General features: G+C 57.2%; 91 protein-coding genes, 4 pseudogenes and 1 riboswitch (2 of these 96 only partly in view). Of the genes and pseudogenes, 49 read left to right on the forward strand and 46 right to left on the reverse strand.

What is annotated here, in order from left to right:
* The 6 genes from HWQ14_RS12415 to HWQ14_RS12440 form a co-directional block, all read right to left on the reverse strand.
* Positions 1 to 1,412, reverse strand: the 5' portion of a protein-coding gene (locus HWQ14_RS12415; protein ID WP_176609873.1) for an extracellular solute-binding protein. It extends 394 nt beyond the left edge of the window; only the first 1,412 of its 1,806 coding nucleotides appear in the window; it begins with the start codon at positions 1,410 to 1,412; its stop codon lies off the left edge, out of view.
* A gap of 75 nt (positions 1,413 to 1,487) precedes the next feature.
* Positions 1,488 to 3,041 carry a cyclic di-GMP phosphodiesterase gene (locus HWQ14_RS12420; protein ID WP_176609874.1) on the reverse strand — a complete coding sequence of 518 codons (1,554 nt, stop codon included), beginning with the start codon at positions 3,039 to 3,041 and terminating at the stop codon, positions 1,488 to 1,490.
* Positions 3,042 to 3,168: 127 nt separating this feature from the next.
* Positions 3,169 to 3,738: a bifunctional murein DD-endopeptidase/murein LD-carboxypeptidase gene (gene mepS / locus HWQ14_RS12425; RefSeq protein ID WP_176609875.1), complete on the reverse strand. Its 570-nt coding sequence runs from the start codon at positions 3,736 to 3,738 to the stop codon at positions 3,169 to 3,171.
* Positions 3,739 to 4,154: 416 nt separating this feature from the next.
* Complete coding sequence (locus tag HWQ14_RS12430; RefSeq protein WP_176609876.1) at positions 4,155 to 4,868, reverse strand: phosphatase PAP2 family protein; 714 nt, start codon at positions 4,866 to 4,868, stop codon at positions 4,155 to 4,157.
* 32 nt (positions 4,869 to 4,900) lie between these two features.
* On the reverse strand, positions 4,901 to 5,887 hold the full coding sequence (locus HWQ14_RS12435; RefSeq protein ID WP_176609877.1) for a CobW family GTP-binding protein: 987 nt from the start codon (positions 5,885 to 5,887) through the stop codon (positions 4,901 to 4,903).
* Between the two features lie 123 nt (positions 5,888 to 6,010).
* Entirely contained in the window at positions 6,011 to 7,477 is a 1,467-nt protein-coding gene (locus HWQ14_RS12440; RefSeq protein WP_176609878.1) for a mannitol dehydrogenase family protein, read from the reverse strand.
* A 205-nt stretch (positions 7,478 to 7,682) separates the two neighbouring features.
* Here HWQ14_RS12440 and uxuA point away from each other — a divergent pair, with 205 nt between their 5' ends.
* Positions 7,683 to 8,873, forward strand: a complete 1,191-nt coding sequence (uxuA, locus tag HWQ14_RS12445) for a mannonate dehydratase (RefSeq protein WP_148419863.1) — start codon at positions 7,683 to 7,685, stop codon at positions 8,871 to 8,873.
* Between the two features lie 80 nt (positions 8,874 to 8,953).
* Here the strand turns inward: uxuA and yeiP are convergent, their stop codons facing one another.
* On the reverse strand, positions 8,954 to 9,526 hold the full coding sequence (gene yeiP / locus HWQ14_RS12450) for an elongation factor P-like protein YeiP (protein WP_008500940.1): 573 nt from the start codon (positions 9,524 to 9,526) through the stop codon (positions 8,954 to 8,956).
* 164 nt (positions 9,527 to 9,690) lie between these two features.
* On the opposite strand from yeiP, the gene HWQ14_RS12455 reads away from it, so the two are divergent.
* Positions 9,691 to 9,945, forward strand: a complete 255-nt coding sequence (locus tag HWQ14_RS12455) for a YkgJ family cysteine cluster protein (RefSeq protein ID WP_148420009.1) — start codon at positions 9,691 to 9,693, stop codon at positions 9,943 to 9,945.
* On the opposite strand, the gene setB is transcribed toward HWQ14_RS12455, so the two are convergent.
* On the reverse strand, positions 9,942 to 11,123 hold the full coding sequence (setB, locus tag HWQ14_RS12460) for a sugar efflux transporter SetB (RefSeq protein WP_148419862.1): 1,182 nt from the start codon (positions 11,121 to 11,123) through the stop codon (positions 9,942 to 9,944). The genes HWQ14_RS12455 and setB overlap by 4 nt on opposite strands.
* Positions 11,124 to 11,481: 358 nt before the next feature.
* On the opposite strand from setB, the gene fruB reads away from it, so the two are divergent.
* Genes fruB through fruA form a run of 3 tightly spaced genes read left to right on the forward strand, consistent with a single transcriptional unit; the run spans position 11,482 to position 15,252 of the window.
* Positions 11,482 to 12,612, forward strand: a complete 1,131-nt coding sequence (gene fruB, locus HWQ14_RS12465; RefSeq protein WP_176609879.1) for a fused PTS fructose transporter subunit IIA/HPr protein — start codon at positions 11,482 to 11,484, stop codon at positions 12,610 to 12,612.
* Positions 12,612 to 13,550, forward strand: a complete 939-nt coding sequence (gene fruK / locus HWQ14_RS12470; RefSeq protein ID WP_176609880.1) for a 1-phosphofructokinase — start codon at positions 12,612 to 12,614, stop codon at positions 13,548 to 13,550. The genes fruB and fruK overlap by 1 nt, the downstream gene beginning before the upstream one ends.
* Positions 13,551 to 13,566: 16 nt before the next feature.
* Positions 13,567 to 15,252, forward strand: coding sequence for a PTS fructose transporter subunit IIBC (gene fruA, locus HWQ14_RS12475; RefSeq protein WP_176609881.1), 1,686 nt, complete (start codon positions 13,567 to 13,569; stop codon positions 15,250 to 15,252).
* A gap of 48 nt (positions 15,253 to 15,300) precedes the next feature.
* Here fruA and nfo read toward each other — a convergent pair whose 3' ends face one another.
* On the reverse strand, positions 15,301 to 16,158 hold the full coding sequence (gene nfo / locus HWQ14_RS12480; RefSeq protein ID WP_148419858.1) for a deoxyribonuclease IV: 858 nt from the start codon (positions 16,156 to 16,158) through the stop codon (positions 15,301 to 15,303).
* Positions 16,159 to 16,222: 64 nt separating this feature from the next.
* On the reverse strand, positions 16,223 to 17,269 hold the full coding sequence (locus HWQ14_RS12485) for a YeiH family protein (RefSeq protein WP_148419857.1): 1,047 nt from the start codon (positions 17,267 to 17,269) through the stop codon (positions 16,223 to 16,225).
* Between the two features lie 97 nt (positions 17,270 to 17,366).
* On the opposite strand from HWQ14_RS12485, the gene yieE reads away from it, so the two are divergent.
* Entirely contained in the window at positions 17,367 to 18,233 is an 867-nt protein-coding gene (gene yieE, locus HWQ14_RS12490) for a DNA-binding transcriptional regulator YeiE (RefSeq protein ID WP_148419856.1), read from the forward strand.
* Between the two features lie 170 nt (positions 18,234 to 18,403).
* A complete protein-coding gene (locus tag HWQ14_RS12495) occupies positions 18,404 to 19,873 on the forward strand; it encodes an amino acid permease (protein WP_176609882.1) in 1,470 nt (489 codons plus the stop codon).
* A 54-nt stretch (positions 19,874 to 19,927) separates the two neighbouring features.
* Here HWQ14_RS12495 and HWQ14_RS12500 read toward each other — a convergent pair whose 3' ends face one another.
* Complete coding sequence (locus HWQ14_RS12500) at positions 19,928 to 21,913, reverse strand: ligand-gated channel protein (RefSeq protein WP_176609883.1); 1,986 nt, start codon at positions 21,911 to 21,913, stop codon at positions 19,928 to 19,930.
* Between the two features lie 265 nt (positions 21,914 to 22,178).
* Positions 22,179 to 23,006: an S-formylglutathione hydrolase gene (gene fghA, locus HWQ14_RS12505; RefSeq protein WP_176609884.1), complete on the reverse strand. Its 828-nt coding sequence runs from the start codon at positions 23,004 to 23,006 to the stop codon at positions 22,179 to 22,181.
* A gap of 137 nt (positions 23,007 to 23,143) precedes the next feature.
* On the opposite strand from fghA, the gene HWQ14_RS12510 reads away from it, so the two are divergent.
* The 7 genes from HWQ14_RS12510 (at position 23,144) to mglC (ending at position 31,337) form a co-directional block, all read left to right on the forward strand.
* Entirely contained in the window at positions 23,144 to 24,292 is a 1,149-nt protein-coding gene (locus HWQ14_RS12510; protein ID WP_176609885.1) for a YbfB/YjiJ family MFS transporter, read from the forward strand.
* Between the two features lie 102 nt (positions 24,293 to 24,394).
* Complete coding sequence (gene folE, locus HWQ14_RS12515; protein WP_148419851.1) at positions 24,395 to 25,063, forward strand: GTP cyclohydrolase I FolE; 669 nt, start codon at positions 24,395 to 24,397, stop codon at positions 25,061 to 25,063.
* Positions 25,064 to 25,081: 18 nt separating this feature from the next.
* Positions 25,082 to 26,239, forward strand: a complete 1,158-nt coding sequence (gene yeiB, locus HWQ14_RS12520; RefSeq protein WP_176609886.1) for a DUF418 domain-containing protein YeiB — start codon at positions 25,082 to 25,084, stop codon at positions 26,237 to 26,239.
* Positions 26,240 to 26,394: 155 nt separating this feature from the next.
* A complete protein-coding gene (galS, locus tag HWQ14_RS12525) occupies positions 26,395 to 27,417 on the forward strand; it encodes an HTH-type transcriptional regulator GalS (RefSeq protein ID WP_176609887.1) in 1,023 nt (340 codons plus the stop codon).
* Between the two features lie 295 nt (positions 27,418 to 27,712).
* The gene (gene mglB, locus HWQ14_RS12530) at positions 27,713 to 28,711 is read left to right on the forward strand and encodes a galactose/glucose ABC transporter substrate-binding protein MglB (RefSeq protein ID WP_176609888.1); all 999 of its coding nucleotides are present in this window, start codon (positions 27,713 to 27,715) and stop codon (positions 28,709 to 28,711) included.
* 79 nt (positions 28,712 to 28,790) lie between these two features.
* Positions 28,791 to 30,311 carry a galactose/methyl galactoside ABC transporter ATP-binding protein MglA gene (gene mglA, locus HWQ14_RS12535; protein ID WP_148419847.1) on the forward strand — a complete coding sequence of 507 codons (1,521 nt, stop codon included), beginning with the start codon at positions 28,791 to 28,793 and terminating at the stop codon, positions 30,309 to 30,311.
* 15 nt (positions 30,312 to 30,326) lie between these two features.
* Positions 30,327 to 31,337: a galactose/methyl galactoside ABC transporter permease MglC gene (gene mglC / locus HWQ14_RS12540; protein WP_176609889.1), complete on the forward strand. Its 1,011-nt coding sequence runs from the start codon at positions 30,327 to 30,329 to the stop codon at positions 31,335 to 31,337.
* Between the two features lie 36 nt (positions 31,338 to 31,373).
* On the opposite strand, the gene sanA is transcribed toward mglC, so the two are convergent.
* The 4 genes from sanA to HWQ14_RS12560 all read right to left on the reverse strand — a co-directional run bounded on the left by sanA (position 31,374) and on the right by HWQ14_RS12560 (position 34,318).
* Positions 31,374 to 32,087 carry an outer membrane permeability protein SanA gene (gene sanA, locus HWQ14_RS12545; protein WP_176609890.1) on the reverse strand — a complete coding sequence of 238 codons (714 nt, stop codon included), beginning with the start codon at positions 32,085 to 32,087 and terminating at the stop codon, positions 31,374 to 31,376.
* Between the two features lie 127 nt (positions 32,088 to 32,214).
* Complete coding sequence (gene cdd / locus HWQ14_RS12550; RefSeq protein WP_176609891.1) at positions 32,215 to 33,099, reverse strand: cytidine deaminase; 885 nt, start codon at positions 33,097 to 33,099, stop codon at positions 32,215 to 32,217.
* Between the two features lie 128 nt (positions 33,100 to 33,227).
* The gene (locus tag HWQ14_RS12555) at positions 33,228 to 33,923 is read right to left on the reverse strand and encodes a CidB/LrgB family autolysis modulator (RefSeq protein WP_176609892.1); all 696 of its coding nucleotides are present in this window, start codon (positions 33,921 to 33,923) and stop codon (positions 33,228 to 33,230) included.
* A complete protein-coding gene (locus tag HWQ14_RS12560; protein ID WP_176609893.1) occupies positions 33,920 to 34,318 on the reverse strand; it encodes a CidA/LrgA family protein in 399 nt (132 codons plus the stop codon). The genes HWQ14_RS12555 and HWQ14_RS12560 overlap by 4 nt, the downstream gene beginning before the upstream one ends.
* 168 nt (positions 34,319 to 34,486) lie before the next feature.
* Between HWQ14_RS12560 and dusC the strand changes: the two genes are divergently transcribed.
* The 3 genes from dusC to HWQ14_RS12575 all read left to right on the forward strand — a co-directional run bounded on the left by dusC (position 34,487) and on the right by HWQ14_RS12575 (position 37,989).
* Positions 34,487 to 35,422, forward strand: a complete 936-nt coding sequence (gene dusC / locus HWQ14_RS12565; RefSeq protein ID WP_148419843.1) for a tRNA dihydrouridine(16) synthase DusC — start codon at positions 34,487 to 34,489, stop codon at positions 35,420 to 35,422.
* A gap of 333 nt (positions 35,423 to 35,755) precedes the next feature.
* The gene (mdtQ, locus tag HWQ14_RS12570) at positions 35,756 to 37,174 is read left to right on the forward strand and encodes a multidrug resistance outer membrane protein MdtQ (RefSeq protein WP_176609894.1); all 1,419 of its coding nucleotides are present in this window, start codon (positions 35,756 to 35,758) and stop codon (positions 37,172 to 37,174) included.
* A 50-nt stretch (positions 37,175 to 37,224) separates the two neighbouring features.
* Positions 37,225 to 37,989 (forward strand): SDR family oxidoreductase, encoded by a 765-nt coding sequence (locus HWQ14_RS12575; protein WP_176609895.1) that lies wholly within the window; start codon positions 37,225 to 37,227, stop codon positions 37,987 to 37,989.
* Positions 37,990 to 38,045: 56 nt separating this feature from the next.
* Here the strand turns inward: HWQ14_RS12575 and HWQ14_RS12580 are convergent, their stop codons facing one another.
* Positions 38,046 to 38,618: a DedA family protein gene (locus HWQ14_RS12580; protein ID WP_176609896.1), complete on the reverse strand. Its 573-nt coding sequence runs from the start codon at positions 38,616 to 38,618 to the stop codon at positions 38,046 to 38,048.
* Positions 38,619 to 38,775: 157 nt separating this feature from the next.
* Between HWQ14_RS12580 and HWQ14_RS12585 the strand changes: the two genes are divergently transcribed.
* Positions 38,776 to 39,363, forward strand: a complete 588-nt coding sequence (locus HWQ14_RS12585) for a Yip1 family protein (protein ID WP_102750707.1) — start codon at positions 38,776 to 38,778, stop codon at positions 39,361 to 39,363.
* A 166-nt stretch (positions 39,364 to 39,529) separates the two neighbouring features.
* Positions 39,530 to 40,453 (forward strand): D-alanyl-D-alanine endopeptidase, encoded by a 924-nt coding sequence (gene pbpG / locus HWQ14_RS12590; protein ID WP_148419839.1) that lies wholly within the window; start codon positions 39,530 to 39,532, stop codon positions 40,451 to 40,453.
* 60 nt (positions 40,454 to 40,513) lie between these two features.
* Here pbpG and HWQ14_RS12595 read toward each other — a convergent pair.
* A pseudogene (locus tag HWQ14_RS12595) lies at positions 40,514 to 41,068 on the reverse strand (GNAT family N-acetyltransferase).
* 112 nt (positions 41,069 to 41,180) lie between these two features.
* Positions 41,181 to 42,929, reverse strand: a complete 1,749-nt coding sequence (gene dld, locus HWQ14_RS12600) for a D-lactate dehydrogenase (RefSeq protein WP_148422755.1) — start codon at positions 42,927 to 42,929, stop codon at positions 41,181 to 41,183.
* Between the two features lie 189 nt (positions 42,930 to 43,118).
* On the opposite strand from dld, the gene bglX reads away from it, so the two are divergent.
* The 5 genes from bglX to HWQ14_RS12625 all read left to right on the forward strand — a co-directional run bounded on the left by bglX (position 43,119) and on the right by HWQ14_RS12625 (position 49,305).
* On the forward strand, positions 43,119 to 45,416 hold the full coding sequence (bglX, locus tag HWQ14_RS12605; protein WP_176609897.1) for a beta-glucosidase BglX: 2,298 nt from the start codon (positions 43,119 to 43,121) through the stop codon (positions 45,414 to 45,416).
* A 137-nt stretch (positions 45,417 to 45,553) separates the two neighbouring features.
* Positions 45,554 to 46,471: a glycine betaine ABC transporter substrate-binding protein OsmF gene (gene osmF, locus HWQ14_RS12610; protein WP_176609898.1), complete on the forward strand. Its 918-nt coding sequence runs from the start codon at positions 45,554 to 45,556 to the stop codon at positions 46,469 to 46,471.
* A gap of 12 nt (positions 46,472 to 46,483) precedes the next feature.
* On the forward strand, positions 46,484 to 47,641 hold the full coding sequence (locus tag HWQ14_RS12615; protein ID WP_176609899.1) for an ABC transporter permease: 1,158 nt from the start codon (positions 46,484 to 46,486) through the stop codon (positions 47,639 to 47,641).
* Positions 47,634 to 48,584 carry an ABC transporter ATP-binding protein gene (locus HWQ14_RS12620; RefSeq protein ID WP_176609900.1) on the forward strand — a complete coding sequence of 317 codons (951 nt, stop codon included), beginning with the start codon at positions 47,634 to 47,636 and terminating at the stop codon, positions 48,582 to 48,584. Before HWQ14_RS12615 ends, HWQ14_RS12620 begins: the two co-directional genes overlap by 8 nt.
* Complete coding sequence (locus HWQ14_RS12625; protein ID WP_176609901.1) at positions 48,568 to 49,305, forward strand: ABC transporter permease; 738 nt, start codon at positions 48,568 to 48,570, stop codon at positions 49,303 to 49,305. Before HWQ14_RS12620 ends, HWQ14_RS12625 begins: the two co-directional genes overlap by 17 nt.
* Here the strand turns inward: HWQ14_RS12625 and HWQ14_RS12630 are convergent.
* Positions 49,280 to 49,393: a protein YohO gene (locus tag HWQ14_RS12630; protein WP_148422764.1), complete on the reverse strand. Its 114-nt coding sequence runs from the start codon at positions 49,391 to 49,393 to the stop codon at positions 49,280 to 49,282. The genes HWQ14_RS12625 and HWQ14_RS12630 overlap by 26 nt on opposite strands.
* Before the next feature lie 69 nt (positions 49,394 to 49,462).
* Positions 49,463 to 50,203: an HTH-type transcriptional regulator MlrA gene (gene mlrA / locus HWQ14_RS12635; protein WP_176611189.1), complete on the reverse strand. Its 741-nt coding sequence runs from the start codon at positions 50,201 to 50,203 to the stop codon at positions 49,463 to 49,465.
* A 217-nt stretch (positions 50,204 to 50,420) separates the two neighbouring features.
* Between mlrA and HWQ14_RS12640 the strand changes: the two genes are divergently transcribed.
* Genes HWQ14_RS12640 through HWQ14_RS12650 form a run of 3 tightly spaced genes read left to right on the forward strand, consistent with a single transcriptional unit; the run spans position 50,421 to position 53,336 of the window.
* Positions 50,421 to 52,106 (forward strand): sensor histidine kinase, encoded by a 1,686-nt coding sequence (locus HWQ14_RS12640; protein ID WP_148422761.1) that lies wholly within the window; start codon positions 50,421 to 50,423, stop codon positions 52,104 to 52,106.
* Positions 52,100 to 52,819: a two-component system response regulator BtsR gene (btsR, locus tag HWQ14_RS12645; protein WP_176609902.1), complete on the forward strand. Its 720-nt coding sequence runs from the start codon at positions 52,100 to 52,102 to the stop codon at positions 52,817 to 52,819. Before HWQ14_RS12640 ends, btsR begins: the two co-directional genes overlap by 7 nt.
* Before the next feature lie 46 nt (positions 52,820 to 52,865).
* Positions 52,866 to 53,336: a DUF1456 family protein gene (locus HWQ14_RS12650; protein ID WP_148422763.1), complete on the forward strand. Its 471-nt coding sequence runs from the start codon at positions 52,866 to 52,868 to the stop codon at positions 53,334 to 53,336.
* Positions 53,337 to 53,442: 106 nt separating this feature from the next.
* On the opposite strand, the gene metG is transcribed toward HWQ14_RS12650, so the two are convergent.
* A complete protein-coding gene (gene metG / locus HWQ14_RS12655; RefSeq protein ID WP_176609903.1) occupies positions 53,443 to 55,476 on the reverse strand; it encodes a methionine--tRNA ligase in 2,034 nt (677 codons plus the stop codon).
* A 137-nt stretch (positions 55,477 to 55,613) separates the two neighbouring features.
* Between metG and apbC the strand changes: the two genes are divergently transcribed.
* The gene (gene apbC / locus HWQ14_RS12660; RefSeq protein WP_148418279.1) at positions 55,614 to 56,723 is read left to right on the forward strand and encodes an iron-sulfur cluster carrier protein ApbC; all 1,110 of its coding nucleotides are present in this window, start codon (positions 55,614 to 55,616) and stop codon (positions 56,721 to 56,723) included.
* A 90-nt stretch (positions 56,724 to 56,813) separates the two neighbouring features.
* Here apbC and HWQ14_RS12665 read toward each other — a convergent pair whose 3' ends face one another.
* Entirely contained in the window at positions 56,814 to 57,293 is a 480-nt protein-coding gene (locus tag HWQ14_RS12665; protein ID WP_148418278.1) for a GNAT family N-acetyltransferase, read from the reverse strand.
* Positions 57,244 to 57,576, reverse strand: a complete 333-nt coding sequence (locus HWQ14_RS12670) for an RcnB family protein (protein WP_176609904.1) — start codon at positions 57,574 to 57,576, stop codon at positions 57,244 to 57,246. The genes HWQ14_RS12665 and HWQ14_RS12670 overlap by 50 nt, the downstream gene beginning before the upstream one ends.
* Positions 57,577 to 58,057: 481 nt before the next feature.
* On the opposite strand from HWQ14_RS12670, the gene HWQ14_RS12675 reads away from it, so the two are divergent.
* From HWQ14_RS12675 to etk, 3 genes are read left to right on the forward strand one after another with little or no spacing between them, the layout of a single operon-like run.
* Positions 58,058 to 59,197, forward strand: coding sequence for a polysaccharide export protein (locus HWQ14_RS12675; protein ID WP_176609905.1), 1,140 nt, complete (start codon positions 58,058 to 58,060; stop codon positions 59,195 to 59,197).
* Positions 59,197 to 59,646, forward strand: coding sequence for a protein tyrosine phosphatase (locus tag HWQ14_RS12680; protein ID WP_274857712.1), 450 nt, complete (start codon positions 59,197 to 59,199; stop codon positions 59,644 to 59,646). Before HWQ14_RS12675 ends, HWQ14_RS12680 begins: the two co-directional genes overlap by 1 nt.
* A complete protein-coding gene (gene etk / locus HWQ14_RS12685; RefSeq protein ID WP_176609907.1) occupies positions 59,646 to 61,844 on the forward strand; it encodes a tyrosine-protein kinase in 2,199 nt (732 codons plus the stop codon). The genes HWQ14_RS12680 and etk overlap by 1 nt, the downstream gene beginning before the upstream one ends.
* On the opposite strand, the gene HWQ14_RS12690 is transcribed toward etk, so the two are convergent.
* A complete protein-coding gene (locus HWQ14_RS12690) occupies positions 61,841 to 63,184 on the reverse strand; it encodes an NCS2 family permease (RefSeq protein ID WP_176609908.1) in 1,344 nt (447 codons plus the stop codon). The genes etk and HWQ14_RS12690 overlap by 4 nt on opposite strands.
* 20 nt (positions 63,185 to 63,204) lie before the next feature.
* Positions 63,205 to 64,984, reverse strand: a pseudogene (locus HWQ14_RS12695) (adenine deaminase).
* Between the two features lie 122 nt (positions 64,985 to 65,106).
* Between HWQ14_RS12695 and HWQ14_RS12700 the strand changes: the two are divergent.
* Positions 65,107 to 66,027, forward strand: a complete 921-nt coding sequence (locus tag HWQ14_RS12700) for a LysR family transcriptional regulator (RefSeq protein WP_176609909.1) — start codon at positions 65,107 to 65,109, stop codon at positions 66,025 to 66,027.
* Positions 66,028 to 66,097: 70 nt separating this feature from the next.
* A pseudogene (locus HWQ14_RS12705) lies at positions 66,098 to 66,615 on the forward strand (protein disulfide oxidoreductase).
* Positions 66,616 to 66,650: 35 nt separating this feature from the next.
* Here HWQ14_RS12705 and HWQ14_RS12710 read toward each other — a convergent pair.
* From HWQ14_RS12710 to HWQ14_RS23270, 4 genes are all read right to left on the reverse strand, one after another.
* Entirely contained in the window at positions 66,651 to 68,117 is a 1,467-nt protein-coding gene (locus tag HWQ14_RS12710) for a pyridoxal phosphate-dependent decarboxylase family protein (RefSeq protein ID WP_176609910.1), read from the reverse strand.
* A gap of 18 nt (positions 68,118 to 68,135) precedes the next feature.
* On the reverse strand, positions 68,136 to 69,512 hold the full coding sequence (locus tag HWQ14_RS12715) for a diaminobutyrate--2-oxoglutarate transaminase (RefSeq protein ID WP_032623920.1): 1,377 nt from the start codon (positions 69,510 to 69,512) through the stop codon (positions 68,136 to 68,138).
* Positions 69,513 to 69,823: 311 nt separating this feature from the next.
* Positions 69,824 to 70,261: a hypothetical protein gene (locus HWQ14_RS12720; protein ID WP_176609911.1), complete on the reverse strand. Its 438-nt coding sequence runs from the start codon at positions 70,259 to 70,261 to the stop codon at positions 69,824 to 69,826.
* Positions 70,262 to 70,546: 285 nt separating this feature from the next.
* Positions 70,547 to 71,668 carry a YadA C-terminal domain-containing protein gene (locus HWQ14_RS23270; protein WP_245166394.1) on the reverse strand — a complete coding sequence of 374 codons (1,122 nt, stop codon included), beginning with the start codon at positions 71,666 to 71,668 and terminating at the stop codon, positions 70,547 to 70,549.
* A gap of 421 nt (positions 71,669 to 72,089) precedes the next feature.
* Positions 72,090 to 72,186: riboswitch (TPP riboswitch) on the forward strand.
* Positions 72,187 to 72,221: 35 nt separating this feature from the next.
* Between HWQ14_RS23270 and thiM the strand changes: the two genes are divergently transcribed.
* From thiM to HWQ14_RS12740, 3 genes and pseudogenes are all read left to right on the forward strand, one after another.
* Positions 72,222 to 72,992 (forward strand): hydroxyethylthiazole kinase, encoded by a 771-nt coding sequence (thiM, locus tag HWQ14_RS12730; RefSeq protein ID WP_176609912.1) that lies wholly within the window; start codon positions 72,222 to 72,224, stop codon positions 72,990 to 72,992.
* The gene (thiD, locus tag HWQ14_RS12735) at positions 72,989 to 73,789 is read left to right on the forward strand and encodes a bifunctional hydroxymethylpyrimidine kinase/phosphomethylpyrimidine kinase (RefSeq protein ID WP_176609913.1); all 801 of its coding nucleotides are present in this window, start codon (positions 72,989 to 72,991) and stop codon (positions 73,787 to 73,789) included. Before thiM ends, thiD begins: the two co-directional genes overlap by 4 nt.
* Before the next feature lie 42 nt (positions 73,790 to 73,831).
* Positions 73,832 to 74,577, forward strand: a pseudogene (locus HWQ14_RS12740) (GntR family transcriptional regulator).
* On the opposite strand, the gene HWQ14_RS12745 reads toward HWQ14_RS12740, so the two are convergent.
* The 3 genes from HWQ14_RS12745 to HWQ14_RS12755 are packed head-to-tail and all read right to left on the reverse strand — an operon-like array spanning position 74,551 to position 77,779.
* Positions 74,551 to 75,504: a PfkB family carbohydrate kinase gene (locus HWQ14_RS12745; protein ID WP_176609914.1), complete on the reverse strand. Its 954-nt coding sequence runs from the start codon at positions 75,502 to 75,504 to the stop codon at positions 74,551 to 74,553. The pseudogene HWQ14_RS12740 and the gene HWQ14_RS12745 overlap by 27 nt on opposite strands.
* A complete protein-coding gene (locus tag HWQ14_RS12750; protein WP_148418265.1) occupies positions 75,501 to 76,505 on the reverse strand; it encodes an ADP-ribosylglycohydrolase family protein in 1,005 nt (334 codons plus the stop codon). The genes HWQ14_RS12745 and HWQ14_RS12750 overlap by 4 nt, the downstream gene beginning before the upstream one ends.
* Positions 76,502 to 77,779 (reverse strand): nucleoside permease, encoded by a 1,278-nt coding sequence (locus HWQ14_RS12755; protein WP_176609915.1) that lies wholly within the window; start codon positions 77,777 to 77,779, stop codon positions 76,502 to 76,504. The genes HWQ14_RS12750 and HWQ14_RS12755 overlap by 4 nt, the downstream gene beginning before the upstream one ends.
* Before the next feature lie 249 nt (positions 77,780 to 78,028).
* Here HWQ14_RS12755 and fbaB point away from each other — a divergent pair, with 249 nt between their 5' ends.
* On the forward strand, positions 78,029 to 79,081 hold the full coding sequence (gene fbaB / locus HWQ14_RS12760) for a class I fructose-bisphosphate aldolase (protein ID WP_176609916.1): 1,053 nt from the start codon (positions 78,029 to 78,031) through the stop codon (positions 79,079 to 79,081).
* A gap of 68 nt (positions 79,082 to 79,149) precedes the next feature.
* Here fbaB and yegS read toward each other — a convergent pair whose 3' ends face one another.
* From yegS to HWQ14_RS12810, 10 genes are all read right to left on the reverse strand, one after another.
* Entirely contained in the window at positions 79,150 to 80,049 is a 900-nt protein-coding gene (gene yegS / locus HWQ14_RS12765; protein WP_176609917.1) for a lipid kinase YegS, read from the reverse strand.
* Positions 80,050 to 80,219: 170 nt separating this feature from the next.
* Positions 80,220 to 80,825 (reverse strand): hypothetical protein, encoded by a 606-nt coding sequence (locus HWQ14_RS12770; protein ID WP_022651497.1) that lies wholly within the window; start codon positions 80,823 to 80,825, stop codon positions 80,220 to 80,222.
* Between the two features lie 7 nt (positions 80,826 to 80,832).
* Positions 80,833 to 81,798 (reverse strand): hypothetical protein, encoded by a 966-nt coding sequence (locus HWQ14_RS12775; protein WP_063854376.1) that lies wholly within the window; start codon positions 81,796 to 81,798, stop codon positions 80,833 to 80,835.
* A gap of 409 nt (positions 81,799 to 82,207) precedes the next feature.
* Positions 82,208 to 83,569 carry a tRNA 5-hydroxyuridine modification protein YegQ gene (gene yegQ / locus HWQ14_RS12780; protein WP_176609918.1) on the reverse strand — a complete coding sequence of 454 codons (1,362 nt, stop codon included), beginning with the start codon at positions 83,567 to 83,569 and terminating at the stop codon, positions 82,208 to 82,210.
* 196 nt (positions 83,570 to 83,765) lie between these two features.
* The gene (gene baeR, locus HWQ14_RS12785) at positions 83,766 to 84,488 is read right to left on the reverse strand and encodes a two-component system response regulator BaeR (RefSeq protein ID WP_176609919.1); all 723 of its coding nucleotides are present in this window, start codon (positions 84,486 to 84,488) and stop codon (positions 83,766 to 83,768) included.
* Complete coding sequence (baeS, locus tag HWQ14_RS12790) at positions 84,485 to 85,888, reverse strand: two-component system sensor histidine kinase BaeS (protein ID WP_176609920.1); 1,404 nt, start codon at positions 85,886 to 85,888, stop codon at positions 84,485 to 84,487. The genes baeR and baeS overlap by 4 nt, the downstream gene beginning before the upstream one ends.
* Positions 85,885 to 87,300, reverse strand: coding sequence for an MFS transporter (locus HWQ14_RS12795; RefSeq protein WP_176609921.1), 1,416 nt, complete (start codon positions 87,298 to 87,300; stop codon positions 85,885 to 85,887). Before HWQ14_RS12795 ends, baeS begins: the two co-directional genes overlap by 4 nt.
* A complete protein-coding gene (mdtC, locus tag HWQ14_RS12800) occupies positions 87,301 to 90,378 on the reverse strand; it encodes a multidrug efflux RND transporter permease subunit MdtC (protein ID WP_176609922.1) in 3,078 nt (1,025 codons plus the stop codon).
* A complete protein-coding gene (locus HWQ14_RS12805) occupies positions 90,379 to 93,501 on the reverse strand; it encodes an MdtB/MuxB family multidrug efflux RND transporter permease subunit (protein WP_148418251.1) in 3,123 nt (1,040 codons plus the stop codon).
* The gene (locus HWQ14_RS12810; protein WP_176609923.1) at positions 93,501 to 94,703 is read right to left on the reverse strand and encodes an MdtA/MuxA family multidrug efflux RND transporter periplasmic adaptor subunit; all 1,203 of its coding nucleotides are present in this window, start codon (positions 94,701 to 94,703) and stop codon (positions 93,501 to 93,503) included. Before HWQ14_RS12810 ends, HWQ14_RS12805 begins: the two co-directional genes overlap by 1 nt.
* A 262-nt stretch (positions 94,704 to 94,965) precedes the next feature.
* On the opposite strand from HWQ14_RS12810, the gene HWQ14_RS12815 reads away from it, so the two are divergent.
* Positions 94,966 to 96,108, forward strand: coding sequence for an IS481 family transposase (locus HWQ14_RS12815; protein WP_432418022.1), 1,143 nt, complete (start codon positions 94,966 to 94,968; stop codon positions 96,106 to 96,108).
* Positions 96,109 to 96,202: 94 nt separating this feature from the next.
* Here HWQ14_RS12815 and yegD read toward each other — a convergent pair whose 3' ends face one another.
* A complete protein-coding gene (gene yegD, locus HWQ14_RS12820; protein WP_176609925.1) occupies positions 96,203 to 97,555 on the reverse strand; it encodes a molecular chaperone in 1,353 nt (450 codons plus the stop codon).
* A 130-nt stretch (positions 97,556 to 97,685) separates the two neighbouring features.
* Here yegD and alkA point away from each other — a divergent pair, with 130 nt between their 5' ends.
* Positions 97,686 to 98,558 carry a DNA-3-methyladenine glycosylase 2 gene (gene alkA / locus HWQ14_RS12825; protein WP_176609926.1) on the forward strand — a complete coding sequence of 291 codons (873 nt, stop codon included), beginning with the start codon at positions 97,686 to 97,688 and terminating at the stop codon, positions 98,556 to 98,558.
* Here the strand turns inward: alkA and HWQ14_RS12830 are convergent.
* Entirely contained in the window at positions 98,523 to 101,852 is a 3,330-nt protein-coding gene (locus HWQ14_RS12830) for a diguanylate cyclase (protein WP_176609927.1), read from the reverse strand. The genes alkA and HWQ14_RS12830 overlap by 36 nt on opposite strands.
* Positions 101,853 to 102,194: 342 nt before the next feature.
* Between HWQ14_RS12830 and udk the strand changes: the two genes are divergently transcribed.
* The 3 genes from udk (at position 102,195) to asmA (ending at position 105,383) form a co-directional block, all read left to right on the forward strand.
* Positions 102,195 to 102,836 carry a uridine kinase gene (udk, locus tag HWQ14_RS12835; RefSeq protein ID WP_148418246.1) on the forward strand — a complete coding sequence of 214 codons (642 nt, stop codon included), beginning with the start codon at positions 102,195 to 102,197 and terminating at the stop codon, positions 102,834 to 102,836.
* A 91-nt stretch (positions 102,837 to 102,927) separates the two neighbouring features.
* Positions 102,928 to 103,509: a dCTP deaminase gene (dcd, locus tag HWQ14_RS12840; RefSeq protein ID WP_176609928.1), complete on the forward strand. Its 582-nt coding sequence runs from the start codon at positions 102,928 to 102,930 to the stop codon at positions 103,507 to 103,509.
* 23 nt (positions 103,510 to 103,532) lie between these two features.
* Positions 103,533 to 105,383: an outer membrane assembly protein AsmA gene (gene asmA / locus HWQ14_RS12845; protein WP_176609929.1), complete on the forward strand. Its 1,851-nt coding sequence runs from the start codon at positions 103,533 to 103,535 to the stop codon at positions 105,381 to 105,383.
* Positions 105,384 to 105,473: 90 nt separating this feature from the next.
* Here asmA and HWQ14_RS12850 read toward each other — a convergent pair whose 3' ends face one another.
* Entirely contained in the window at positions 105,474 to 107,057 is a 1,584-nt protein-coding gene (locus tag HWQ14_RS12850; RefSeq protein WP_148418294.1) for a TerC family protein, read from the reverse strand.
* Between the two features lie 693 nt (positions 107,058 to 107,750).
* Here HWQ14_RS12850 and HWQ14_RS12855 point away from each other — a divergent pair.
* The 7 genes from HWQ14_RS12855 to wcaD all read left to right on the forward strand — a co-directional run.
* On the forward strand, positions 107,751 to 108,887 hold the full coding sequence (locus tag HWQ14_RS12855) for a polysaccharide export protein (protein WP_176609930.1): 1,137 nt from the start codon (positions 107,751 to 107,753) through the stop codon (positions 108,885 to 108,887).
* Positions 108,888 to 108,893: 6 nt separating this feature from the next.
* On the forward strand, positions 108,894 to 109,337 hold the full coding sequence (wzb, locus tag HWQ14_RS12860; RefSeq protein ID WP_148418243.1) for a low molecular weight protein-tyrosine-phosphatase Wzb: 444 nt from the start codon (positions 108,894 to 108,896) through the stop codon (positions 109,335 to 109,337).
* A 2-nt stretch (positions 109,338 to 109,339) separates the two neighbouring features.
* The gene (wzc, locus tag HWQ14_RS12865) at positions 109,340 to 111,502 is read left to right on the forward strand and encodes a tyrosine-protein kinase Wzc (RefSeq protein WP_176609931.1); all 2,163 of its coding nucleotides are present in this window, start codon (positions 109,340 to 109,342) and stop codon (positions 111,500 to 111,502) included.
* Between the two features lie 122 nt (positions 111,503 to 111,624).
* Positions 111,625 to 112,467, forward strand: coding sequence for a colanic acid biosynthesis glycosyltransferase WcaA (wcaA, locus tag HWQ14_RS12870; RefSeq protein ID WP_017693085.1), 843 nt, complete (start codon positions 111,625 to 111,627; stop codon positions 112,465 to 112,467).
* Positions 112,467 to 112,958, forward strand: coding sequence for a colanic acid biosynthesis acetyltransferase WcaB (wcaB, locus tag HWQ14_RS12875; protein ID WP_148418241.1), 492 nt, complete (start codon positions 112,467 to 112,469; stop codon positions 112,956 to 112,958). Before wcaA ends, wcaB begins: the two co-directional genes overlap by 1 nt.
* Positions 112,955 to 114,172 (forward strand): colanic acid biosynthesis glycosyltransferase WcaC, encoded by a 1,218-nt coding sequence (gene wcaC, locus HWQ14_RS12880; protein ID WP_176609932.1) that lies wholly within the window; start codon positions 112,955 to 112,957, stop codon positions 114,170 to 114,172. The genes wcaB and wcaC overlap by 4 nt, the downstream gene beginning before the upstream one ends.
* On the forward strand, positions 114,147 to 115,343 hold the 5' portion of the coding sequence (wcaD, locus tag HWQ14_RS12885; RefSeq protein ID WP_148418239.1) for a colanic acid polymerase WcaD. 24 nt of this gene lie beyond the right edge of the window; only the first 1,197 of its 1,221 coding nucleotides appear in the window; the start codon lies at positions 114,147 to 114,149; its stop codon lies beyond the right edge, outside the window. Before wcaC ends, wcaD begins: the two co-directional genes overlap by 26 nt.

The following is a 115,343-nucleotide window of genomic DNA, read 5'->3' on the forward strand; positions in this document are numbered from 1 at the left end:
GTGAGCTGGGCCATATCGACCTGGCGAATATTCATCGTTACCCCAAGCCGGGCAAGGTTCTTCTTAAAGGGGAGCACCCACTGATCGTTTGCCCCGGAGGCAATCAGCAGTTCGAAGCTCAGCGGTTTACCGGTTTGGGCATTGACCCGCTTCTGATTTTTCAGCACCCAGCCCGCCTCATCCAGCAGGCTGCTGGCTTTCAGCAGGTTTTCGCGGTCAAACCCGTTGCCGTCAGAGGTAGGGGGCTCAAATACTCGGGTAAACACTTCCGGCGGCAGTTCCGCTTTTAGCGGGGCCAGCAAAACCAGCTCATCCGCGTGGGGATAATCCCGGGCGGCGTACTCGGTATTCTGGAAATAGCTGTTAGCCCGGCTGTAGGCACCGTAAAACAGCGCCTTGTTCATCCATTCAAAATCAAACGCCAGGGTAATCGCTTCGCGCACCCGACGATCGTGAAAGACCGGGCGCTGAATATTAAACGCCAGCCAGCGCGTGTCCTGCGCGGATTCGTTTTTATGTTCGTCCTTAACGATATAGCCTCTGTCGAAGTTTTTGCCGATATAGCGAGTGGCCCAGTTTTTGGCGCTGTTTTCCACGCGCAGATCAAACGCGCCTGCCTTAAACGCCTCAAAGGCCACGTTGTCGTCAAGATAGTAGTCGTAGCGGAGGGTATCGAAGTTCCAGCGGCCGCGGTTTACCGGCAGCCCGGCAGCCCAGTAGTCCTTCACGCGGGAATAGATAACATACTGGCCCATCCGCCAGTCGGTGATGCGATACGGCCCGCCGGCTAACGGCGGGGTCGAGAGAGGATCGCTCAGCTTGTGGTGCTTCCAGAATGACTCGGGCATCACGGGCAGTGAGAACAGGCTCAGCATATTCTCTTTGTTCGGTTCGCTCAGCTCGATTCGTACGGTCAGCGGAGCGATGGCCTTTACCGTGGTGCCTTTGTACACCAGACGAAACTGGGGAACGCCCTCGGTCATAAATTTATGAAAGGTGAACGCCACGTCGCGGGCGCTAACCGGGGTGCCGTCGTGAAAGCGCGCCCGCGGGTTAAGGGCGATTTCTGCCCAGCTAAAATCGTCGGCGTAACGCACGTTCTCGGCAACCAGCGGATAATAGCTGCCGGGCTCGTCGTCGGAGGTGACGAACAGCGTGTCGTAAAGCGATTCGGTTCGGGCTGCCGCCACGCCGCGCAGGGCAAAGCGGTTAAAGTTATCAAACGTGCCCGTGGCGGAAAGCGTCACGCTCCCGCCTTTGGGCGCGGCGGGATTCACGTAATCGTAGTGGGTAAAGTTAACCGCGTATTTCGGCTCGCCTATGACGGCAAAGGCCGTGCTTTCTTTGATGGTCTGCGCCTGGCCGGGCAGGCTCACCAGCGCCAACAGCATCAGTACAACGCGCATAATCATAGTGCGGCGGATCCCTTTGTTCACAGGCAGGCTCGGTTGAACAGAATAATAAGTGACTGTGCCGCGATTGTGAAATTATTCCCCGAGCGTAACGCTGGGCTGCCACGTCTTAAACTGCTCCAGCGGCATCGGGCGGCCGATCCAGTAGCCCTGGAGATAGTTCACGCCGTGCTCGCGCAGCCACGCCGCCTGCTCCGGCGTTTCGACGCCCTCTGCGACGGTTAACATATTCAGGCGTCCCGCCAGCGTCAGCACCGCATCAAGCACTGGCGAGGTCACGGTTTCCGTCCCAATGGCGTTCACGAAGCCGCGGTCAATTTTCAGGTAATCCATCGTGAAGCGTTCTAAATAGATGAGCGCGCTGTGGCCGGTGCCAAAATCGTCGATGGCGATTTCAAATCCTTCATCGTGCAGCCATTCGAACAGCTGGTTAGCCTCGCGGTGGTTGATCATGTCGCGCTCGGTTATTTCCAGCACAATCTGGAAGTGATCGGGGGGAAGGGCGGCGGCAAACGCGCGCATATCCTCTTTAAAGCTTTCCGAATGCAGATGACCGGGCGCGATGTTTATTCCAAACTTGGCGCCGGGGGGAAGCAGGGTTTGCAGAACGGGGGCATCGCGAACGATAAGGTCAAAAAGATGCAGCGTCAGCGGAACAATCAGCTTCTGCGCTTCGGCAAAATTGATAAACGCGTCCGGTGGGATTTCGCCCATCACCGGGTGCTTCCAGCGCATCAGGACTTCCAGCCCGGTCATCCTGAGCGACTGCGCATCCACGACCGGCTGATAGACAACGTAGAACTGGTCGCGCTTGATGGCCGTGAGGATCTCTTTTCCGGGATTAAGTCGAATAGTGAGAATATAGAAGTTCAGCAGACCTGCCGCGATGCCGCAGACCAGGCCGAAAAACACGGCGTAGAGCAGTTCATCGGTCGTCCACTCTTGCGCGTAGACGTTTACGGTCAGAGGAATATTTTTCAGCGTGGCGGTGCGGGCAGGGACGTCGGGCAAATCCCGCGCCTGAACCAGCATTCCGGACTGGGTGGATAACGCGGAATCGCCAATAACGATCGATATTCCGGCAAATTCATCCTGACGTGACGTATAGAGAAGGTAAGGCGTCAGGTTGATGTTCACGGAGGTAAATACGCCGCCGTCTTTCACCAGCGGATTACGATACCAGATGGCGATCGCGGGCTTATCAGGCAGCATGGGCGTGCCCGGCAGAAGCGCGATATCAACAGGTTTGCTGATATGTAGCTGAGGGATAAGCGTTTCCATCGGGGTATTCATCGGACCTGTTGCCGAGGAGCAGAAGGCCTGTTTATCCCTGACCAGCAAAAAGGCGCGCACGTTAAGGCTGAAGGCCGCGCGCGAGGTCAGCGCCGCGCTGACTTCGTCACAGCTGTTCAGCGTGAGCGGCTGGAGCGTATCAATGGAGGTTTTGAGCTCGTCGAAAAAGCTCTCCATGTAGACGCTTAAATCCGTAATGAGGGTATCGTACCTGACTTCTCGCTTGTGATAACTCCAGTAAAACTGTAACGCACCCAGAAGCAGGGCGGTAAATAACCCCGTCAGAAAACTGAGAAACAGTATCCTGCGGTTGCTGGAGAAGTAGCGGGTAAACATAGATGTCGTGATTCCTGAAATGCCGCTGAATAACTATCAGTGTAACGGGCAAAAAAAAACACTGCCGGAGCAGTGTTTTTTTTATCGTATCGCCAGCCAAGGGATAACCAACGATACGACAGCAAGATTAACTGCGGCTCAGAACGCGGCGCGCTTCGTTGTAGCGCTTCTTCCAGTAAGGCTCGTTCATGCTGGAAATCGTCACACCACTGCTGGTGGAGGCATGGACAAACTGATCGTTACCGATATAGATGCCAACGTGTCGACCGGTTGAACCCGCTTTGAACAGAACTAAATCCCCGGTGCGCAGTTTAGTGCGCGAAATGGACTTGCCCATCTCCTGCTGTTCATAAGTAGAACGCGGAAGATCTAACCCAAACTGCTCGCGGAACGTACGCTGCACGAATGCGGAACAGTCAATGCCTTTCTTGGTGCTGCCGCCCAGGCGATAGCGCACGCCCTTCCAGTCAGCATACTGGTCCATAATGCGGGACTTCACGTCCAGATTACGTACCATATTTTCAAATTCATCCTGAGAGGCTTGCAGTGAAGAGGAATCTTCCATTCCCACAACACGCGTCTCAGGATGCATATTCCTGGCGGTATTGGTTGTACTACATGCCGAAAGCAGAACCGCTACTGCAATCGCCGGGATCCCCCGCATGATATATCTCAAGATTGGTTGAGATTTGACCATTTTGTTTATTTTCCCTTGAAGTCCTTAACGAAAAAAATCGTTATAAAAATGCCAACCGTGACGAGACTAATTATCTGTTCACAATGAGACAATTCTTTATGGTGAAAACTGTGGCGCAACGCACAAAATTATTCACCACGAAAATAATTATCTCCGTGGGGCAAAACGAGTTCGAGGTTAACCGATTGCAAGGGGCATTGCGAGCAAAAAAGTCTGATTTTTTATAAGAAATTGTGATACACAACGTTACAGCGCGCAATTGCTCAAAATACCGTCGACGATGCCCGTAAACCCTGCAATTGCTTCATTTTTATCATGAACGGTATGACGGGATGATGACAGCGTGGCGCGCGTCGGAGACGAAATAAATCAGGGATCGAAAACAATCCCTGATGAATGATGTTAATTTTGGTTATTTATTTGTTTTCGGTTTGTTTAAATTTACCGGGAAGATAACGATCAAACAACCTTATTAAGCGATCGCTGAGGGGGGTCATCAGAACCCATGGTAAACCAATCAGCACCGCCGTAAGCGAACCCACCGCGATATCGGTCAGCCAGTGAGCGCCAATCATCACCCTCGGGAATGCAAATATCACCACGATCGCCAGAGCTACCGTGAAGGCTTTTTTACCGAAATAGCGCAGCATAAAGCCGGCGAAAATCAGCAGCATCATACCGTGGTCGCCCGGGAAGCTATCCTTAGAGGCGTCTTTCGTCGGAATGTGCAGCAGCTCGCTGACGCGGTTAATATTCGGGAAGGTGAGCGACGGGCTGGCGCGTTTAACCGGCATCAGGTGCTGCGCCAGCTGGTTGATGATGACCGCAGTCAGCAGCATCACCAGGCCGATAATCAGAATGCGTCGACGACCCGCGCTGTCCTCTTTTAGCCAGAAGGAGAGCATCAGGCAGCCCATTGCCAGCAGCGAACAGCCGTCAAAGGCGCGGTTGTTGGTGATCGCGACCAGCCACAGGAAGGCCTCACTCTTCGCCAGCGCCTGGTTAAAGAAGTGGAAAAGACCAGAATCCAGCGGGAACCAGAAGCCGTGATCCACCGGGATATACCAGGAGAAAAAGATCGCCAGGCCGGCAGCATTAAGCAATAAAATAGCAGGAAGTCGAGTCGTCATAGTCTTCAGCACGCAATAAACCAGGGGCAACGTTAGCCGCCCAAACTTAAACGAAGCTTCAACAGGGTGGACTGAAGAGCGTTCCAGTCGGCGTTAACCGCACTTATTAACTCTATTCGGCTGTCGGGTGGCGCAACATTCTGCGTTTCAATGAAGAAATCCTCGCCCTGACGGTTAATGCGAACCAGCCCATCCGGGGTGCGCATGATCCCCTTAACCCGTTCAACCGGGGCCAGCCTCGCCCACTCCAGTATGCCAATGGTATCGAAAACCGTGTCGGCGTCGAAGATCCACCCGCACGCCTGATGCCCCTGGCCGCTGTTCAGGTTACGACGCCAGCGCTGATGTTCTGGCAGGCTCAGCGCAGCCAGACCGTGCTTCACGCCGTGGCTATGGGAATGCGCCGCGCTGGCAGGCAGCGGCGTCTGGTTGAGGCGGGGGAGATCCAGCAGGGCGCCATCGATATTACCCTGAGTCGCCTGAACAAGCTGACGTCCGCCGCCAGCCTGCTGCCACCAGGCCTCGAACGCGGCCTGACTCTCGGCCGTCGCGCGATCGGATTTATTCGCAACGATGATATCTGCCGAGGCGAGCTGGTCGCGGAAATTGTCGTTATTAACCGCTTTTTCATCCAGCAGCTGGCGCGGATCGAGCAGGCAAAGCGTCGCGCGGAGCTCAAGCCAGGGCTCGTATACCGGCGCGGTCAGTAAATCGAGAATTTGCTTCGGATGACCCAGCCCGGTAGGCTCAATCAGCAGGCGGTCCGGTTTGCCCTGACGCAGCAGCGTATTAAGCCCGACCTGCATCGGCAGACCATTCACGCAGCACATACACCCGCCCGGGATCTCTTTTACCATCGCGCCGCTGTCGGCGAGCAGCGCGCCGTCGATGCCGACTTCGCCAAATTCGTTTACCAGCACGGCCCATTTTTCCGACGGATCTTTAATGGCCAGCAAATGCAGGATGGACGTAGTTTTACCGCTGCCGAGAAAACCGGTGATCAGGTTGGTTTTGGTCACGTGCGCTCCGATAGATAATTGTGATGTACTAACAGCTATCTATCATCCTGACGAAAAAAACGGGCAATGAGAAGAGGGAGGGCGAACGGAGCGCAATGCCGTTCGCCTTAAACGCAATAATCGCTAAATTTTTAACGTTTCGATAACGGCCTGACGCGCGCCGAGGCGGGCGATGCGCCGGTACGCCCCGGCTATCTCGTCGACAAAGACAGGATTTTGCGGCAGGTCGTCGCCAAAAATTTCTTTTAGCGTCAGCAGGGCGTTAACGCGCTCCGCGTCGCTGCTGGCTTCAGCAATCGCCCTAAACTTTTCGCTCAGCGGATCGCGCACGTCAATGGCGTTGCCCTGGTCGTCCGTCCCGCTGACGTAGCGCATCCAGCCTGCGACGCCCAGCGCCAGCAGTGGCCAGGGGGTCTGGCGCGCAAGATGCACGCGGATCCCGTCCAGCATGCGTTGCGGCAGCTTCTGGCTACCGTCCATTGCAATTTGCCAGGTGCGGTGCTGTAGCGCCGGGTTCGCAAACCGCTCGATGAGGCTGTCGGCATACGCCGTAAGATCGACGTCGGTGATGCGCAGCGTTGGCGCTTGCTCGTTCAGCATCAGCCTGCGGGCGGCCTCGCGGAAGCTGTCGTCCTGCATACATTCATTAATATGCGCATGTCCGGCAAGGTAGCCGAGATAAGCGAGGAAGGAGTGGCTGCCGTTCAGCATCCGCAGCTTCATCTGCTCCCAGGGCAGAACGTCCTGCACCATCTGCACGCCTGCGGCTTCCCACTCCGGGCGTCCGGCGACAAAGTTATCTTCCACCACCCACTGAATGAACGGCTCACAGCTGATGGCACACGGATCGTCAACGCCCAGCTCCCGGGAAATTTCCGCGAGCGAGGCGTCGGTGGCGGCGGGAACAATTCTGTCGACCATGGTGCCAGGGAAGCTAACGTGCGCCTCTATCCATCCGGCCAGCTCTGCGGACCGCTTCGCGGCCATGCCGAGTACGGCGTTTTTCACAACGTGGCCGTTGTCGGGGATATTATCGCAGGAGAGCACGGTAAACGCCGGTAGCCCCCGCTCGCGGCGGCGGTGAAGCGCTTCGACCAGGATCCCCGGCGCGGAATGCGGCTCGGAAGAGTGTTCCAGATCGTGCAGTATGCGGCCGTTTTGCATGTCCAGCTTGCCGGTTGCCGGATCGATGCAATACCCCTTTTCGGTAATGGTGAGCGAGACAATCGCCACCTGCGGTTCACAGAACTTTTCGATGATGGCTGCCAGCGAGTCGAGTTTCGCATTCAGGCATTCATTTACCGCCCCGACGATGATGGGCTGGTTGCCATCGGCGCCTTTCTCCAGCACGGTGAACAGATGATCCTGCGCCCTAAGCTGGCTCATGAGGACATCGCCGCTAAAAAGGCTTATCTCACAAATACCCCAGTCGCCTCCTCTGACGTTAAGTACCCGATTTGTTAACAGCGCCTGATGCGCCCGATGGAACGCGCCGAAGCCGAAATGGACGATGCGGGAGCGCAGTAGCGCGCGATCGTAGCGGGGCTGCTGGACGTGGGCAGGAAGCGCGGTGGAGGCAATAGTCTTCATGAAGTACACACCTGATTAACCATTAATTAACAATGCCAGTGTAAAGTTATATGACAACAAATTGAATTGGTAAGCCGTAAATATCCCCGTTATGTGAGTTTGATCAATCAATGCCGCCTGCTGTATTGACCACTGACGGTAAACATGTATGGTAGTCGTCATCGAAGATATTCATATTGGTATAACAACTTGCGAGGGTGGGGCAATGGAACAAACCTGGCGTTGGTACGGGCCGAACGATCCGGTTTCTCTTGATGATGTGCGTCAGGCTGGCGCAACGGGTGTGGTCACGGCGCTGCATCATATTCCGAACGGCCAGGTGTGGCCGGTTGAGGAAATTCAAAAGCGTCAGGCACAGCTGGCCGAGAAAGGGCTAACCTGGTCTGTTGTGGAAAGCATTCCGGTTCACGAAGATATCAAAACGCATTCCGGCGAGTGTGAAACCTGGATTGCGAACTATCAGCAAAGCATTCGTAACCTGGCGGCCTGCGGTATTGATACCGTCTGCTATAACTTTATGCCGATTCTGGACTGGACGCGTACCGATCTGGAATATGAAATGGCGGACGGTTCAAAGGCCCTGCGCTTCGATCAGATTGCCTTTGCGGCTTTTGAGCTGCACATTCTGAAGCGTCCGGGTGCGGAAGCAGATTACACCGCCGATGAGCAGCAGCAGGCGCTGGCGTGGTTCAATGCCGCCAGCGAAGCGGAGAAAGAAAAGCTGGTCCGCAACATCATCGCTGGCCTGCCGGGTGCGGAAGAGGGGTATACCCTCGACAGGTTCCGCGCGCGCCTGGCGGAATATGGCGATATCGATAAAAACCAGCTGCGCGAAAACATGGCGCACTTCCTGCGCGCTATCGTGCCGGTGGCTGAAGAGGCTGGCGTGCGGCTGGCGGTTCACCCGGACGATCCTCCGCGCCCCATCCTCGGCCTGCCGCGTATCGTGTCGACCATTGAAGACATGCAGTGGCTGAAAGAGACGGTGGATAGCATCTACAACGGCTTCACCATGTGTACGGGCTCTTACGGCGTGCGTGCGGATAACGATCTGGTGCGGATGATTGAAACCTTCGGCGATCGCATTCACTTCACGCACCTGCGTGCAACCTGCCGTGAAGAGAACCCAAAAACCTTCCACGAAGCCGCGCACCTGGGCGGTGACGTGAACATGGTTGCGGTGGTGGACGCCATTCTGACGGAAGAGGCGCGCCGGAAGAAGGCGGGGGATTTACGTCCTATCCCGTTCCGTCCGGACCACGGCCACCAGATGCTGGACGATCTGCGTAAGAAAACGAACCCAGGGTATTCGGCGATTGGCCGCCTGAAGGGCATGGCGGAAGTGCGCGGTATTGAGCTGGCGCTGAAAATGACGAAATATCCAGAGCTGCTGTAAAGCATATTGTCAGCTTTCCGACCTGCCAAAATACAAAAACCGGCCTCAGGGCCGGTTTTTCGTGAGAAACGCTGAGCGTATCAGTCAGCGCGACCCATATAGCGTTTTTCTTCGATATGGATGCGGATTTTCTCACCAGCAGACAGGTATTCTGGCACCTGTACGACCAGGCCGGTGGTCAGGGTAGCCGGCTTGTTACGCGCGCTCGCAGACGCGCCTTTGATGCCCGGTGCCGTTTCAACGATTTCCAGATCGACCGTCTGCGGCAGCTCCAGCGCCAGCAGCACGCCGTCCCAGGTCAGCACCTGCATGTCCGGCATCCCGCCCTCAGGAATGAACAGCAGCTCTTCTTCAATCTGATCTTTGGTGAAGATATACGGGGTGTAGTCTTCTTTATCCATGAACACGTATTCGTTGCCGTCGATATAGGAGAAATCAACGTAGCGACGGGTCAGGGTCACGGTATCCACGATATCGTCACCTTTGAAGCGTTCTTCCACCTTCAGGCCGGTACGGACGTCGGCGAAGCGCATTTTGTACAGCGTTGCTGCGCCACGGGCGCTCGGTGCCTGAATATCGATATCTTTCACAATCAGCAGTTTGCCGTTGTAATTCAGTACCATACCTTTCTTAATTTCGTTCGCTCTTGGCATTGCAGTAATCCTGTTTACGGGAGGTAAAAAATATCGCGCCAAATTACTCGCGCGCGGCCTTTCAGGCAAGCGGAATTCGTGGGTTTTGCTATCAATACATAAAAGGTGTTACTGTGCGCGCAATGCCCGACCGCACGGGCGTTTGCCACCAGCAGAGAGCATTTATGGATTGTCGTTCCGACTGTGGCGCGTGCTGTACCGCACCGTCCATCTCAAGCCCCATTCCAGGAATGCCGGACGGCAAGCCTGCCAATACCCGCTGCGTTCAGCTCTCTGATTCCAACCTGTGTATGATCTTTGGCTCGCCCCTGCGCCCGAAGGTGTGCTCCGGCCTACAGCCAACCGCCGAAATGTGCGGCAGTACGCGGCAGCAGGCCATCACCTATCTTCTTGAGCTGGAAGCGCTCACCGCGCCTTAAACGTCCTTAATACGCGTCAGGCAGCCTAGCGTCAGGACGCACATCACCAGCGCAATCCAGAACACCGTATGATAGTTCCAGATTTCAGCCACGATGCCCGCCAGCGAGCCTGCAATAATCCAGCCCACGCGGGTGGTATTAGTATAAAGGGTGGTGGCAGCGCCTGCCTGACCCGGCATCAGATCCTGGAAGTAGAGCATGCCGATACCGGCCAGAATGCCGATATAAATGGCGTTCAGCAGCTGTAAAGCAAGAAGCAGAGCGGGCGTATGGACCGTCAGCATGCCGACATAAAACAGCAGCCCGGCAGCGGCGGCAATGCGCATCAAAAAGCGCTTTCCGAAACGCTTCGCGTAATAGCCCGCAATCAGCATGGTGGGGATTTCAAGCCCTGCGGCGGTACCCATCATTATCCCGGCCAGCTTCTCGGGCAGATGCAGCTCATCAATAATAAACAGCGGCATATTAATGATATACAGGCTGTTCGTTCCCCACATCAGCGTACAGATAATGAATAACAGCAGCGCGTCGCGTCGGTTACGCCGCGGTGCTTCCAGCGTACCGGTCGCCACCTTTGGCTCTTTACGCATGGATGGCAGAAAGAACCAGACCATCGCGCCGCACACCACGAAGGCTACCGCCGCGCTGAGGTACATCACCGTAAAGCCAAAACCCATTGCCAGCGCGTAGGCGAGCGGGGGACCAATCACCCACGCCAGCGACACCTGAGCGCGCAGTATCGAGCTGAACATCACCGCTTCCCGCCCGGTACGGTCGGCGTGCTCGCGGGCAAGGGCGAACATCTGCGGGTTGGCGGTGGAGCCGAAGCTGCTCAGGAACACGCCCACAAACAGCAGGATGAAATAGTTACGGTTCCAGGCAAACAGCAGACAGGCAAACACCCCGAGCAGGCAGCAGAACACGATCAGGCTTTTGCGATCGCCTTTTCTGTCTGAGCGACCGGCCAGAAACTGGCTGACGAGAATGCCGATGATGGCGCTCCCGGTAAAGAAGAAGCCGACCATCGCCGGACGCGCGTGGACTTCATTGGTCAGAAACAGGCTCAGGGTAGGCGTTTGTAACGCACCGGCAATCCCGGTGAGGAAAGCGACTATCAAAAACGCCGTTGACGTCAAATCAAAGGGCTTTGGTGAGGCGGCAGCGGGGGTGTTATGCATGGTCAGTATTTGCGAGTGACAGGGAGACGCGGAGTTTACGCCGCCCGTCATTAAATAAACAGAGGGTGAGGTCAAGATTGCCACAAAAAATCAAAATGCCATTTCAGTTTATTGAGCCTGCGCTGAAGCGTGCTGAACCTGTTTGCTGAACATCAGCAAAACGTCACGGTGTGAAGAAGAAATGTGCTGCACTTCTAAATTCTGATACACGAAACGTAACTTTTCTTGCAACCTTCTGAAGAAAAGACAAGACTTCTTGAAACGTTTCAGCGCTATCTTGTTTGTCATGATGGAGCAGGTTAGCGCCTATTTTCTCAGTTAAGCTGAAACGATTCAATTTCAGCAGGAGAGGAGAACCATGTTCCAGTTATCTGTTCAGGATATCCACCCGGGCGAACAGGCCGGGAATAAAGAAGAGGCTATTCGCCTGGTCGCCGCTGCTCTCGTGCAGGCTGGCAACGTGGCTGACGGCTACGTTAACGGCATGCTGGCGCGCGAGCAGCAGACCTCCACCTTCCTCGGCAACGGCATTGCTATCCCGCACGGCACCACGGACACCCGCGACCAGGTGCTGAAAACCGGCGTACAGGTTTTCCAGTTCCCGCAGGGCGTGCTCTGGGGAGACGGTCAGGTGGCTTACGTGGCTATCGGCATCGCGGCCAGCGGTGACGAACACCTGGGCCTGCTGCGTCAGCTGACGCACGTGCTGAGCGATGACTCCGTCGCTGAACAGCTTAAATCCGCGACCACCGCTGAAGAGCTGCGCGCGCTGCTGATGGGCGAAAAGCAGAGCGAAGCGCTGAAGCTCGACAATGAAACCCTGACGCTGGACGTCGTCGCTTCCGATCTGGTCACCCTCCAGGCGCTGAATGCGGCGCGCCTGAAAGAGGCGGGCGCGGCTGATGCCGTCTTCGTCACGCGCGCCATCAACGACAGGCCGCTGAACCTGGGCCAGGGCATCTGGCTGAACGACAGTGCTGAAGGCAACCTGCGCAGCGCTATCGCCGTCAGCCGCGCTGCTGCTGCCTTTGACGCAGACGGCGAGCGTGCGGCGATGCTGGTGACCGTCGCCATGACCGACGACCAGCCGGTTGCCGTGCTGAAGCGTCTGGGTGACCTGCTGCTGAACAATAAAGCTGAAAAACTGCTGAACGCCGACGTGGCAACGGTGCTGGCGCTGTTGACCAGCGACGATGCGCTGAAGGACGACCTGCTGAGCGCAGAGTACGTGGTGCGTAACGAACACGGCCTGCATGCCCGTCCGGGAACCATGCTGGTGAATACCATTAAACAATTTGAGAGCGAGATCACCGTGACCAATCTGGATGGTTCGGGTAAGCCTGCCAACGGGCGCAGCCTGATGAAAGTCGTCGCGCTGGGCGTGAAGAAAGGACACCGCCTGCGTTTCACCGCGCAGGGAGCAGATGCTGAACAGGCGCTGAAAGCGATTGGCGATGCCATCGCGGCCGGTCTGGGGGAGGGCGCATAATGAGCAGACGTGTTGCGACCATTACGCTGAACCCGGCCTACGATCTGGTGGGCTTCTGCCCGGAAATCGAACGTGGCGAAGTTAACCTGGTGCGAACCACCGGCCTGCATGCCGCAGGGAAAGGCATTAACGTGGCGAAAGTGCTGAAAGATCTCGGCATCGACGTCACCGTTGGCGGATTCCTCGGTAAAGACAACCAGGACGGTTTTCAGCAGCTGTTCAGCGAGCTGGGCATCGCTAACCGCTTTCAGGTTGTACAGGGCCGTACCCGTATCAACGTAAAGCTGACCGAGAAAGACGGTGAAGTGACCGATCTGAACTTCTCGGGCTTTGAGGTTACCCCGTCTGACTGGGAGCGCTTCGTTGCCGATTCCCTGAGCTGGCTGGGACAGTTTGACATGGTGTGCGTCAGCGGCAGCCTTCCGTCCGGCGTCAGCCCGGAAGCCTTCACCGACTGGATGACCCGCCTGCGCAGCCAGTGCCCTTGCATTATTTTCGACAGCAGCCGCGATGCGCTGGTCGCCGGACTGAAAGCCTCTCCATGGCTGGTTAAGCCTAACCGCCGTGAGCTGGAGATCTGGGCTGGCCGTAAGCTGTCAGAATTAAAGGATGTGATTGACGCTGCCCATGCGCTGCGCGAGCAGGGTATCGCTCACGTGGTGATTTCGCTTGGCGCAGAAGGTGCCCTGTGGGTTAACGCCTCCGGGGAATGGATTGCTAAACCCCCTTCAATGGAAGTGGTCAGCACCGTGGGTGCCGGGGATTCCATGGTTGGCGGCCTGATTTATGGCCTGCTGATGCGGGAATCCAGTGAACATACCTTACGTCTTGCTACCGCCGTTGCGGCCCTGGCCGTAAGCCAGAGCAACGTCGGCATTACCGATCGTACCCAGTTAGCCGCGATGATGGCGCGCGTTGACTTAAAACCGTTTAACTAACAGCAGGAGAGGAATAATGAAAACGCTGCTGATCATTGACTCCGGTCTCGGACAGGCTCGTGCCTATATGGCGAAGACCCTGCTGGGCGCGGCGGCACAAAAAGCGCACCTGGATATCATTGATAACCCGAGTGATGCCGAAATGGCGATTGTTCTGGGCGATAAAATCCCCGCTGACAGCGCCCTGAACGGCAAAAAAGTGTGGCTGGGCGATATTAATCGCGCGGTGGCACACCCTGAACTGTTTCTGAGCGAAGCAAAAGGTCATGCCACGGTTTACAGCGCACCCGTTGAGGCGGCGCCGGTTGCGGCCACCGGGCCGAAGCGCATCGTTGCGGTAACGGCGTGCCCGACGGGCGTGGCTCATACCTTCATGGCGGCAGAGGCCATTGAAACCGAAGCGAAAAAACGCGGCTGGTGGGTGAAGGTTGAAACCCGTGGCTCCGTGGGCGCAGGTAACGCCATCACGCCGGAAGAGGTCGCTGAAGCCGATCTGGTTATCGTGGCGGCAGATATCGAAGTGGATCTGGCGAAGTTTGCCGGCAAGCCGATGTATCGCACCTCTACCGGCCTGGCGCTGAAGAAAACCGCGCAGGAGTTTGACAAGGCGCTGGCGGAAGCCAAACCGTATCAGGCAACCGGTGCGGCTAAAACCCCGACCGAAGGGAAAAAAGAGTCTGCGGGCGCGTATCGCCACCTGCTGACCGGCGTCTCCTACATGCTGCCGATGGTGGTAGCGGGCGGCCTGTGTATTGCGCTCTCCTTCGCCTTCGGTATCGAAGCGTTTAAGGAGCAGGGCACGCTGGCGGCGGCGTTAATGCAGATTGGCGGCGGCTCCGCCTTCGCGCTGATGGTGCCGGTACTGGCTGGCTTTATCGCCTTCTCTATTGCCGACCGTCCGGGCCTGACGCCGGGTCTTATCGGCGGCATGCTGGCGGTAAGCACCGGTTCAGGCTTTATTGGCGGTATTATTGCCGGTTTCCTGGCAGGCTACGTGGCGAAGCTGATTAGCTCGAAGCTGAAGCTGCCGCAGAGCATGGAAGCGCTGAAGCCGATCCTGATCATCCCGCTGATTTCCAGCCTGGTGGTGGGTCTGGCAATGATTTACCTGATCGGTAAGCCGGTCGCGGGCATTCTGGAAGGCCTGACCCACTGGCTGCAAACCATGGGGACGGCGAACGCGGTTCTGCTGGGCGCTATCCTCGGCGGTATGATGTGTACCGACATGGGTGGTCCGGTAAACAAAGCGGCATACGCGTTTGGCGTTGGCCTGCTGAGTACCCAGACCTATGCGCCGATGGCGGCGATCATGGCGGCAGGCATGGTGCCACCGCTGGCGCTCGGCCTGGCGACGATTATTGCCCGTCGTAAGTTCGATAAAGCGCAGCAGGAAGGTGGGAAAGCGGCGCTGGTGCTGGGCCTGTGCTTCATTACCGAAGGCGCAATCCCGTTTGCGGCGCGTGACCCAATGCGCGTTCTGCCCTGCTGTATCGCAGGCGGTGCGGTAACGGGCGTCATCTCTATGGCGGTGGGTGCGAAGCTGATGGCGCCGCACGGCGGTCTGTTTGTTCTGCTGATCCCAGGCGCAATCACTCCGGTGCTGGGTTACCTGCTGGCGATTGTTGTCGGTACGCTGGTGGCGGGCCTGTCTTACGCGGTGCTGAAGCGCCCGGAAGCGGAAGCGGTCGCCAAAGCGGCATAAGCGTTAACGCAATAAAAAAGCCGGGTCGCATTACGCGCCCGGCTTTTTTTATGCCGCCTGTTCAGCGGTCTGCTGCGCTTTCAGCCAGGCAATTTCTTCCGCCCAGATATCCGGGTTGATGGTTTCCAGCACCATCGGAATGCCGTCGAAGCGGGCGTCCTGCATAATAAAGCGGAACGCATCGTGGCCAATATTGCCTTCGCCCAGGCTGTGGTGGCGGTCAACGCGGCTGCCGAAAGCGCTTTTCGCATCGTTTAAGTGCATGCCGCGCAGGTAGTTAAAGCCAACAATCCGCTCGAACTCGTCGAAGGTGTTCTTCGTTGCCTCGGTCGTGCGCAGGTCATAGCCTGCCGCAAACGCGTGGCAGGTATCAATGCACACGCCCACGCGGGATTTGTCTTCCACGCCGTCGATGATCGCCGCCAGATGTTCGAACCTGAAGCCCAGGTTGCTGCCCTGACCGGCGGTGTTTTCAATCACCGCCGTCACGCCTTTAGTTTTATCCAGCGTGATGTTAATGGACTCGGCAATGCGCGCCAGGCAGGCGTCTTCATCGATCTGCATCAGATGGCTACCCGGATGGAAGTTGAGCAGCGTCAGGCCCAGCTGCTCGCAGCGCTGTACCTCATCCAGGAACGCTTCACGGGATTTTTCCAGCGCCTCAGCAACCGGGTGGCCGAGGTTAATCAGATAGCTGTCGTGCGGGAGGATCTGGCCTGGCCCATAGCGGTACTTCTCGCAGGCGGCCCTGAAGCTATCAATCACTTCAGCGGTGAGGGGAGCAGCGCGCCACTGGCGCTGATTTTTGGTGAACAGGGCGAAGGCGGTCGCCTCGATTTCGGCGGCACGAATGGCGGCATTCGCAAGGCCACCGGCAGCGCTAACGTGCGCTCCAACATATTTCATAAAAAGACTCCTGTTAACCCGAAACGCCTATGATAACGGGTTAACAGGAGAAGGACGAGATGGTTTATGCCAGCAGGCTGTGTACGGCGAGGTTAATCGCGCCGCCGCCCACAATCAGCCAGATGAAGAGCACCAGCGCCATCAGCAGCGGCTTCGCACCGGCTTTTTTCAGGGCGCTCACGTGCGTGGTTACGCCCAGCGCCGCCATCGCCATGGCCAGCAGTACCGTATCCAGCGTGACCAGCATATCCACCACCGCCTTCGGCAGCAGGTGGAAGGAGTTAAAGATGGCAACCACGATAAACAGGATCGCAAACCATGGAATGGTGATTTTACTTTTCTCGTTGCCGCCCGCCGGCGCCAGCTGTTTAACCCGCGCCGCCAGGAAAATCAGGAACGGTGCCAGCATCATTACGCGCAGCATTTTAGCGATGACCGCCGCGTTTTCCGCATCCGGACTGATGGCGTGACCTGCCGCTACCACCTGCGCCACTTCATGCATGGTTGAACCGATATAGATACCGTAGGTTTCCGGGCTGAACCAGTGCGCCACCAGCGGATACATGGCCGGATAGAGGAAGATCGCCAGCGTACCGAAGATGACCACCGTCGCGACGGCCACCGTAACTTTACTGGCCTCGGCCTTAACCACCGGCTCCGTCGCCAGCACCGCGGCCGCGCCGCAGATGCTGCTGCCAGCACCAATCAGCCAGCTGGTTTGTTTATCGAGCCCAAAGATCTTCTGGCCGATGAAGCACGCCAGTAAAAAGGTGCTCGTAAGGGTCAGGACGTCGATGGCAATCCCGCTGACGCCCACATCCGCAATCTGCGAAAAGGTGAGGCGAAAGCCGTAAAGGATGATCCCGAGACGCAATAAATGCTGTTTGGCGAAAATAACGCCCCCGTCACAGGATTTCCAGATGTGCGGATAAACGGTATTCCCGACGACCATGCCGAGCAGAATGGCCAGCGTTAAGGCGCTGAATCCTGCACCGGCCACCGCCGGAATGCTGCCGCCCCATAAGGCGACACCGGTAACCACGGCGCTGAGCGCAAGACCCGGCACGAAGTGCCACACTGTACGATGATGTTGTAAGGTGATTTCTGACATAACCTTCTCCTTTGTCTGGCTAAAGGTTACGGCGCTCTGGCTTAAAAATAAAATTGATTATATATTTATAATCAATCTTTATAAGTGGTAAGCAACTATGCACATTACATTGCGTCAGCTGGAAGTTTTTGCCGAAGTGCTGAAGAGCGGCTCGACGACCCAGGCGTCACAAATGCTGGCGCTCTCGCAGTCTGCCGTCAGCGCGGCCTTAACCGATCTTGAAGGCCAGCTAGGCGTCCAGCTGTTCGACAGGGTAGGGAAGCGGCTGGTGGTGAACGAACATGGCCGACTGCTCTACCCGCGCGCGCTGGCGTTGCTGGAGCAGGCCGTCGAAATCGAACAGCTGTTCCGCGAGGACAACGGTGCGATCCGCGTGTACGCCAGCAGCACGATCGGTAACTATATTCTGCCGGAAGTGATCGCCCGCTACCGCCGGGATTTCCCGACCCTGCCGCTGGAGATGAGCGTGGGCAACAGCCAGGATGTCATCAACGCGGTGATTGATTTCCGCGTGGATATCGGGCTTATCGAAGGGCCATGCCACAACGTCGATATCATCGCCGAACCCTGGCTGGAGGACGAGCTGGTGGTGTTTGCGTCTCCGGCCTCTTCTCTACTGCAGGGCGAGGTCACGCTGGAGCGGCTGGCGCAGGCCCAGTGGATCCTGCGAGAGCAGGGCTCCGGCACGCGTGAGATTGTCGATTATCTGCTGCTCTCGCACCTGCCTCATTTCCAGCTGGGCATGGAGCTGGGCAATTCAGAGGCGATTAAGCACGCCGTACGCCATGGTCTGGGCATTAGCTGTCTTTCCCGACGGGTGATTGCCGAGCAGCTGGAAACCGGATCGCTGGTTGAGATCCCCGTTCCGCTGCCGAAGCTGGTGCGCACGCTGTGGTGCATCCACCATCGGCAAAAGCACCTTTCCAGTTCGCTGCAGCGTTTTCTGCGCTACTGCGAGATGTGAAATCGCCCCTCACCCTGGCCCTCTCCCCAAAGGGGAGAGGGAAAAATTATGCTTTACTTATAATCCTGGCCGAGTCATGAAGCTCTCTTATAACTGAGCATTTCTGCCGGAAGGAACGCAGATCGTCTGCTACAATCGCGCCTCATTTATTGAATGGACAGCATTTTCACATGGTTTCAGAAACTAAAACCACAGAAGCGCCCGCGCTACGTCGCGCACTTAAGGCGCGTCACCTGACGATGATCGCCATTGGCGGATCTATCGGTACAGGTCTTTTCGTTGCCTCTGGCGCAACGATTTCGGCAGCAGGCCCGGGTGGGGCACTATTCTCTTATATCCTGATTGGCCTGATGGTGTACTTCCTGATGACCAGCCTGGGCGAACTGGCGGCCTATATGCCGGTATCGGGTTCGTTTTCGACCTACGGTCAGAAATACGTTGAAGAAGGCTTCGGCTTCGCGCTGGGCTGGAACTACTGGTACAACTGGGCGGTGACTATCGCCGTGGATCTTGTCGCCGCACAGCTGGTGATGACCTGGTGGTTCCCGGACACGCCGGGCTGGATCTGGAGTGCGCTGTTCCTTGCGGTGATTTTCCTGCTGAACTACATCTCCGTTCGCGGCTTTGGCGAAGCGGAATACTGGTTCTCTTTGATTAAAGTGGCAACCGTCATCATCTTTATCGTCGTCGGTGTGGCGATGATCGTTGGTATTTTCAAAGGGGCTGAACCGGCCGGGTGGAGCAACTGGAGCATAGGCGATGCGCCGTTTGCCGGAGGCTTCTCGGCGATGATTGGCGTGGCGATGATTGTCAGCTTCTCCTTCCAGGGCACCGAGCTGATTGGCATTGCGGCCGGTGAATCCGAAAACCCGGAGAAGAACATTCCTCGCGCGGTGCGTCAGGTGTTCTGGCGTATCCTGCTGTTCTACGTGTTCGCGATCCTGATTATCAGCCTGATCATTCCGTACACCGATCCTAGCCTGCTGCGTAACGACGTGAAGGACATTAGCGTCAGCCCGTTCACGCTGGTCTTCCAGCACGCGGGCCTGCTCTCTGCGGCGGCGGTAATGAACGCGGTGATCCTGACGGCGGTGCTGTCTGCGGGTAACTCCGGCATGTACGCGTCCACCCGTATGCTCTATACCCTGGCCTGCGACGGCAAAGCGCCGCGGATTTTCTCGAAACTGTCCCGCGGCGGCGTGCCGCGCAACGCGCTGTACGCGACCACGGTGATTGCCGGTCTGTGCTTCCTGACCTCCATGTTCGGCAACCAGACGGTGTACCTGTGGCTGCTCAATACCTCCGGTATGACGGGCTTCATCGCCTGGCTGGGCATTGCCATCAGCCACTATCGTTTCCGCCGCGGCTACGTCAAGCAGGGCCACGATCTGAACAACCTGCCGTACCGCTCGGGGTTCTTCCCGCTGGGGCCGATTTTTGCCTTCATTCTGTGCCTGATCATCACCCTGGGCCAGAACTACGAAGCCTTCCTTGCGGACACCATCGACTGGGGCGCCGTGACGGCCACCTATATCGGTATTCCGCTGTTCCTGATTATCTGGTTCGGCTACAAGCTGACGAAAGGAACCCGCTTCGTTCGCTACAGTGAAATGGATTTCCCGGAACGATTTAAACGCTAAACGCACTTCCTCTCTTTAAGCCCGCTCATTTGAGCGGGCTTTTTTATGGGCAGATCAGAAGCTGTAGGTCATGCCAACCGTATAGCGACGCCCGTCAAGCACGGTGTCATACGTATCGTAATCAATCTGCTTATCAAGCACGTTATACACACCGGCGGTAACAAGCAGGTTTTTGTTCGCGTTGTAGCGCAGACCGACATCAACCTGAGTGTAGGACGGCGTGCCCTGGGACATTGACGTACGGCTCAGATACTCGGACGTTTTACCGCGAAGGTTCAGACGGCTCCAGAAACCGACGTCGGGCGTCGCCTGCCAGTCCAGGGTGGTGTTGAACATGTGCTTAGGCATTTTGTTCAGCGGCTTGCCGGAGAACTGACCGCTCTTCTGCTCGGATTCGGTATAGGTATAGTTTGCGGTCCAGTTCACATCGCGCGAGATTTTCCAGCCGAACGAGGACTCCACGCCGCGCATGTTGGCTTTGTCCACGTTGACGCGGTCGCTCACGAAATCATAGCTGTGATCGCCAATCGTACAGGCGGGATCGGCGCTGCTGTTACAGCGGCGAACTTCCGTAATCTTGTCCTTGAAGTCGGTATTAAACAGCGTCACGCCGGCATTCAGGTTATCGTTGTTATCCCAGAGCAGGGCGAGCTCTTCGCTGAGGCTCTTCTCTGGTTTCAGATCCGGGTTGCCAACGATGATACCGTCAAGACGGCCGCCACCCGTTACCTGGCCCCAGCTGGCGGAAGACTGACGCAGATCCGGCGCCCGATAGCCAGCCGAAACCCCGCCTTTCAGCGTCCACTGTTCGGCCAGGTGCCATACGCCGTAACCGCGCGGCGTCCAGTTCGTCCCGTAGTTTTGGTCTTTGTCCATACGCAGGCCACCGGTCAACGTAAAGCTTTCCGTCATTGACCATTCATCTTCGGCAAACAGGGCCCAGCTCCAGCGAGTCAGTTTGTTCAGGCCGTCCGCAGCTTCCAGCTGATTGCCCTTGTCGCGCAGTTTCTCATACCGATACTGCCCGCCGAGGGTCAATGTATGATCGCCGAGGAAAATCTGGTTCTGGTTGTTGAAGGTGGTGTTATACGAGCGCATTTTGCGACCTGGGTTATTGGTCTCTTCCTGCTGGATATAGCTGGTGGTATTGAAGTCGTCGTAATACCCGCTGTGGGTTAAGGAGTAAGTTGTATGCTCATAGCGCGAGTCGCTTTTGGTATTTGGCTTACAGGTCGTTCCCCGGCAGGTTTCAGCCGCTTTCGACATCCCTGGCGTGCTGTTTCTGTCCTGAAGCTCACGAGCAAAATCAAGATCGAAATCGTTCTTCTCGTCCGGCGTGAAGTTCAGCGTAATGCCACCGTTACGCATTTTCTGCTCGTTATACCCGTTCACTATCTTATCTTCGGCGCGGCGTGACAAAAGCCCCGTCACTTTTGCGCCCAGCAGGCCGTCAATCAGAGGACCTGAAGCGTAGGCGTTGGTCTGGAAGATGTCGCCGGAATCATGGTTTTCCTGGAAGGTTGCATCGCCATGCAAAGAACCGGTCCAGGCTTTGGTGTTCGAGACTTTTTTGGTAATGACGTTGATGACACCACCCATAGCATCAGAGCCGTAAAGCGAGGACATCGGGCCGCGGATGACCTCGATGCGCTCTATGGACTCCAGTGGCGGCAGCCAGCCTTGTTCAATACCCGAGTTATCGCTGTTTGGGCGGGTGCTTCGCGTACTGACGCGTTTGCCGTTCACCAGAAACAAGGTGTACTGAGATGCCATACCGCGAATGCTGATATCACTGCTACTCCCGCCGCCAGTGACGACAACGCCCGGGACGTCTCTCAGGGCATCGGTAACATCACGGTAGGCTTTATCTTCAATCTGCTGTTTCGAAATAACAGAGATGGAGGCGGGGGCATTCTGGATCTTTTGTTCAAAACCCGTCGCGGTGACGACAACGGTGTCCTGATCGGCTGCGTGAACGAAGGGGGTAAATGTGGCAGCGCCAACGGCGACGGCCAGGAGCTTAACGCGGAGTATTGTCATTTGTACATTCCATATAAAAAGAATAAAACTCCATCGGGATAACCCTGAGAACTGTATGTTTTTGTCTTTTAAGAACTCTTTGAGATGGAGAAGAGCCTGGAATTGTACAAAAGAATGTAGAATTGTAAACACAAATGATAATTGAAATCATTTGTGTTTGATGTAAATAAAAAAAACCGGTCTGGTTTCAAGCGGATAGGATTATGTAAATGAGGGGGAGGGGATAGGCCCGGTATACAGGAGTCTACCGGGCAAAAGGCCGAACTTACCTGAACAAATGCTCCGCATGGAAGCGGAGATGGTCCTCAATAAAGGACGCCATAAAGTAATAGCTGTGGTCGTATCCCGGCTGGATGCGCAGCGTCAGCGGCCAGTCTTTCTGACGCGCCGCTTCGGCCAGCACCGCAGGCTGTAGCTGCCCGGCGAGGAACTGATCCGCATCACCCTGATCGATAAGCATCGGAATCGCGTCTTCCGTCCGGCTTGCCAGCATCAGCGCGCAGCTGTCCCATTCCTGCCATTTTTGTACATCTTCCCCCAGATAGGCCGTAAAGGCTTTTTGCCCCCACGGTACCTGCGTTGGGTTCACGATGGGCGCAAATGCCGACACGCTCGCGTACTTACCCGGATTTTTCAGCGCCATTATCAGCGCGCCGTGGCCGCCCATGGAGTGACCGCTAATCGCGCAGCGCTCGCTCACCGCGAATTCTGACTGAATCAGTGCAGGTAGTTCATCACGGACATAATCATACATGCGGTAGTGGCTCGCCCACGGCTGCTCGGTGGCGTTCAGATAGAATCCGGCGCCTTTGCCTAAATCGTACCCGGCATCGTCCGCCACATCATCCCCTCGCGGGCTGGTGTCTGGCATCACCAGCGCGATGCCCAGCTCAGCGGCAATACGCTGGGCTCCCGCTTTAGTGGTGAAGTTTTCGTCATTGCAGGTCAGGCCTGAAAGCCAGAACAGAACCGGTGGATTTTCCGTCGGTGGGAGGAAAATGCTGAACGTCATGGCGCAGTTCAGGACGGTGGAGTCGTGCCGCCAGCGCTGCTGTCGACCTTCAAAACAACGATGCTCTTCGAGCAGTTCCATGCAGGGCTCCTTATACGGAAGACTATTCATGAAACTCATAATACAGAGTTTTCATTGACCTGTGAGCAACTTTCACTTTCGCAGGACGGCGAGATGTTGCATCATGATTTTACTTTTCTTTAACATTTGGAGCGATCATGGCGCTGCGTATCGCGCTCAGCGGATTTGTGGTTCTGGTCGTGGCGATGGGGATAGGGCGCTTCGCCTTCACGCCTCAGGTGCCGCTGATGATTGCCGCCGGGCAACTCACGCTCACCAGCGCGGGGCTGGTCGCGGCGATGAACTATCTGGGCTATCTGGTAGGCGCGTGGGATGCCATGCGCGCCCATCGCTTCGTTGAAACGCGTCTCTGGCTGGGCATTGGCGGCGCGGTGGCGCTGACGCTGCTCTCCGCGGCGGCAGATAACGCCATCGTTCACGGCCTGCTGCGCTTTGTGATTGGCTGCATGAGCGGCTGGTCGATGGTGCTGATTGCCGCCTGGACCAACGAGCGGCTGGGGCAGCTGGGCAAGCCGGGGCTGAGTGCGGCCGTCTTTGCCGGTCCCGGTGCCGGTATTGCCCTGAGCGGCCTGCTGGCGGTCTATATTCAGGCGAAATCCCTGTCCGCCGGAGCGGCATGGCAAATTTACGGCGTGCTGGCGCTGGTGCTGATTGCGCTGGTGGCCCGGTATCTGCCGCGTGCGGGTCAGCTTCATCGTCCGGGTTCCGCACCTGAACCGCTGCTGCTGACCGCAGATTTAAAGCGCCTGGTCTGGAGCTACAGCCTGGCGGGGTTTGGCTATATCCTCCCGGCGACCTTCCTGTCGCAAATGGCGACCGTGCGCTTTCCCGGCAGCCTGTTTGCCCAGTTTGTCTGGCCGATTTTTGGCGCCGCCTCGGTGGTGGGAATTGCCCTCAGCATCATCCTGCGCCATACCTCGACGTCCAACCGCAGGCTGGCGATTGTCCTGTGGCTACAGGGCGTTGGCGTGCTGGCGGCATGGCTCCTGCCGGGCATTGGCGGTTTGCTGACGGGCGGGCTGCTGGTGGGCGGCGGTTTCCTCTGCGCCGTACAGCTCTCCCTTTTATACGGGCGCGAGCTGGCGCCAGACCACACGCGCTACATGGCGGGACTGCTCACCACCGGGTATGCCATCGGTCAGCTGATCGGTCCGGTCACCTCGGCCCTGTCGACCTGGCTTACCCACCGGCTGGAGCCTGCGCTTGGGCTGGCCGGTATCGCGCTCTTTGTTGCTGGCGGCCTTGTCTGGAATCGTCACGCTGAAAGGCAACAGCAATTGCAATAATTATCGTCGTGAATACTGGATTATGTGCGTCGCCTCACGCACAATGAGCGCACACTTTTGCCACAACGAGGGCAAAAGACGCCACACCTGCAGGAGAAAAGAATGCCATCACTCAGTAAAGAAGCAGCCCTTGTCCATGAAGCGCTGGTTGCGCGCGGTCTTGAAACGCCACTGCGCCCGCCCGTGCAGGAACTGGACAATGAAACCCGCAAGAGTCTGATCGCCGATCACATGACGGAGATCATGCAACTGCTGAATCTCGATCTGAGCGACGACAGCCTGATGGAGACGCCGCACCGCATTGCAAAAATGTACGTCGACGAAATTTTCTCCGGCCTGGACTACGCGAACTTCCCGAAAATTACCGTCATTGAAAACAAGATGAAGGTTGATGAGATGGTGACGGTGCGCGATATCACGCTGACCAGCACCTGTGAACATCACTTCGTGACGATCGATGGCAAAGCGACGGTGGCCTATATTCCTAAAGATACGGTGATCGGCCTGTCCAAAATCAACCGCATCGTGCAGTTCTTTGCCCAGCGTCCGCAGGTGCAGGAGCGTCTGACGCAGCAGATCCTGACCGCGCTGCAAACCCTGCTGGGTACCAACAACGTGGCGGTGTCCATCGACGCGGTACACTACTGCGTGAAGGCCCGCGGCGTACGTGATGCCACCAGCGCGACCACCACCACCTCGCTGGGCGGTCTGTTTAAGTCGAGCCAGAACACCCGCCAGGAGTTCCTGCGCGCCGTGCGTCACCACAACTAAGCAGACAGGGCAGGGACCATGGAGCGAAACGTCACGCTCGATTTTGTTCGCGGCGTCGCCATTCTCGGTATCCTGCTGCTGAATATTAACGCCTTCGGTCTGCCGAAGGCGGCGTATCTCAATCCGGCGTGGTATGGCGACATCACGCGCAGCGATGCCTGGACGTGGGCCCTCCTCGATCTCTTTGCCCAGGTTAAATTCCTTACCCTCTTTGCGCTTCTCTTTGGCGCGGGGCTTCAGCTTCTCCTCAGGCGCGGCACGCGCTGGATCCAGTCGCGCTTAACGCTGCTGGTCATCCTCGGCTTTATTCACGGACTCCTTTTCTGGGACGGCGATATTCTGCTGGCTTATGGCCTGGTGGGCCTTATTTGCTGGCGGCTGATCCGCGACGCGCCCGGCGTAAAAAGCCTGTTCAACACCGGGGTGATGCTCTACGTCATGGGGCTGGCCGTGCTGCTGCTGCTGGGCATGATTGCGGATGGTTCCACCAGCCGGTCATGGACCCCGGACGCGGCGAACCTGCAATATGAGCAGTACTGGAAGCTGAAAGGCGGCGCGGAAGCCATCGGCAACCGGGCCGATATGCTCGGCGATAACCTGCTGGCGCTGGGCGCGCAATACGGCTGGCAGCTGGCGGGAATGATGCTGATTGGCGCCTCCCTGATGCGCACCGGCTGGCTGAAAGGGGAGTTTAGCCTGCGTCACTATCGTCTCACAGGCGCGGGCCTGGTGCTGCTCGGCGTGATGATTAACCTTCCGGCGACGATCGTACAGTGGCATCTTCAGTGGGATTACCGCTGGTGCGCGTTCCTGCTCCAGGTCCCGCGAGAGCTGAGCGCACCGTTCCAGACCGTTGGCTATGCGGCGCTGATCTACGGCTTCTGGCCGCAGCTTTCTCGCCTGTGGATCGTCAGCGCGGTGGCCTGCGTTGGGCGGATGGCGTTAAGCAATTACCTTCTGCAAACCCTGATATGCACCACGCTATTCTATCGATTCGGCCTGTTTATGAAATTCGACCGCCTGACGCTGCTGGCGTTTGTTATTCCGGTCTGGATTGTTAACGTGATGTTTTCCGTCATCTGGCTGCGCTATTTCCGTCAGGGCCCGCTGGAGTGGGCGTGGCGGCAGTTAACCGCGCGTGCGTCGGGTGTATCATTACGTAATACATCCAGATAACGATCTGGATCACAATCATTAACAAAACGGATGTAAGCGTTTTCATCTGTGTGAGCTTCTTCACGTAGTCTCCTTTCTCTCGCTGCCAGAATAGCCACCTTGCTAAACACAGGGGGTGTCTGTGAGTTGCTGCAATTCCTTAAAGGGTGGTGAATATGATCACCATTCGTGACGTCGCCCGCCTGGCGGGTGTTTCTGTTGCTACCGTCTCCCGCGTGCTGAACAACAGCGCGCTGGTCAGCCCTGAAACGCGTGAAACCGTAATGAAAGCCGTGACCCAGCTGGGGTACCGGCCAAACGCCAATGCTCAGGCGCTGGCCACGCAGGTCAGCGATACCATTGGCGTGGTGGTGATGGATGTGTCGGACGCCTTCTTTGGCGCGCTGGTTAAGGCGGTGGACGTTGTCGCCCAGCAGCACCAGAAGTATGTGCTGATTGGCAACAGCTACCACGAGGCGGAAAAAGAGCGTTATGCCATTGAGGTGCTGATCCGCCAGCGCTGCAACGCCCTGATCGTACACTCAAAAGCCCTGAGCGATGAGGAGCTTGCCGGGTTTATGGAGCAGATCCCCGGCATGGTGCTCATTAACCGCATCGTGCCCGGCTATGCGCACCGCTGCGTTGGTCTGGATAACATCAGCGGCGCAATGATGGCGACGCGGATGCTCATCAGCAACGGCCATCAGCGTATTGGCTATCTGGCTTCCAGCCACGGCATTGAAGACGACATGATGCGCCGCCAGGGCTGGCAAAACGCCCTCAAAAAGCAGGGCATTGTGCCGCTGGAGAGCTGGGTAGGAACCGGTTCGCCGGATATGCAGGGCGGTGAAGCGGCAATGGTTGAGCTGCTGGGACGTAATCTTCAGCTGTCGGCAGTGTTCGCCTACAACGACAGCATGGCGGCAGGGGCGCTTACCGCGCTGAAGGACAACGGCATTGCGGTGCCGCAGCATTTATCGCTGATCGGCTTCGACGATATCCCGATTGCCCGTTACACCGATCCGCAGCTGACGACGGTGCGTTACCCCATTGCGTCGATGGCGAAACTGGCGACGGAGCTGGCGCTGCAGGGGGCGGCAGGGCTGCTGGATCCTGACGCAACGCATTGTTTTATGCCGACTTTAGTGCGGCGTCATTCGGTCGCGGTTCGGCAAACTGTGGCTCCGATCACTAACTGATAACATCAGGTGATGTAACCGTTTTCAATCTGTGAGTAAATTCACAGTATCTTAACAAGCCGCTGTCTATGATGTCAGCGTTTTAGGGGCTGAAACATAATGTAACGGTGATTATTCGCTTTTACCGTTACCACCATGCCTCAAACAACGAATAAAACGCATTTCTGGAGCGTTACCGAACACGGAAGCTGGACATTTTATAAGTGAACTTCGGCGATCAGTAACGTTTTATTAACATCTGCCCGCCGACCGTTTTTCACAAGAACTACCCTGCATAAAAAAAACCGGAGATACCATGAATAAGAAGGTGTTGACTCTGTCTGCTGTCATGGCAAGCATGCTTTTTGGCGCAGCAGCGCACGCAGCGGATACCCGTATTGGCGTAACTATCTATAAATACGACGACAACTTCATGTCTGTTGTGCGTAAAGCAATTGAAAAAAATGCTAAAGCGGCGCCAGACGTGCAGCTGCTGATGAATGACTCCCAGAACGACCAGTCCAAACAGAACGATCAGATTGACGTTCTGCTGGCAAAAGGCGTGAAGGCGCTGGCCATCAACCTGGTTGACCCGGCGGCGGCGGGCACGGTTATCGAGAAAGCGCGCGGCCAGAACGTGCCAATTGTCTTCTTCAACAAAGAACCTTCCCGTAAGGCGCTGGATAGCTACGACAAAGCGTACTACGTGGGTACTGACTCCAAAGAGTCCGGTATTATCCAGGGCGATCTGATTGCGAAACACTGGGCGGCGAACCCGAACTGGGATCTGAACAAAGATGGGCAGATTCAGTTTGTGCTGCTGAAAGGCGAGCCGGGCCACCCGGATGCTGAAGCACGTACCACTTACGTTATCAAAGAGCTGAACGACAAAGGCCTGAAAACCCAGCAGCTGGCGTTAGACACCGCAATGTGGGACACCGCTCAGGCGAAAGATAAGATGGATGCGTGGCTCTCTGGTCCGAACGCTAACAAAATTGAAGTGGTTATCGCAAACAACGATGCGATGGCAATGGGCGCAGTAGAAGCGCTGAAAGCGCACAATAAATCCGCCGTTCCCGTGTTTGGCGTAGATGCGCTGCCAGAAGCGCTGGCGCTGGTGAAATCTGGCGCCATGGCCGGTACCGTGCTGAACGATGCTAACAATCAGGCGAAAGCCACCTTCGACCTGGCGAAAAACCTCGCTGACGGTAAAGGCGCTGCTGACGGCACCAGCTGGAAAATTGAAAACAAAATCGTTCGCGTTCCTTACGTGGGCGTAGACCAGTCCAACCTGGCTGAGTTTATCGGTAAATAAGATCTTCGTTTTATCTTCACTGGGCGCAATTCGTTGCGCCCTTTTATAACGCGATATGCGAGGCCAACAAGGTATAATTATGGTCAGCACAGCTACTCAGTCGTCCGGTGAATACTTGTTGGAAATGACCGGCGTTAATAAGTCATTCCCCGGCGTTAAGGCACTCGATAATGTTAATTTAAAAGTGCGTCCTCACTCTATTCATGCGTTAATGGGTGAAAACGGTGCGGGTAAATCAACGTTATTAAAATGTCTTTTTGGGATCTATCAAAAAGATTCTGGCAGCATTCTTTTTCAGGGAAAAGAGATCGATTTCCACTCAGCGAAAGAAGCGCTGGAAAACGGCATCTCGATGGTACACCAGGAGTTAAACCTGGTTCTGCAACGTTCAGTAATGGATAACATGTGGTTGGGTCGTTATCCAACCAAAGGCGTTTTTGTCGATCAGGACAAAATGTATCGCGATACTAAAGCCATTTTTGACGAGCTGGATATTGATATCGATCCGCGCGCGCGCGTGGGGACATTATCCGTATCCCAGATGCAGATGATCGAAATTGCCAAAGCGTTCTCCTATGATGCGAAAATCGTGATCATGGATGAGCCGACATCGTCATTAACGGAAAAAGAGGTTAACCACCTTTTTACCATTATTCGCAAGCTGAAGGATCGCGGCTGCGGCATCGTCTATATCTCACATAAAATGGAAGAAATTTTCCAGCTGTGCGATGAAATCACCATCCTGCGCGACGGCCAGTGGATTGCCACGCAGCCGCTGGAAGGGCTGGATATGGACAAGATCATCGCCATGATGGTTGGCCGTTCCCTGAACCAGCGCTTCCCGGATAAAGAAAACAAGCCGGGCGAAGTGATTCTGGAGGTGCGAAACCTTACCTCGCTGCGTCAGCCGTCCATACGTGACGTCTCTTTCGACCTGCACAAAGGCGAGATCCTGGGTATCGCGGGGCTGGTGGGCGCTAAGCGTACCGATATCGTGGAAACCCTGTTCGGGATCCGTGAAAAATCCGGCGGCACCATTACGCTGCACGGCAAGAAAATCAATAACCACAACGCGAACGAAGCCATTAACCACGGTTTTGCGCTGGTGACGGAAGAACGTCGTTCAACCGGTATTTATGCCTACCTCGATATTAACTTTAACTCGTTAATTTCGAATATCCGTAACTACAAAAGCAAAATCGGTCTGCTGGATAATTCCCGCATGAAGAGTGATACCCAGTGGGTCATTGACTCCATGCGCGTGAAAACGCCGGGCCACCGTACGCAAATTGGCTCACTCTCAGGAGGGAACCAGCAGAAGGTGATTATCGGTCGCTGGTTATTAACGCAGCCTGAAATTCTGATGCTGGATGAACCCACGCGCGGTATCGACGTCGGGGCAAAGTTTGAGATTTACCAGCTGATAGCAGAGCTGGCTAAAAAAGATAAAGGGATCATTATTATCTCTTCCGAAATGCCGGAACTGTTAGGGATCACAGATCGTATTCTGGTTATGAGCAATGGTCTCGTTGCCGGTATTGTTGACACCAAAACGACAACGCAAAACGAAATTTTGCGTCTTGCGTCTTTGCACCTTTAAGATCAGGGGCTCCTCATGAGTGCGTTAAATAAAAAAAGTTTTCTCACTTATCTGAAAGAAGGCGGTATTTACGTTGTTCTTTTAGTATTGCTGGCAATTATTATTTTCCAGGACCCTACGTTCTTAAGCCTGCTGAACCTGAGTAACATTCTGACCCAGTCTTCCGTACGTATTATTATCGCGCTCGGCGTGGCGGGGCTTATCGTTACCCAGGGGACTGACCTTTCGGCAGGACGCCAGGTGGGTCTGGCGGCGGTTATTGCGGCAACCCTGCTGCAGTCGATGGAAAACGCCAACAAGGTGTTCCCGGAGATGGCAACCATGCCGATTTTTGTGGTGATCCTGATCGTCTGCGCCATCGGCGCGGTGATTGGCCTGATTAACGGCATCATCATCGCTTACCTGAACGTGACGCCATTTATCACCACGCTGGGCACGATGATCATCGTTTACGGTATCAACTCCCTGTACTACGATTTCGTCGGCGCGTCCCCCATCTCCGGCTTCGACAGCGGTTTCTCCACCTTCACGCAGGGGTTTGTGGCGCTGGGCAGCTTCCGGCTCTCCTATATCACCTTCTATGCGCTGATTGCGGTGGCGTTCGTCTGGATCCTGTGGAACAAAACCCGCTTCGGTAAAAACATCTTCGCCATCGGCGGTAACCCGGAAGCGGCGAAGGTCTCCGGCGTTAACGTGGCCCTGAACCTGCTGATGATTTATGCCCTGTCCGGCGTGTTCTACGCCTTCGGCGGGCTGCTGGAAGCGGGCCGCATCGGCTCTGCCACCAACAACCTCGGCTTTATGTACGAACTGGATGCGATTGCGGCCTGCGTGGTTGGCGGCGTCTCCTTCAGCGGCGGCGTAGGCACCGTGCTGGGCGTGGTGACCGGTGTGATCATCTTCACCGTGATTAACTACGGCCTGACCTATATCGGCGTGAACCCTTACTGGCAGTACATCATCAAGGGCGCGATTATCATCTTCGCGGTTGCGCTGGATTCACTGAAGTACGCGCGTAAGAAATAAGCCAATCGATAACCCTGAACCCGCCGCATGGCGGGTTTATTTTTTCTTCTGCATTTCCAGCAGCTGCTCCGGCGTTACCGCCGGGTAACCCTGCGCATTTTCCGGTACTTCATGCATCGCCGGGATCGGCACCAGTGGGCCTAAAAAGCGCGGCTCGCGCTTGAACAGGTACAGGTCAGCCAGGGCGCCGAAGCGGGCGCCAAACTCGCGCACGCGTACGCTCAGCATATCTTTTGGCGACGGCACGGCGTAGCACTGAGCCTGAATGCCCATGTGCAGCGCGATAAACAGCGCCCGCTCGCAGTGGAAGCGTTGGGTGATAATGATGAAGTCATTGGTGTCGAACACCTTGCGGGTGCGCACGATGGAGTCCAGCGTGCGGAACCCGGCGTAGTCGAGCACGATGTCGGCCGGGTCGACGCCTGCGGCAATCAGATCTTTGCGCATCGTCACCGGCTCGTTATAGCTTTGCAGCGCGTTATCGCCGCTCAGCAGCAGATAGTTCACCTTGCCGCTGTTATAGGCGTTGAGCGCGCCCTGAATACGGTAGCGGTAGTACTGATTAATAACGCCGGTGCGATAATACTTGGCGGTACCGAGCACCACGCCCACCTGGCGGTAGGGGAGGTCCTGAAGGTCATCGAAGATGTAGGGAGCTGTTTTCCAGCTCATCCAGCGGTCGAGGCCCAGCACGATCAACAGCAGTATGCCGACCAGGACAGACAGGCTGTAAAACACGCGCTTTAACATGCAGATGGCTCGTACCGATGATGAAATTTCCCTCAGGCTACTGTACCCGCCTGGTTAGCGCAAGAAACAGCGAATCAACTGAGGGGTTTTTCGTCAGACGGGCGGGCATTTAGGCCCGCCGACGTGATTAAGCGAGCAGGACGCGGTCGATGGTTGAACAGCCCAGCGCTTTCAGCGTGGCCGCGGTGGCGTCCCACTGGATCAGCGGTGCATCGGCTTTTTCAGCCAGAATGGCGCGCTGAATATCCGGGTAGTCGTACCCGTTCAGGCTGAGCAGGTTCAGTGCACCCTGCAGCGGGGGCAGCGTCGGGTTAAACGCGGCGTTCTCTGCATAGCTACCGGTGAAGATGCGCCCGTCGCGGCACTGAAGGGCGACGCCGCTTGGGGATTTGCTGTACGGCGTGTGGCTTTTATTGGCGGCTGCAATGGCTGCCTCGCTGAGCGCATCCCCCGTCAGCGCAAAACCGTGGTTCTGCTCGTCCATCAGCAGGGTTTTGATCTCAAGATCTTTCGGGCCAAAAGCGTCAGGCAGATAATCGCCCAGCGTATGCGGCGCGCGTCCCGGCAGGTTGATGCGCAGCTCCAGACCGCTGTTCAGCTCGTTCATAAACTGGCGGCAGTGGCCACAGGGGGTATAGTTGACGGTGATGGTGCTCAGCGCTTTTTCACCGCGCAGCCAGGCGTGGCTGATGGCGCTCTGCTCCGCGTGAACGGTTTGCTGCATGGTGGCGCCGAGAAACTCCATGTTCCCACCGAAGTACCAGGTTCCACTCACGCCGCGCGCGATTGCACCTACGTTAAAATGGGAAAGGTCAGCGCGGGCGCAGGCAGCCGCCAGCGGCAGCAGGGCGAAAGCCAGCGCGTCTTCGTCCAGCCCCGTCGCCTGCTTAAGCGTCGAGACCTGTTCTGCCGTCAGCAGGGCGGGGAAATGCGCATCCGCCAGAACCGGAGCCAGGGCTGATTGCAAATTCTCTGCAAGCTGAGAGAAAGCAGCTTGAAAACGTGGATGCATGACGTTGCCTCATCAAGGTTAATGGATCGGTAGTGTACGGAGCCGCTCGGCCTTTATATGTGATCCAAATCTCATTATGTGTGCAACTTATGAAATGAAAATGAAATTTGCGCGACGCATCGCAAATTTTAGCCCATTACCGCCAGAATAATCGGGAAGATGAACGGCGCGACCAGGGAGGTAATAATCCCGCAGATCACCAGCGCCAGCGAGCTGAACGCCCCTTCCTGGTAGTCCAGCTCCGCGCAGCGTGCGGTGCCCAGGGCGTGCGAAGCGGTGCCCATCGCCAGACCGCGCGCCGCTTTGGTACGAATTTTCATGATATTCAGCAGCGTGTGGCCAAACACCGCGCCCAGGATACCGACAAATATTACGCACACGGCGCTGATGGCCGGGATGCCGCCAATGCTGCCGCCCACTGCCATGGCAATTGGCGTGGTGACGGATTTAGGCAGGATAGAGGCGGCAATCTGCGGTGACGCGCCCATCAGCAAGGCCACTGAGGTGCCGGTGATCATCGCCACCAGGCTACCCACGAAGCAGATAGTGATAATCGACTTCCAGCGAGCGCGGATCTGATGCAGTTGCTCATATAAAGGAAACGCCAGCGCCACCACGGCAGGCTGCAATAAATCGTTGAGGATCTTGCTCCCGGCGAAGTAACGCTCGTAGGGAATGCCGGTGAGCAGCAGGAAAGGAATAATTACCACCATGGCAACCAGCAGCGGGTTAAGCAGCGGCATTTTGAAACGAACCGCAAGCTTACGCGCGGCGAAGAACACCGCCAGCGTTAACGGCAGGGACCACCAGATATTGGCCATCATTTTTTAGCTCCTTTCTGCCCGACCACGCGACGTTCACCGTGCACCAGATGCGAGCTCCAGCTCACCACCAGGAATACCACCAGCGTGCTGATGGCGCAGGAGACAACAATCGGGCCGAACTGCGCTTTAAGCACATCGTAATACTGCATTACCCCAACGCCGATAGGCACAAAGAGCAGGGCCATATAGCGAATAAGCACGAAGCATCCCGGGTTGACCCATTGCACAGGCAGGACCTGTAATGCCAGCAGCACAAACAGGATCAGCATGCCGATAATGCTGCCGGGGATGACGATGGGCAGCAGCGAGGCGATAAAAATGCCGGCGTACAGACAAGCATAAATCAGGACGAAGGCGCGAAGATATTGCCAGATAGTATTCAGTGATTTGCTCATGGTGAAAGTCCTTGCTGAGACGTATTCATCATACAATTAAACCTGAAAATGTGCCACGGATCACATCATGAATTTTGCGCATGCCAGACATTCCGCAATGGAACGCCGGGCTTTCAACATACATAGAGAGCAGCTACTATAGCGCGTCTTTTTTCACAGGTACTCAGAATGCGTGTTTTACTGGCCCCGATGGAAGGCGTGCTCGACTCGCTCGTGCGCGAGCTGCTAACCGAGGTGAACGATTACGATCTTTGCGTGACGGAGTTCTTGCGCGTGGTCGATATGCTGCTGCCAGAAAAATCATTTTATCGCCTCTGCCCTGAGCTGCACCGCCAGAGCCGTACCCCTTCCGGAACGCTGGTGCGCATCCAGCTGCTCGGCCAGTATCCCGAGTGGCTGGCGGAAAACGCCGCCCGCGCGGTGGCGCTTGGCTCTTACGGGGTTGACCTTAACTGCGGCTGTCCGTCAAAGCTGGTGAACGGCAGCGGCGGCGGGGCGACACTGCTCAAGGATCCTGAGCTGATTTATCGCGGCGCAAAGGCCATGCGTGAGGCGGTGCCGTCGCATCTGCCGGTCACGGTTAAGGTACGTCTTGGGTGGGACAGTGGCGATAAGCAATTTGAAATTGCTGACGCGGTGCAGCAGGCCGGGGCAACCGAGCTGGTGGTTCACGGACGCACCAAAGAGGACGGCTATAAAGCCGAGCGCATCAACTGGCAGGCCATAGGCGAGATCCGCAAGCGGCTTGCCATACCGGTTATCGCCAACGGTGAAATCTGGGATTACGAGAGCGCGCAGGCCTGCCTGAAGGAGACCGGCTGTGATGCGGTGATGATCGGCCGCGGCGCGCTTAACGTGCCAAACCTCAGCCGGGTGGTGAAATATAACGAGCCGCGCATGCCGTGGGCTGACGTGGTGAAGCTGTTGCAAAAATACACGCGGCTGGAGAAGCAGGGCGATACCGGGCTGTACCACGTTGCGCGCATTAAACAGTGGCTGAGCTATTTGCGTAAAGAGTACGGCGAAGCGCTGGGGTTATTTCAGGAGATCCGGACGCTGCAAACCTCGGCAGAGATTGCGCGGGTGATCCAGTCGAAGCATTAAGCAAAGCGTTACTATGCTCGCCCGGCAGGACGCCGGGCGACAGAATCAGAAAATCATCTTGAATACGCCGGTTACCACCAGCAGCCCTATCAGAAATATAATCAAAATAACCCACAATAGTATTTTCATTCGCTTCTCCTGCGTATGTCTGTCGTGAATAAGTGTAGCAGCCAATTCATAATTGGTATGAATACATGTAATTAATACATTTTTTAAGGATATAAATTTCCGAATATAAAAATGTATGACAATGTACGGATTGCCACGCGTTACTAAAAAACGCTGCGCCATCAAGCGTAAGTTGCGCCTTTATTTTTTTGAGTGCATGGCGTAATGAAACGTTTTCTTATTTTATCTCTGAGTGCTCCCCTTGTTTTAATCCTGGCCGCCTGCGCGCCGGAACATGCGACGGTGTCGCCAGTAAAGGCGCAAACGGCGGCCGCGTCGGTGAATAGCCCGCTGCGCCATGCCGACTGGCCGAAAAGCGAATGGTGGAAAGACTATAACGATCCGCAGCTCAGTTCGCTGATCGCCAAAGCGATAGCCGATGCGCCGGATATGCAAATTGCCCGGCAGCGCATCACGCTGGCGGAAGCGCAGGCGAAGGCCGCCATCGCTGCGGATGGCCCGCAGATGGATTTTTCCGCAGACGTGGAGCGGCAAAAAATGTCGGCTGAGGGGCTGATGGGGCCGTTTGCCCTGACTGACCCCGCTGCGGGAACTACCGGTCCGTGGTACACCAACGGGACCTTTGGCCTGACGGCGGGCTGGGATCTGGATTTGTGGGGCAAAAATCGCGCCCGGATTGAGGCCCGCATCGGTAAAGTGAATGCGCAAAAAGCGGAGCTGGAGCAAACCCGCCAGCTGCTCGCCGGCAGCGTCGCGCGCCTGTACTGGGCGTGGCAGACCGAGGCCGCGGTGGGGGATGTGCTCGCTCAGGTTAAACGGGAGCAGGAAAATATCATCGGTGCCGATCGTGAACTCTATCAGCACGGCATTACCTCCTCGGTGGAGGGCGTTGAAACCGACATCAATGCCGGTAAAACCGACGAGCAGCTTGCTGACGTGAAGGGTAAAATGAGGGTTATTGAAGCGCGCCTGAACGCGTTGACCAACACGCCTTCCGTTAGCCTGGCCAAACGCCCACTGCCCGCGGTAGAGGCAACGCTGCCGTCCACGCTCGGCTACGAGCTGCTGGCCCGCCGTCCGGATCTGCAGGAAGCCCACTGGTATATCGAAGCGTCCATGAGCGAAGTGGATGCAGCGAAAGCCGCGTTCTATCCCGACGTCAATATGATGGCCTTCTTACAGCAGGATGCGCTGCACCTGAGCGATCTGTTCCGCTCGTCCGCGCAGCAGATGGGCGTGACCGCCGGGCTGACGCTGCCGATCTTTGACAGCGGTCGCCTGAATGCGAACCTGGATATCGCTCAGGCGCAGAACAACCTCTCCGTGGCGAACTACAACAAGGCCGTGGTGGACGCCGTAAATCAGGTCGCCCGCACGGCCAGCGAAGTGGAAACGCTGACCGCCAAAAATCAGCACCAGCAGCAGATCGAAAAAGACGCGGCGCGAGTCGTTGCGCTGGCGCAGGCGCGCTTCAGCGCGGGGATCGTTGCCGGTGCGCGGGTGAGCGAGGCAAAAATCCCGGCGCTCAGGGAGCGTATTTCCGGCCTGATGCTGAAAGGCCAGTACGTGGATGCCACGCTCCAGCTGACCTCCGCGCTGGGTGGCGGATATCATCACGGCTAAAATCGCGCGTTATCTATACTTACCTCTTTACAGATTTTCAGGAGGTGAGTATGACGCGAGTCGCAATTGTTACCGCATCGGATTCGGGAATTGGTAAAACGACGGCCCTGATGCTGGCCGAACGCGGGTTTGATATCGGCGTAACCTGGCATTCGGATGAAAAAGGAGCGCTGGAAACCTGCCGTGAAGTTGAAGCGCGCGGGCAGCGCGCCGAGGCCATTCATCTGGACCTGAGCAACCTGCCGGAAGGCGCCATGGCCATTGAAACACTGGTTGCGCGCTTCGGACGGCTGGATGTGCTGGTTAACAATGCCGGGGCAATGAACAAATCGTCTTTTCTTGACCTGTCCTTTGACGACTGGCGGAACATATTTACCGTTGATGTTGACGGCGCGTTTCTCTGCTCGCAGATCGCCGCGCGTCAGATGGTGAAGCAGGGGGAAGGGGGGCGAATAGTGAACATCACTTCGGTGCATGAACATACGCCGCTGCCGGAAGCCAGCGCCTACACCGCCGCAAAGCATGCCCTGGGCGGGTTAACCAAGTCGATGGCGCTGGAGCTGGTGCAGCATAAGATCCTGGTGAACGCCGTCGCCCCCGGCGCGATTGCCACGCCAATGAACGACATGGACGACAGCGAAGTTAAAGAGGGATCAATGCCGTCAATCCCGCTGGCGCGCCCCGGGCACACCAAAGAAATTGCCAGCCTGGTGGCGTGGCTATGCGACAGCGACGCCAGCTACACCACCGGGCAGTCGTTTATTGTCGACGGCGGTTTTATGCTGGCGAACCCGCAGTTTAAGCCACAAGGGTAGATACCCTTCTCCCTCTCCCTGTGGGAGAGGGCCGGAGTGAGGGTAGCAGGACGCACTCACTCCTCATCCCGCCGCTTTTCGCGATGCTTAAGCCACAGCCGCACCCCAACCACCGCCACCACCACGAGGATCAACCACGCCCAGTGCTTAAGATGCCGATCGAGGTTATGCAGCCACGGCCCGATCACCTCGCCGCCCGCGTAGCCAAGCGTGGTGAAGATAAGCGCCCAGGCAATCGCCCCGATAATATTGAGCGGCAGGAAGATTTTCGGCGGTAAGCGGCTGGCGCCAATCAGTATTGGGCCAATAATGCGAAAGCCGTACATAAAGCGGGTGCCAATCACAAACAGATAGGGATGTCGCTGGATGAGGCGCTGGGCGCGGCGGATTTTCTTTTGATGCCTGGCAAAACGCTGCAGGAGCGCTGGGCCAAAGCGCAGCCCCAGAAAGTAGAGCAGCTGATCGCCAATCATTCCGCCCAGCGCCACCGCGGCGACCACCAGCGGAAACGACAGCAGTCCCTGGTGTGCGGCGACACCGCCCAGCAGCGTGATGGTTTCGCCCTCTGCCACGCTGCCGATCACCAGCGCGGCGTAGCCATATTGCTCAATGAGACCGTTGATATCCATGCTGTAAATGTCATCTCCCTTAAAATGCCTGCGTTAATCATATACCCCATCCATCAACCGCGCGGCAATCAACGGAAATTTCCCACTGTACATAAAATAATCTAAAGGCTGCATTATACTTAAGCTATCGCTGACGGGCCGACAACAAGGGGGCGTTATGAACCATGTCTGGGGACTTTTCTCCCATCCCGATCGTGAAATGCAGGTTATCCGAAACGAGAACGAAACGGTCGCGCATCACTACACCCACCACGTGCTGCTGATGGCGGCGGTGCCGGTGGTCTGCGCGTTTATTGGTACAACGCAAATCGGCTGGAACTTTGGTGATGGCACTGTGGTTAAGCTCTCCTGGTTTACCGGTTTGTATATGGCCATTCTGTTCTATGGACTGATGCTGGCCGGGGTGGCGGTGATGGGGCGGGTCATCCACTGGATGGCGCGCAACTACCCGCAGCGCCCGTCGCTGGCGCACTGTATGGTCTTCGCCGGGTACGTCGCGACTCCGCTGTTCTTAAGCGGCATTGTCGCGCTCTATCCACTGGTCTGGCTGTGCGCGCTGATCGGTACGGTTGCCCTCTTTTACACCGGTTATCTGCTGTATGTGGGGGTGCCAACCTTCCTGAATATCAATAAAGAAGAGGGCCTGAGCTTCTCCAGCTCAACGCTGGCCATCGGCGTTCTGGTCCTGGAGGCGCTTCTGGCCCTGACGGTCATTCTTTGGGGCTATGGATACCGTCTCTTTTAGCTCCGCTGCATTGCTGGCGTAAATGCCAGCAATGCAGCATCTGCTCATGATTCTCCGCTGGCGACATCGTTCGCCGCCCGCTATGATGCCGAAGCCAGCCTGTGAAGCGCGTCGACGCAGGCGGTGTACGTCATAACGTGCGTGAATCATTATCAGAAGTCTCATCATGCTGAAATTCCGAGTTTCGCTACTTAGCCTTGCGCTGCTGTTGGGTGTGTCCGCTACCGCGCCAGCCGTCGCCAAAACCCCCGCAGTCGCTACCGCTGCTGCGCAGCCACAGATTGCTTCCGGCAGCGCGATGATCGTTGACCTGAACACCAACAAGGTGATCTACGCCAGTCAGCCGGATCTGGTGCGCCCGATTGCCTCTATTACCAAAGTCATGACCGCGATGGTGGTGCTTGATGCGCGACTGCCGCTGGACGAAAGGCTGAAGGTGGATATCAGCCACACGCCGGAGATGAAAGGGATCTATTCCCGCGTTCGTCTGAACAGCGAAATCAGCCGTAAAAATATGCTGCTGCTGGCGCTGATGTCCTCTGAGAACCGCGCGGCGGCAAGCCTCGCCCATCATTATCCTGGCGGTTACGACGCGTTTATTCGCGCGATGAACGCAAAAGCCAAAGCGCTGGGAATGAAAAACACCCGTTTCGTGGAGCCAACCGGCCTGTCGATCCATAACGTCTCGACGGCGCGAGATTTAACGAAGCTGCTGATCGCCAGTAAGCAATACCCGCTGATTGGCCAGCTCAGCACCACGCGTGAAGATATGGCGACATTCTCGAACCCGGCCTACACGCTGCCGTTCCGGAACACCAACCATCTGGTTTACCGTGACAACTGGAATATTCAGCTAACCAAGACCGGCTTTACCAATGCGGCAGGGCACTGCCTGGTGATGCGCACCGTGTTCAACGGCAAGCCGGTGGCGCTGGTGGTGATGGATGCCTTCGGCAAATACACTCACTTTGCCGATGCGAGCCGCCTGCGTACCTGGATTGAAACCGGGAAAGTGCAGCCGGTGCCGGCTTCAGCGCTGGCGTATAAAAAGCAGAAAGCGCAGCAGATGGCAACGGCGCAGAACGACTGAGCAAAGCTTTCTTCCTCGCCCACAGGGAGAGGGCCGGGGTGAGGGCACGATCTGGTGCCCTTATTCCGGCAGCGTCCAGTCCCCGTCGTTGAGCGGGCGCTGCATCATTACCGTGTCCCGCCAGTCGCCTTTCTTATATCCCACGCTCCTGAGCTGGCCCACAATCTCGAAACCGTGTTTTTTATGCAGCCGTAACGACCCGGGGTTATTCTGCCCGTCACCGACGACGGCAATCATCTGCCGCCAGGGCCCTTGCTCACAGCGGGCAATCAGCGCCTGAAGCAGGGACGAACCAAACCCGCGGCCGGTGGTGCTGGCATCGACATAGATGGATTCTTCAAGGGTATACCGGTAGGCCTGGCGAGGACGATAAAACGTGGCGTAACAGTAGCCGACGATGATGCCGCGATACAGCGCGACCAGTCACGGTAAGCCGCTGTCGGTCACGCTTTTTATCCGCTGACGCATCTCATCGACGGTTGGGGGAACTTCCTCGAACGACGCACGTCCATGAAGCACATGCCAGGCGTATATCGCCGAGATGGCATGCGCATCGTCAGGAAGGGCGTCGCGCACCTCAATTTCGGTTTCGGATAAAATTTCTATAGCCGACATGCTCTGCCTGCTCCTCAGTCAGGAAAGCCAGAGAAACGTTTCTCTGGCTACAGGCAGCTACTCTAGTACGATTGCGGAAGGCTTAACAATCTCTAAAATTTGGCTGCTGGGTTCAATCAGCGGCTTGCGTATTGTCCTGCGCTGTTTCGGCACTCTCTTTCCAGTATTTCTTCCGGGTTGTTTTGCCAATGCCGGGGTTCATACTGTTGGTAGGGTCATTTTTGCGATAAAACGCTTTTAGGGTTTCCGGCGCCTTATACAGATGGCCCACGTTATGCTCGGCAGGGTACTGTGCGCCGCGCTCGTGCAGGAGCGCCAGCATCTGCTCTTTCAGCGCATGGGCATCAACCCCTTTTTTGACGATGTAATCCTGGTGGAAGACATAGCACATAAAGTGGCCGTAGTAGAGCTTGTGCACCAGCTTGCTGTCGATCTCCGGTGGCAGGTGTTCAAACCACTCGGTATCGTTGCGGCGCAGCGCAATATCCAGCGCCAGGATATCTTCCACCTCCTCCGAATGCACCGCCTGATAGCGAATGGCGGCTCCCGCCGCGGCAAAACGGTGCAGGAAGGCCTTGCTGCCTTCTTCCGGCGTACAGGCGAAGAAATCCCCGTCGGCGGATTTGAAAAACGCCGTAAGCCAGCTCTGCGCTTCTTCAATGCCGTCACCGGCCATCTTCAGCAGCAGGTGGTGTTCATATTTGTCACGCCAGGTCTTCATGCGCTCCGGTAAATGCGCCGGGAAGACGTTGCCCAGCTTTTGCATAAAGCGGTCGGTGAAGTGCGGCTTAAACAGCGAGACTTTCTCCAGCATCGCGTCGGTGCGGCCCTTCATGGTGAAGAAGAACGGCATTTTGTCGGTGCCGAGCTTGTCGATCATCAGGAAGGTGTCTTTGCCGTAGCGCTCGGCGATGTCGTAAATGTCCCGGTGCATGTACTCGCCCGCCACCGGCAGGTGGGTGAACTCCGCCAGAATATGGCGGCGGATCTCCGTGAGCACCTCTGGCTGATTGGTGCCGATATAAAACACCTGCTGTTTTTTCTCCGCCGGGAAGGTATCAAGGCGCACCGCAAACACGGCCAGCTTGCCCGCGCAGCCGGAGGATTCAAACAGGCGATCCGGATCCGCGTTATAGCGCGCCGGCGTATCGGCGTCGATGTCGCGCACGCGGGTGATGTAATCGTGGTCGTGCGCGTGACGGCCATCGTGCTGTACGTCTTCATCCCTTACGCGGTCGTCGTCAAGCTTGCTGAGGATCTGCTCGGGCGTTACGCCCAGATCGATGCCCAGATGGTTCACCAGCGTCAGCTTGCCGTTTTCATCAATCCGCGCAAACAGCGACATTTCCGTGTAGGCCGGGCCGCGCTGCACCAGCGAGCCGCCGGAGTTATTGCAGATCCCGCCGATCACCGACGCGCCGATGCACGAGGAGCCGATCACCGAGTGCGGCTCGCGTCCCAGCGGCTTGAGCGCTTTTTCCAGCGAGTAAAGGGTGGTACCGGGGAAGGCGAGCACCTGTTCGCCTTTGTCCAGCAGGTGCAGCTTGTCGAGACGCAGGGTGCTGATGATGACGATGTCACGATCGTAGTCGTTACCGTTCGGCGTGGAGCCTTCGGTCAGGCCGGTATTAGCAGCCTGCATTAAAATAATCTTGTCCGCCGCGACGCAGGCGCTCAGCACGCGCCACAGTTCGAGCAGCGTGCCGGGGAAGACCACCGCCAGCGCGTCGCCCTGTCCGGAGCGAAAGCCCTTACGGTAGCGGGCGGTTTTAGCCGGGTCGGTAAGCAGGTGAGAGTGACCAACCAGGCGCGACAGTTCGTTAATAAAAGTATTGTTATCGTCAGTTCGAACAGAAGACATCTTCCACTCCTTGTGGTGGGGCAAATTTCTCGCTGTAAAGCATAGCGCGATTAGCCGTTAAGCGGTCGGGTATTCATGAGAAAAATCAGAGAATAACCCTGCAAGGTTTTCGGGCTTTGTGGCACACTGCGCTTTTCGCACGGTCTGGCCGGGTGCTTCCCGCGGTTATTGATGAGAGAGAATAACGACATGAAATGGCTATGTTCTGTAGGTGTCGCCGTCAGCCTGGCGCTGCAGCCTGCGCTGGCAGAGGATTTGTTTGGTAATCACCCGCTCACGCCTGAAGCCCGCGACGCGTTTGTCACGGAATTGCTCAAAAAGATGACGGTCGATGAGAAAATTGGCCAGCTGCGGCTGATCAGCGTCGGCCCGGATAATCCAAAAGAAGCTATCCGCGAGATGATCAAAGAGAGCCAGGTGGGGGCGATTTTTAACACCGTCACCCGTCAGGATATCCGCGCCATGCAGGATCAGGTGATGGCGCTCAGCCGCCTGAAAATTCCGCTGTTCTTCGCCTACGACGTGCTGCACGGCCAGCGTACCGTTTTCCCCATCAGCCTCGGCTTAGCCTCCTCCTTTAACCTCGATGCGGTGAAAACCGTCGGGCGCGTATCGGCATATGAAGCCGCAGACGACGGCCTGAACATGACCTGGGCACCGATGGTTGACGTCTCCCGCGATCCGCGCTGGGGCCGCGCGTCAGAGGGCTTTGGTGAAGATACGTATTTAACTGCCACGATGGGCAAGGCCATGGTGGAAGCGATGCAGGGTAAAAGCCCGGCGGATCGCTACTCGGTGATGACCAGCGTTAAGCACTTCGCGGCCTACGGCGCGGTGGAGGGCGGCAAAGAGTACAACACCGTCGACATGAGTCCGCAGCGCCTGTTCAACGACTACATGCCGCCGTACAAAGCGGGGCTGGACGCGGGCAGCGGCGCGGTGATGGTAGCGCTGAACTCTCTCAACGGCACGCCAGCCACCTCCGATGCCTGGCTGCTGAAAGACGTGCTGCGCGACCAGTGGGGCTTTAAGGGCATCACCGTTTCTGACCACGGCGCGATTAAAGAGCTGATTAAACACGGTACGGCGTCTGACCCGGAAGATGCGGTGCGCGTGGCGCTCAAGTCCGGCATCAACATGAGCATGAGCGACGAATACTACAGCAAATACCTGCCGGGGCTGGTTAAGAGCGGCAAGGTGACGATGGCGGAGCTGGACGACGCCACGCGGCACGTGCTGAACGTGAAATACGACATGGGGCTGTTTAACGATCCGTACAGCCATCTGGGGCCGAAGGAGTCTGACCCGGCGGACACCAACGCCGAAAGCCGCCTGCACCGTAAAGAGGCCCGGGAAGTGGCGCGCGAAAGCCTGGTGCTGCTGAAAAACCGCCTCGACACGCTGCCGCTGAAAAAATCCGGCACCATTGCCGTGGTCGGCCCGCTGGCCGACAGCAAGCGTGACGTGATGGGCAGCTGGTCCGCCGCGGGCGTGGCCGATCAGTCCGTTACCGTGCTGACCGGCATCAAGAGCGCCGTGGGCGAGAGCGCGAAAGTTATCTACGCCAAAGGCGCGAACGTCACGGACGACAAAGACATCGTCACCTTCCTCAATCAGTATGAGGAAGCGGTGAAGGTGGATCCGCGCACGCCGAAGGCGATGATCGACGAAGCGGTTAACGCCGCGAAGCAGTCCGACGTGGTGGTCGCGGTCGTGGGTGAAGCGCAGGGGATGGCGCACGAAGCGTCCAGCCGTACCGACATCACCATTCCGCAAAGCCAGCGCGATCTGATCGCGGCCCTGAAAGCCACCGGCAAGCCGCTGGTGCTGGTGCTGATGAACGGTCGTCCGCTGGCGCTGGTGAAAGAAGACCAGCAGGCTGACGCCATTCTGGAAACCTGGTTTGCCGGTACCGAAGGCGGTAACGCCATTGCCGACGTGCTGTTTGGCGATTACAACCCGTCCGGCAAGCTGCCGATGTCCTTCCCGCGCTCCGTCGGGCAGATCCCGGTTTACTACAGCCACCTGAACACCGGTCGCCCCTATAACGCCGATAAGCCGAACAAGTACACCTCGCGCTACTTCGACGAGGCCAACGGCCCGCTGTATCCGTTTGGCTACGGCCTGAGCTACACCACCTTCAGGGTTTCTGACGTGAAGATGTCAGCCCCGACCATGACGCGTGACGGCAAGGTCACCGCCAGCGTGGACGTGACCAACAGCGGCAAGCGCGAAGGGGCAACGGTGATCCAGATGTACGTGCAGGACGTCACCGCCTCCATGAGCCGTCCGGTGAAACAGCTACGCGGCTTCGAGAAGGTCAACCTGAAGCCGGGCGAAACCAAAACGGTCAGCTTCCCCATCGACGTGAGCGCGCTGAAGTTCTGGAATCAGCAGATGAAATACGATGCCGAGGCTGGCAAATTCAACGTGTTTATTGGCGTGGATTCCGCCCGCGTGAACAAAGCCGAATTCGAACTGCAATAACCCTTCCTGCCTCACCATCCCCCGCCTGGCCGGGGGATGTCTCTCATCTTGTACTAAAAACGGTTAAATTCGCCGTTTTAAGCTACGCTTTTCTCTCAAGCCTATGAAAAAGGCCACAAAATAATGAGGAAAGCAGAATGACGATTATTAAGGGGATCTCAGGTTCAGCGGTGCTTCTGGCGGCGCTGAGCCTGCCGCTGCAGGCTGCTGAGCCGGTTAAGGTAGGCTCCAAAATTGATACCGAGGGAGCGCTGCTCGGCAATATCATTTTGCAGGTGCTTGAAAGCCACGGCGTGAAAACGGTCAATAAAGTGCAGCTTGGCACCACGCCGGTCGTGCGCGGCGCTATCACCTCTGGCGAGCTGGATATCTATCCGGAATACACCGGCAACGGGGCGTTCTTCTTCAAGGATGAAAACGATCCGGCCTGGAAAAATGCCAAAGCCGGCTATGACAAAGTCAAAACGCTGGACGCGGAGAAAAACAAGCTGATCTGGCTGACGCCGGCACCGGCCAACAACACCTGGACAATCGCGGTGCGCAAAGATATCGCCGAAAAGGGCAAGCTTGCCTCGCTTGACGATCTCAGCCGCTACCTGAAAGAGAAGGGCGAGTTTAAGCTCGCGGCCTCGGCCGAGTTTATCGAGCGCGCGGATGCCCTGCCGGCGTTTGAAAAAGCCTATGATTTCAAGCTTGACCAGGCTCAGCTGCTCTCTCTGGCGGGCGGCGATACGGCCGTGACCATCAAGGCGGCGGCGCAGCAAACTTCCGGGGTGAATGCCGCGATGGCCTACGGCACCGACGGGCCGGTAGCGGCGCTTGGCCTGCAAACCTTAACCGATCCGAAGGGCGTTCAGCCGATTTACGCCCCCGCCCCGGTGGTGCGCGAGGCGGTGCTGCAAGCCTATCCGGATATGGACGAATGGCTGAAGCCGGTCTTTGAAAAACTGGATGCGAAAACGCTGCAACAGCTGAACGCCAGCATTGCCGTTGAGGGGCTGGATGCCAAAAAAGTGGCCGCCGACTTCCTGAAGCAACAAGGGCTTGTGAAGTAACGGGATAAGGCTGTGCCAATAAAATGTCATAACCGCGTACTGCTGCTGCTGGCCTGCGTGGCCATCGCGGCGGTCGCGTTACCCTTTGTGAATGTTGCACCAAACCGCCTGGTGTCGGGCGAGCCGCGTGCGCTCTGGCAGATATGGTCGTTTACGCCGCTGCTGCTGGGGGCGGCGCTGGCGGGTGCCGTTGCCTTATCGCTCTGGCCGGGCCGCGCCGCGCAATGGCTGACGCTACTTCTCTGCGAAGCGCTGTTTATCGTGCTGTTCTGGAGCGCGGGGCAGGCGGCAGCGCAGATGGCCTCGGTTGAAAGCCCGCTTGCCCGCACGTCGATTGGCAGCGGCCTGTGGCTGTGGCTGGCGCTCTGCCTGCTGGCCTGTAGCGATGCCATTCGCCGTCTGACGCCGATGCCCGTCTGGCGCTGGCTGCTGAACGCGCAGTTCTGGGTTATTCCGCTGCTGATCCTCTTCAGCGGCGATCTGAATCAGCTCTCGCTGTTGAAAGAGTACGCCAACCGCCAGGAGGTGTTTGACAACGCGCTGGTGCAGCATCTGACTATCCTGTGCGGAACGCTGCTCCCGGCGCTGCTGCTGGGCGTGCCGCTTGGCATGTGGTGCTACCGGCATCCCGGCCAGCAGGGCGCTGTCTTTACCGTGCTCAACGTCATTCAGACCATTCCCTCCGTCGCCCTGTTCGGCCTGCTGATTGCCCCTCTGGCCGGTCTGGTGAAAACTTTCCCTGCCCTGGCCGCGGTGGGCATTGCCGGAACCGGGCTGACGCCGGCGCTTATCGCCCTCGTGCTATATGCGCTGTTACCGCTGGTGCGCGGCGTGGTGGCGGGGCTAAGCCAGGTTGCGCCGGACGTGCTGGAAAGCGCGCACGCGATGGGGATGAGTGCGCGCCAGTGTTTCTGGAAAGTACAGCTGCCGCTTGCGCTTCCCCTGCTGGTTCGCAGCCTGCGGGTGGTGACGGTGCAAACCGTAGGGATGGCGGTGATTGCCGCGCTGATTGGGGCGGGCGGCTTTGGGGCGCTGGTCTTCCAGGGGCTGCTCAGCAGCGCGCTGGATCTGGTGTTGCTGGGCGTCGTTCCCACCATTGCGCTGGCGGTCGTGCTGGATGCCTTATTTGCCCTGTGGCTCGCGCTGCTCGGGAGAAGAGCCAATGATTGAATTTCACGATGTAAGTAAAACCTTTGCGGGCCGTCCGGCGGCAAGCCACCTGAACCTGAACTTTGCCGAGGGGGCGTTTTCGGTTTTGATCGGTACGTCGGGGTCGGGAAAATCCACCACCCTGAAGATGATCAACCGGCTGGTGGAGCATGACAGCGGGACGATTCGCTTTGCCGGAGAAGAGATCCGCAGCCTGCCGGTGCTGGAGCTGCGGCGTCGGATGGGCTACGCCATTCAGTCCATCGGCCTGTTTCCCCACTGGACGGTGGCGCAGAATATTGCCACCGTGCTGCAGCTTGAGAAATGGTCGCGGGCGAAGATCAACGCGCGCGTCGACGAGCTGATGGCGCTGCTGGGGCTTGACGCGTCGCTTCGCGACCGCTATCCGCATCAGCTTTCCGGCGGACAACAGCAGCGGGTCGGCGTGGCGCGCGCGCTGGCCGCCAACCCGCAGGTGCTGCTGATGGATGAACCCTTTGGCGCGCTGGATCCGGTTACGCGCGGCGCGCTGCAGGCGGAGATGACCCGCATCCATCGGATCCTTGGGCGTACGATCGTTCTGGTGACCCACGATATCGACGAGGCGCTGCGTCTGGCCGATCGTCTGGTGGTGATGGATCGCGGTGGGGTCGTTCAGCAGGGAACGCCGCTTGAGCTGCTGACGGCGCCGGCAAACGACTTTGTGCGCGAGTTTTTTGGCCGCAGCGAGCTGGGCGTCAGGCTGCTCTCGCTGCGCACCGTCAGGGACTATATGCGTCCGCAGGATGCGCGGGTTGGCGGCGAAGCGCTGCACGACCAGATGAGCCTGCGCGATGCGTTATCTGCGTTTGTCGCGAGGCAGTGTGAAGCGTTGCCGGTGGCGGATGCGCAGGGAACGCCGTGCGGTACGATCCATTTCCGCGATCTGCTGGCGGGGGAGGTGACGCGTGAAGCGGGTGCGTGATCCCTTGCTCTGGCTGGTGCTGCTCTTTATTGCCCTGCTGTTCCTGATGCCGCACAGCGCGTCGCTGTTCAGCGCGCTGTTTCCCGGGCTGCCGCGTCCGGTTTATCAGCAGGAGAGCTTTGTTAATCTCACCCTGGCGCACTTCTGGCTGGTGGCGGTTTCGAGCGTGGTCGCCATCGTGCTGGGCGTGGGGGCGGGTATTGCGGTGACGAGACCTGCGGGCAGGGAGTTTCGCCCGCTGGTGGAGACCATCGCCGCAACGGGGCAGACCTTCCCGCCCGTAGCCGTGCTGGCGATTGCGGTTCCGGCCATCGGCTTTGGACAGCAGCCGGCGATCGTTGCGCTGATTTTGTACGGCGTGTTGCCCATTCTGCAGGGAACGCTGGCGGGTATTGCGGCGGTGCCTGCATCGGTGCTGAGCGTAGCGGAAGGGATGGGGATGAGCGCCCGGCAGCGGCTGGTTAAGGTAGAGCTGCCGCTGGCTGCACCGGTGATTATCGCCGGCGTGCGGACGTCGGTAATCATCAACATCGGTACGGCAGCCATCGCCTCGACGGTGGGAGCGAATACGCTTGGTACGCCAATCATCATCGGGTTAAGCGGGTTTAATACGGCCTATATTATCCAGGGCGCCGTTCTGGTCGCGCTGGCGGCGATTGTGGTGGATCGCCTGTTCGAACGTCTGGCCGCGTATCTCAGCCAACACCGCCGCGGACAATAAACGAGTAGCCTGCGAGCATAACGCCACCGATCCCGCTGAGGGCCATCAGTGCAAAAAGGGTAATTACGGCGAGTTTCGTTGCCTTCATCATGTGCTCCTGTTGTTAACGGAACAATTATACGGTGAAGCGCAGCTGTTAATGAACCATTAAATGCCGTTACGGCGCATTTGGCCCCAGCGGGTAAACGGGATAGCCATGGGCGCGCCATTCGGTCAGGAGCTGCCGCTGGGAGGCCGAGGGGACTTCTCCGCACCAGACCAGCAGCGTCTGGCCGTCAAACAGCTCCGGTCTGAGCTGGGCCAGCGAGTGGGCAAGTACGTCAACGCGCCAGCCCTGCTGGATGGCTATCCACGCTTCGAGCCACAGCCGGGTGGTATCGTGCACGTTCCAGCCGACCACCAGCGCATCCTTGCTGTTTTTATTGCGCGCGGAGGCAAGGCAAACGGAAATATAGTTAATCAGCACGCCGTCGAGCATGCTGAGCAGCGCCTGGAGGGTAGTTTGCTGGCACTGGAGACGTCGCCGCAGGGGAATAAAAAGGTGGGTGATAAGGGTCTGCGCGGGGTAATCCCGCCCCTGTTCTTTGATCCAGCCGCGCAGACGCTGCAAATTGCCCGCCTGCAACAGCCTCAGCAGGGTTTCCTGCTGCTCGCGCCAGGCATGCTGGGTATCAGGATCGTCCTGGCTCAGCAGCGACTTCACCTTACCCACCTGCACGCCGTTGTCGATCCAGCTTTTGATCTCACGGATCCGGTCGATATCCGCATCGTTGAACAGGCGATGCCCGCCGTCCGTTCTTTGCGGCTTAAGCAATCCATACCGTCGCTGCCACGCCCGTAGCGTAACGGGATTGATATCACACAGGAGTGCCACTTCACCTATCGTGTAAAGCGCCATTTTCGCCCCCAGGCTCACGCGTCCCCAGCTTAACTGTAGACCCACATTGCGGAACCAGGAAGAATTGATTCTTTTTTGTACAAATTATGCGAGGCACGGATCGGGTGCGGCAAAAGGTGTGATAGCGGACACGATTTATCGCTTTTATGGCACGTTTCAAAGAAAGTTTACCGCCATCAGTGTATGTTACGCGTTTTTAGACTGTGCGGTTGTGGGTATGTACGAGTTTAATCTGGTGCTGCTGTTGCTTCAGCAGATGTGCGTGTTTCTTGTTATCGCGTGGCTGATGAGCAAAACGCGCCTGTTTATTCCGCTGATGCAGGTCACCGTGCGTTTACCGCACAAGCTGCTCTGCTACGTCACGTTCTCCATTTTCTGCATTATGGGCACCTATTTTGGCCTCCATATTGAAGATTCTATTGCCAATACGCGCGCCATCGGCGCGGTTATGGGCGGGCTGCTGGGCGGCCCGGTTGTGGGCGGTCTGGTAGGATTAACCGGCGGCCTGCATCGCTATTCAATGGGGGGCATGACGGCGCTGAGCTGCATGATTTCGACCATCGTCGAAGGATTACTTGGCGGTCTGGTTCACAGCTACATGATCAAACGTGGCCGCCCGGATAAAGTCTTTAGCCCGCTGACCGCCGGTGCCATTACCTTTGTGGCCGAAATGGCGCAAATGGCGATCATTTTGCTTATCGCGCGTCCGTTTGAAGACGCCCTGCACCTGGTGAGCAATATCGCCGCGCCGATGATGGTGACCAACACCGTGGGGGCGGCGCTGTTTATGCGCATTCTGCTCGACAAACGCGCCATGTTCGAAAAATACACCTCGGCATTTTCCGCCACCGCCCTGAAGGTGGCGGCCTCCACCGAAGGGATCCTGCGTCAGGGATTCAACGAAGAAAACAGCATGAAGGTGGCGCAGGTGCTTTATAAAGAGCTGGATATCGGGGCCGTGGCGATTACCGATCGCGAGAAGCTGCTGGCGTTTACCGGTACCGGAGACGATCACCATCTTCCGGGCAAACCGATCTCCTCGGCCTACACCCTGCGCGCGATTGAAACGGGCGAAGTGGTCTATGCCGACGGTAACGAGGTGCCGTACCGCTGCTCCCTGCATCCGCAGTGCAAGCTCGGTTCGACGCTGGTTATTCCCCTGCGGGGCGAAAACCAGCGGGTGATGGGCACCATTAAGCTTTACGAAGCCAAAAACCGGCTGTTCAGCTCCATCAACCGCACCCTGGGAGAGGGTATAGCCCAGCTGCTTTCGGCGCAGATCCTTGCGGGGCAGTATGAGCGGCAAAAAGCGTTGCTGACGCAATCCGAAATTAAGCTCCTGCACGCCCAGGTGAACCCGCATTTCCTGTTTAACGCGCTCAATACGCTGAAGGCGGTGATCCGCCGCGACAGCGATCAGGCCGCGCAGCTGGTGCAGTTTCTGTCGACATTTTTCCGCAAAAACCTGAAGCGGCCTTCGGAGATTGTCACCCTTGCGGACGAGGTTGAGCACGTAAACGCCTATCTGCAAATCGAAAAAGCGCGCTTCCAGTCTCGTTTACAGGTGTCGTTATCCGTCCCGGACGAGCTGGCGTATCAGCATCTGCCCGCGTTTACCCTGCAACCGATCGTGGAAAACGCCATTAAGCACGGCACCTCGCAGCTGCTGGGCACCGGAGAGATTACGATTTCCGCTTCCCGTTTTAACCATCATCTGGTGCTGGATATTGAAGATAACGCCGGGCTGTACGAGGCCTCCGCGTCAGGCGGTTTAGGCATGAGCCTGGTGGATAAACGCCTGCGCGCGCACTTTGGTGACGACTGCGGTATCACCGTCGCCTGTGAGCCAGACCGCTATACCCGAATTACCTTACGATTGCCGCTGGAGGAGAACGCATGTTAAGAGTGCTGATTGTTGACGATGAGCCGTTAGCACGGGAAAACCTGCGGGTCCTGTTGCAGGAGCAGAGCGACATAGAGGTGGTGGGCGAGTGCGCGAACGCGATTGAGGGCATTGGCGCGGTGCACAAGCTGCGCCCGGACGTGCTGTTCCTCGATATTCAGATGCCGCGCATCAGCGGGCTGGAGATGGTCGGGATGCTCGATCCGGAGCATCGTCCCTATATCGTCTTTCTGACGGCGTTTGACGAATACGCCGTAAAGGCGTTTGAAGAGCACGCCTTTGACTATCTGCTGAAGCCCATCGAAGAGAAGCGGCTTGATAAGACCCTGTCCCGTTTGCGCCAGGAGCGGAGCGTGCAGGATGTGTCGCTGCTGCCGGAACACCAGCAGCCGCTGAAGTTCATCCCGTGTACCGGGCACAGCCGAATTTATCTCCTGCAAATGGATGACGTTGCCTTTGTCAGCAGCCGACTGAGCGGCGTTTACGTCACCAGCGCCGAAGGTAACGAGGGCTTTACCGAGCTGACGCTGCGCACGCTGGAGAGCCGCACGCCGCTGATCCGCTGCCATCGCCAGTATCTGGTGAACATGGCGCACCTGAAGGAGATCCGCCTTGAGGATAACGGCCAGGCCGAGCTGGTGCTGCGCGCCGGACAAACGGTGCCCGTCAGCCGTCGCTACCTGAAAAGTTTGAAAGAGGCGATTGGCCTGTAAAACTGGTACACTGCGCCCCATTGCATCATCGACATTTGAAGGCTCTATGCTAAGTAACGATATTCTTCGTAGCCTGCGCTACACCCTGAAAGCGAACAACAATGATATGGTGCGCATTCTTGCGCTTTCCGACATGGAGTCCACGTCCGCCGGGTTTGACACCTGGATGACCAAAGAAGACGAAGAGGGTTTCGTTCGCTGCCCGGATATTATCCTGTCGGGCTTTCTGAACGGGCTGATTTACGACAGGCGCGGCAAAGACGAGTCTGCGCCCGAGCTGGCGCTGGAGCGTCGGGTGAACAACAACACGGTGCTGAAAAAGCTGCGCATCGCGTTCTCCCTGAAAACGGACGATATTGTGGCGATTATGACGGAGCAAAAATACCGCGTATCCGTGCCGGAAGTCACCGCCATGATGCGCGCGCCTGACCACAAAAACTACCGCGAGTGCGGCGACCAGTTTCTGCGTAATTTCCTGCGCGGGCTGACCCACCGGGTGCATCACCCGAAGGCATAAAGGCGGTAGGGTGCGGCCTGATGCCCTCACCTCGACCCTCTCCCTTAGGGAGAGGGAGAAAATAAAATGCCATAAAAAAAGCCGGAGATTATCTCCGGCTTTTTTGTTATTTCACCTGCTGACCCGGCTTCGCGCCTTCGTCAGGGCTTAACAGGAAAATATCTTTCCCGCCAGGGCCTGCGGCCATCACCATCCCCTCAGAGATGCCGAAGCGCATTTTGCGCGGCGCCAGGTTTGCCACCATCACGGTCTGGCGGCCAATCAGCACCTGCGGATCGGGATAGGCTGAGCGGATGCCGGAGAAGACGTTACGCTTCTCGCCGCCCAGATCCAGCGTCAGGCGCAGCAGCTTGTCAGACCCCTCCACGAACTCCGCGTTTTCAATCAGCGCCACGCGCAGATCGACCTTCGCGAAATCGTCAAAGGTGATGGTTTCCTGAATCGGATCGTCAGCCAGCGGGCCGGTCACCGGGGCGGCAGCCGCTTTCACCTCTTCTTTAGAGGCTTCCACCAGCGCTTCAACCTGCTTCATTTCGATGCGGTTATACAGTGCCTTGAAGGTGTTCACCTTGTGGCCAAGCAGCGGCTGCGCCATTGCATCCCAGGTGAGTTCGGTGTTCAGGAACGCTTCCGCGCGGGCTGCAAGCTGCGGCAGCACCGGCTTCAGGTACGTCATCAGCACGCGGAACAGGTTAATGCCCATGGAGCAGATAGCCTGCAGATCGGCATCGCGGCCTTCCTGTTTTGCCACTACCCACGGCGCCTGCTCGTCGACATAGCGGTTAGCCAGGTCGGCCAGGGCCATAATTTCACGCACCGCCTTACCGAACTCGCGCGCTTCCCAGGCTTCGCCAATAGTCCCGGCGGCGTCGGTGAAGGTTTTGTACAGCGCAGGGTCAGCCAGTTCAGCCGCCATCACGCCGTCAAAACGCTTGGCGATAAAGCCCGCGTTACGGGAAGCCAGGTTCACCACCTTGTTGACGATATCCGCGTTCACGCGCTGCACGAAATCTTCGAGGTTCAGGTCGATGTCGTCGATGCGGGATGAGAGCTTCGCCGTGTAGTAGTAGCGCAGGCTGTCCGCGTCGAAGTGGTTCAGCCAGGTGCTGGCCTTGATGAACGTCCCGCGAGATTTGGACATCTTCGCGCCGTTCACCGTCACGTAGCCGTGCACGAACAGGTTGGTTGGCTTGCGGAAGTTGCTGCCTTCCAGCATGGCCGGCCAGAACAGGCTGTGGAAGTAAACGATGTCTTTACCGATGAAGTGATACAGCTCGGCGGTGGAATCTTTCTTCCAGTATTCGTCGAAGCTGACGCTGTCGCCGCGCTTGTCGCACAGGTTCTTGAAGGAGCCCATGTAGCCAATTGGCGCATCCAGCCAGACGTAGAAATATTTGCCCGGCGCGTTCGGGATTTCGAAGCCGAAGTAGGGCGCATCGCGGGAGATATCCCACTGCTGCAGACCGGATTCGAACCACTCCTGCATTTTGTTCGCCACCTGCTCCTGCAGGGCGCCGCTGCGCGTCCACGCCTGAAGCATTTCGCTGAACGACGGCAGGTCGAAGAAGAAGTGCTCGGAATCACGCATGACAGGCGTCGCGCCAGAGACGACGGATTTCGGCTCGATAAGCTCGGTCGGGCTGTAGGTTGCGCCGCAGACTTCGCAGTTATCGCCGTACTGGTCCGGAGATTTACATTTCGGACAGGTGCCTTTCACGAAACGGTCCGGCAGGAACATGCCTTTTTCCGGATCGTACAGCTGAGAAATGGTGCGGTTTTTAATAAAACCGTTCTCTTTCAGACGGGTGTAGATCAGCTCCGACAGCTCGCGGTTTTCGTCGCTGTGCGTGGAGTGATAGTTGTCGTAGCTGATGTCAAAGCCAGCAAAATCGGTCTGATGCTCCTGACTCATTTCGGCAATCATCTGTTCCGGGGAGATGCCCAGCTGCTGTGCTTTCAGCATGATCGGCGTACCGTGGGCATCGTCCGCGCAGATGAAGTTAACCTCGTGGCCGCGCATTCGCTGGTAACGGACCCAGACATCAGCCTGGATATGCTCCAGCATGTGGCCGAGGTGGATTGAGCCGTTGGCGTACGGCAGGGCGCACGTTACCAGAATTTTTTTCGCGACTTGAGTCATAGTGGGCATTACTTCTTTTAACTGTGAAAAGGGTTTTCGATATTACCAAAAGGGGCATTATTAAGTAAGCACAAACCGCGCCCTTTCAGGTAAACTTGTTTGTCTAAGGTCTTATTCACAAGAACAAAGGAGTCGGGATGAGTTCTCAGTCCCAGGCCAAATCACCGGAAGCCTTACGAGCAATGGTCGCCGGAACGCTGGCTAATTTTCAGCACCCAACCCTGAAGCACAATCTCACCACGCTAAAAGCGCTGCACCATGTCGCGTGGCTGGACGATACGCTGCACATTGAACTGCAAATGCCGTTCGTCTGGACCAGCGCCTTTGACGCGCTGAAAGAGCAGACTAGCTCCGAGCTGCTGCGCATTACCGGGGCAAAAGCGATTGACTGGAAGCTGAGCCACAGCATCGCCACGCTCAAGCGCGTGAAAAATCAGCCGGGCGTTAACGGCGTGAAGAACATCATCGCCGTCAGCTCAGGCAAGGGCGGGGTGGGTAAATCGTCTACCGCCGTTAACCTGGCCCTCGCGCTGGCGGCTGAAGGGGCGAAAGTCGGCATTCTGGATGCGGATATCTACGGCCCCTCCATTCCGAACATGCTCGGCGCGGAAAACCAGCGTCCGACTTCCCCGGACGGGACCCACATGGCGCCGATTATGGCGCACGGCCTGGCGACCAACTCAATTGGTTACCTGGTGACGGACGATAACGCAATGGTCTGGCGTGGCCCGATGGCCAGCAAAGCGCTGCTGCAAATGTTGCAGGAGACCATGTGGCCGGATCTGGATTATCTGGTGCTGGATATGCCGCCGGGTACCGGTGATATTCAGCTGACGCTGGCGCAGAACATTCCGGTAACCGGGGCCGTTGTGGTGACCACCCCGCAGGATATCGCGCTGATCGACGCCAAAAAAGGCATCGTGATGTTCGAGAAGGTGGAGGTGCCGGTGCTGGGCATCGTCGAGAATATGAGCATGCACATTTGCAGCAACTGCGGCCACCATGAGCCAATCTTTGGTACCGGTGGTGCGGAGAAGCTGGCGGCGCAGTATCACACTCAGCTGCTTGGGCAGATGCCGCTGCACATCACGCTGCGTGAAGATCTCGATAGCGGGAAACCGACGGTCGTCAGCCGTCCGGACAGCGAATTTGCGGAGATCTATCGTCAGCTGGCAGGGCGCGTTGCGGCGCAGCTGTACTGGCAGGGCGAGGTAATTCCAGGTGAAATCGCGTTCCGCGCGGTGTAGCGTTTCTGCGCGTTAGTGCCGGGGGGGGCGGCTTCGCCTTACCCGGCCTGTTGAGTTTTTACGTCAGTTAAGCGTAACCCCCACCCGACGCTAGCCCAGCCGATAGTGCATCAGGTAATACTCGCCTTCCGGTGAATCCCCTGATGCTTCAATGTGCCAGCCGTGGCGCTGGTAAAAGGCAACCGCCCGTTCATTCTTCACCAGGCACTTCAGGGCGCCGGTGCTGGTAAACGACTTCTGTACCTGTTCAAGCAACAGGCGTCCAACCCCCATGCCCTGATGCTGCGGATCGACAAACAGGTTGTGCAGAAAGTTATCGTTTTCATGGACGGAGGCAAAACCCACGCGGTGGCCGTCGTGAATCGCAACCCAGATCTGCTCGTCGCGCGTTGCGGCGTCGAAGTCCTCAAGCTGCCATTCCGCGCTGTCCAGCCACGGCCAGGCCTCGCGTCGCGCATGCAGGTAGAGCGTGCGCAGGAACGGCCTGTCGTCCTCCTGCCAGGGCCGGATCAGCATCGTATCAGCGGTGATAGAAGATATCTCCGTTATAGGCTTTGTAGATTTTGCCATCGGCATCACCGATCAGAACGTAATTCTCGCCCATGTAGGTCCAGTGCGTGCCGGCATCCGGCGCAGGAAGGTTGCGCAGCTGATACTGTTTGATGGTGTACTCGGGCGTCTGATACTGCGCAGGCGCCGTGTCGCCAATTTTGAACTTTGTAAAATCGGCAATGAACTCTTGTTCTTCATAAGCTTTGATGCCCGAAGGGGACGTCGACGCTTGCGGCGCAGAGTTCGCTACTCCCGCCAGTGACAGTAAAACGCCCAGAAGCAGCAGTTTACGCTTAGCCATTTTTTCTCCAGTCATATCGTTACTGATACTTTTGCGTGCAGATCCGGAAACGGAGGGCAGGCAGTTCATTTTAAGTATCATCATCAGGATGAGTTTGAAAAAAATGTAACAAAAGTGAAGGGATTTGTGTAGTCAAAACGGCCATAAAGTATTTTAGCTATGAATTAATGCCAAGTTTAATAGATATAATAATTATTGTTTTATTAATTAATTCTGAAAAGACATTTTCAGAGCCAATTTACAAGGATACAGGCATGCATTCAACGAATAGAACATTTAAGATTGTCCGAAACTAAACCTCCGCGATCAAGATTCAGTAATTATCCGGCTGACAAAGGCTTAATGCAGGGCTAGCGGCCAGCTTTTTAATTGATACTGGCTGCATTCGTTAATGCGTTGACTAACAGGAGCTTGTTCTTAAAGGAAGTTTTAGGTTTTTACCAGACTTATGATAATCACTACTATAAAACAATTTTAATAAATGAAAAATACAACGGCATTTTCAATTCTGCTTTTCACTATTATCCCGCTCGCGGGCTGCGTATTTTCTCCCGGTCAGCATCTCGACCCTGGGGGAAAGCAGGTCATTGCCACAGAAGATGCAAACTATCAGCGTGAGAAACGGGTGGACGTTTATCCCCTCACGCCTTCGCTAATTGAAAAACTGCGGCCTCCGGTCTCAAAATCTCAGGCAAATCCTAATCTGGATAACGAAGTCAAAAACTGGGAATACCGTATCGGAACCGGCGATATTTTAACCGTTACCGTCTGGGATCACCCTGAGCTGACTACCCCGGCGGGCCAGTATCGTAGCGCAAGCGACACCGGTAACTGGGTCAACGCTGACGGCACGCTTTTCTATCCGTACGTTGGCAAACTGCATGTGGCAGGCAAAACGGTCTCTCAGGTACGCGAAGAGATCACCGCCCGGCTGGACAACGTCATTCAAAGCCCGCAGGTGGACGTCAGCGTCGCCTCCTTCCGCTCGCAAAAAGCCTACGTCACGGGTGAAGTGATGAAGTCGGGCCAGCAGGCTATCACGAATATTCCGCTGACGGTCATGGATGCCGTCAATGCTGCCGGGGGTCTCTCTGCTGACGCGGACTGGCGTAACGTGGTGCTCACCCATAACGGCAAGGATACGCGCCTCTCTCTGTATGCGCTGATGCAGTGTGGCGATCTCACCCAAAATAAGCTGCTCTATCCGGGCGATATTCTGTTTGTTCCCCGTAACGACGCGCTGAAGGTGTTCGTCATGGGTGAGGTTATTAAACAAAGTACGCTGAAAATGGATCGCAGCGGCATGACCCTCGCCGAAGCGCTGGGTAACGCGGGCGGTCTGAACCAGAATATGGCGGATGCCACCGGCATTTTCGTCATACGTTCGGTGCCGAAAAAGGATCGCGCCGACAAACTCGCCACGGTCTATCAGCTGGATGCCAAAGACGCTTCAGCCATGGTGTTAGGCACCGAATTTCAGCTTGAGCCCTACGACATTGTCTATGTGACCACCGCGCCGCTGTCCCGCTGGAATCGCGTGATTACGCAGCTTGTGCCGACCATCAGCGGCGTGCATGACATTACCGAGACGGTGCGTTACATCAGATCGTGGCCGCAATAATGTTTGATTCCATCTTAGTGGTCTGCACCGGCAATATTTGTCGCTCGCCGATTGGCGAGCGGCTGTTGCGTCAGTTGCTACCGGGAAAACGGATAACCTCGGCAGGTATCTATGGGCTGGAGGGCAGTCCGGCGGATGTCAGCGCTCAGGACGTGGCAAGGCGACATGGGATCTCACTTGAGGGACATCGCGCGCGCAAACTGACCCCGCAGATCATGTGGGAATCGGATCTGATTCTGGTGATGGAACCTGCTCATCTTCGCTTTATCTCTGACATGGCCCCGGAAATTCGCGGCAAATCGCTGCTTTTTGGGCAATGGTTGGGGCCGCAGGACATCCCCGATCCCTATTGTAAAAGTCGTGAAGCATTCGATTATGTTTTCGGTCTGCTGGGCAAAGCCAGTCAGGAATGGGCTCATCGTTTGAGTCAACAAGGAATGAAGCGTTAATGTCGTCTTACACAACAGACAGTTACGGTGCGGCAGCACCGGAGAATCATGAAATCGATCTCATTAGCCTGCTCGGCGAGGTGATCGATCACCGTGCAGTCATTTTATCGATAACTTTCCTGTTCGCCCTGTTGGCGGGGCTGTATGCCTTTCTGGCCACGCCCGTTTATCGCGCAGATGCTTTAATCCAGGTAGAAGGAAAGCAGGATAACAGCCTGCTCAAAAATTTAAGGCAGTTTGGGAGTGAGATGTCTCCCGATGTCGAACCTGAAATTCTTCTGCTTAAATCGCGCATGATTCTGGGCGCAACCGTCGATGAATTAGGCCTAACACAGCACGTGACGCAGCGTACGTTCCCGGTAGTGGGGCGTCTGTGGGCACGGTTGCAGGGCCGTAAACCAGCGACGGTTGCCCTTGACTGGCTGCAACTTCCCCCTGTCGAAGGAAAACCTCGCACCCTTGTGCTCACTGTGCTGGAAAAAGGGGCATACCGGCTGGAGGGCGATAACTTTTATGCCGAGGGCAGGGAAGGGAAACCGCTGGAAAAAGCCGGCGTTTCGCTGCTAGTGGTGAAAATGAATGCGCCAACGGGCACGCAATTCACGGTGCAAAACAGCACCCGTCTGGAAGCTATTAATACGCTCAGCACCCAATTTAGCGTCGTTGAATCGGCAAAGCAGAGTGGGGTACTGATGCTCACGCTGACCGGAAACGATCCTGAGCGCATTGCGCATGTGCTTGACCGGATTGCCAACAACTATCTGCAGCAAAACATTGCGCGCCAGGAAGCACAGGATGCACGCAGTCTTGCATTTTTGCAGCAGCAATTGCCTAAAATCAGAAGCGAACTGGATCTGGCTGAAGAGCGGCTTAATCAGTATCGCAAACAGCGTGACTCGGTGGATCTCTCCCTGGAAGCGAAATCGGTTCTTGAGCAGATTGTGAATATCGAAAACCAGCTCAACGAGCTGACGTTTCGTGAGGCGGAGATTTCTCAGCTGTTCAAGAAAGAGCACCCGAACTACCGCGCCTTGCGTGAAAAGCGTCAGACGCTTGAGCAGGAGAAGGTCCGCCTTAATCAGCGTGTCGCCGCCATGCCATCGACCCAGCAGGATATTTTGCGCCTCAGTCGGGATGTGGAGTCAGGCCGCACCATCTATTTGCAGCTACTCACCCGTCAGCAGGAGCTGAACATTTCGCGCTCCAGCGCCATTGGTAACGTGCGAATTATCGACAGCGCGGTGACGCAACCCGATCCCATCAAACCGCGAAAGCTGGTGATTATCGTCTTAGGCATCCTGTTGGGGCTGATATGCTCAATGGGGCTGGTTCTGGTCCGCATGGCACTCAGACGCGGCATCAATACCTCCGAGCAGCTGGAAGGTCTTGGCGTACAGGTGATGGCTACCTTGCCCCGTTCCCTGTGGCTGTGGAAAAAAACCAACCTGCGTAAAAAACGCGTATTTGGCTCACGCTGGAGACACAAGATTGTCGATGTTCCTTTCCTGCCGGTTGATCGGCCTGCGGATGTTTTTGTCGAGGCCGTGCGGGGGCTGCGCACCAGCCTGCATTTCACTTTGCAGGATGCCGCTAACCGGATCGTGATGATTTCTGGCCCAACGCAGGACTGCGGTAAAACCCTTGTCAGCACTTCGCTGGCCGTGATTGAAGCGCAGGCCGGGCTCAGGGTGTTATTCATTGATGCGGATATGCGCGAGGGATATGTACACAACATCTTTGACCTGAAAAATCATACCGGGCTTTCCGACGTGCTTGACGGAAAATGTCATTTCCAGGCGGTGATTCAGCGCTATGAGAAAGGCAACATTGATGTCCTGACCTGCGGGCCGGTTCCGTTACGCCCCTCTGAACTGCTGATGAGCGAACGCTTCAGGGCGTTAATGATCTGGGCAGATGAGCATTATGACCTTGTGATCCTCGATACCCCACCGGTGCTGGCCGTAACCGACGCCTCAGTGGCTGCCCCGGTGGCCGCCACCTCGCTGCTGGTGGCCCGCTATGGTAAAACCAGCCTGAAAGAGATGGAGAACAGCATTAAGCGTTTGCAGCAAACGGGGGCGCATATCAACGGCACCGTGCTGAACGATGTAGTGAAATCGGCAGCGCTGTATTACCGTGCAGGCTATGGCCATTACGAGTATGGCCATAGCCCGACACGGCAACCGCGCAAGGATTAGTGCTTCACCAGCGTGGCAAAGTAATACACCAGCGGAATGGCGAGGATCCACAGACCAACGGGGATTTCTCGCCATTTTCCTGCAATCGCTTTGATGACGATGTAAAACAGCAGCCCTCCCGCAATCCCTGTCCCGAAGCTGTTGGCAATCAGCGTAATCATCACCATCATCAGCACCGGCAGCCCGTCGGTGAAGTTTGCCAGATCCACCTTACGCAGGCCGCTGAACATATTCAGGCCTATCAGGATTAGGGCAGGCGCCGTGGCTTCTTTGGGGATCATGAGCGCAACGGGCGTAAACAGCAGCATCAGTAGGAACATGATCGCAGCGGCCAGCGCCGTCATGCCGGTTTTACCCCCCGCTTCTGCGGCCGCTGAGGATTCAATCAGCGCCGTGGCGGCAGGAATACCCACCCAGGGGCCAATCGCGGCGGCAATCGAGTCCACCATAAACGGGCGATTGATGTTTGCCATATTGCCCTCTTCATCCAGCAACCCGGCTTCACCTCCCACCGCCAGCGTGGTGCCCATGGTGGAGAAAAACTCCGATGCGAAAAAGACAAACAGGAATGGCAGGAAGGCAATATTCAGCGCGCCCAGCATGTCGATATGGCCCAGTACCGGCGTCAGTGAGTGAGGCATGTCAATAAAGCTGGCAGGAAGGCGGGTCACCCCCATCGGAATGCCTACGAGGGTAGCAAATAAAATGGCCCACAAAATGGCGCCCGGAATGCGACGCGCCTGCAGGGCAATGGCGAGGAACAGGCCGCTGAGCGCCACCAGCGCGCCTGGGGAGAGAAAATCACCCAGCATCAGCGCGTTCGTTTTTGCGTTAGCCAGCACCAGGCCGGCATTGCGAAAGCCCAGTACGGCGACAAAAAGACCGATAGAAGCCGTCAGTCCCAGTTTGATGGACTGCGGTACGGAGCGGGTCACAACCTCTCGCAGGCCAAAACGGGTGAGCAGGAAGAACAAAATACCCGACCAGCAGGCAATGCCCAGACCAATTTGCCAGCCGATGCCTTCACTGCCCGCCAGCGTTACCCCGACCAGCACCGAGCCACCAATGCCGGGCCCGACAATAAACGGCAGGTTGGCGTAAAACGCCATCAGCAGCGTACCGGCCACAAACACCAAAATGGTGCCGGTGGTCGCCGCGCCTTTGTCCATCCCGCCTACGGCGAGAAGCCCCGGGATGACCACCAGCAAATAGGCGGCTGCGAGAAAACCGGTGAGACCGGCCAGACACTCTGTGCGCACGGTACTGCCGCGCGTATACAGTGCAAAACGACGTTCAAGCCAGTTCCCTGGTGCTGGCGAATTAACGGTATTGTCGGCCATTATCCGGCTCTCCTTCTGTATTATTGTGTGGTGTCCGGGGTTTCCCGGTAAGAAATCAGCGGATCGACAATCTGGCGCGTGCTGCCATCGGTCAGTCCAAGATCGGTTAAATGCGGCCCGGCGTTGCAGGCAAGGCACGTCCCTTCAATGGCTTTAAATACTCTGTATGGCGGCTCCCAGTCGGCAATCTGGCTGCTGCGTTCGCGCAGCTCACGGAACTGGCGCGCCAGTTCCGCAGGGGCGAGCTCTGACAACATCCCCGCAATGGGCATCGCCACATGGGCGATCACGTCCCCGTTCTGTACCAGCGCCATCCCGCCACCGCTTTGGATCAGCGTGTTGGCGGCCAGTGCCATGTCATCAGGATCGCGTCCCAGTACCACCAGGTTGTGTGAGTCATGGGAGTAGCTGGTGGCAATGGCCCCCCCGCAGCTCTCCCCAACCTTCCAGCAGGGCGATTTGCGGTACCGCCGCATGGCGTGCGTGGCGGTGCTGAACCCAAATCAGGCTAAAACCAGCCGGTATCTCAACGCGTCCGTCACGTACCCGGACGTCGGTTTCTCCCCAGCGGGTAAAACGTGCGCCGCTGATATGACGCAGGCGCGCCACACCGTGGTTTGCGTTGTCGATGCGCATGTAAAAATCACTGGCGGTCAGCGACGACAGGCGCACGGTATCCCGGGGCAGCGTCAGGGGCGTATCAACAATCGGCTCGATCATCGCTCCGTCACGGGCAATGCATTTTCCGGCGACGTACACCCGACGAGCCGTCAGTTTATCCAGTGAATCGAACACCACCAGATCCGCACGACGACCCGCGGCAATCAGCCCGAGATCGTTACGCTGCAGGCGCAGGGAGGCGTTCAGGGTAGCAAACCGCAGCGCGTCCGTCGCCGGAAGGCCATGTTCAATCAGCAGGTTGAGCAGGGCGATGATGCCGCCTTTTTCCATCAAGATGTCCGGTGGGACATCGTCAGTGCAGACCGTGATTTGTGACGACAGATGCGGCAGCGTTTTCAGCGCGCTGACGATATCAGGCAGCAGATAAGGATGCGAGCCGCGGATCTCCAGCGTCAGCCCGGCGCGTAATTTTTCCAGCGCATCGTCGGCGGAGGTGAGTTCATGATCGGAGGTGACGCCCGCCGCCAGATACGCCTGTAAATCCGCGCCGCTCAGACCACGCGCATGACCTTCAATCAGCTTTCCACTTTCCAGCCCGGCCTGCACGATCTCCAGCATACGCTGACTGCCATTCAGCACTCCGTGCATGTCCATCACTTCCGCCACGCCGTGCACTTCGGGCCAGCCAAGCAGGGTATTCATCTCTTCGCCCGCAAAGTCTGCGCCGGACATCTCCAGCCCCGGTGTGGAAGGGACGCTCGATGGCGCCGCGACCATTACCTGCAGTGGCAGGTTGCGGCTCGCCTCAATGGCAAAGCGGACGCCCTCAATCCCCAGAACGTTTGCCAGCTCGTGCGGATCCCAGAACACCGCGGTGGTGCCCTGCGCCAGTACGATCTCTGCGTAGCGGGCGGGCAGCAGATGCGAGCTTTCAAGGTGAACATGCGTGTCCATTAGCCCCGGAGAGAGAAACTGGTTGTTCAGGTCATGCGTCTCATGCGCATCGTTGCGGTTACCGCGCGGATGGACGCTGGCGATAAGCGAGCCGACGATGCCCACATCCGCGTCGCGGATCTCACCGGTTGCCATATCAACAACTCGGGTATGCGTAAGCAACAGGTCAAACGGCGTTTCGCCTCGTGCAGCCTTCACGGCGCGGCGTCGGGTTTCGGCAGTCATGCAATTAACAGTTCCAGCATTGAAATATTGACGTTACTCTATGCACCCGGCAAACGTTTGCCCAGCTGATAAAATTTATCGCCCGATAACCCCGGGTTATTCTGTGACGCGTGTAACGGATAATGATGACGGAACCCTGGCAGCGCTTGCCTGCGCTCTCCCTTCGGCAGCTACAGTATTTTGTCACTCTGGCGCAGCTGCGTCATTTTACGGATACCGCCAGTAAACTGGCCATCAGCCAGCCGGCGCTCAGCAGCGCCCTGCGGCAAATCGAAACCGTGCTCGGCGGTAAACTGGTCAACCGTACCGCGTCGGCGGTCACGCTGACCGAGCTGGGGCACGCCATTCTGCCACATGCCCAGCGGGTGCTCAGCGTGGCGCAGCTGGCGTTTGATGATATGCAGCAGATTGTGCAGGCCGGCGGCGACGGTACGGTGCGGATCGGTCTGGTACCTTCAGTCAGTTCGCTGCTGTTTCCGCTGCTGCCGCAGACGCTGGGGCAGGCCTTTCCGCGCTTGCGGGTGGAGTTTCACGACCAGACTAACGATGCGCTGGTGGCGCAACTGCTGAAAGGGCAGATTGATTTTGGCATCGGGGCGCTGGACAACTCGGTACCCGAACAGCTGGACGTGTTCCCGTTGCAGGAGGATCCGTTTGTGGCCGTGCTGCACTGCGACGATCCGCTCGCCGCGTCGGCACATGTTCCCTGGAAACAGCTGGTGGGCCGGGATATTGCCGTTTTCTCAAAAGGCAATATTCAGCGGCTGGTCAATGCGCTTGCCGAAAGCCACCGTCTGTCCCTGCAGACCCGTTATCAGGTGGACTATATCGAGACATTATACGGGCTGGTGCGCTCGAAGCTTGCCGTGGGGATATTGCCTCAGCTTTACACCACCCACCTGCAGGACCCGCAGCTTAAGGTGGTTCACCTACAGCAACCGGCCCTGGCGCGCACGGTGGCGCTGATGCGTGCCCCGCAGGCGCTGCCTCCGCTCATTGAATCCTGCTTTACCCTGATGGTTGATACCTTACGCACCAGGTAAGGCGACACTTCTTTACAGCGAAACGGCGCGCAGCTCGCTAAGGTGACCTTCGTTAAATCACGAGGTCATAATGGAAAACCGCAAATTCAGCCAACTGCGCCGCTGGGCGCGGGAAGGGATCATACTCGTACTGCTGGCGCTGGCCGTGATCTGGAGTGTGGATCAGTACCGCAAGCCGTTATTACCCGCCACGTTTAGCGCTATTCCGATGCAGGACGTTGATGGTTCAGTACATGACATTGCTGCACTCAGTCACAGGATCGGCCGCTGCTGATTTACGTCTGGGCGACCTGGTGCAGCATCTGCCGTTATACCACGCCTGCGGTCGTTAGGCTGGCAGAAGAGGGCGGTAACGTGGTGAGTATTGCCATGCGCTCTGGTGATGACGCTAAGCTTGCGCGCTGGGCCGAAAAGAAACAGCTGAAAATGCCGGTGATTAATGACGAAAACGGTGCGCTGTCAAAGCAATGGCAGGTTAGCGTAACGCCGGCGCTGGTGCTGGTCTCTAAAGGCAATGTCGTTAGCACAACAACGGGCTGGACAAGCTACTGGGGATTAAAAGTCAGGATGTGGTGGGCAGGGTTATAAAAATAGCCCCTCTCCCGGCGGGAGAGGGGGTTGGGTTATTTCGCCAGAACTTCCTGAGCGGTACGCTCAACCAGAGACAGCAGGACTTTAATGTCCTCCAGCGTCACGGTTGGGTTCAGCAGGGTCAGCTTCAGGCAGGTGATACCGTTATGTTCGGTAACACCGACGTTTGCGCGGCCTGATTCCAGCAGCGCATCGCCAATCTTCTGGTTCAGCAGGGCAATACCGGCGTCATCCATCTGCGCCTGCGGACGGAAGCGGAACAGAACGCTTGCCAGCTGTGGCTGCATAACCAGTTCCAGAGCAGGCTGCTCTTTCACGTAGGCTGCAACCTGCTGCGCCAGCGTCACGCCGTGATCGATGATCGCCGCATACTGTTCCTGACCCAGCGCTTCCAGGCTCATCCACAGCTTCAGCGCGTCGAAACGGCGCGTGGTTTGCAGCGATTTGGACACCAGGTTAGGCACGCCCGCTTCTTCATCAAACTCAGAGTTCAGGTAAGCCGCCTGATAGCGCATCAGCTCATAGTGACGTGCTTCTTTCAGCAGGAAGGCACCGCAGCTGATGGTCTGGAAGAACTGCTTGTGGAAGTCCAGCGTCACGGAATCCACCAGCTCGATGCCGTCCAGGTAGTGACGATACTGCTCGGACATCAGCAGCGCGCCGCCCCAGGCCGCATCAACGTGCACCCAGATATTCTGTTTCGCAGCCAGCTCGGCAATGGCACGTAGCGGATCGATAGCGCCCGCGTCGGTCGTGCCGGCAGTGGCCACGATAGCCAGGATCTGTTCACCGTTCGCGTTGCACTGCTCAATTTTCGCCGCCAGATCGTTGAGATCCATACGGGAAAATTCGTCAGTTTTCACCTGCACCACGGACTGATAGCCCAGACCCATCAGCGCCATGTTTTTCTGCACGGAGAAATGCGCGTTTTCGGAGCACAGCACGCGGATCTTACGCAGATCGCCGGTCAGACCATCCTGCTGGACAGAGTGGCCCTGACGCGCGAAGAACGCATCACGCGCCAGCATCAGGCCCATCAGGTTGCTCTGGGTACCGCCGCTGGTGAAGACACCTGCGTCGCCAGCCTGATAACCCACGCGGGTACGCAGCCATTCAATCAGCTTGATTTCAATGATGGTTGCGGACGGGCTTTGATCCCAGGAGTCCATACTCTGGTTGGTGGCGTTAATCAGCACTTCCGCTGCCTGGCTTACCACCAGGCTCGGGCAGTGCAGGTGCGCCACGCACTGCGGGTGATGAACGGACAAGCTGTCTTTCAGGAAAAACTCGACGGCGCGTTCAATCGCCGCTTCGTTGCCCAGCCCTTTCGGGTTGAAATCCAGCTTAATACGGTCGCGCAGCTCCGCGACCGTTTTGCCCTGGTACATCTCAGGCTGCTTCAGCCACTGCATCACAGCCTGAGTGCTTTGTTCAATCGCCTGCTGGTAAGCTTCAATGCTCTGCGCAGAGGAGAACAAAATTGGGTTTGAATCAGACATCGTAATCAACCACTCCGGTTACGCCGGGCGAACGCCCGCAGCAAGCAGCGCCTGCTCAAATTTATCCAGGAACACTTTCAGCTCATCATCGCTGATCAGCAGGGAAGGCAGCAGACGCAGAACGATACCGTTACGACCGCCGCGCTCCAGGATCAGACCGGCTTCGAAGCACTTCTTCTGGATCAGCGCAGACAGTTCGCCGTCGCCCGGGAAGCAGCCCATGTGGTCAGCGGCTTCATGCGGCTTAACGATCTCGATACCGATCATCATGCCCAGACCGCGAACGTGGCCGATTACCGGATAACGTTTCGCCATCTCTTTCAGCTGGCCCTTCAGCCATTCGCCCTGTGCAGCCACTTTGCCAGCGATGTTCTGGTCTTTCAGGATTTTCAGCGTGGTCAGACCGGTTGCCATTGCCAGCTGGTTACCGCGGAAGGTGCCGGTGTGGTGGCCTGGCGCCCATGCATCGAACTGCTTTTTGATACCAAGCACGGCCAGCGGCAGACCGCCGCCAACGGCTTTAGACATCACGATGATGTCTGGCTCAATGCCCGCGTGTTCGAAGGCGAAGAATTTACCGGTACGGGCAAAGCCAGCCTGAACTTCGTCGAGGATCAGCAGAATGCCGTGTTCCTGAGTCACTTTACGGATGCGTTGCAGCCACTCGGCCGGAGCCGGGTTCACGCCGCCTTCACCCTGAACGGCTTCAAGGATCACCGCCGCAGGTTTACGCACGCCGCTTTCAACGTCGTTAATCAGGTTGTCGAAGTAGTAGGTCAGCGCTTTCACGCCCGCTTCACCACCGATACCCAGCGGGCAGCGGTACTCGTGCGGATAAGGCATGAACTGAACTTCAGGCATCATGCCGTCTACCGCTTCTTTCGGAGACAGGTTGCCGGTAACGGACAGTGCGCCGTGGGTCATACCGTGGTAACCACCAGAGAAGCTGATGATACCGCTACGACCGGTTACTTTTTTAGCCAGCTTCAGCGCCGCTTCTACAGCGTCAGCACCGGATGGCCCGGTGAATTGCAGGCAGTACTCTTTGCCCTGACCAGGCAGCAGAGAGAGCAGGTATTCTGAGAACGCGTCTTTAAGAGGCGTGGTCAGATCCAGGGTATGTAACGGCAAGCCGCTGGTAATGACATTTTGGATGCTTTTCAGCACATCAGGATGATTGTGACCAAGCGCAAGGGTGCCTGCGCCTGCTAAACAGTCAAGGTACTCTTTATTATCTGCATCGGTGATCCACACGCCTTCTGCTTTAGTGATGGCTAAAGGCAGCTTGCGAGGATAACTCCTGACGTTAGATTCAAATTCGGCCTGACGGGCCAGATAGGTTTCGTTGCTTTTGTGGGCATCTACGGTGTCAATACGGACTTTATCCGTCATCATATCACTCCTACAACCGCCGCTTCGTTATGAGCAACGATTGAATAAAAAGTTAAAAAACAGATGGGGCCTGAAAAAAACGCCGCCAATATAGAGCCTTTTGTCACCGGGCTCAATGGTTAATTTGTTTACTGTTTTGTGACACAGAGCACAGGGGGGGCAATATCCACGTTTACAGGCGGAAAATTGCGGTTTATGCCTAACAAAAACAATGGGTTACGTGTGGTTTGTCAGCATTGTAAAATCAGAGAAAAGAGTGTGACAAATCGTGCGATTGACGGACAAAAAGGAGGCTGACCGCCTCCTTACGCGCTTTATTTCTGCGTGACCTGCAAAATACCGCGATCGCGTCCCTTCATTTTATTCCACGACGCGTCCGTAATACCGTTTTCATCAAGGCTAAGCGATATCACAACACCATCGCCATGAATCTCGTAGAAATGCGCATTCAGGCGTTTTACGCTGGCTTTTTTACCGTTAACCGTAGCGTTAAAAAAGCCGTTTGAAACCGTGGCGCTAACCGTGTTTGAGGTTAATGAGGCTTCCCGCAGGGGATCGTGAACCGCTGTCGTTCGATCGCCTTGCGCCGCGTTTTCCGCTTTCGTTTTGCTGATATCGCAAGAACCGTCGGTAGCGCTAATTTGCGTGCATCCCGAACGTTCCAGCTGGGCACGATAATGTGCGCTAATGGCGTGCGCGGGCATTACGACAACAGAGAACAGTAATACGATCGGCGTTAATTTCGTTTTCATAAAATAAACCTTAGCTGTGGTGATGGTGTTTTTGGCCAGCGTCTGCCGCTCGGGCTGCATTTGCGTTGCTCGGGCGAGACGCACTCCACAAAAACGGTAGTGCATATGTTTATCATCATTAATTTTTTCATTTATCGCCTTAATAACGACATAAATAATATGAGACGTACATTATGCCGATCCAGATCCCAACGGAAATCAGCATCAGGTACAGGGCTGCGGAAATAAAAATATATTTATACATGCGCGTTGCTATCAATTAAGGCCCATTAAAAGGGCGAAGTTTTAAAAGCCCAAACCTATCCCAACCGATGCCCCCATGTTATTCGCGGTATCATCAGAGAAGTTCATTTTACCGATGACGTGGGAAGAAAAGTTTACCGACGCGCCGACGGCAAGGGCGCTTTCGCCGTTATAGGTCGCACCGCCTGCTGAAAACATCACGCGCTGGTTAGTTTGCACCTGTGGTAAACCCGCCATCGCCATCGCGCCCGAAATACCGGCATTTGCCTGTTTCTTATTATTGTCCACTTCTTCACGCAGGGATTTAAATTGCTGGCTGGTGGCGTTATTCATTGCCTGCAAGGTCTGCCTCGTCGCTTGCAGCTCCTGCGTTGCTGCGTTAACCGCCAGGCTATTTTTAGCGACCTTAGCCTGGGTTGCCGTGTCGACTTGTTTTTGCGTAACGGTGGTTGTCACGCCATCTTTGCCGTTATGGCCATTTACGCCGTCACGACCGTTTATTCCCGCGAGGCCCTGTGCGCCGGTGTCGCCTTTGTCGCCCTTAACGCCGTCTTTTCCATCTTTAGGGGCTGGCAGGCTTTCAAGTTTAGTAATACGTACATCTTGCGTATTATCTTTAAGTCCTTGATCCTGTTTATCGCCATCATAAATCTGCTGGCTTACTTTACCTGCGACATTAAATTCAACGTTACTAATGTCCTGCTTACGCGCCGCAGTTTCGTTAGCAAGATCGGCAGCATTAGCATCTGCTTTGGTATTTGCTAAATCTGCATCAGCTTTAGCCTGGTTTGCAGTAGTTTGTGCAGAGAAAGCCTCTTTAGATGCTGAATTAGCTGTATCCTGAGCGATTTGCGCTTTATCAGAAAGAATCTGTTTAGAAGTTTGCAGATCGTCATTGATGATGAGTACACCATCTTTTGTGCTATTTAAATCATCATCGATAGTAACAACACGATTAGTAAGACCGTTCAAGTCTTTAACACTCGCCATATCGTCCAGATCATATTTTTTAATGCTTTCATCCTGCCCGTTCACGGAGAGGAAAACATTACTTCCATCAGTTGTTTGGATCATCGCTTCAGCAGCATTCGCCACATTCGTTGAAGCAGAAAACAGCGTACCAAAAACAGCAATGGCAATCGCTGATTTATACAGAGATTTCATTTAAAAAGACTCGCGGCAGAAGAATTTAAAATTAAAGATAAAATAAGTGATAACGGAGCTAAACTATAAATAGTTTAGTCTTGTAAGTGTTGATGTAGATCACCTTTTACACTTATTGCGATGCAGCTGGATGTGGTGTTTTTAGTCTTTTTATAAATACTATTTCGAATGAAAATTAAAAATTCGCAAGCTGAAAGTAAACATTAAAGAGCATGGCTTAAAGGCAAAAATTAATAAAAGCTTAGATTAACTAACTTTGCTAAAGTGAGATTTATTATCATGTTTTACGGTATCGTTTTGTTCAGGTTTTCTCTCTCGAAGGAGTGGGTAATAATAAATCGAAAACCCTTGCGCCAGAACTACGCTCCCGGTTACACTAAAAAAGCATTAGTTTTTAATGCATAACTGATTCTTTTATAAGTAATTTGACTCGGGGTGCCCTTCTTTGTGAAGGCTGAGAAATACCCGTATTACCTGATCTGGATAATGCCAGCGTAGGGAAGTCAGATGCCTTCCCGGTCATCGCTTCTTCACGTACGGCAGGAGCGAAACCATGCAGACTAACCTGCTCGATCTACCTGTTTTACATCATTTCCGAACCCGTTCCCCGCTTACACACTGTATGACTAACGACGTCGTGCAGACGTTCACCGCCAACGTTCTGCTGGCGCTTGGCGCATCGCCGGCGATGGTGATAGAAGCCGAAGAAGCCGAACAGTTTGCCGCGCTTGCCGACGCGCTGTTAATCAACGTTGGCACGCTTACCGCCCCGCGTGCCCAGTCGATGCGCCGGGCCATAGAGAGTGCGGTGGCCGCAGGCAAACCCTGGACTCTGGATCCGGTCGCGGTAGGCGCCCTGACGTTCCGTACCCGCTTTTGTCATCAGGTGCTTTCTCTCAAACCTGCGGCTATTCGCGGTAACGCCTCGGAAATTCTTGCCCTCACCGGCATGAGCGCGGGTGGACGCGGCGTGGACACCACCGATACCGCGGCGAGCGCGTTGCCCGCTGCGCAGGCGCTGGCCCGCCAGACCAGCGCCATAGTGGTGGTGACGGGAGAGGTGGATCACATCACCGACGGCCAGCGAACCCGCACGGTCACGGGGGGCGATCCGCTGATGACCCGCGTGGTGGGAACGGGCTGCGGGCTCTCTGCGGTCGTTGCCGCCAGCTGTTCGCTGCCGGGCGACAGGCTCGACAACGTGACGGCGGCCTGCGGGTGGATGAAGCGCGCGGGGTCGATTGCCGTATCCCAGACCCGCGGCCCCGGCAGCTTTGCCGCTGCTTTTCTGGATGCGCTCTACGCGCTGGAGGAGCAGGTATGAAACGCATTAATGCTCTCACCATTGCGGGTACCGATCCAAGCGGCGGGGCAGGGATCCAGGCCGACCTGAAAACCTTTTCTGCACTTGGCGCGTACGGTTGCTCTGTCATCACCGCGCTGGTGGCGCAAAACACGCGAGGCGTACAGTCGGTTTATCGCATTGAGCCAGATTTTGTTGCCGCGCAGCTGGATTCGGTATTCAGCGATGTACGCATCGATACCACCAAGATCGGCATGCTGGCAGAAGCCGATATCGTTGAAGCGGTCGCCGAACGGCTCAGGCATTATCAGATACAAAACGTGGTGCTCGATACCGTGATGCTGGCAAAAAGCGGCGATCCGCTGCTCCCGGCCTCCGCCGTCGAAACGCTGCGTAAAAAGCTGCTGCCGCAGGTGGCCCTGATCACGCCCAACCTGCCTGAAGCCGCCGCGCTGCTGGATGCGCCACACGCCCGGAACGAGCGCGAAATGAAAGAGCAGGGGAACGCGCTGCTGGCGATGGGGTGTAGCGCGGTGCTGATGAAGGGCGGCCATCTTGATGACGCAGAAAGCCCGGACTGGCTCTTCACCCGCGACGGCGCGCAGCGCTTCACCGCACCGCGGGTACAGACCAAAAACACCCACGGAACGGGCTGCACGCTCTCTGCGGCGCTGGCGGCGCTGCGTCCGCGCCACGCTGACTGGGCGGGTGCGGTGCAGGAAGCCAAGGTATGGCTCTCCGGCACGCTGGCAAAAGCGGATTCTCTGGAAGTGGGTCACGGTATTGGTCCGGTTCACCATTTCCATGCATGGTGGTAAGCCGTATACTGGCAGGAAACCTTATGCCAGAGAAAAACAGAGATGGAACAAGCGCATACCCGGTTAATTGCCCAACTCAGGGAACGCATTGCCGCGCCAGACAACATGCCGTTGTATCTGAAATTTGCCGAAACGGTGAAAAACGCGGTGCGCAGCGGGGGCTGGCACACGGGAATATTTTGCCCGGCGAGCGGGACCTGAGCCAGCTCGCCGGGGTATCGCGTATTACGGTGCGTAAAGCAATGCAGGCGCTGGAGGAGGCTGGCGTCGTCACCCGCGCCCGCGGCTACGGCACGCAGATCAACAATATCTTTGAATATTCCCTCAAAGAGGCGCGGGGTTTTTCCCAGCAGGTGGTGCTGCGCGGGAAAACGCCCAACACGCTGTGGGTCAACAGAAGCGTCGTGAAGTGCCCGGAAGAGATTGCCCGCCAGCTTTCTCTGGAGCCAGAGAGCGAGGTGTTTTTGCTTAAGCGCATCCGCTACGTGGACGACGATGCGGTATCGATAGAGGAGTCCTGGGTACCGGTAGGGTTAATTCTTAACCCGGACGACATTGGCGTCTCGCTGTATGATTACTTCCGCAGCCAGAATATCTTTCCGCAGCGCACCCGTTCACGCGTCAGCGCCTGTATGCCGGACAGCGAATTTCAGGCGCATATTAAGATGGACGATAAAATACCGGTGCTGGTTATCAGGCAAGTCGCGCTCGATCAACAGCACCGGCCAATTGAGTACAGCATCAGCTACTGCCGCAGCGATCTATACGTTTTTGTGTGCGAGGAGTAATGCCTCGCGCGTGGGGGCACAGTCTCCGCCGCGATGGCTGACCACCCAGGCGGCGACGGCGTTGCCAAGCCGTACCGCCTCCGGCAGTGACCAGCCTGCGGCCAGTCCGGCAAGCAGGCCACCCGCATGGCTGTCACCCGCGCCGATGGTATCGACGACGGTTGCTGGAAAAGCCGGAACGTGCCCCGAAGCATCACCGTCATACCAGACCGCCCCGTCTTTGTCGTGGCGCACGATCAGCGCAGCGCCGAACCGGTGTTGCCACTGCGCGCCGAGGTTTTCTGCATTCACGCCAAGCCATTCGGCAGCGAGTTCCGCCTCCTGGCGATTGAGCGATACGATCGGTTTACGGGCCATGATCCGCGCCATCAGCGGGTCGGGAATATCCGCAATGCGCGGACCGAAATCGATAAAGGCGGTCACATCCTGAAGGCTTTCCAGCCAGGCCGTCAGCAGTTCGCCGCTGGGTGAGGCAAGCTGGTAGCCGGACAGATAGACCAGGCTTTTCTCTGGTACGCTTAACCCGTCCAGCCAGCCCTGCTGCCACTGGTTCTCCACGCCGCTGAACGACATAAAGGTGCGTTCACCGTCGGGCTCCACCAGCGCCAGGCACCAGCCGTTATCGCCCGTTTCCGCTTCAACCGCACTGTGCAGATCCTGCTTCGCCATGGCGTTACGGATAATATCTGCCCACACGCCGTGGCCGACGGGGAGTGCGTTTTGCGCGGCAATGCCGAGCCGCTTCAGGGCGATGGCGATATTTAGCGCGCAGCCGCCAATATTCACCCCCTGCTGCTTCAGTTCGATATCACACCCGCGCCAGGGCAGGGCATACGCGTCGGCAATCACGTCGATGACAGCCGCACCAAGCACCGTGACCGGTCGTGTGGCATGAAGGGTTTCAAGACGGTGGGCAAAAGCGCTCATACCCCCTCCCTTTGCTCCCGGAAGTGCAGCAGCTTGTCGCAGTAATGGCCGAAATCAAGCCGGTTCACCGCATCAAGCTCGTGCTTAAGCGCGGGATCGATCGCCTGTACGCCGTGAAGCGCGCCGCAGATTGCCGTTGCCATCGCACCTATGGTGTCCGTATCGCCGCCCAGGTTGGCGCATAAAAACGCGCAGCGGTTCGGGTCGGTTCCCGCCAGTTCGACCATCGCAATGGCTGCCGGAACGGACTCAACGGTGCTCGTTCCCGCGCCAATAAGCTGATAGATCTGCTCGCTGGCCGATTCCGTACCGTTGGCTTCGCGCACGGTTTTCAGGGCCAGCTCAATGCGTGCCGAAAGCGACGCGCTGAAGGTGGTGGTGTTTGCCTCCTGGGCCGCGCGGGCGATACCCGGCAGGGCATCGGCGATGTTCTGCCAGCTTTCGCCGTCGATGGCGCGCGATACCGCCCAGGCGATGACCACAGCCCCGGCGATGGCGAGATCCGATTTATGGGTCGGGCTGGAGGCCATCGCAACCTGTTCCACAAAGTGCGCCAGGCGCGTGGCCGGCAGCAGGCAGCCCAGCGGGGAGGCGCGCATCGCCGCCCCGTTGGTGACGCCGTTGTTTTCCAGCTCGCTCACCGGCCTGCCGTCACGGATGGCGTTCAGGGCGATTTTGGACGTCGGGCCGAGCACATTCTTATTGAACGCGTCGAAGTCCAGCGCCCAGCGCAGAATATGTTTACCGATAACGTCCGGATCGATTTCTCCGTCGCATTCGATAATCGCATCGGCCAGGCACAGCGCCATCGACGTATCATCCGTAAATTCCGCCTGCTTAAAGTAGCAGGCGGCATTATTCTCAGCCGGGCCGGGTAAGAAACGGTCGATCCAGCCGAAGTGCGCTTTCACCCGCTTGCGCGGCCACAGCTCCGACGGCATCCCCATCGCATCCCCTAACGCCTGCCCATAAAGGGCACCGAGAATACGGTCTTGTTTCATTTAACTTCCCCTCGTGTCAGCGCGGTATCGCCATCAACCACCTCAATTGCGGTGATCTCTTTATCCGATTCGCGGAAAAACAGCATAAACAGCACGGCAATCACCACAATCATGATTGCGCCAAATGTCCACATTCCGGCCCAGTTGAAGGTCAGCCCATTCACCGGCTCTTTGTAAGCGAACATTTTTTCCATCATCACGCCGCCCAGGCGATAACCCAGCAGGCTACCAAAGCCCTGACAGCACAGCGTGATCAGGCCCTGCGCCGCGTTGCGCATATGCACGGGCGCTTTTTTATCCACGTAGATGTACGCGGTAACGTAATAGAAGTCATAGCTCACGCCGTGCAGCAGGATTCCGAGGAACAGCAGGGCGTAAGTGAAGTACTGCTCCGCGCCGCCGTAGACAAAGAAGCCGTAGCGAATGGCGGCGGTGATCAGGCCCAGCAGCAGGACCTTCTTAATACCAAAGCGTTTGGTAAAGAACGGCAGCGCGAGCATGAAGAAGATTTCAGAGAACTGGCCGAGCGTCATCCAGCCGGTGGCGTTTTTCATCCCCACTTCGGTGAGATAGCCGTTAGCAAAGATGTAGTAGAAGGCCAGCGGCATGGCGAACAGGAACGAGCAGAAGAAGAACACCAGGAAGTTCCTGTCGCGCAGCAGGATCAGCGCATCCAGCCCCAGCATTACCCTGAAGTCCAGCTTGCCGGTACTCTTCGGCGGGGTATCCGGCAGGAACAGCGCGAAGACGCCGAGCAGGAGAGAGCTGGCTGCGGTCATCAGCAGGGGAATATTGGTGTCAGAGATATCGCTATAGCCCATCATCTGCGGCAGGAAACCGCACGCCAGGCCGGAAGCAATCCAGCCAATGGTTCCCATTACGCGAATGCGCGGGAAGTCGGCCTCCACATCATCGACGTTCGCAAAGGCGATACTGTTGGTCAGGGCGATGGTGGGCATGTAGGTCAGAGAGTAGGCCAGCAGCAGCGGGAAGAAGGTGCTGAACTGGGTTTGCTGTGCAGCGAAGTACACCAGAATGGCGCCGGCGAACATCAGCACCGCCAGCACCTTCTGGGCGGCGAAAAAGCGGTCCGTCAGCGAGCCGACCAGGATAGGAGAGAGGATTGCGGCAATGGCGGTACAGGCATAGGACCAGCCGATTTCCCCTGCGGTAAACCCGCTTTTACTCAGCCATAGCCACAGCGGCACAAACCAGGCGCCCCAGATAAACCATTCAACGAACATCATGAATGACAGTTGGACTTTCGTTTTCATTTTTTAATCCTGCATGTCAGAGGTACGCGAGTAACATACCATGTGATAATACCTTTTAAATACCTTTAAGGCGATTGTATGATCAGTGTAACAAAAATGTTGTACACGAAACGAGCCAGCAGATTGTGCTTAAAAAAGTTGCACATGGTGGAAAATAGAGTAAGTCGGTACCAGGCTTAGTCTGCCTGCAAAAAACGCAGGTTTGGATCACACGTGCCGACATCACGTCGGACTTACGGGAGCATCACTATGACTGATATTGCGCAGTTGCTTGGCAAAGACGCCGACAGCCTTTTACAGCATCGTTGTATGACCATTCCAGCCGACCAGCTTTATCTGCCTGGCCATGACTACGTAGACCGCGTTATGGTCGACAACAACCGTCCGCCTGCCGTCCTGCGAAACATGCAGACGCTATACAATACCGGCCGTCTGGGCGGGACAGGCTACCTCTCTATTTTGCCCGTTGACCAGGGCGTTGAGCATTCTGCGGGGGCGTCGTTTGCCGCGAACCCGCTCTACTTCGATTCGAAAAACATCGTCGAGCTGGCGATTGAGGCGGGCTGTAACTGTGTCGCCTCCACCTATGGCGTGCTGGCTTCCGTATCGCGTCGCTATGCCCACCGCATTCCATTCCTCGTCAAACTGAACCACAACGAAACCCTGAGCTACCCAACCGAATACGACCAGACGCTGTACGCCAGCGTCGAGCAGGCGTTCAACATGGGCGCGGTAGCGGTGGGGGCGACCATCTATTTCGGCTCCGAGCAGTCGCGTCGTCAGATAGAAGAGATTTCCGCCGCGTTCGAGCGTGCGCATGAGTTAGGCATGGTGACCGTGCTGTGGGCCTATCTGCGCAACGCGTCGTTTAAGAAAGACGGCGTGGATTATCACGTATCTGCGGATCTCACCGGCCAGGCAAACCACCTGGCGGCGACCATCGGCGCGGACATTGTGAAGCAGAAAATGGCCGAGAATAACGGCGGGTATAAAGCGGTGAACTTCGGCTACACCGATGACCGCGTTTACAGCAAGCTGACCAGCGACAACCCGATCGATCTGGTGCGCTACCAGCTGGCGAACTGCTACATGGGCCGCGCCGGGCTGATTAACTCCGGCGGTGCGGCAGGCGGCGAAACCGACCTGACCGACGCGGTACGCACGGCGGTGATTAACAAACGCGCGGGCGGCATGGGTCTGATCCTCGGCCGTAAGGCGTTCAAAAAGTCCATGGCCGACGGCGTGAAGCTGATTAACGCGGTTCAGGATGTGTATCTGGACAGTAAAGTCACCATCGCCTGACGCTCCCATCTCCCTCTCCCTGTGGGAGAGGGTTGGGGTGAGGGCATCATTGCGCAGCGTGTTACACCTCAGCGCAACAGCATGCAGTCAGGCGGCAGCCGGCACTGCAGCGCTCCGGGCAAAACTTCGATGCGGAACCGCTCTCCGCTCAGCGGCTCCCCGTCGAGGTTAAAGGTCATGCCGTGCGGGGCGTTCACCTCAAACCACGCGGATTTCCCGTCGATAATATTCGGGCTTTCTTCCGGCTGCGTTAGCGTCGTGAACAGCGCTGGCAGCAGCCCGTCGCCGGTGAAAATACGCAGCTGTAATTGACCGTCGTTGATCAGCGCTTCCGGGCAAAGTTGCTGTCCGCCCCCTGCCTGCCGCCCGTTGCCGATACCAATCACCAGCGCGTCGCCCTGCCAGTGGAAGTTTTCACCGTGGATCTCACAGCTGTCGGGTCTGAGCGTGTCCATGCGCATCAGGCCATGGATGAGATACGAAACGCCGCCCAGCGCGGCCTTCAGTTTTTCCGGCGTTTCGCTGGTAATGCGGGTGCCGAAACCGCCCGTCGCCATATTGATAAAGCAGGTTTGTTCATTTACCTGAGCAATATCGACGGCGGTAGCCTTACCGAGAATGGCCAGCTGTAGCGCTTTTCCCACATCCTCCGGAATACCGGCGCTGGTGGCAAAATCGTTGGCGGTACCGAGCGGTAAAATCCCCATCGCCGGGCGAGCTGCGGCGTTGAGGTCAATGAGCGCACCGGCGATCTCGTTGATCGTTCCGTCGCCGCCGCCGGAAATGATAGTCTGAACACCTAACCTGATGCCCTCGTCGATGTAGCGCGCCGCATCGCCTTTTTCAAACGTTACCCGCACGTGTATGCATGCTCCGTCTTCACGCAATTCGGTAATCGCCTGGCGCAGCAGATCGTTGCCTGCACTCTTGCCGTTAAGAATTAATAAACTGTCTGGATAGGTTGCCATCCGGGTTGCTCCCTTTTTTAGCTATAGAAAGAGTGTATCCCAGAGAGGGAAAAAGCGGGTAAGAACAGGATGAAAGGCAAAAAATAAGCCCGCGTAAGGGCTTTGAAATCGACTAAAGAACCCCGTAGCGCTTACAGTGCATACTACTGCCGCTCAATTGACTATTGTGGTCAACGTTTGAGGTGTGACATTGGCCTTGCCTCGATTTTGAGCTGCTTACGCCAGACCCGATTATGTAGCGTTAGCGCAATGGAGCGGTAAAAAATCGATGAATTCATCCACATAATGTTCAGAAAGAAACATCCCAGCCCCAGCAAAGAGGTTATTTGCGGTGTGTAGTTCTCAACAGGGCCGAATAAAAGCGAAATCCCCGTCCAGATGAAATAAATGATGCTCATTATGCCTGTCAGCGTAATGACGAAAATATGCAGTTTATATCCAGGTAAAGAACCTCGTGTAGTCAGAAACATCGTGCTCATCACTACCAGGCAATACACAATCGCTGCAATGAATACTCCCATCATAACCTTAAATTCGGGTAAGCCGAGCCAGCGAAACAGCAACAACCAGAGAGACACTTGCAGCATGGCGTAGCAAAAAATAGCCAGTAACGTGCTCACTGCCAAAGGAATTCCTGTCATATGGACGCCCACAGGAACGCCGAACCGATCTTTTAACTGTTCTTTTAATGTTTCAAGCTGGTTGAGATCATCGGTCGCCATTTTACTTTTAACCAAAGCACTTAATGCAAGGCTATCTTTAATGTATTTCATCATGGACGGGTCAATAACTTCCTGTAAATGAAAAAGACTGAATTAAACCAAAAATGTATTTACCCGTTTGTGCAACATTCTGTGGATTTCTGATATTTCCTGAGATGGCACTTCCAACGAAGGCAGAGGAATTTGAAATGGTGTTCAGCAACTCACGCTGTAAGAGCAACTGCAACGCTTCTGACGGATAACGTTTGGGATACACGCCTGCCTTCATTGCTGCTTTTACACCTGAATTCGAGATGCCGGGATTGCGGATACGAATAATCTCCTCTGTTAATCGCGTACGGTCGGCCCGGCTCATTTTTTGTAATAAGGAGAGCAAACTCTCAGACGATGAACGGTTAAGAAGGCGATATGTTAATGCAGCGCTTTTTAGACCCGCAGCAGCCCCGGCAAGAGAAATCGCATCCAGGGCTGTGTTGGTTGCTGTATACCACTCCTGGGAGTCCATCCACGCAACGTAGTCATCATGATTCATAGCAATCAACGATAGTCGGCCAAGCCCATTTGCACATTGAATTCCAGTTGCTACACCACCGGCTAAAATCACAGCGGCTATAGCACCGGAAGACCCTGCAGTGAGAGGTATAGCCATACCGGCCCCTGCCGCAAGTACAACAGTAAGAATTGCGGCTCCGCAGGAAATTGCCGTTGAACCAATTTCAGTCGCCAGGGAAGGGGACTGAATCGTAGCCGTTGTTGCGTGAACGGGGTTAACTTGTGAGGCATTTACTTTGGTTATGACTACATGACTAACCGAGCTTTCGTTTGGTGTCGCAATCCTTCTTGATGGCCTTACTAGCCACTGACGTGTACCGTCTGAGTAGATAATCCCGGCCTGGCTAAAATTTCTGCTGCAGTCTAGTTGACCAGCAAGTGCTGTGAAATTTATATCGCCGCCAGAGGCAAGACCAAGACTGCGTGCGAGTTCGTAATCTGGAAGATCTTTTGAAAACTGTCCTGTGAATGTCACTTCATCTCTCCGTCCGTGTGACACGTTGACTGTTATTAAATCAAGAGTAAAGGTCCTGTTAACACTTAAAATTAGGAATGTTCCGAATAGTGTTCATCCCTCTCAAATCCATTAAAAAATGTGATTAGCATCCTTTCTTCGTTCGATTTCCTTAGATGATACGCCTGATGCTGACACAAACCTTTCCCGGGTCAATGCAACGCCATATTTATCAGGGGGAAGAATTTCAGGAGTTAACAAAAAAATAAGCCCGCGTAAGGGAGATTACGCAGGCTAAGGAGGTGGTTCCTGGTACAGCTAGCATTTATGGGTTATGTTTTTCAGCGGGGGGATAATACCCATATTGAACGAAGCGGTATGTGATCCGATTCTAAGAATTATCCCGGCGTGAAAAAATCCCGCTGATTGACTATTTGCCGTGCGGATTTCGGGTGTTTTCACCTTCAAAATTGCGCATCAGCAGCGCAAACTCCAGCTCCACCTCTTCCGGTACCGGCAGCCACACGGTGTGTCCGTCACCCGGCGCAACCTCAATCGCTTCACCTTTACCGTTTTCCAGATGCTCCAGACGGAAGTTCATGTTGCCCTGCGGGGTCATCAGCTCCAGGCTGTCGCCTTTAGTGAATTTGTTTTTTACCGCCACGGCCGCCAGCGCGCCTTTGCGCTCGCCGGTGAAGTCGCCGACAAACTGCTGACGCTCGGAAACGGAGTAGCCGTGATCGTAGTTCTGGTAGTCGTCGTGCGTATGGCGACGCAGGAAGCCTTCGGTATAGCCGCGATGCGCCAGGCCTTCCAGCGTTTCCAGCAGGCTGGTGTCGAACGGTTTTCCGGCGGCGGCATCGTCAATGGCTTTACGGTACACCTGCGCGGTGCGGGCGCAGTAGTAGTAAGACTTGGTGCGCCCTTCGATTTTCAGCGAGTGCACGCCCATCTGGGTCAGGCGCTCAACGTGCGCAATGGCGCGCAGATCTTTCGAGTTCATGATGTAGGTGCCGTGCTCGTCCTCAAAGGCGGTCATATACTCGCCCGGGCGTTTGGCTTCTTCAATCATAAACACGCTGTCGGTTGGCGCGCCGATGCCAAGCGTAGGCTCAACGTTCGTAACCGGTATCGGCTCGTGTTTGTGCACGATATTGCCGATGTCATCCTCTTTGCCTTCCTGAACGTTGTACTCCCAGCGGCAGGCGTTGGTGCAGGTACCCTGGTTCGGATCGCGCTTGTTGATATAGCCGGAGAGCAGGCAGCGGCCGGAGTAGGCCATGCACAGGGCGCCGTGAACGAAGATTTCGATTTCCATATCCGGCACCTGGGTGCGGATCTCTTCGATCTCTTCAAGGGACAGTTCGCGAGACAGAATGACGCGGGTCAGCCCCATCTGTTTCCAGAATTTCACCGTTGCCCAGTTGACGGCATTAGCCTGCACGGAGAGATGAATATCCATCTCCGGGAAGTTCTCCCGAACCAGCATGATTAAACCCGGGTCCGACATGATCAGCGCGTCCGGCCCCATGTCCACCACCGGCTTCAGGTCGCGAATGAACGTTTTCAGCTTGGCGTTGTGCGGCGCGATGTTGACTACCACGTAGAATTTTTTGCCCAGAGCATGCGCTTCGTTGATGCCGAGCTGCAGGTTCTCGTGGTTGAATTCGTTGTTGCGCACGCGCAGCGAGTAGCGCGGCTGGCCCGCGTAGACGGCGTCGGCACCGTAGGCGAAAGCGTAACGCATATTTTGCAGCGTTCCCGCCGGGGAAAGGAGTTCCGGTTTAAACATGTTTGTTCTCGTTCTGATGACAGGTCAGATCCGCATACACCTGGTGCAGCGGTAAGGGGAGATCCCCCACTTTAAGGGCGGGCATTGTAGCGCTGCGGGGCGGGGAGGTAAAGCCCGGAGCCCTCACCCTGCCCTCTCCCCAAAGGGGAGAGGGTGTTTTAGTCCCCTTTGGAGAGAGGGTGAGGGGAGAATGCTGTCAGGTAATCCGGCACGCGTCCGCTTCCCAGCGATACCCCACGCCATACACCGCGCGGATAAACGACTGGTCGGCATCCAGCGCCTCCAGCTTGCGGCGCAGGTTTTTGATGTGGCTGTCGATGGTGCGGTCGGTTACCACGCGGTAGTCGTCATACAGGTGGTTGAGCAGCTGTTCGCGGGAAAACACTTTCCCCGGCTCGTGGGAGAGGGTTTTCAGCAGGTGGAACTCGGCGGGCGTCAGGTCCAGCATTTTGCTGCGCCAGCTCGCCTGGAAGCGGCTTTCGTCAACAATTAGCGGGCTTTGCGCATCCTGCACCTGAAGTTCGCGCTGCGGCTTGCAGCGGCGCAGAATGGTTTTCACGCGGGCAACCACCTCCCGCGGGCTGTATGGCTTGCAGATGTAATCGTCCGCGCCAATTTCCAGTCCCAGCAGGCGGTCGATCTCTTCTATTTTGGCCGTCACCATCACGATGGGAACGTCGGAAAAACGACGAATCTCGCGGCACAGGGTCAGGCCGTCGGTGCCCGGCAGCATCAGGTCCAGCAGGATTAAATCCGGCGGCGTCTGGCGCACGTAGGGCAGTACCTGGTCGCCGTGGCTGATAAGCGACGGGGCATAGCTTGCGGCGCGTAAATAGTCGATCAGTAGCTGCCCAAGCTTAGGCTCGTCTTCCACGATCAAAATGCGCGGCGTGTTGTCGTCAATCGGTAATTCGGTCATGCTTCCCTCGATAAATCCCGTTCCAGAGGTAACTCTACTGTAATGCTAACCCCGCCAAAAGGCGAATGCGCGGCGCGAATGGTGCCGCCGTGCGCCTCCACGATGTTGACGCAAATCGCCAGCCCGAGACCGGAGCCGCCGCTGGCGCGGTTGCGGGAACCTTCGGTGCGGTAAAAGCGCTCGAACAGTCTTTCCAGCTGCGCATCCTTTACGCCAGGGGCGGAGTCCGCGAAGGTCAGGGCAAAGCGTCCGTTCTCCTGCCTGCCGGAAATATGTGGCGCGCCGCCGCCGTCGGTATAGCGAAGGCTGTTTTCCAGCAGGTTATTGAACAGCTGCATCAGGCGATCTTTGTCGCCAAACACCACCGCGCTGTCCGGCAGCGAGAGGTTGATTTTCAGGTCACGGCTGGCGAAGCGTTCCCGGAACGCGCCGGTCGCGACTTCAAGGATATTGATCGCGTCGACTGGCGCCTTCTGGTAGGCCAGCGCGCCTTCGTCGGACATGGAAAGCTGATGCAGATCGTTCACCAGCTTGGTCAGCGTACCCACCTCCGCCTGCAACGAGGCCACGGATTCGGGGGTGAACTGCCGCACGCCGTCCTGAATCGCCTCCAGCTCGCCGCGCAGCACCGCCAGCGGGGTGCGCAGCTCGTGCGAAATATCAGCCATAAAGTCGCGGCGCATCTGCTGGTTTTTCTCCAGCGTGCTGGCGAGCTGGTTGAAGTCCTGCGCCAGCTTGCCCAGTTCATCCTGACTGCGGGTGTCCACGCGGGTAGAGAAATCGCCCGCCGCCAGCTTGTGCGTACCCTCAACCAGACGCTTAACCGGCGCCAGCAGGCCCCGCGCCAGCGGGAAGGTGGCGAGTGCCGCAAGCAGGGTGGAGAGGGCGACGATCAGCCAGCTGGTCTGACGCTGCTGGCGGTCAAAGTTGATGTCGGTGTTGCGCGTCAGCCGCTCGACCGGCGAGGCAATAACCCAGCCTACCGTGGCGCCGTTCGAGGTGATGGCGCGCTTTGTACCATCCGGCGGTACCGGCGAGCGCGGGCCGACGAGCACGCGCCTGTCCTGGTCTATCACCCAGAACTGGGTGCGCCAGCCGTGCGGCGGCATGCCCGGCCCCGGGCGGTCGTCGTCATTATCGTGCTCCAGCGAGCGAAGAATTTGAAACACAAAGCGGTCGTTGTTGCGCAGAAAACGCCAGTTACCGTGCAGGCCGTACTGCTCGCCCAGCGCGTCGCTTAAGCCCTGTAACCGCTGCTCGTTTCCGTGCTTGATGTAATCAATAAAGCCGCGCTCGAAGCTGACCCGCACCGCCCAGTGCATGGTGATCAGCAGAACAATACAGGTGGCGAAAATGGCTAAAAAAAGCTTGCCGGTGATCCCGGGACGCCAGAATTTCATGGTGCACTCCTTTTGCCGCGGCGGAGCACGACGTTTTTAGTCGCGTCATTCGGCACTCTGGCAAAGATAAAAGCGGGCAGGGCGATAATGACCGCCATGCTGATATAGGTATAGAAAAAGACCTGATGCGCGACGGGGGTGTCGACGCTGAGATGCTGCTGGCCGTACATACCCAGCAGCATACCGGCCACCGTGACCCCCACGCTCATGGAAAGCTGCATGATCATCGACAGCAGGCTGTTGCCGCTGCTCGCCAGCTCGTCCGGCAGATCCTTAAGCGTCAGGGTGTTCATCGATGAAAAGCGCATGGCGTTGATTGTCCCCTGCAAAAACAGCACCAGCGGCAGGATGTAGTACCAGCCCAGCAGCGCCACGGCCATAAACAGCAGGCTGACCAGCGCCAGCCCGAGCGTTGACGCCACCAGCACGCGGCGATAGCCGAAGCGGTTTACTACCTGCACCACGATGCGCTTCATCCCCATGCTGCCGAGCACCATCGGGATCATCATCAATCCGGCATGGAACGGCGAAAAGCCCATGCCGATCTGCAAAAACACCGGCGTCATAAACGGCAGCATGCCGCTGCCGATGCGCCCGGCGAAGCTGCCGAGCAGCCCCAGACGGTAGGTGGGGTTTTTAAACAGCTTCAGGCTGAACAGCGCCTTCTCGTTGCCTCTGGCATGCCACAGGTACCAGAGGATGGCGGTAATTCCCAGCCCTACCAGCGCGGCGAGCGAGAGGGCCGAAATGCCCAGCCCTTTTTGGCCGTCGAGCGCCAGGGTGAGCGTTGCCATCCCGGCAGCCAGCAGGATAAAGCCGAAGAAATCGAAGCGCCGGGTCTGCATTTTGTAGTTCGGCATCAGCATCAGGGTGGCAATCGCGCCGATGATGCCGACCGGAAGGTTGATCAGGAAAATCCAGTGCCAGGACGCGTACTCCACCAGCACCCCGCCCAGCGCCGGGCCGAGCAGCGGGCCAACCTGACCGGGCAGGGTGACGAAGGTCATCGCCGCCATATACTGCTCGCGCGGAACAATTTTCATCACCGTTAAACGCCCGACGGGCACCATCATCGCGCCGCCGACGCCCTGCAGCACGCGCGCCATCACCAGCCGATCGAGGGTATTGGCCTGAGCGCACAGCAGCGAGCCGGCGGTAAACAGCACGATGGCGGTAAAGAAGATATTCCGCACGCCGACCTTATCCGCCAGCCAGCCGCTGGCGGGCAGCATCACGGCGACCGTCAGCACGTAGGCGACAATCACCATATGCATGTGCAGCGGGCTCTCCCCCAGGCTTTTGGCCATCGAGGGGAGGGCGGTGTTAACGATGGTCGTGTCCAGCGACTGCATAAAGAAGCCGAACGCGACTATCCACAACTGCCAGCGAACGTTACCGGGGAGTTCGGTCATTTACTCGGTCACCGTGGTTCTCTTTTTACGCGAAAAACGCAGCCGCAGGCGATCGAAGAACAGATAGACCACCGGCGTGGTGTACAGGGTCAACAGCTGGCTCATCACCAGCCCGCCGACGATGGTGATCCCCAGCGGCTGGCGCAGCTCAGAGCCGTCACCGCCGGAAATAACCAGCGGCAGGGCACCGAACAGCGCCGCAAGCGTAGTCATCATGATCGGGCGAAAACGCAGCAGACAGGCCTGAAATATCGCCTCGTCCGGCGTGAGGTTGCCGTTGCGCTGGGCGTCCAGCGCAAAGTCGACCATCATAATCGCGTTTTTCTTCACAATACCTATTAATAGCATGATCCCGATAAGCGCGATGAGGCTGAAGGGCGCACCGAACAGCTCCAGGGCCAGCAGCGCTCCCACGCCCGCTGAAGGAAGCGTTGAGAGAATGGTTAACGGATGCACGTAGCTTTCATAAAGCACGCCCAGCACGATATAGACCGTCGCAATCGCCGCCAGAATCAAAATGACCTGCGAGTTCATGGTCTCCTGGAATACCTGCGCCGTACCGGCAAAGCTGCCGCGCACGGAGGAGGGCACACCGAGCTGGGTCATGGCGCGGTTGATGGCATCGCTGGCCTCAGAAAGCGACGAGCCGGTCGGCAGGTTAAACGACACGGTCGAGGCGGCAGAAAGCCCCTGATGGTTCACCGACAGCGGCGCGTTCGACGGCTGCCAGCTGGCGAAGTACGACAGCGGAATCGCCTTGCCGTCGCTGTTGATGACAAACATCTTGTCCAGCGCGCTGATGTCCTGGGTGTAGCGCGGATCCACCTCCATCACCACCTTATACTGGTTCATCGGCTGGTAGATGGTGGACACTTCGCGCTGGCCGAAGGCGTTGTTAAGCAGGCTGTTAGCCGCTTCGACGTTAATGCCCAGCCGCGCCATGGTTTCACGATCGTAGGTGAGCGCCATCTCCGCGCCGTTGTTCTGGCTGTCGGAGTTCACGTCCGCCAGCTGCGGCAGCGCGGCCAGCGCTTTACGTATTTTCGGCTCCCATTCGCGCAGGGCGGATAAATCGTCCGAGAGCAGGGTGTACTGGTAGCTGGCGTTAGCCTGACGACCGCCGACGCGGATATCCTGCACGGCCATCAGAAACAGGTTTGCCCCCGGCTCTTTGGCGAGCTTCACCCGCAGGCGGTCAATCACCTGCTGCGCGGTGTCGTTACGCTCGCCGCGCGGCTTAAGGGTAATAAACATCATCCCGCTGTTGACGCGCGAGCCGCCGGTAAAGCCGGTCACGTTGTCCACGGCCGGATCTTCCCGGATGATCTTCATAAAGTCCTGGAGCTTGCCGCGCATCGCCTGGAACGAAATGCTCTGGTCCGCCTGAATGCCCCCCATCAGTACCCCGGTATCCTGCTCCGGGAAGAAGGTTTTTGGGATGGTGATGTACATCCAGACGTTAAGGCCAATGGTGGCGATAAGCACCAGCCCGACCATCCGCGTGTGGTTCAGCACCCACTTCAGCGACCGGCCGTAGCCCTCCTGCATCGCCATCAGGAAACGGCCAAAGCCTTTGCGGCGCGGCTGGGAGTGCGGCCTGCTGCGCCTGAGCATCCAGCCGCACATCATTGGCGTGAGCGTCAGCGAGATAACCAGCGAAATGCCAATCGCCACCGAGAGGGTAACGGCAAATTCACGCAGCAGCCGTCCGGGGAGGCCGCCCATCAGCAGCAGCGGCAGGAATACCGCCACCAGCGACAGGCTCATGGACAGCACCGTGAAGCCCACCTCGCGCGTTCCCTGAAGCGCCGCCTGCAATGGCTTCATGCCTGCTTCCAGATGGCGCGAGATATTCTCCAGCACCACGATGGCGTCATCCACCACAAAGCCGGTGGCAATCGTCAGCGCCATCAGCGACAGGTTGTTGAGGCTAAAGCCGCACAGGTACATGGCGGCAAAAGTGCCTATCAGCGACACCGGCACCGCAACGGCGGGAATAAGCGTGGCGCGACCCGAGCGCAGGAACAGAAACACCACCAGGATCACCAGCGCCACGGAGATAATCAGCGTTTGCTCCACCTCTTCGAGCGAGGCGCGAATAGTGGGGGAGCGGTCCTGCGCAATCTGCAGATCGATAGCTGCCGGAATGGTTTCCTGCAGCTCCGGCAGGCGCGCGCGGATGCTGTTCACCGTCTGGATGATGTTGGCTTCCGGCAGCTTGCGGATCATCAGCAAAATCGCCGGTTTGGCGTTGGTCATCCCGGCGTTACGCACGTCCTGCACCGAGTCGGTAACGCTGGCAACGTCGCTTAAGCGCACCGCCGCGCCGTTGTTGTAGTGAATAATCAACGGCTGATACTCGGCGGCGGTTTTCAGCTCGTCGTTGGTCTGGATCTGCCAGCGGTGGCTGCCGTCCTCAATCGCCCCCTGGGGCTTGCGCACGTTGGCGCTGCTGATGGCGGAGCGCACATCGTCCAGCGACACGCCCTGATTAAACAGCGCCTGCGGATTCAGCCCCACGCGCACGGCGGGCAGGGAGCTGCCGCCGACGTCCACGTCGCCCACGCCGTCAATCTGGGCAATGGTCTGCGCCAGCTGCGTGGAGGCAAAATCGTACAGCTCGCCCTGAGAGTAGGTCTCCGAGGTGAGCGTCAGGATCATGATCGGCGCATCGGACGGGTTGGCTTTGCGGTAGGTTGGGCGGCTCGGCATGCCGCTCGGCAGCAGGCTTTGCGCGGCGTTGATCGCGGCCTGCACGTCACGCGCCGCGCCGTTGATGTCCCGGTCGAAGCTGAACTCCAGGATGATGCGCGTGCTGCCCAGCGAGCTGCTGGAGGTCATTTCGTTGACCCCTGCAATGCGCCCAAGCGACCGTTCAAGCGGCGTCGCAACGGACGAGGCCATGGTTTCAGGCGACGCGCCCGGCAGCGAGGCGCTGACCATGATCACCGGAAAATCCACCTGCGGCAGCGGCGCCACCGGCAGCAGCCGGAAGCCCAGCACGCCGCACAGCGTAATGGCGACGGAGAGCAATATGGTCGCCACCGGGCGGTAAATGAAGAGGGCGAAAAACTTCACTTACGCCTCCTCTTCACGTTTCGGGAAGCGGCTTTTCGTCCACAGCGCCAGACGGTCAAACAGCAGGTAAATGACCGGCGTGGTGAACAGCGTCAGCACCTGGCTCACCAGCAGGCCGCCGACCATGCCGATACCCAGCGGACGGCGCAATTCCGCCCCCACGCCGGTGCTCAGCATCAGCGGCAGCGCGCCCAGCAGGGCGGCGAGGGTAGTCATCAGGATCGGACGAAAGCGCAGCAGGCAGGCCTGGTATATAGCCTCGCGCGGCGCCATGCCCTGCTCGCGCTCGGCGGCAAGGGCAAAGTCGATCATCATGATGGCGTTTTTCTTCACGATCCCGATAAGCAGGATGATGCCAATTATCGCGATCACGTCCAGCTCGCTGCCCGCCAGCATCAGCGCCAGCAGCGCCCCTACGCCCGCCGTCGGCAGGGTGGAGAGAATAGTGATCGGATGGATAAAGCTCTCATACAGCACCCCGAGCACGATATACATCGCCACCACAGCCGCGACAATCAGCCAGACGGTGCTGCCCAGCGCGGCCTGGAACGCCAATGTACTGCCCTGGAACTGGGTCTGAATGTCGGACGGGAAGCTGAGCGCTTTCTCTGCGCCCAGAATAGCCTCCACCGCCTCGCCCAGCGAATAACCGTCCGGCACGTTGAAGGAAATGGTGGTGGACGGGAACTGATCGAGATGGTTAATCGACAGCGGGGTATGACGCTCCTCCACCGTCGCGATGGCGCTTAGCGGCACAATGCCGCCGTCTTTGCTGGTCAGGCGTACCGAGTCCAGCGCGGCCAGCCCCGGCGTATTTTCCGTGTTGTGCTCCAGCACCACGCGGTACTGGTTCGCCTGGGTATAGATGGTGGAGATGAGGCGCTGGCCAAAGGCGTTATACAGCGCGTTATCCACGTCGGACATGGTAATGCCGAGGCGGCTGGCGGTGTCGCGGTTGACGTTGACGTAGGCCGCCAGCCCTTTGTCCTGCCAGTCGCTGCTGACGTCAGAAACCTGCGGCAGCGCCTTCAGCCTGTCGACCAGCTGCGGCACCCAGGTGCTCAGGGCCTCGAGCGAGGTGGCCTGGAGCGTGAACTGGTACTGCGTGCGGCTTACCTGGGTATCGATGGTTAAATCCTGAATCGGCTGCAGGTACAGCTCAATGCCCGGCACCCGCGCCACGGCGTTTTGCAGACGCTCAATCACCGCGCTGATGCGATCGTCGCGGTCATCGAGCGGTTTGAGGTTAATTTGCAGGCGCGCGCTGTTCAGCGCCGGGTTAGTGCCGTCCACGCCCACGTAGGCGGTCAGGCTTTCCACCGCCGGATCCTTCATGACGATCTCCGCCACCTGCTGCTGGCGCTGCGCCATGTTCGCGAAGGAGACCGACTGCGGCGCCTGAAGCGTGCCCTGAATAATGCCGTTATCCTGAATCGGGAAGAAGCCTTTCGGGATGAATACCCACAGCATCACGCTGAGCGCCAGCGTACCCAGCGCCACGCCGAGCGTTGCCCAGGGATGGTTCAGCACTTTCGCCAGCACGCGGCCGTAGGCGGCAATAACGCGCTCGAACATCCGCTCAGAGGCGCGGGAGAAGCGGTTTTGCCTGCGCAGGGACTCATGGCTCAGCATGCGGGCGCACATCATCGGCGTGAGCGTCAGCGACACCACGGCGGAGATGAGAATGGCGACCGCCAGCGTGACGGCAAACTCGCGGAACAGGCGGCCGACGATATCGCCCATAAACAGCAGCGGGATCAGCACCGCAATCAGCGAAAAGGTCAGGGAGATGATGGTAAAGCCGATTTCACCGGCCCCTTTCAGCGCGGCGGCCAGCGGTTTTTCGCCCTTTTCGATATAGCGCGAGATGTTCTCGATAACCACGATGGCGTCATCCACCACGAACCCGGTGGCGATGGTCAGCGCCATCAGCGTCAGGTTGTTGATGGAGAAATCGAGGAACACCATCACCGCGAAGGTGCCGACCAGCGAGAGCGGCACCGCGACGGCAGGAATGATGGTGGCCGGGACGTTACGCAGGAACAGGTAGATGATCATCACCACCAGCGCAATCGCCAGCATTAGCTCAAACTGGGTGTCGGTGACCGAGGCGCGAATGTTGGTGGTGCGATCCGAAAGCACCTTCACGCTGACCGACTTCGGCAGGCTTTCCACCAGCTGCGGCAGCATGGTGCGAATGCTGTCGGCGGTATCAATAATGTTCGCGCCCGGCTGGCGCTGCACGTTCATGACGATTGCCTGCTGCCCGTTGGCCCACGCCCCGAGCCAGCTGTTTTCAGCCCCTTGCTCAACGGTAGCAACGTCGCCAAGGCGGATCGGCGCGCCGTTTTGATAGGCCACAATCAGCTGGCGGTACTCATCGGCGGACTGCATCTGGTCGTTGGCGGAGAGGGTGACCGCCCGGTCAGGGCCGTCCAGCGAGCCTTTCGCCGAGTTGACGTTAGCGCTGCTGATAGCGGTGCGAATGGTTTCGCTGGTCAACCCCAGCGCGGCGATGGCCTGGGCGTTGAGCTTAACGCGCACGGCGGGGCGTTGGCCGCCCGCGAGGGTTACCAGCCCCACGCCGGAGACCTGCGAAATCTTCTGCGCCACGCGGGTTTCGACCATGTCTTCCACCTGCGTCATCGGCATAGCGGACGACGTCACGGCAAGCGTCATGATCGGCGGATCCGCCGGGTTGACCTTGCTGTAGACCGGCGGGTTCGGCAGGTCAGACGGCAGCAGGTTGGTGGCGGCGTTAATGGCGGCCTGCACCTCCTGCTCGGCAACGTCCAGCGACAGCGTAAGCTGGAACTGAAGCGTCACCACCGACGCGCCGCCGGAACTCTGGGAGGACATCTGCTTCAGGCCAGACATCTGGCCAAACTGGCGCTCCAGCGGGGCGGTGATGGCGGACGTGACCACATCCGGGCTGGCGCCCGGATAGAGCGTGATAACCTGAATGGTCGGATAGTCCACTTCCGGCAGCGCCGACACGGGCAGAAAACGGTAGCCAATGATCCCGGCCAGCAGGATCGCCACCATCAGCAGGGTCGTTGCGACCGGACGTAAAATAAACAGGCGTGAAGGCCCACCTGTAGAGCTCGGCGGCATTACCTGCATCAGGCTTTTGCTCCCGCGGTCCGGGCTTCCACCACCTCGACCTGCGCGCCTTCGGTCAGGCGGTCGATACCGTCGGTCACGACGCGGTCACCCGCAGAAAGCCCGGCGTCGATGACCACCGTCTGGCTGTCCTGGATGCCGGTTTTCACCAGATGCTTGCTAACCTTGTTTTCGCCGTTGAGCACCCAGACAAAGTTGCCTTCACTGCCCATTTGCAGGGCCGCCGTTGGGATGACTACCGCGTTTTCCTCGGTCGCAACCAGCATTCGCGCATTGACGAACTGGTTCGGGAACAATGCATCGTCCTGATTGTTAAAGCGTGCTTTCAGCTTGATGGTGCCGGTGGTGGTGTCGATCTGGTTATCCAGGCTCAGCAGCGTGCCTTCGCTCAGCTTCTTCTTGTTGGTGCGATCCCAGGCTTCCACCACCAGCGCTTTTCCGGCCTTCTGCGCCTGCACTACCGTGGCGATGTCGCTTTCCGGCAGGGTAAAGACCAGATCGACGGGATGCGTCTGGGTGATCACCACGATGCCCGTGGTGTCGCCGCTGGAAATTTGGTTGCCGATATCCACCTGCTTCAGGCCGACGCGCCCGTCAATCGGCGCGACGATCCGGCTCCAGTCGAGCTGCAGCTGGGCGCTGGCGACCGCGGCCTCGTCGGCCTTAATGGTCCCCTGAGACTCGCTGACCAGCGACTGCTGGGTATCCAGCTCCTGACGCGACACGAGGTTGGTTTTGACCAGCTGCTGATAGCGGGCTAAATCACGCCGGGCGTTGGCAAGGGTGGCTTTATCTTTCGCGAGCTGCCCCTGCGCCTGCGCGAGCGCCACCTTAAACTGGCTTGGATCGATTTCGGCCAGCAAATCCCCGGCTTTCACCTGCTGACCTTCCTGGAAGTGAATGGCCATCAGCTGACCGTCCACGCGGCTGCGCACCGTGACGGTATTGGCGGCGGTTACGGTTCCAAGCCCGGTGAGATAACGAGGTACCGCTTTATTCACCGCCGTTGCCGCCTGCACCGGCGCCAGCGCGCCGCCGCGCATACCCTGGCGACCCCCGCCCGCCGGGCGCTGAGACGGGCTGCTGGCGCCTGCGGGAGCCGTGGAGTTCGCGGACTGACTGTGCCAGTACCAGGCGGCGGCAAGGACCACCACAAAAAGACCTGCGGCGATTGCCCAGCGGGATTTGTTACAGCCTTTCATCGTTATACGTTCTCATCCTGAAGCTCTTTCGGGGAATGATACTAGTTTAGTCAGGTAACACAGCGGAAAAATGGAGGAAATATGGAACACTGTCAGGAATGGTCTGAATGGAGGTAAACGCAAAACGGCAACATCCGTTGCCGTTTTTGGTGTTTGCACCCTCTCCCTGTGGGTGTACGGTCCGGGGACATCGTGAACACTTGTTCGGGGACATGGTAGACACTTACAACTAAGGCATAAGAACCCGTTTATGGAGTCGCTTATGCCCTGGGATGCGAGAGATACCATGTCATTACGTACCGAGTTTGTTTTGTTCGCCTCGCAGGACGGGGCGAACATCCGTTCCCTCTGCCGTCGCTTCGGCATTTCACCTGCCACCGGCTATAAGTGGCTTCACCGCTGGGCGGAGGAAGGGGCCGCGGGCCTTCAGGACCGCCCGCGCATACCGCACCATTCCCCGAGCCGCTCATCTGACGACATCACTGCCCTGCTGCGTATGGCCCATGGCCGCCATCAACGCTGGGGCGCGCGCAAGATAAAGCGCTGGCTGGAAGACCAGGGGCACACTATGCCCGCCTTCAGCACCGTTCATAACCTGATGGCTCGTCACGGCCTGCTGCCGGGCACTTTACCGGGCATTCCCGCCACGGGGCGGTTCGAACATTACGCGCCGAACCGGCTCTGGCAGATGGATTTTAAGGGCCATTTTTCCTTTGGCGGGGGCCGCTGCCATCCGCTCACCCTGCTGGACGACCACTCCCGTTTTTCCCTGTGCCTGGCGCACTGTACCGATGAACGGCGCGAGACCGTGCAGCAGCAGCTGGTCAGCGTGTTTGAACGCTACGGCCTGCCGGACCGGATGACGATGGATAACGGCTCACCGTGGGGAGACACCACCGGCACCTGGACGGCGCTGGAGCTGTGGCTGATGCGTCTGGGTATCCGGGCGGGGCACTCCCGGCCGTATCATCCGCAGACGCAGGGTAAGCTGGAGCGTTTTCACCGCAGCCTGAAGGCAGAGGTGCTGCAGGGGAAGTGGTTCGCGAGCGGGGGTGAACTGCAGCGCGCCTTCGACCACTGGCGGACGGTCTATAACCTTGAACGCCCGCATGAGGCGCTGGATATGGCGGTACCGGGCTCGCGGTATAAGCCGTCTGCACGGCAGTACAGCGGCAACACACCGCCCCCGGAATACGACGAGGGCGTGATGGTCAGGAAAGTGGATATCAGCGGAAAGCTGAGCGTGAAAGGGGTAAGTCTGAGCGCAGGCAAGGCGTTCAGGGGAGAACGGGTCGGGCTGAAGGAGATGCAGGAAGACGGCCGCTACGAGGTGTGGTGGTACAGCACGAAAGTGGGGGTGATCGACCTGAAGAAAAAGTCGATCACCATGGGTAAAGGATGTTAAAAAGTGTTCACCATGTCCCCGAACACCTGTCTACCATGTCCCCGGACCGTACAGTGGGAGAGGGTCGGGGTGAGGGGACCAGACCGCCCCAACGCTAGCTAAACATCACCTGCGCCCAGCGGGCCAGTCCTGCCGTAACGGAGCCAAAGTCATCGCCACCGGCAATCGGAATGCCCGGCAGCTGTTCCGCCAGCGCTTTTTTGATAAGCGGTGAACGGGCGCTACCGCCAGTCAGGTAGATAACATCCGGCTTCACCTTGCCGTTATCCAGCGCCAGCTGTACCTGCTCCAGAATGCGCTGCAGCGGCTGGGCGAGCGCCAGCTCCAGACCGTCCTGGGTGATAGCCGTCGCCAGATCGTCGCTGATGAACGGCAGCGAAGCGGTATGCTCAGGACGATCGGAAAGGGCAATTTTGCTCTCTTCGGCAGTACGTACCACGCGGTAGCTCAGACGCTGACGCCACACCTTATACAGCAGCGCGACCTTCTCCGCATCCTGCGCGTCGCGCACCAGATCGTTCAGGAAACGGCCGTTGGCGGTGCTGTAAAAATCACTCTGTGCGGGCACGTCGTTGATCGCGATGGCGTTCCACCACGGCAGGATCGGCAGGGCGATTCCTTTTTCGGTCTGTCCACCCATGCCGAGCAGCGGCATCAGGCTCTTGAACGCCAGGGCGATATCCAGATCGTTACCGCCCACGCGGCAGCCGCTGTGCCCCAGCAGGCTGTTTTCGCGGTCGCGGCGGTGGTGCCACTGCGGCCCCATCAGCAGCAGCGAGCAGTCGGTGGTACCGCCGCCAATGTCCACAACCAGCACGCGTTTTTCTTCCGCCAGCGTGGCTTCAAAATCCAGCCCCGCGGCAACCGGCTCATACTGGAACACCACGTCGCGAAAGCCTGCCCGGTGCGCCGCGCGCTCGAGGATCCCCTGCGCCTGCCGGTTAGCCTCGTCGCCACCCAGCCCCTGGAAGTTGATTGGGCGACCAATCACGGCCTGGGTGATGGCGTCCGGCACCTGAGACTGGGCCTGATTGCGGATGTGCAGCATCATGGCGCACACCAGGTCTTCGAACATCGCGACCTGCTGCGGCTTCAGCCCGCTGGCGCCCAGGAAGGATTTAGGCGATTTAACGAAGTAAACTTCTTCCGGATCCTCAATGTAGTGTCCGAGGGAGGAGAGGCCGAACTGCACGCTGGACGGCGTAACCTCAATATCTTCTTCCCGGTTGAAGCTGACGGCCCGACGCAGAAGCGCCTGCGATTCAGCCGCGGTGGCCGGCACCTGATGGTGGCGGAACAGCCACTCGCTTACCGCTTCGCGCGTGGGCGCACAGAGCATGGAGGGCAGCAGCGTACTGCCGTTTTCCATTTTCAGGAGCTGCGGGTGTCCGTTTTGCATGATGGCAACCGAGCAGTTTGCGGTGCCGTAGTCGAATCCAATAAACACGATAAATCCCCATGCCGGTGAGAAGGGGCGAGACTTTAGCGAAATGTCTGCCAGGCGACAACAGGAATATGAAAGCAAGGCGCAACGCGGTCTTTCGGTTTATGCTGAGGTGAACAAAAAAGGAGAGACGATGTACACCCTGAACTGGCAACCCCCCTACGACTGGCAGTGGATGTTTGGCTTTCTTGCGGCGCGTGCGGTCACGGGGGTGGAGACCGTTACGGACGATTACTACGAGCGGAGCTTCGGCTACGAGGGGCATCAGGGCGTTTTTCGCGTCACGCCGGACTGCGCAACCCATACGCTGGCCGTGACGCTGAGCCCGGGCCTGATCCCGGTGGCGGAAACATGTCTTGACCGCATTGCCCGCCTGTTCGATCTATCCTGCGATCCGCAGCGGATAGCGCAGACCCTCGGCGAGCTCGGTACGGCACGTCCGGGGCTACGTTTGCCGGGCGCCGTGGATGCCTGGGAGCAGGGCGTGCGCGCCATTCTCGGCCAGCTGGTGAGCGTGGCGATGGCGGCAAAGCTGGCGTCGCGGGTGGTGGCGCTGTGCGGCGAACCAATTGCGGACGCGCCGGGGTATCTCTGCTTTCCTTCGCCAGAGGCGGTCGCTGCTGCGGATCCTCTGGCGCTTAAGGCCCTCGGGATGCCGCTGAAGCGTGCGGAGTCGCTGATTCATCTGGCGAAGTCGGTAGTGGACGGTGACTTTCCGCTCTTCCCGCCTGCGGATATCGAGGCCGGGTTGAAGGCTTTACAGCAGCGGCCAGGCATCGGGCGCTGGACCGCCAGCTATCTGGCCCTGCGCGGCTGGCAGGCGAAGGATGTTTTTCTGCCGGATGATTACCTGATTAAGCAGCGTTTTGCCGGAATGACGCCTGCTCAGATCCGTCGCTATGCCGAACGCTGGCAGCCGTGGCGCTCGTATGCGCTGTTACATATCTGGTATACCGACGGCTGGTCGCCGTCAGTTGATGGCGAAATAGCTGGTGTTAAGCAGTAGATCGAGCAGCTGCGCTTCTCCGATGGTATCGCCGAAGATATAGTCAATGCCGATGACTGACAGCGTGTCCATCATGATCGACTGGTTACACGGCCCGGCAATGGTTTTTAGCCCCAGACGCTGGGCGTGACCCTGAACGATCGTTACCATCATCTCGTCCATCAGGTTGCCGTGAACGTTCGTCACCACGTCCGTATCCAGCAGCAGATAGTCTGCGGTGCTGGCGCTGAGGCGGCTGAAAACGTTGATATCGCGCCCCACGCGGGTTAACACCACCCGACAGCCGGCGTGACGAAGCTTTTGCAGGCCCTGCTGCACGTTTTCGTCCGCATTGCTCAGCACGTCGACGGATATCATCAGATGCAGCAGACGCGCCGGCAGCGGACCGCGTGCAATCAGGTCGAGCAGTTCGTCCACCAGCGTAACGCTGGCTAAACCCGCTTCTGACAGCGGCAGCGCGACGCCCATCCCTTTCGCCGCCACCTGCGCGGCATGGGTGCGGAAAAAGTCGCTGAAAATACGCCGGTCCAGGGCGTGCAGCAGCTCCGGCTCCGCCAGCCCCGCGCGGAAGGCGTGCTCTTCCAGCACTTCGCCCTGGCTGGTCCACAGGCGCATTGAGAGCAGCCAGAAGCTGCTGCTCTCGGGCACGCGCGGCGAGGCAACGCTGCGCGCGATCATCAGCAGATGATTATCCTTAATCGTGTGCCACTGCTCGTCCAGCGACATCATGCTGCGCATGCTGTGGATCCGCTCCTGCTGGGGTTCATACACGGTGACGACGCCGCGTCCGCTGTTTTTCGAGGCGTAACAGGCGATGTCGGCCTGCGACATCACTTCCGCGGCCAGACGATTGTTATCGTCAATCAGCGTAATACCTGCGCTGGCGCCGATGCGGTGCAGGCGTCCCTCCCAGGAAAAATGGTAGTTATTGATAGCGTCGATCAGCCGGCCCGCAATATAACGCGCGCTTTCGACGTTGCAGTCCGGGAGCAGCAGGCCAAACTCGTCGCCCCCCAGGCGCGCCAGCACGTCGCTGGAGCGCAGCATCGTCAGCATTAGCGAAGACAGCTCGCGCAGGAGGGCGTCGCCTGCCGCGTGGCCTGCCGTATCGTTCACGGCCTTAAAGCGGTCAAGGTCGATAAAGACCAGCGCGTGGCGCTGATGCGTCTCGTGTACCGTCTGCAGCAGGCGCTTAAGGTGGTTTTCGAAACTTACGCGGTTCGCCAGCCGGGTGAGGGCGTCATGGGAGGCGCTGTAGCTCAGCTGGCGCAGCATTTTGCGCGACTCGGTCACGTCCTGAATCACCAGCACCGAGCCGATATTGTGACCGTCCAGGGTGCTCAGCGGCGTGATGCTGTAGTGAATGTCGAAGCTGCCGCCGTTCCGGCAGTTAAGCACCACGTCCTGTTCGATATCGGTACGGGACATATCCCCGCTGTGGATGTTCTCCATCAGCGGGCCATTCTCGCCGAAGGTAATGTGCAGCACCTTCAGCACGGGCTGACCCAGCGCGTCGTTTTGCGTCCAGCCGCTCATCTTCTCGGCGACCGGGTTCATAAAGGTGACGTTCATGTCGATGTCGGTGCAGAGCACCGCTTCGCCGATGGAGTCGAGGGTAATGTGCAGACGCTCTTTTTCCTGGAACAGCGCCTCGTTAAGCTGCTTCACCTCGGTCATGTCCATATTGATGCCCAGCAGGCGTTCCACCTGGCCGTGTTTGTTCAGCACCCGGTTTGCCAGCGAACGAATGTGGCGAATGCCCCCCTTAACGCGGATGCGAAACTCCAGCTTGAAGGGCACCCTCGCCTGGAGGGACTCGCGCAGCACCCGTTCGGCGTTCGTGCGATCTTCCGGCACGATGGCGTCATGCCAGAGCTGCCAGGTGGGCTTGATATGCGAAGGGATCTCGTACAGCTCAAACATGCGCTTATCCCAGCTGATCACGTCCGGCTCCAGGTCCCATTCCCAGATGCCAATCCCACCGGCTTCGTTGGCGAGCGTGATGCGCTCCATCAGGCGCTTATTCACCCACTCGGTCTGTTTCAGGTCGTTGATGTCTTCTATCTGGGCAATAAAGTAGAGCGGCGTGCCGTCGGCATGGCGAACAACGGAGACGGCCAGCAGCGCCCAGACCACCTCGCCGTTGCGGGTATAGTAGCGCTTTTCGAGGCTGTAGCTGTTGATCTCTCCGTTGATCAGCTGTCCCAGCTGTTCCAGGTCAGTATGTAAATCCTCGGGCCAGGTTAGCTGCTGAAACGTGAGCGACTGGAGCTCCGTCTGGCTGTAGCCGAGAAAATTGCAAAGCGCCTTGTTGGCCTGAAGCCACTGGCCCTCAATCCCCACCAGCGCCATACCAATCGCGGAATACTCCATCGCGTTACGAAAACGTTCTTCACTTTCCGTAATGTGTTTACGCTCGGCGCGAAAGGCATACATCACCATCGTCATCACGTTGGCCGGCAGGAGCATCATCAGGAAGGGAAGCCACGGCGCGTTGAACGTCACCATCATGTTTGACGGCGTCATGGAGGGCGGGTTTCGCACCATCATCAGGGATACCATCATGATGGTGAATAAAAATATCAGGAACGCTTCCATTCGCGGCAGGCGTACCGCGCTCCACATCAGCAAAACGATGATGCAGGTGAACGGCCACGGCAGCCAGGTGATGGCCGTCCAGCTCAGGGCCAGGGTGATGACCAGGGTGACCAGCGTTTCCAGCAGCAACTTCGGGTTGCGGTGACGCAGCAGGTAATGCGGTTTAAACAGCAGGCCTAACGGTACCAGCGCCAGCGCGCCGATGGCTTCTGAAAGTACCCAGAACAGAAAATTGCGCAGCGGCTCCGGGCCCGGCACCAGAAAATGAACCAGAACGCCGCCCACCAGCGGCGGCACCAGGGCGCTGCCGACGGCAAGGCGGATCCAGTCGTTGAGGTTTTGCAGCGGGTTATACCAGGGGAGCAGCTTACGCAGCAACACCGCACCAATACAGGCCTCAATAATATTGATCGCCGTGTAGGTTAGGTTGATGGCGTCCCATGAAAAGAGCATCCACGAGGCAAAAATATTGCCAAAGGAGCAGGCGAGGGCGATGCCGGGCCACATTTTTCCCGCATGGCGGTAAAACGCCACCATCATAATGGAGGTCGGGAACCACAGCGGTGCCAGCAGCGACCCGAAGCGGGTCAGCTCAAGGGAGAACAGGGTAAAAATGAACGTGACGAGACCCAGACAGACAAGTCGCAGTAAAGGATGTGGGGTAGTAACCAAAACCCGCTGGTATTGTTTATTCATTACCGCTCTATCCAGGGACGCCGTGTTGTCAGGAGCCAGGTCCGGACGCGTGAAATCATTAATTTGGTTTATGCTAGTACAAACATTTTACAATTCATATGCTGAGCGCTCAGATTTTGACTTCATAGACTTATAAAATAGTTACTCTGCGAAGAAAGGGGATCAAATGTCGAAAAAGCGATCGTAAAAATTTCGCTCAGGGCGTGAAGCGGCACTTTTCAGCCCGCCTCGCATAACCTGCGCATTCGACTGGTATCACGCCCCCGAAATCCCTATAATTGCCGCGTTTGACGCTCCGGCGTCGTCCTTCCTTACATCCAGGTTAATCAGGTCGCTAAATTTATGACTGATAAGTCTCATCAGTGCGTCATCATAGGCATCGCCGGCGCATCGGCTTCAGGTAAAAGTCTTATTGCCAGTACGCTTTATCGTGAACTGCGTGAACAGGTAGGTGATGAGCATATCGGTGTTATTCCCGAAGACAGCTATTACAAAGATCAATCCCATCTTTCGATGGAAGAGCGCGTAAAAACCAACTATGACCACCCCAGTGCAATGGATCACAGCCTGCTGTTCCAGCATCTGGAAGCGCTGAAGCGCGGCGAGGCCATTGAACTGCCCGTCTACAGCTACGTAGAACATACCCGCACCCGAGAAACGATCCGTATCGAGCCGAAAAAGGTCATTATCCTTGAAGGGATTTTGCTGCTCACCGACGCCCGCCTGCGCGAATCAATGAACTTCTCGATTTTCGTCGACACCCCTCTGGATATCTGCCTGATGCGTCGCATCAAACGCGACGTCAACGAACGCGGCCGCTCCATGGACTCCGTGATGGCGCAATATCAAAAGACCGTTCGCCCGATGTTCCTGCAATTTATTGAGCCTTCGAAACAGTACGCCGATATTATCGTGCCTCGCGGCGGTAAAAACCGTATTGCAATTGATATCTTAAAAGCGAAAATCAGTCAGTTTTTTGAATAAGCCGTGTGAATTGTGTACCGTTCAGAGATAACCTGGTTTTGCCCTGAGCCCGTAAGGCTTCAGGGCGCGATGCACGAAAGGAGAAAGTGCCATGCGTCTTTGTGACCGCGATATAGAAGCCTGGCTGGATGAAGGCCGTCTGTCCATCACCCCGCGTCCGCAGGTTGAGCGTATTAACGGCGTGACCGTTGACGTGCGTCTGGGGAATAAATTCCGCACCTTCAGCGGCCACACGGCACCGTTTATCGACCTGAGCGGTCCGAAAGACGAAGTCAGCGCGGCGCTGGATCGCGTCATGAGCGACGAAATCGTCATCGAAGAAGGAGAGGCGTTTTATCTCCATCCGGGTGAGCTGGCGCTGGCGGTGACCTTTGAATCCGTCACCCTGCCTGCGGATCTGGTGGGCTGGCTTGACGGACGTTCATCGCTGGCGCGCCTGGGCCTGATGGTGCACGTCACCGCGCACCGTATCGATCCGGGCTGGTCGGGCCGAATCGTGCTGGAGTTCTTTAATGCCGGTAAACTGCCGCTGGCCCTGCGTCCCGGGATGATGATCGGTGCGCTGAGCTTTGAACCGCTGACAGGCCCGGCAGACCGTCCTTATAACCGCCGCCAGGACGCAAAATATCGCGACCAGCAGGGTGCGGTTGCCAGTCGTATCGATAAAGACTGATTTGTAAGTTCACTGAGGAAGCCATGAGAAGAGTTCTGACGACGCTGATGATTTTGCTGGTGGTGCTGGTGGCTGGCCTTTCAGCGTTAGTTCTGCTGGTTAATCCGAATGACTTCCGTGCTTATATGGTGCGGCAGGTTGAAGCGCGCAGCGGTTATGAACTCAAGCTGGACGGGCCGCTGCGCTGGCACGTCTGGCCTCAGCTCAGCATTCTCTCAGGACGCATGTCGCTCACCGCACCGGGGGCCGCGCAGCCGCTGGTCACGGCGGACAATATGCGTCTTGATGTCTCACTCATTCCGCTTCTGTCGCATCAGCTTCAGGTGGATCAGGTGATGCTGAAAGGGGCGGTGATTCAGCTTACCCCCCAGACCGAAGCCGTTCGCCAGGCGGACGCGCCGGTCGCGCCGCGTGAAAACACCCTGCCTGACGTTCCCTCCGATGCCGGCTGGTCGTTTGACATTGCTAATCTGAAAGTGGCTGACAGCGTGCTGGTTTTCCAGCACGAGGACGACGAACAGATCACCGTACGCAATATCAATCTCAAAATGGAGCAGGACGCCAGCCATAACGCCACGATGGAGTTCTCCGGGCGCATCAACCGCAATCAGCGGGATCTCAACCTGTCGATAAACGCCAACGTGAACGCGTCTGACTACCCGCACCAGCTGACGGCGGACGTTCAGCAGTTGAGCTGGCAGCTCACCGGAGCGGACTTACCGACGAAAGGGATCGCCGGAAAGGGCACCATGCAGGCGGTGTGGCACGAAGAACGCAAGCAGCTGGAGCTGAACGCGCTCAACCTCCAGGCCAACGACAGTAGCCTGAAGGGGCAGGCGAGCGTCACGCTGGCAGAGAAACCCAGTTGGGTGCTGGATCTGCAATTTGACAGGCTGAATCTGGAGAACCTGCTTGCGCCTCAGCCGGTTAACGCGTCCGATGGCTCCGTCACCCAGGTGGGTCAAAGCCAGGCAACGCAGTCGCGTCCGGTGATCTCCTCGAATCTCGATCGGCCTGACTACAACGGCCTGCGCGGGTTTACCGCCGATATTCTGCTGAAGGCCAATACCGTGCGCTGGCGCGGCATTGATTTTACCGACGTCAGCAGCCAGATGTTTAACCGCAATGGCCTGCTGGTTATCTCCGACCTCAGCGGAAAAATGGGTGCCGGGAGCCTTTCGCTGCCGGGCACCCTGGACGTGCGCAGCGACGTTGCCAGCGCCGCGTTCCAGCCGCGTCTGGAAAACGTCGAGATTGGCACGATCCTGAAGGCCTTTAACTATCCGATTGCCCTTACGGGGCAGCTGACGCTGGCGGGGGATTTCTCCGGCACGAAGATTGATGCTGACGCCTTCCGCCGCAGCTGGCAGGGTAAGGCGCACGTGGAGCTGAAAGACTCGCGCATGGAGGGGCTGAACTTCCAGCAGCTGGTGCAGCAGGCGGTGGAGCGCAGCAGCAGCGTGAAGGCGAACGAGAACTACGACAGCGCAACCCGTCTCGACAGCTTTACCAGCGAGCTGGCACTCGACAACGGTCAGCTAACGCTGGACGGGATGCAGGGGACCTCGTCTCTGCTGGCGCTGACCGGGAGCGGAGCGCTGGATCTGGTGAAAGAGACGGCGGACACCCACTTCAAGGTGCGCGTGATGGCCGGCTGGGAAGGTGAAGGAGAGCTTGTCGATTTCCTGAAAGAGACGCCGATCCCGCTGAGCGTTTACGGGAAATGGCAGGAGCTGAACTACAGCCTGCAGGTCGACCAGATCCTGCGTAAGCATCTTCAGGATGAAGCGAAACGTCGGCTGAATGACTGGGCGGACCGTAATAAGGAGTCTCAGTCCGGCAAGGACGTGAAAAAACTGCTGGATAAGCTTTGATGTTTGTTGTGCCGGGCGGCGGCTTCGCCTTTCCCGGCCTGCAAAACCACGCTTCAAAAGGCCGGGTATGCGCAGCGCTACCCGGCTTTTTTACACCTCAAAATCCGCTTCATCCGCAGCGTGCAGCGGTATCAGCTGAACCTTCTGCACGCGATGGCTCTCTACCTGCAGCGTTTTAATCGTGTAATCCCCCACCTGTACTTCTTCCCCCGGCTGCGGAATGCGTTGCAGATGTTCCATCAGCAAACCGGCAATGGTGTGGTATTCGCGCTTCTCGTCCAGCGGAAGCGGGACGAACTGCACCAGATCCTCAAGCGGCATATGGCCGTTCGCGGTCCAGCTACCGTCGGCGTTCTTCTGGATATCGTGGCGGGCGTCGATCTCATCAACTTCATTGGGCAGATTGCCGGCAATGGTTTCCATGACGTCGCTGAGCGTCACCAGCCCTTCCACCGATCCAAATTCATCCACCACAAACGCGAAGTGGGTACGCGCGTTGCGGAACTGCTCCAGCGCGGAGAGTAACGGCAGCGCTTCCGGGAAAACCAGCGGCTGGCGCACCAGCGCGCGCAGGTTGAGCGGCTCGCCGTGAAGCTGCTGCTGCAGTAGGTCGATTACGTGCACCACGCCCAGCAGCTCTTCTTCCTCTTCCCCGCCGGTAACCACCACCCGGGTGTGCTGGTTTTTATCCAGCAGCGCGCGGATCTGCTCTTCCGGTGCCGTCAGGTCAACGTGCTCAATGTCGTGGCGGGAGGTCATGATGCTGCTGACCGAGCGCTGGTTGAGGTTAAGCACGCGCTCAATCATGCGCCGCTCCTGCGGGTTGAATATCTGTCCGTCGCTGTGATCGGCAAGCATCGCAGCGGATTCGGCGTCCAGCTCGGCATCCTCTTTTTTGCCGCTCAGCAGGCGCATGACCGTATCTGCGGTGCGCTGGCGCAGCGTCTGGTTCGCAGAAAGGAAACGGCGGCGGTTGAATATGGCCAGCTGGTTCAGGAACTCAATCAGCACCGAGAAGCCAATCGCGGCGTACAGATACCCCTTCGGAATATGGAATCCAAATCCGTCGGCCACCAGGCTAAAGCCAATCATCAGCAGGAAGCTCAGGCACAGGATCACGATGGTGGGGTGGCTGTTCACAAACCGCGTCAGGGCTTTACTCGCCAGCACCATCAGGGTGATGGCGATGATAACGGCGGCCATCATGACGGCCAGGTGGTCCACCATCCCGACGGCGGTGATCACGGAGTCGAGAGAGAAGACGGCGTCCAGCACCACGATTTGCGCCACCACCGGCCAGAATTTTGCGCCGCGTCGCTGGGTGGGATTTTCGCTGTCTTTACCTTCCAGCCGCTCGTTAAGCTCTACCGTGGCTTTGAACAGCAGGAACAGCCCGCCGAACAGCATTATCAGGTCGCGGGCGCTAAAGCTCATGCTCTGCACGCTGAACAGGGGTTTGGTCAGCGTAACCAGCCAGGATATCGAGGCGAGCAGCAGCAGGCGCATCACCATGGCGAGCAGCAGGCCCGTCACGCGCGCGCGGTCGCGCTGCGAGGGAGGCAATTTATCGGCAAGGATGGCGATAAACACCAGGTTATCAATGCCGAGCACTAATTCAATGACGACCAGCGTCACCAGCCCGGCCCAGATCGATGGATCGGCAATCCATTCCATAGTAAACACAATACCTTCTGTTATATGACTAATGTCACACTTCGATCATGGATAAAGCCGAGGGAAATTGCAATGCCGAGCTGAGATTTCTCTTAATGCTGCCTCAAGGTAAAACCGAATTTGCCCATGGTGTAAATAAGTTAATTGCGAAGATTTAATTACGAAGAACGATATTTAGGATATATCGCAATGAATGGTTTTGGCGTCTGTTTTGTCAATATAAAGAAAATCCGAAAACATCAAAACTTTGCTATTAATATTAATCTTAAAAAACAATATTAGGACGGTTGTCTCCTTGCCTGCTATTAGGTTAGCTGCAACAATTCTCCCAGCATCAAATGTTAAATTTCCTTGTTGCTATTTTAGTTTTGGCCTTTTGCGAGGTTTATTCTTTATCGGCCGCGTGTTCGAAGTGGCTGATATATTTTGCAAATGGCCTTGATTAAGAGGGTGTCTATCCATAAAGCATTGTTTAGTCAGTGGATTGGTAACTGAAAGCCAAGGGCGGTAGCGTGCCTGAAAGCGTGTGAATCAGCCTCAATTATTCTGTCAATAGTCAATGGATGAATAAGCTTTTTTTAGGACTGATGCCAGTTAAATTGCTAAATGATTAACTGCATTCTGATTGTCACCACGACCCGCGCTTATTTAAATTGCACAGGATAATTACTCTGCCAAAGTGATAAATAATCAATGATGAAATCCAAAATGAAATTGATGCCATTATTGGTGTCTGTGACCTTGATGAGTGGTTGCACGGTCTTTCCCGGCAGCAATATGTCAACAATGGGCAAGGATGTGATTAAGCAGCAGGACGCTGATTTTGATCTCGACAAAATGGTGAATGTGTATCCATTAACCCCACGTCTGGTGGAACAATTACGCCCACGTCCAAATGTTGCTCAGCCAAATATGTCTCTGGACCAGGAAATTGCGTCTTATCAGTACCGCGTAGGTCCCGGCGACGTGATTAACGTCACCGTCTGGGATCACCCGGAACTGACCACCCCTGCGGGCCAGTACCGCAGCTCAAGCGACACCGGTAACTGGGTACAGTCCGATGGCACCATGTTCTATCCCTACATTGGCAAAGTGCATGTTGCGGGCAAAACGCTTGCTGAGATCCGTAGTGATATTACCGGCCGCTTAGCGCAGTACATTGCTGACCCGCAGGTGGACGTTAATATCGCCGCGTTCCGATCCCAGAAAGCCTATATCTCCGGCCAGGTCAATAAGTCCGGTCAGCAGGCCATTACCAACGTACCGCTCACGGTACTGGATGCGATCAACGCCGCGGGTGGTTTAACCGACGGCGCCGACTGGCGCAACGTGGTGCTCACCCACAACGGTAAAGAGCAGCGCATCTCCCTCCAGGCGCTGATGCAAAACGGCGACCTGACCCAGAACCGCCTGCTCTATCCGGGCGACATTCTGTACGTACCGCGCAACGACGATCTGAAAGTGTTCGTGATGGGTGAAGTGAAGAAACAGAGCACCCTCAAGATGGACTTCAGCGGTATGACCCTGACCGAAGCGCTGGGCAATGCGGAAGGCATCGATCTGACCGCCTCCAACGCCAGCGGTATCTTCGTGATCCGTCCGATCAAGGGCGAGAACGCGAAAGGCAAGATTGCCAACATCTACCAGCTGGATATGTCCGACGCGACGTCCCTGGTCATGGCTACGGCGTTCCGCCTGCAGCCGTACGATGTGGTCTATGTCACCACCGCGCCGGTTGCCCGCTGGAACCGTCCGATCAACCAGTTGCTGCCTACCATCAGTGGCGTTCGCTACATGACGGATACGGCGAGCGACATTCATACCTGGTAAGCCGCGATGTTTAACAAAATTCTGGTGGTGTGCGTGGGGAACATTTGCCGTTCCCCCACGGCTGAAAGGCTGCTGAAAAATTACCAGCCTGGGTTAACGGTCGACTCCGCAGGGCTGGGGGCGCTGGTTGGTAAAGGCGCCGACGAGCGCGCCTCAAGCGTAGCCCTCGAACATAACCTCTCACTCGACGGGCACGTTGCCCGTCAGGTCTCTGGCCGGATGTGCCGGGAATATGACCTGATCCTCGCGATGGAAAAACGCCACATTCACGCGCTGTGCGATATCGCACCGGAGATGCGCGGCAAGGTGATGCTGTTTGGTCACTGGGACGGTGAGCGCGAAATTCCCGATCCGTATCGCAAGAGCCGCGAGGCCTTTGAGGCGGTATACACCTTACTAGACCAGTCTGCCCGCCAGTGGGCGCAGGCACTGAAAGCTCAGCAGGGATAACAATGACAGAAAAAACAAAAGCTTCTGCCGCCCCGACGTCGGGCAGTGATGAAATTGATATCGGTCGCCTGGTCGGCACCGTTATTGAAGCGAAATGGTGGGTGCTGGGTATTACCGCCGTCTTTGCCGTGGCGGCGGTCATATATACGCTGTTCGCGACGCCAATCTACAGCGCCGACGCGCTGGTGCAGATTGAACAAAACACCGGTAACTCGCTGGTTCAGGATATCGGCTCGGCGCTGGCCAACAAGCCACCGGCATCGGAAGCCGAAATTCAGCTGATCCAGTCGCGCCTGGTGCTGGGCAAAACGGTTCACGATCTGGGGCTGGATATTGCGGTTACGAAAAACACCTTCCCGGTGTTTGGTGCAGGCTGGGATCGCCTGATGGGGCGCAGTAACGATACGGTAAAAGTCACCGACTTCGTGATACCAAAAGGGGCAGGGGACCAGGTCTTTACCCTTACCGTGCTGGGGCCAAAACAGTATCAGTTGACCAGCGACGCGGGCTTCAGCGCGCGCGGTGAAGTGGGGCAGATGCTGACCAAAGACGGCGTCAGCTTCAGGGTAGGTGCCATCAACGCGCACGAGGGCGGCGAGTTTACGGTTACTAAATTCTCTACCCTCGGGATGATCAACAACCTGCAAAACAACCTCACCGTCACCGAAAACGGCAAGGACACCGGTGTTCTGAGCATGACCTTCACCGGTGAAGATAAGGACAAAATCCGCGACATCCTGAACAGCATCACCCGCAACTACCTTGAGCAGAATATTGAGCGCAAGTCTGCGGAAGCGGCGAAAAGCCTGGCGTTCCTCAGCAAACAGCTGCCGGAAGTGCGCGCGCGTCTGGACGACGCCGAGAACAAGCTGAACGCTTACCGTCAGGATAAAGACTCCGTCGACCTGCCGCTGGAGGCGAAATCGGTTCTCGACTCAATGGTCAATATTGATGCGCAGCTCAACGAGCTGACCTTCAAAGAGGCGGAAATTTCCAAGCTCTACACCAAACGTCACCCGGCCTACCGCACGCTGCTGGAGAAACGTCGTACCCTGGAAGAAGAAAAAGCGAAGCTGAACGACCGCGTAACCGCGATGCCGAAGACGCAGCAGGAAATCGTGCGCCTGACGCGTGATGTGGAATCCGGCCAGCAGGTCTACATGCAGCTGCTGAACAAACAGCAGGAGCTGAAAATCACCGAGGCCAGCACCGTCGGCGACGTGCGTATCGTTGACCCGGCGATCACCCAGCCTGGCGTGCTGAAGCCGAAGAAAGCGCTGATTATCCTCGGCAGCATTATTCTGGGCCTGATGCTCTCTATCGTCGGCGTGCTGCTGCGCTCCCTGTTCAACCGCGGTATCGAAAGCCCGCAGGTGCTGGAAGAGAACGGCATCAGCGTTTACGCGAGCATTCCGCTCTCCGAGTGGCAGAAGTCCCGTGACAGCGTCAAAACCGTCAAGGGCGTTAAGCGCTACAAGCAGAGCCAGCTGCTGGCCGTGGGTAACCCGACCGATCTGGCGATTGAAGCGGTACGCAGCCTGCGTACCAGCCTCCACTTCGCCATGATGCAGGCCAAAAACAACGTTCTGATGATGACCGGCGTAAGCCCGTCAATTGGTAAAACCTTCGTCTGTGCCAACCTGGCGGCGGTGGTGAGCCAGACTAACAAGCGCGTGCTGCTGATCGACTGCGATATGCGTAAGGGCTACACCCACGAGCTGCTGGGCACCAACAACGTTAACGGCCTGTCGGAGATCCTGCTCGGTAAAGGGGAAATCAGCGAGAGCGCCAAGCCGACCTCGATTCCGAAATTTGACCTGATCCCGCGCGGCCAGGTACCGCCGAACCCGTCTGAACTGCTGATGAGCGAGCGCTTCACGCAGCTGATTGAGTGGGCGAGCAAAAACTATGACCTGGTGCTGATCGATACGCCGCCGATTCTGGCCGTGACCGATGCCGCCGTGGTCGGACGCCACGCGGGCACCACGCTGATGGTCGCACGCTACGCGGTGAACACCCTGAAGGAAGTGGAAACCAGCCTGAGCCGCTTCGAGCAGAACGGTATTGAGGTGAAGGGGGTGATCCTGAACTCCATCTTCCGCCGCGCGACGGGCTATCAGGATTACGGTTATTACGAGTACGAATATAAGTCTGACAGTAAATAACAAAACACACCCCACACCCCTCACCCTAACCCTCTCCCCTGAAGGGAGAGGGGACTGTTCGGTGCGGCCTTTCACCCTCTCCCCTGTGGGGAGAGGGCCGGGGTGAGGGGTAGGAGGAAAATATGACCACACAACGCCCTTTAATTTCTATCTATATGCCGACATGGAATCGTCAGCAGCTGGCGATCCGCGCGATTAAATCGGTACTGCGTCAGGACTACGATAACTGGGAACTTATCATCGTGGATGACTGTTCCTCCTCTTACGAACAGCTGCAAAAATTTGTCGAAGACCTGAACGATCCGCGCGTGATGTACACGCACAACGCCATCAACTCCGGGGCGTGCGCGGTGCGCAACCAGGCGATTATGCAGGCGAAAGGGCAGTATCTCACCGGCATCGACGACGATGACGAATGGACACCAAACCGTCTGTCGATCTTCCTGTCGCACAAGGCGCAGCTGGTGACCCACGCGTTTTTGTATGCCAACGACTATGTCTGTCAGGGCGAGGTGTACTCCCAGCCGGCAAGCCTGCCGCTGTATCCAAAATCGCCGTATTCCCGCCGCCTGTTCTACAAGCGCAACATTATTGGCAATCAGGTCTTTACCTGGGCATGGCGCTTTAAGGAGTGCCTGTTCGATACTGAACTGAAGGCCGCGCAGGACTACGACATCTTCCTGCGCATGGTGGTGGAGTACGGCGAGCCGTGGAAGGTGGAAGAGGCCACGCAGATCCTGCACATCAACCACGGGGAGATGCAAATCACCTCGTCACCGAAAAAATTCTCGGGCTACTTCCACTTTTACCGCAAGCACAAGGACAAGTTTGACCGTGCCAGCCGGAAGTATCAGCTCTTTACCCTCTATCAGATCCGCAACAAGCGCATGAACTGGCGCACCCTGCTGACGCTGCTGTCCGTGCGTAACGGCAAGCGTCTGGCCGATGGACTTCGGGGGAAATAATGTTTCTGGAAGATTGCCGCGCAAACAGCTGGAGCCTGCGCCCGTGCTGCATGGTTCTGGCCTACCGCATAGCGCACTTTTGCTCCGTGTGGCGCAAGAAAAATGTCTTAAATAACCTCTGGGCCGCGCCGGTGCTGGTGCTCTACCGCATCATCACCGAATGCTTTTTTGGCTACGAAATTCAGGCTGCCGCCACCATTGGCCGCCGCTTTACCATTCACCACGGCTATGGGGTTGTCATCAACAAATTCGTTGTCGCGGGCGATGATTTCACCATTCGCCACGCGGTAACGATCGGCAACCGCGGGCCGGACAGCCTGGCATGTCCGGTAATCGGCAATAACGTCGAGCTGGGCGCGAACGTGGTGATCGTTGGTGATATTACCGTGGGCAATAACGTGACGATTGGCGCAGGCAGCGTGGTGCTGGACAGCATTCCGGACAACGCGCTGGTAGTGGGCGAAAAAGCCCGCGTGAAGGTGATTAAATGAACATTCTGCAATTTAACGTGCGCCTCGCCGAGGGCGGGGCGGCTGGCGTAGCGCTGGATCTGCACCAGCGCGCGCTGCAAAAAGGGTTACAGTCGCGCTTTGTTTACGGTTACGGCAAAGGCGGCAAGAAAAGCGTCAGCCATGACAACTATCCGCAGGTGCTGAAGCAGACGCCGCGTCTGACCTCCATCGCCAATATTGCGCTGTTCCGCCTGTTTAACCGCGACCTGTTCGGCAACCTGAATAATCTCTATCGCACCGTTACCCGCACCAGCGGCCCGGTTGTGCTGCACTTTCACGTGCTGCACAGCTACTGGCTGAATCTGGAAGAGGTGGTGGCGTTTTGCGGCAAGGTAAAAGCGCATAAGCCGGACGTCCGATTCGTCTGGACGCTGCACGATCACTGGAGCGTGACCGGCCGCTGCGCCTTTACCGACGGCTGTGAAGGCTGGAAAAACGCCTGCCAGAAGTGCCCGACCCTGAGCAACTATCCGCCGGTGAAGGTGGATCGCGCGCACCAGCTGGTTGACGGTAAGCGTCAGCTGTTCCGCGACATGCTCGCGCTCGGCTGTACCTTTATTTCCCCAAGCCAGCACGTGGCGGACGCCTTCAACAGCCTGTACGGGGCTGGGCGCTGCAGGATTATTAACAACGGTATCGACGTGGCGACGGAAGAGATTCTGGCGGAACTGACGCCGGTGGCGGAAACGGCGGGCCGGCCGAAAATCGCCATCGTCGCCCACGATCTGCGCTACGACGGTAAAACCAACCAGCAGCTGGTGCGCGACATGATGGCGCTCGGCGACAGGATTGAACTGCACACCTTCGGCAAATTTTCCCCGTTTGAAGGGGCGAACGTGGTAAATCACGGGTTCGAAACCGACAAGCGCAAGCTGATGAGCGCCCTCAACGGCATGGACGCGCTGGTGTTCAGCTCGCGAGTGGACAACTATCCGCTGATCCTGTGCGAAGCGCTCTCTATTGGCGTGCCGGTTATCGCAACCCACAGCGACGCGGCGCGTGAAGTGCTGGAGAAATCAGGCGGAAAAACCTTCAGCGAAAACGAGGTGCTGCCGCTGGTGCAGATGCCGAAGGCCGACATTGCTCACGCCGTTTTTGGCACCGACCTGGAATCGTTCCGCAACCGCAGCCGCAAGGCCTACAGTGGACAACAGATGCTGGAGGAGTATGTCTCGTTCTATCAGAATCTGTAGCTATCTGCTGCTGCCGCTGATCTACCTGCTGGTCAACGTCAAGATTGCCCAGCTCGGCGAAAGCTTCCCGATCACCATCGTCACCTTCCTGCCGGTTCTGCTGTTGCTTTACGTTGACAGGCTCAACCTCAAAAAGCTGATGATTGCGCTGGGCATCGGGTTTGGCCTGACGGCGTTTAACTACATCTTTGGCCAGTCGCTGGACGCCAGCAAATATGTCACCTCCACCATGCTGTTTGTTTATATCGTCATAATTATCGGCATGGTCTGGAGTATTCGCTTTAAAACTATCTCGCCGCACAATTATAGGAAAATCCTCAGGTTCTTTTATATTGTCGTTGGGATGATTGTTGTGCTTGCGGCACTGGAGATGGCGCAAATTATTTTGACGGGCGGCAGTAGCCTGATGGAAATAATTTCGAAATATCTTATATACAGTAACAGCTATGTACTGAACTTCATTAAGTTTGGCGGCAAGCGAACCACTGCGCTCTATTTTGAACCGGCGTTCTTTGCTCTGGCATTAATCTCAATTTGGCTCAGCATCAAACAGTTCGGTATCAAAACCCCTAAAACCGATGCTATGATTCTTGCAGGAATCGTTCTGTCTGGGTCGTTCTCCGGGGTAATGACGTTTATCCTGTTTTACCTGCTGGAGTGGGCGTTCCAGTACCTGAACAAAGAGGCGATTAAGAAAAAACTGCCGCTGGCGATTATCTCCCTGACGGTGTTTTTAGTGGGCGTAATATTTGCGTTTCCGTACATCTCAGAACGCCTGGGTGATTTGGGAACGGAAGGCTCGTCGTCCTATTATCGCATCATCGGTCCACTGGTGATGGTGGGTTATTCCTTAACCCATATTGATGGTGTAGTAAGATTCGGCTCACTTTACGAATATGTTGCATCATTCGGAATCTTTAACGGTGCGGATGTCGGTAAAACCATAGACAATGGTCTGTATCTGTTAATTATTTATTTTTCCTGGTTCGCCGTACTGTTGACGCTGTGGTATCTGTTTAAAGTTTTCAAAATGATGATTAACGCGTTTGGTGATAACCAAAACTTTCGCGTGCAGCTTTATCTGTTCACACCGGTGTCGTTGTTCTTTACGGGGTCAATATTTAGCCCGGAATATGCTTTCTTGATTGTCTGTCCGTTTATTTTGCGCAAG

Origin of the sequence: Enterobacter cloacae, from assembly GCF_013375935.1 — a bacterium.
GTDB lineage: Bacteria > Pseudomonadota > Gammaproteobacteria > Enterobacterales > Enterobacteriaceae > Enterobacter > Enterobacter pasteurii.

Excerpts from the sequence above, each read along its gene's own strand:
- HWQ14_RS12420 (WP_176609874.1), bottom strand. The coding sequence starts at position 3,041 with ATGTTTACCCGCTACTTCTCCAGCAACCGCAGGATACTGTTTCTCAGT.
- mepS (WP_176609875.1), bottom strand. The coding sequence starts at position 3,738 with ATGGTCAAATCTCAACCAATCTTGAGATATATCATGCGGGGGATCCCG.
- HWQ14_RS12430 (WP_176609876.1), bottom strand. The coding sequence starts at position 4,868 with ATGACGACTCGACTTCCTGCTATTTTATTGCTTAATGCTGCCGGCCTG.
- HWQ14_RS12440 (WP_176609878.1), bottom strand. The coding sequence starts at position 7,477 with ATGAAGACTATTGCCTCCACCGCGCTTCCTGCCCACGTCCAGCAGCCC.
- uxuA (WP_148419863.1), top strand. The coding sequence starts at position 7,683 with ATGGAACAAACCTGGCGTTGGTACGGGCCGAACGATCCGGTTTCTCTT.
- yeiP (WP_008500940.1), bottom strand. The coding sequence starts at position 9,526 with ATGCCAAGAGCGAACGAAATTAAGAAAGGTATGGTACTGAATTACAAC.
- HWQ14_RS12455 (WP_148420009.1), top strand. The coding sequence starts at position 9,691 with ATGGATTGTCGTTCCGACTGTGGCGCGTGCTGTACCGCACCGTCCATC.
- setB (WP_148419862.1), bottom strand. The coding sequence starts at position 11,123 with ATGCATAACACCCCCGCTGCCGCCTCACCAAAGCCCTTTGATTTGACG.
- fruB (WP_176609879.1), top strand. The coding sequence starts at position 11,482 with ATGTTCCAGTTATCTGTTCAGGATATCCACCCGGGCGAACAGGCCGGG.
- fruK (WP_176609880.1), top strand. The coding sequence starts at position 12,612 with ATGAGCAGACGTGTTGCGACCATTACGCTGAACCCGGCCTACGATCTG.
- fruA (WP_176609881.1), top strand. The coding sequence starts at position 13,567 with ATGAAAACGCTGCTGATCATTGACTCCGGTCTCGGACAGGCTCGTGCC.
- nfo (WP_148419858.1), bottom strand. The coding sequence starts at position 16,158 with ATGAAATATGTTGGAGCGCACGTTAGCGCTGCCGGTGGCCTTGCGAAT.
- HWQ14_RS12485 (WP_148419857.1), bottom strand. The coding sequence starts at position 17,269 with ATGTCAGAAATCACCTTACAACATCATCGTACAGTGTGGCACTTCGTG.
- yieE (WP_148419856.1), top strand. The coding sequence starts at position 17,367 with ATGCACATTACATTGCGTCAGCTGGAAGTTTTTGCCGAAGTGCTGAAG.
- HWQ14_RS12495 (WP_176609882.1), top strand. The coding sequence starts at position 18,404 with ATGGTTTCAGAAACTAAAACCACAGAAGCGCCCGCGCTACGTCGCGCA.
- HWQ14_RS12500 (WP_176609883.1), bottom strand. The coding sequence starts at position 21,913 with ATGACAATACTCCGCGTTAAGCTCCTGGCCGTCGCCGTTGGCGCTGCC.
- fghA (WP_176609884.1), bottom strand. The coding sequence starts at position 23,006 with ATGGAACTGCTCGAAGAGCATCGTTGTTTTGAAGGTCGACAGCAGCGC.
- HWQ14_RS12510 (WP_176609885.1), top strand. The coding sequence starts at position 23,144 with ATGGCGCTGCGTATCGCGCTCAGCGGATTTGTGGTTCTGGTCGTGGCG.
- folE (WP_148419851.1), top strand. The coding sequence starts at position 24,395 with ATGCCATCACTCAGTAAAGAAGCAGCCCTTGTCCATGAAGCGCTGGTT.
- yeiB (WP_176609886.1), top strand. The coding sequence starts at position 25,082 with ATGGAGCGAAACGTCACGCTCGATTTTGTTCGCGGCGTCGCCATTCTC.
- galS (WP_176609887.1), top strand. The coding sequence starts at position 26,395 with ATGATCACCATTCGTGACGTCGCCCGCCTGGCGGGTGTTTCTGTTGCT.
- mglB (WP_176609888.1), top strand. The coding sequence starts at position 27,713 with ATGAATAAGAAGGTGTTGACTCTGTCTGCTGTCATGGCAAGCATGCTT.
- mglA (WP_148419847.1), top strand. The coding sequence starts at position 28,791 with ATGGTCAGCACAGCTACTCAGTCGTCCGGTGAATACTTGTTGGAAATG.
- mglC (WP_176609889.1), top strand. The coding sequence starts at position 30,327 with ATGAGTGCGTTAAATAAAAAAAGTTTTCTCACTTATCTGAAAGAAGGC.
- sanA (WP_176609890.1), bottom strand. The coding sequence starts at position 32,087 with ATGTTAAAGCGCGTGTTTTACAGCCTGTCTGTCCTGGTCGGCATACTG.
- cdd (WP_176609891.1), bottom strand. The coding sequence starts at position 33,099 with ATGCATCCACGTTTTCAAGCTGCTTTCTCTCAGCTTGCAGAGAATTTG.
- HWQ14_RS12555 (WP_176609892.1), bottom strand. The coding sequence starts at position 33,923 with ATGATGGCCAATATCTGGTGGTCCCTGCCGTTAACGCTGGCGGTGTTC.
- HWQ14_RS12560 (WP_176609893.1), bottom strand. The coding sequence starts at position 34,318 with ATGAGCAAATCACTGAATACTATCTGGCAATATCTTCGCGCCTTCGTC.
- dusC (WP_148419843.1), top strand. The coding sequence starts at position 34,487 with ATGCGTGTTTTACTGGCCCCGATGGAAGGCGTGCTCGACTCGCTCGTG.
- mdtQ (WP_176609894.1), top strand. The coding sequence starts at position 35,756 with ATGAAACGTTTTCTTATTTTATCTCTGAGTGCTCCCCTTGTTTTAATC.
- HWQ14_RS12575 (WP_176609895.1), top strand. The coding sequence starts at position 37,225 with ATGACGCGAGTCGCAATTGTTACCGCATCGGATTCGGGAATTGGTAAA.
- HWQ14_RS12580 (WP_176609896.1), bottom strand. The coding sequence starts at position 38,618 with ATGGATATCAACGGTCTCATTGAGCAATATGGCTACGCCGCGCTGGTG.
- HWQ14_RS12585 (WP_102750707.1), top strand. The coding sequence starts at position 38,776 with ATGAACCATGTCTGGGGACTTTTCTCCCATCCCGATCGTGAAATGCAG.
- pbpG (WP_148419839.1), top strand. The coding sequence starts at position 39,530 with ATGCTGAAATTCCGAGTTTCGCTACTTAGCCTTGCGCTGCTGTTGGGT.
- dld (WP_148422755.1), bottom strand. The coding sequence starts at position 42,929 with ATGTCTTCTGTTCGAACTGACGATAACAATACTTTTATTAACGAACTG.
- bglX (WP_176609897.1), top strand. The coding sequence starts at position 43,119 with ATGAAATGGCTATGTTCTGTAGGTGTCGCCGTCAGCCTGGCGCTGCAG.
- osmF (WP_176609898.1), top strand. The coding sequence starts at position 45,554 with ATGACGATTATTAAGGGGATCTCAGGTTCAGCGGTGCTTCTGGCGGCG.
- HWQ14_RS12620 (WP_176609900.1), top strand. The coding sequence starts at position 47,634 with ATGATTGAATTTCACGATGTAAGTAAAACCTTTGCGGGCCGTCCGGCG.
- HWQ14_RS12630 (WP_148422764.1), bottom strand. The coding sequence starts at position 49,393 with ATGAAGGCAACGAAACTCGCCGTAATTACCCTTTTTGCACTGATGGCC.
- mlrA (WP_176611189.1), bottom strand. The coding sequence starts at position 50,203 with ATGGCGCTTTACACGATAGGTGAAGTGGCACTCCTGTGTGATATCAAT.
- HWQ14_RS12640 (WP_148422761.1), top strand. The coding sequence starts at position 50,421 with ATGTACGAGTTTAATCTGGTGCTGCTGTTGCTTCAGCAGATGTGCGTG.
- btsR (WP_176609902.1), top strand. The coding sequence starts at position 52,100 with ATGTTAAGAGTGCTGATTGTTGACGATGAGCCGTTAGCACGGGAAAAC.
- HWQ14_RS12650 (WP_148422763.1), top strand. The coding sequence starts at position 52,866 with ATGCTAAGTAACGATATTCTTCGTAGCCTGCGCTACACCCTGAAAGCG.
- metG (WP_176609903.1), bottom strand. The coding sequence starts at position 55,476 with ATGACTCAAGTCGCGAAAAAAATTCTGGTAACGTGCGCCCTGCCGTAC.
- apbC (WP_148418279.1), top strand. The coding sequence starts at position 55,614 with ATGAGTTCTCAGTCCCAGGCCAAATCACCGGAAGCCTTACGAGCAATG.
- HWQ14_RS12665 (WP_148418278.1), bottom strand. The coding sequence starts at position 57,293 with ATGGCAAAATCTACAAAGCCTATAACGGAGATATCTTCTATCACCGCT.
- HWQ14_RS12670 (WP_176609904.1), bottom strand. The coding sequence starts at position 57,576 with ATGGCTAAGCGTAAACTGCTGCTTCTGGGCGTTTTACTGTCACTGGCG.
- HWQ14_RS12675 (WP_176609905.1), top strand. The coding sequence starts at position 58,058 with ATGAAAAATACAACGGCATTTTCAATTCTGCTTTTCACTATTATCCCG.
- HWQ14_RS12680 (WP_274857712.1), top strand. The coding sequence starts at position 59,197 with ATGTTTGATTCCATCTTAGTGGTCTGCACCGGCAATATTTGTCGCTCG.
- etk (WP_176609907.1), top strand. The coding sequence starts at position 59,646 with ATGTCGTCTTACACAACAGACAGTTACGGTGCGGCAGCACCGGAGAAT.
- HWQ14_RS12690 (WP_176609908.1), bottom strand. The coding sequence starts at position 63,184 with ATGGCCGACAATACCGTTAATTCGCCAGCACCAGGGAACTGGCTTGAA.
- HWQ14_RS12700 (WP_176609909.1), top strand. The coding sequence starts at position 65,107 with ATGATGACGGAACCCTGGCAGCGCTTGCCTGCGCTCTCCCTTCGGCAG.
- HWQ14_RS12710 (WP_176609910.1), bottom strand. The coding sequence starts at position 68,117 with ATGTCTGATTCAAACCCAATTTTGTTCTCCTCTGCGCAGAGCATTGAA.
- HWQ14_RS12715 (WP_032623920.1), bottom strand. The coding sequence starts at position 69,512 with ATGATGACGGATAAAGTCCGTATTGACACCGTAGATGCCCACAAAAGC.
- HWQ14_RS12720 (WP_176609911.1), bottom strand. The coding sequence starts at position 70,261 with ATGAAAACGAAATTAACGCCGATCGTATTACTGTTCTCTGTTGTCGTA.
- HWQ14_RS23270 (WP_245166394.1), bottom strand. The coding sequence starts at position 71,668 with ATGAAATCTCTGTATAAATCAGCGATTGCCATTGCTGTTTTTGGTACG.
- thiM (WP_176609912.1), top strand. The coding sequence starts at position 72,222 with ATGCAGACTAACCTGCTCGATCTACCTGTTTTACATCATTTCCGAACC.
- thiD (WP_176609913.1), top strand. The coding sequence starts at position 72,989 with ATGAAACGCATTAATGCTCTCACCATTGCGGGTACCGATCCAAGCGGC.
- HWQ14_RS12745 (WP_176609914.1), bottom strand. The coding sequence starts at position 75,504 with ATGAGCGCTTTTGCCCACCGTCTTGAAACCCTTCATGCCACACGACCG.
- HWQ14_RS12750 (WP_148418265.1), bottom strand. The coding sequence starts at position 76,505 with ATGAAACAAGACCGTATTCTCGGTGCCCTTTATGGGCAGGCGTTAGGG.
- HWQ14_RS12755 (WP_176609915.1), bottom strand. The coding sequence starts at position 77,779 with ATGAAAACGAAAGTCCAACTGTCATTCATGATGTTCGTTGAATGGTTT.
- fbaB (WP_176609916.1), top strand. The coding sequence starts at position 78,029 with ATGACTGATATTGCGCAGTTGCTTGGCAAAGACGCCGACAGCCTTTTA.
- yegS (WP_176609917.1), bottom strand. The coding sequence starts at position 80,049 with ATGGCAACCTATCCAGACAGTTTATTAATTCTTAACGGCAAGAGTGCA.
- HWQ14_RS12770 (WP_022651497.1), bottom strand. The coding sequence starts at position 80,825 with ATGATGAAATACATTAAAGATAGCCTTGCATTAAGTGCTTTGGTTAAA.
- yegQ (WP_176609918.1), bottom strand. The coding sequence starts at position 83,569 with ATGTTTAAACCGGAACTCCTTTCCCCGGCGGGAACGCTGCAAAATATG.
- baeR (WP_176609919.1), bottom strand. The coding sequence starts at position 84,488 with ATGACCGAATTACCGATTGACGACAACACGCCGCGCATTTTGATCGTG.
- baeS (WP_176609920.1), bottom strand. The coding sequence starts at position 85,888 with ATGAAATTCTGGCGTCCCGGGATCACCGGCAAGCTTTTTTTAGCCATT.
- HWQ14_RS12795 (WP_176609921.1), bottom strand. The coding sequence starts at position 87,300 with ATGACCGAACTCCCCGGTAACGTTCGCTGGCAGTTGTGGATAGTCGCG.
- HWQ14_RS12805 (WP_148418251.1), bottom strand. The coding sequence starts at position 93,501 with ATGCAGGTAATGCCGCCGAGCTCTACAGGTGGGCCTTCACGCCTGTTT.
- HWQ14_RS12810 (WP_176609923.1), bottom strand. The coding sequence starts at position 94,703 with ATGAAAGGCTGTAACAAATCCCGCTGGGCAATCGCCGCAGGTCTTTTT.
- HWQ14_RS12815 (WP_432418022.1), top strand. The coding sequence starts at position 94,966 with ATGCCCTGGGATGCGAGAGATACCATGTCATTACGTACCGAGTTTGTT.
- alkA (WP_176609926.1), top strand. The coding sequence starts at position 97,686 with ATGTACACCCTGAACTGGCAACCCCCCTACGACTGGCAGTGGATGTTT.
- HWQ14_RS12830 (WP_176609927.1), bottom strand. The coding sequence starts at position 101,852 with ATGAATAAACAATACCAGCGGGTTTTGGTTACTACCCCACATCCTTTA.
- udk (WP_148418246.1), top strand. The coding sequence starts at position 102,195 with ATGACTGATAAGTCTCATCAGTGCGTCATCATAGGCATCGCCGGCGCA.
- dcd (WP_176609928.1), top strand. The coding sequence starts at position 102,928 with ATGCGTCTTTGTGACCGCGATATAGAAGCCTGGCTGGATGAAGGCCGT.
- asmA (WP_176609929.1), top strand. The coding sequence starts at position 103,533 with ATGAGAAGAGTTCTGACGACGCTGATGATTTTGCTGGTGGTGCTGGTG.
- HWQ14_RS12850 (WP_148418294.1), bottom strand. The coding sequence starts at position 107,057 with ATGGAATGGATTGCCGATCCATCGATCTGGGCCGGGCTGGTGACGCTG.
- HWQ14_RS12855 (WP_176609930.1), top strand. The coding sequence starts at position 107,751 with ATGATGAAATCCAAAATGAAATTGATGCCATTATTGGTGTCTGTGACC.
- wzb (WP_148418243.1), top strand. The coding sequence starts at position 108,894 with ATGTTTAACAAAATTCTGGTGGTGTGCGTGGGGAACATTTGCCGTTCC.
- wzc (WP_176609931.1), top strand. The coding sequence starts at position 109,340 with ATGACAGAAAAAACAAAAGCTTCTGCCGCCCCGACGTCGGGCAGTGAT.
- wcaA (WP_017693085.1), top strand. The coding sequence starts at position 111,625 with ATGACCACACAACGCCCTTTAATTTCTATCTATATGCCGACATGGAAT.
- wcaB (WP_148418241.1), top strand. The coding sequence starts at position 112,467 with ATGTTTCTGGAAGATTGCCGCGCAAACAGCTGGAGCCTGCGCCCGTGC.
- wcaC (WP_176609932.1), top strand. The coding sequence starts at position 112,955 with ATGAACATTCTGCAATTTAACGTGCGCCTCGCCGAGGGCGGGGCGGCT.